The sequence below is a fragment of the Dokdonella sp. genome (genome assembly GCF_019634845.1).
GTDB lineage: Bacteria > Pseudomonadota > Gammaproteobacteria > Xanthomonadales > Rhodanobacteraceae > Dokdonella_A.
The window spans coordinates 1-84,768 of record NZ_JAHCAQ010000018.1 but is presented as its reverse complement, the minus strand read 5'-3'; the positions used below and the strand labels follow the sequence as shown (position 1 = coordinate 84,768).

The window sequence follows — 84,768 nt, the reverse complement described above, 5'->3', positions numbered from 1 at the left end:
CTTCGGCGACGAAGCCGGCGCGTTCGTAGAAGCCGATCGCGTGGCTTTGCGCGTGCAGGTCGAGCTCGGGCCAGCCACGCGCGCGTGCGTACTCGACCAACGTGCGCAGCATGGCCTCACCCACGCCCCTGCCGCGCCACTCGCGCAGCACGGCCATGCGCCCGATCGAGCGCGCCGGCGTCAGTCGCGCGGTGCCGATCACGCTGCCGTCCGCGCCGCGCGCGGCCACATGCACCGACTGTGCGTCGAGCGCATCGAGCTCGTCCGCCGCCGCAACGCCCTGCTCGAGCACGAACACCTGTTCACGCAGCGCACGCAACTGGGCTCCATCGCGTTCCCAACTGGCCATTTCGACGTGGAAGTCCTCGTGGATCATGGCGGTCTCCTCGTACCGGTGCTGATGGATCCGGCTGCGGTGGTCACGGATGCGCAGGCCTCCGCCGCAGTGTAGCCGGCGGCGCGGCGCACCCGCATGCTGCGGCCACTGCCCAGCGCAGACGCAGGCCGCGCCGACATGATGCGGCGCAAAGTGTGACGGGTTTGGCAGCGCCACCGCCGACCATGGCGCTACCAGCAAGTGGGCGTGTTGCATTAAGGTCGCCATGGATCCGGCGACCGGCCACCACTGGGGTGCCCCGGGGCAGGTCCATCCAAATCCTCAAGGGGACAATCATGAATGTGAAGCCTTACGGGCTGTTTGCCTGCGTTGCGCTGCTGACGGCGGGGCCGTGTCTGGCCCACGATTCCGACCACCTGCAGGGCATGGCCACGGCCACGGCCGGCCAGCCGCTCGCGTTCGGGCCCGATGACGCGCTGGAGTCAGGCATCGCCGCGGCCTCACCTTTGGTGACATGGAAGTACTATTTCGTGCCAGCGGCTGCCATGGTGCGTCGCAGCAGCAGCGATGTGTCCAACTACGTCGGCGGCGGCTGCATCAGCGCAACGTCCGGCATGGTCGTTTCCGACATCCAGATCGAAGATGGCGCCTCGATCGCGGTGGTGCGCCTGTACTACAAGGACACCGACGCGAGTAACTCGGTGACTGCGTGGCTGACGTCGTACGATGCGGAAGGTGGATATATCGATCATGGGTCGGTGAGCAGCGACGCGGCGACCGGATACGGCAACAAGGCCGTCACCTTGTCGCCGCCAGTCGTCGTCAGCAACTCTGGGCGCAGCTACGTGCTCAATCTGCGCCAATTGGGCACCTCGACATCGATGCAGATGTGCGGCGCGCGCGTCTTCTACAGCATTCCATGAGGAGCCGGCCATGAAGCATTCAAGCACTTGGCCCGCCGCGGCCATGCTGGCCCTCGCCTGCGTTGCGGCCTCGTCGACGTTTGCGCTGGCGGCCAACACCGATCCCGACTCGGTCGTCGCACCGGCAGCGACGCAGTGGCGGATGACTCCAGGCGTAACCTTCGTGCCGCGCAGCTCGGACATGAGCGTGACCTATGTCGGCGCCGGCTGCGTGACCGCACCGGTCGGCACCGGTCTGGCGCACAAGGTCGTGCTGGGTGACGGGATGACAGCGCGATTCGTGCGGCTGTATTACCGCCATGACCCATCGGTAAGGCTGCTGTTCGCCCTGACACGCTACGACGCGCAAGGCGCTTTCACTGATTACGGCACAACGTATTCCACGAGCGCCGCCGGCTATACCTCGATCCTGTCACCGGAGTTGGCCCATGTCGTGGATGCGGCGAACTACGGCTACGTCGTCAACGTGCAGTTTTGGAACAACCCGGACGCGATCTTCGCCAATGGATTCGAAAACCCACAGCCGCCGCTGTTCTGTGGAGTCCGGTTGATGTGGGATGAGTAGACGATCATTGCGAAAGACCTGCCGTCGCGGTCCATGGACGGACCGCGCGCGATTCGGCGATTGGCTTCACCCGGCGGTGGCGTGCATGTCGGTGTCGGCACGTGCCGCGCTGCGCTGCCGTTTGGCATGCGCTGCCGGCACGGTCCCGCGCGAAGCGCGCGCCACGCTCAGATGGCGCGTGCGAGCGTGGCCGCCAGCCCCGTGTAATCGGCAGGCGTCAGTGCGAGCAGGCGCGCCTTGGCCGCTGCCGGCAGGTCGAGCCCCTGCACGAACTCGCGCAGTGCCTCGCGCGTGATGCCTTGGCCGCGCGTGAGTGCCTTGAGCTGTTCGTAGGGCTCGGGCAGGCCATGGCGGCGCATCACGGTCTGCACCGCTTCGGCCAGCACCTCGCAGCTCGCATCGAGGTCCGCGGCAAGGCGCTCGGGCGCCACCTGCAGCTTGCCCAGTCCGCGCGCCAGCGCATCGAGCGCGATCTGGGTGTGACCGAACGCGGTGCCGAGCGCGCGCAGCACGGTCGAATCGGTCAGGTCGCGCTGCCAGCGGCTGATCGGCAGCTTGGCCGAGAAGTGTTCCAGCAGCGCGTTGGCGAGGCCGAAATTGCCCTCTGCGTTCTCGAAATCGATCGGGTTGACCTTGTGCGGCATCGTCGAGGAACCGACTTCGCCGGCCTTGAGCTGCTGGCGGAAATAGCCCAGTGAAATGTAGGCCCACACGTCACGCGCGAGGTCGATGAGGATCGTGTTCGCGCGGCGCATGGCGTCGCCCAGCTCGGCGATGCAGTCATGCGGCTCGATCTGCGTCGTGTAGGGGTTCCAGACCAGGCCCAGCGACTCGACGAAGCGGCGTGCGAAAGCCGGCCAGTCGACTTCGGGGCAGGCGACCACATGCGCGTTGTAGTTGCCGACCGCGCCATTGATCTTGCCGCTGAGCTCCACGGCGGCGATCTGCCGGCGTTGGCGCTCGAGCCGCGCAACCACGTTGGCGAGCTCCTTGCCGAGCGTGGTTGGCGAGGCCGTCTGGCCATGCGTACGCGACAGCATCGGCAGCGCGGCGTGCGCGTGCGCGAGTGCGCGCAGCGTCGCCGCAATGGCGTCGAGCGCCGGCAGCAGCACGCTTTCGCGCGCGTCGCGCAGCATGAGTGCGTAGGCGAGGTTGTTGATGTCCTCGCTGGTGCAGGCGAAATGGATGAACTCGCGGATGGCGGCGAGTTCGGTGCTGTCGGCGACCCGTTCCTTGATGAAGTACTCGACCGCCTTGACGTCGTGGTTGGTGGTGCGCTCGATGTCCTTGATGCGCGCCCCATCGCGCTCCGAGAACGTGTCGGCGATCGCCAGCAGTTCGGCCTGCGCCGCGCCCGACAGCGGCGGCACCTCGACGATCGCCGGCTCGGCCGCGAGGGCGGCCAGCCAGCGCGCCTCGACCAGCACGCGGCGCTGCATGAGCCCCAGCTCGCTGAAGATCGGGCGCAACACGGCGGTCTTGGCCGCGTAGCGGCCATCAAGCGGGGACAGGGCGGTGAGGCTGGCGCTCATGCGGGTTTTTCCGGGGTGCTGGAATGGGGATGGACGAGGATGGTCTGGATGCGCGGTCCGCGCATCGCCTGCACGGTGAGATGGAAGCCGTCGAAGGCGAGCGTCTCGCCGGCATCGGGCAGGCGTTCGAGGCGGTGCACGATGAGACCGCCGACGGAGTTGACGTCGGCCGGCGCGGCAATGTCGCGATCGAGCAGGCGTTCGAGGCGGTAGATCGGCGTTCCGCCCGACACCGTGAAGTCACTGCCGGGCTTGCGCGTGGCGCCGCCGCCACCGCGTGTGCGCACGTACTCGTCCTCGATGTCGCCGACCAGCACCTCGAGCACGTCCTCGAGCGTGAAGAAGCCGGCCACGCGGCCCGACTCCTCGATGCCGAGCGCGAGATGGGTGTCGCCGGCGCGGAATCGCTTGAGCACGCCGAGCAGCGGCGCATTGAGCGGCAACAGGATTGGTGCCCGCAGCAGCGTGGTCAGGTCGCTCGTGTCGGCGCCCTGCGCCATGGCCTGCAGCAGGTCCTTCATGTGCAGCACGCCGCGCACCACGCCGTCGCTGCCAAACCACGGGTAGCGGCTGTAGTGCGAGCGGGCGAATTCGGCCAGCACGTCCTCGCGGCTCATGCCATCGCGCAACAGCGCGAGCTGGTCGCGCGTGCGCAGCACGTCGCCGACCACGAGCTCAGGCAGGTCGAGCGCGTTCTGCATCATCGCCCATTCCTCGCCGCTGCGGCTGGCGCGCTTGGCGTGGATGATGAGCTTGAGTTCGTCGCGCGAGTAGTGGCTTTCCTCGCCATGTCCGGCCGGGCCGACTCCGAACAGGCGCAGCATCGCGAGCGCACTCGCGTTGAGCAGCCAGATCGCCGGATACATGATCCAGTAGAACACGTACAACGGCGTGGCCGTCCACAGCGACAGCGGCGCCGGTTTGCGGATCGCGAGCGTCTTGGGTGCCAGTTCGCCGAGCACGATGTGCAGGAACGAGATCAGCGTGAAGGCGGCCGCCAGGGCGATGACGCGCGTGCTCTCGGGACCGATGCCCAGCGCGAGGCACAGCGGTTCGATGAGATGGGCGAACGCAGGCTCACCGACCCAGCCCAGCGCCAGCGAGGCCAGCGTGATGCCGAGCTGGCAGGCCGAAAGATAGACGTCCAGGTGCTGGTGCACGCGGCCGAGCAGGCGGCCGCGCCAGCCATGGCTGGCGGCGAGCGTGGTCGCCTGGGTGTGGCGCAGCTTGACCAGCGCGAATTCGGCGGCGACGAAGAAGCCGTTGAGCGCAACCAGCAGCAGCGCCGCGGCGACGTAGGCCAGGTTGGAGAGCATTGCCTGCGGGGCAGCGGTGGGTCGCGGATTCTAGCATCCGGGCCGGCGCGTGCCGTGGCGGGTTCCGATCGGGGCGCTGCCGCCATGTGGCTGGTTTCGCGCGCGCCAGCGCCGGCGGTTTCGCTGCGCCGGCCACGGCCAAGGCGCGCGGTTGCCGCAGTGATCGGCGGTAGCGATGCCACTGATCCGGCAACTGACGACGCGGCTGGCTCGGCATCGCCGGCTATAATCGCGATCCCCTTTTTCATTCGCAGGTGAGTCATGGCCACGTTCCGGATCGAACGCGACAGCATGGGCGAGCTCAAGGTACCCGCCGATGCGCTGTATGGCGCGCAGACGCAGCGCGCCGTCGACAACTTTCCGATTTCGGGCCTGCGCATGCCGCGCGAGTTCATCCGCGCGCTCGGCCTCATCAAGTCGGCCGCGGCGCAGGCCAATGCCGACCTCGGCCACCTCAAGAAGGCCTCGGCCAAGGCCATCCGCAAGGCCGCCGAGCGCGTTGCGCACGGTGAGTTCGACGCCGATTTCCCGATCGACGTGTTCCAGACCGGCTCGGGCACCTCGACCAACATGAATGCGAACGAGGTGATCGCGCACGTGTGCGCGCAGGGCGGCGTCAAGGTGCATCCCAACGACGACGTCAACAATGGCCAGTCGTCCAACGACGTGATCCCGACCGCGATCCACGTCAGCGCCACCTTGGCCGTCAGCGAACACCTGCTGCCGGCGCTCACACATCTGAAAAAGACCATCGACGCGCGGGCGAAGGAGCTCAGGAAGGTCGCCAAGACCGGTCGCACCCATCTCATGGATGCGATGCCGGTGACGTTCGGGCAGGAACTGGGCGGCTGGTCGGCGCAGTTGCGTTCCAACCTCGCGCGGCTCGAATCGGCGCTGGCGCGCATGCGCCTGTTGCCGCAGGGCGGCACGGCGGTCGGTACCGGCGTCAATGCCGACGCCCGGCTTGGCCCGCGCGTCTGCGCCGAGCTTTCGAAGATGACGGCGGTGAAGTTCGCTTCGGCCGATGACTATTTCGAGGGCATCAGCTCGCAGGACGCCGCGGTGGAACTGTCGGGCCAGCTCAAGACGCTGGCGGTCACGCTGACCAAGATCGCCAACGATCTGCGCTGGATGAACTCCGGTCCGCTGGCCGGGCTGGGCGAGATCGAATTGCCGGCGTTGCAGCCGGGTTCGTCGATCATGCCGGGCAAGGTCAACCCGGTGATTCCCGAGGCGATGGCGATGGTTTGCGCCCAGGTCATCGGCAACGACACCACGATCACGATCGGTGGCCAGGCGGGCAATTTCCAGCTCAACGTCATGCTGCCGGTGATCGCGCTCAACCTGCTGCAGTCGATCCAGCTGCTCGCCAATGCCTCACGCCTGCTGGCGGACAAGGCGATCGCCGGGTTCAAGGTGCGCGAGGACAAGATCCGCGAGGCGCTCGACCGGAATCCGATCCTCGTCACCGCCCTCAATGCCGAGATCGGTTACGACAAGGGCGCGGCGACGGCCAAGCAGGCCTACAAGCAAGGCCGGCCGATTCTCGACGTCGCGATGGAAACCACGGGCCTGTCGCGCGCGCGCCTGCAGAAGCTGCTCGATCCGATGGCGCTGACCAAGGGTGGCACCCACGGCGGTTCGGCGGGCGGTTGATTGCACGACCGGGTGTGAACAATGGCATATGCGGGCCGCGTGGTGGGCGGCATAATTGCCGGTCACTTGGCCGCGCCGATGACTGGCCCGCGCCGCCGTTGCCAGCCGCGGCACGCGGCGCCGACACGGACGTGGCGGGATTTGCGCAGCGCGGCCGGCACGGCGCGCCACTGCGGCGCCGCGCGTGCCTGGCAACGATTCAATGAAGGGTTGGCAATCATGTTGAAGACACTCACTCTCACCCTGGCACTGGCCGCGGCACCGACGCTGGCGCTGGCGCAACAGAATACCGACATCGACGGCGCCAGCTTCCAGAGCGGTGGCGCCGACGCCGCGCTGGCCGCGCTCGGTCGCGAGGCCGCGGCCTCGGGCGCGCGGCTCGTCATCACCGCCCCGCACGATTGGCATGACCGCATCGCGGCCAAGGTGAAGGCTGGCGGCAAGGCGCAACTCGTGCTGCGCGACGGGTTCTACGAAAGCGTGCTGGTTCGCGTCGAGGACCGTGGCGCAGCCAGGCAGGAGGCGGCCAAGGAAGCCGCCGTGAGCGCCGCTGCGGAACGCACGCGCGCCGAAGCGCAGCGCAGCAAGGCGGAACTGGAGCAGGCCAAGGCCGAGGTCGAGGCCGCGCGCGCCGAGGCTGAGCGCGCCAAGGCCGAGGCCGAAGCCGCGCGCGCAGCGGCCGAACGCGCCAACGCAGCGGCTGCCGCCGCCCGTGCGCAAGTGGAAGCCGATGCAGCCGCGCGTGCCGAAGCCGAGCGTGCCGCCGCCGAGAGCGCGCGGCTGGAAGCCGAGCGTGTCGCCGCTGCGGCAGCGGCAGCCAACGGCATCGACGCGGTGCGTGCACGTCTGGAGAAGTCGCTCAACGACGGTCGACCGGCCAGCGGTTCGCTCAGCGTCGACAAGCTCGCCTCGGGCGATACGCTGTACGTCGATGGCGCGGTGCGTGCCGTGGTGCGGCGCGACCGTGGCAAGGCCCTGCTGTACTGGCTCGACGGTGACCTCGACCTGCGCCGCAGCGAACTCAAGGAGCTGGCGCCCAACCGTTACCAAGTGCTCGGTCTCATCCGTGGCGAGGGCACGCTGCGGCGTGAATTCGCCGACGCTGGCCGCGTCGAGGCGCAGGTTCCGGCCGCCAGTGCGGCGGCGCGGCTGAGCTTCGAGCAGAACCTCAACAATGGCCAGACCTTCAACGACACCTTGCGGCCGGCCGATCTGCGCAGCGGCGACATGCTGTACGTGGACGGCAGCACGATCGCGGTCGCGCATCGCGATGGCCTGACCCTCAAGCGCTACTGGCTGCAGGGCGCGATCGATCTCAACCAGGACGGCCTGCTGCGCGAAGCGGCCAGCCGCTACCGCGTGACGCGCGACACGATCCGCTGACCGTCGCTGGACGGGCGCGTTGCCGGGGCGGTCGCCGCGCGCGGCACCCCGGCGTGCCGGGGCTTTTGCCGCGGCCCCGCGCGCGGGCCGCACCGTCGTGAATTCCGCGCAGGCGGCCGCGCGCGGCGAGGGTGATCAGGCAGGATCGATGCGTCGTCGGGGCCGCTTGAGCGGCCCTTGCGCGGTCATGGCCGCTGCGACTGCCGGCCCGTGCAGCTGGCGACCTCGTCGGCGGTGATGCCTGCATACGGCGCGAAGGCGGGCAGGCCGGTCGCAATCGTCTGCTGCTGCGCGCGCAGTCGCGCCAGGTCGACGCAGATGCGTGCCGCCGCGGCATCGACCTCGGCCGCCTTGGCGTCGACCTTGCGACCGATGCTGTCGGGATCGCCGCTGGCAAGGCCACTGGCGACCGCGCCCAGCGCGGTCGTGGCGGTCGCCACGCCCGCTCTGCCGGTGGCCAGCGCGTCATCCATGAGGGTGCGGATCCGGGTGTGGAAGTCCTTGAGCTGCGCCTGCTGCGCAGGTTCGAGCGGCACCGGCCTGGCGTCGATCGACAGACTGCCATCGTCGGCCAGGATCGCCATCGGCGCCGTGCGCGAGTAGAGGGCGACATGGGTCGCATCGACGACGCGGAAATGGCGGAACGAGACATCCTCGTGGCTGCAGGCGCCCAGCGCCGTGGCGAGGGTGAGTGCGACCAGAGCCGCGCCGTGACGGATTGGCAGGTTCATGCAGTACTCCAGTGCGCAAGGCTCAGACCGAGGTATCGATGCGTCGGCCGCGCGCCCAGATCGCGGCGCCGACCAGGACCAGACCGGCCACGACGCCGAGCCACAGTTCGAGTGATGTTGCGCTGGCCAGCAGCCGCGCCGGGTGCAACAGGCCGCCATCGTCGCTGCTGCCCGCGTGCACGATCATTTGCCGCATGCCGCCGTTTTCGATCCCCATCCAGCCAGCGGGCATGACGCCCAGCAGCAGGCGCCCGGCCATGCGCATGAGGTCGAGCGTGCCACTGAAGTTCGGTGCCCCGAGCACGCCGATCCACCAGTTCGCAAACACCACCAGCAGCGGCACCATGACCGCCCACAGAAACGGCTTGCTGCGCACCCACGCTGACCAGAACAGCAGCCAACCGACGGTAGGCAGCGCCCACAGTGCATCGAGCGGGATCGTCAGCGCCAGGCGCCACAGCGTACGCAGTGGATGCGAGGCGGCCAGCGCGGGCAGCACGTTGAGGCCATGCAGCGCCAGCCAGGCCGCCACGAGAATGACGAACACGAAGTAGGCGAGCGTAGCCACCACCAGCACGATCGCGGGCGCGACCAGCATCGCGGTCAGCGCCTTGGACAGCACGGTGGCGCTATCCGACACCGGCAACGATTTCCAGAACAGCACGCTGCGGTCGCGGCGATCGTCGTACAACGCGCCCAGCAGATAGAAGAACAGCACGAAGAACAGCGCGACGCAGGGGATCGTCACGAACATGAACTGCGCCGCGTCGAAGGCACGGCCGGCGTCGGCAAAGTCCCTGCTGCCGATGCTGGCGCGCATGGCGTCGAGCGACATGCCGGCGATCTGCACATGGGCGCGCGCGCGAAACACCTCGGCGGCGATCATGCCCAGTACGGTCAACCCGAGGATCACTCCGCTGATCCATACCGGCGTCCACAGGAAGCCACCGCGGTGTTCCCAGTACTCGCGCTTGAGCAGGATGGGCAGCTTGTTCATGCGTAGGTCCCTTTCATGGTGGCGACGAACAGATCGGCCACGCTCGGTTTGTGCAGTTCGCCCAGTTCGGCCAGTCGCGCCGGCGCGACGCCATCGAACAACATGATCGATTTGCCGAAGATCTGGCGTTCGCTCAGCGGGCCGAGCGCGCGCGCGGCATCGATCCGGTCGGGGTTGACCATCACCTCGACGTAGCGTTCGCCGATCGCATCCATCGTGGCCGACAGCACGAGCTGGCCGCCGCGGATGAACATGAGGTCGGTGAGGATGTGCTCAACCTCCTCGATCTGGTGGGTGGTGACGAGGATGGTCTTGTCCTCGTCGAAATAATCGCCCAGCAGCGATTCGTAGAACGATTTGCGGTACAGGATATCGAGCCCGAGCGTGGGCTCGTCGAGCACGAGCAGGCGGGCGTCGATTGCCATCACGAGCGCCAGGTGCAGTTGCACGATCATGCCCTTGGAGAGCTCGCGCACGCGCATGTGCGGGGTCAGTTTGGTGTGGGCGAGGAAGGCCATGCACTTGTCGCGCGAAAAACGCGGATGCACCGCCGCCACGAAATCAATCGCCTCGCGCACCCGCAGCCAGCGCGGCAACACCGCGACGTCGGCGATGAAGCACACGTCTTCCATCAGCCGGGCGCGGTCCTTGCGGGGGTCGACGCCGTTGACGGTGAGTTCGCCTTCGAAGTCGGTCAGGCCGAGGATTGCCTTGAGTGCAGTGGTCTTGCCGGCGCCATTGGGGCCGATCAGGCCGACGATGCGGCCGGCTTCGATGTCGAAGCTGACGTCATCGAGCGCACGGGTGGTGCCGTAGGTCTTGCGCAGGTGGCGGGCCTGGACGAGCGTGGTCATGGCTGGGGATCCTCGCTGGACTCGGCCAGCAGTTGCTTGAGGTCGAGGCCCAGTCGCGCGAGGCGTTCGCGCAACGGCGGCCATTCGTTGCGCAGGAAGTGTTCGCGCTCGGACTTGAGCAGCGCCGCGCGCGCACCGTCGGTCACATACATGCCCAACCCGCGCCGCTTTTCCACCAGCACCTCGTCGACCAATTCCTGGTAGGCCTTGGAAACGGTGATCGGATTGATCTGGAAATCGCCTGCCACCTGGCGCACCGACGGCAATGCGTCGCCGGGTTTCAGGACGCCGTCGAGGATCATCGCCACCACGCGGTCGCGCAACTGGCGATAGATCGGCGTCGAGTCGTTCCAGGTGATGCTCATCGCGATCACTCCTCGATCGAGGCGCGCAGTGGCTTGGCGAACGAGTAGTAGGGCATGGTCAGCGCCGAGCCGGCGGCACGGCGCACGAAGTCGCCGGCAACATTGGCGGACGCGGTGCGCGGGCGGGTGGCGGTGCCGTTGCTGCCCGCAGTGCTGCGGGCGGCGGCGCCGGCGTCGCTGGCGCGCACGGTCACGGTGTCGAGCGTGACCGTCGGCAGGTCGGACTGGGCGGTGGTCGAGCGCAGGGCCGGGGTGGCGGCAGGCGCCAGTTCGGTCGGGCCGGTCGGGCTCATTTCCAGCGACAGCGCGCCGAGGGTGAGGCCGGTTCCGGCCAGGGCGGCCAGCACCAGCATCGTGCGCAGCACGTGCGTCGGCAGGCGCGAAGCGGTGTGGAGCAGGTCATGGTAGCGATGCAGCGTGGTCATGGCGGCCTCCGTCGGCGCTTGATGAAGTAGTGTTGTAGCGAACTATAACACCAGTTTTGCCCCTGTCAACCGTGGCGAGGCATGACTGATGACAGGGGCTCGAGTGCAGCATGGCCTGCCGGCCATGCAGCGTCCGATCCACCCGGCGCGGCGCTCCCGCTGGCGCCCGATCGCATATGCGCGTGTGCTGCGCGCGGCGGCGCAGCGGTTATTTGTGATCTCCGCGTGGCGCCGGTTACAGTGCCTGCCCGTTGCGCCAGCGCGGTGCCCAATGCGATCGGCGCGGGCGCCGCCGTTGCCACCACCAATCGTTCAAGGGGAGATCGTCATGTCGTCCGCACCGCCACCGCCACCGCGACCACACAATCCCTACGCCGCGCCGAGCGCGCGCGTGCAGGACGTCGTCAGCGACGACTCGCTGGAACTGGCCGAGCGCGTGATCCGGCTCGGTGCCTACCTGCTCGACACCGCGGTCATCGCGATCCCGGCAATCCTGTTGGCGATCGTGCTGCCGTTTGCGGCTGGAGCCACGGCCGAGGGCGGGACGCGCGCTCCGGGGCTTGGTTTCACGATCGGCATGACCGTGTTCGGCCTGTATGCGCTGGGCGTGCTGGTGGTCAACCTGATCTGGCTGCACCGCCATGGCCAGACCATCGGCAAGCGCCTGCTCAAGGTGCGCATCGTGCGCACGAGCGGCGAGCGCTGCGGCCTGTTGCGCATCATCTTCGCGCGCTATGTGCCGGTGGGCTTGCTCGGCGCGATCCCGCTGGTCGGCTGGCTGGTCATGCTGGCCGATCCCCTGCTGATCTTCCGCGAGGATCGTCGTTGCCTGCACGATCTCATCGCCGACACGATGGTCGTCAAGACGACCTGATCGGCCGCTGTCGATGATCGACACGCTGGCCGTGGTCGAGACCCCCGAGGGCATCGCGCTGCAGTTGCGCAGCGCCGGCGCCTTGCCGCGCGCCTGCGCGTGGGCACTCGATTTCATGATCCGCTTCGCAGCGGCGTTCATCGCCGCCACCGCACTGGGTGCGCTCGGCGCGAGTGGCATCGGCCTGTATCTGCTCGTACTGTTTGCACTGTGGTGGCTGTACCCGGTGCTGTTCGAGGTACTGCGTGACGGCCAGACACCGGGCAAGCGCGTGATGCGCCTGCGTGTGGTCAACGCCAACGGGACCCCGGTGACCTGGCTCGCTTCGATCGTGCGCAACCTGTTGCGCGTGGTCGACATGATGCCGCTGTGCTATGGCTTTGGCCTGGTGGCGAGCCTTACCGATCGCCAGGGTCGGCGCATCGGCGACCTCGTCGCGCGCACGCTGGTGGTGTACGCGGGTGCGCCGCTGCGCGCCGGCGCGCTGCCGCCCACGCCGGCGCTGGTGGCGCCGTTGGCGCTGCGACCGGCCGAGCGCGCCGCGATCATCGAATTCGCCGAGCGCAGCGCCCAGCTCACGCCCGAGCGCCAGCAGGAGCTGGCCGGACTGCTCGGCCAGCTCACCCAGGCGCAGGGTACCGTTGCGGTGCAACGCCTGCACGGCATGGCGACCGCCTACGTGGGGCGGGCATGAAGCAGGAGGCGTTCCAGGCCCGCCATGGCGCCGAATGGACGCGCTTCGAGCACTGGCTCGATGCACGCCAGGCACGCCAGCGCCAGCAGCGCGCGCAGGCCGACACGATCATGGCGGCGAGTGAGTTTCCGTCGGCGCTGCGCCGCCTGTGCCAGCAACTCGCGGTGGCCGAACGTCGCGATTACAGCACGCAGCTGGTGGCCGACCTGCGCGGCCTGGCCCAGCGGGGCCACCAGGTGCTGTACCGGCCACGGCCACCGCGCCTGCGCCTGCTGTTCGATTTCCTCGCCGCCGGCTTCCCGCGGCTGGTGCGCGCGCAGGGGGCCTGCATGGCCGCCGCGGCGGCGTTGTTCTTCGTGCCGCTGATCGCGGTCGCGATCCTGTTGCAGTGGCATCCCGAGCTGATCCATTCGCTGTTCGATTCGCGCCAGCTCGCGCAGTTCGAGAACATGTACAACCCGCTCCATCACGCCGACCGGCTCGGCCGTGACGGGGGCGCCGACCTGCAGATGTTCGGCGTGTATGTCTTCAACAACGTCAGCATCGGCTTCCGCACCTTCGCCAGTGGCCTGCTGGCCGGTGTCGGCGCGGTGTTCGTGCTGGTGTTCAACGGCATCATCATCGGTGGCGTGGCCGGTCACCTCACCGCAATAGGCTACGGCGGGCCGTTCTGGGATTTCGTCGCCGGCCATTCCGCCCCCGAACTGCTGGCGATCGTCATTGCCGGCGGCGCCGGCCTGCATATCGGCATGGCCTTGCTCGCGCCTGGGCGCCGCTCGCGCGCACGTGCGCTGGCCGAGGCCGGCGTCGATGGCGCCAAGCTCGTCCTGGGCGTGTTCGCGATGCTCGTGCTGGCCGCCTTCATCGAGGCCTACTGGTCGTCGATCGTGTGGCTGCCGAGCACGCTCAAGCACGCGGTCGGGCTGGCGCTGTGGTCGCTGCTCCTGCTGTGGCTGTGGCGTGGCGGCCGCTCGCCTGCGCCAATGCATGCCGATGGCGGTGCCGATGCGAGTGGATGATCTGGGCATCGCCCTGCGCGCGCGTTCGGCGTGGGAAGCCACCGACCTCGGTCTGGCCATGGTGCGCGCCTACGCTGGCCGCATCTTCGGCGCCTGGTTGGTGGTCACGCTGCCGGTATGGTTGCTGCTCAACGTGCTGGCTGGCCTGCTTGACAGGTTGTGGCTGGCCCCGCTGCTGATGTGGTGGCTCAAGCCCGCATTCGATCGCAGCGTGCTGTTCGTGCTCTCGCGCAGCGTGTTCGGCGCCGCGCCGAACCTGCGCGCGACGTTGGCGGCCCAACGCAGTTGGGGCTGGCGCGGCATCGCACCATGGCTGCTGTGGCGGCGCCTGCATCCCGCGCGAGCATTGCTGCTGCCGGTGGACCTGCTCGAAGGCGTGCGCGGCGAACACCGCCACCAGCGTGCCTCGGTACTCGGCCGCGGCGATGGCTCGACCGCGATCATGCTGACGTTCATCGGCGCCAACCTGGAGATGATGCTGTACTTCTCGTTGATCGCGCTCGCACTCATGTTCGTGCCGGTGGAGTTCTTCGACGAGTCGGCAAAGGCGATGCTGCAAACGCTGTTCGTGGCGCCGCCGGCATGGGCCCAGGCGGTGCTGAACCTGGTGATGTGGCTTGCGACCAGCATCATCGAGCCGTTCTACGTCGGCGCCGGATTCGGGCTCTACCTCAATCGCCGCATGCAGCTCGAGGCCTGGGACATCGAGCTGGCATTCCGCCGCATCGCCGCGCGGCTGGCTGCGGGCGGTGCCGCACTGGCGTTGGTGCTGGCGTTGGTGCTCGGCGCCGGTCCGGTCGTGGCGCAAGCAGTGCCGCCGTCGACTGCCGATGCGCAGGCCGCGGCGGCATCAACTCCGACCGCGGAGCGACCCAGCGGCGAGGCGGCCGACCACGCACCCGCGCCGCCGCTGGCGCCGGCAGCAGCGACTGCGGTGCCGCACGAGGGCGCGGCCACCGCGTCGCGCAGCGAGCCGCCCGTGCGCACCGGCAGGGACATCTTCGGTGCACGCTGGCGTGACGATGGCGGCGCGTTCGCCGACGGCGTGCGCGAAGCCTACGCCGGCGACGACCTGGGCCGCACCCGCCGCGAGTTCACCTGGAAGGAGCGCAACAGCGGCAAGCCCGAGGATGCACGCGCGGCATCCAGGTGGGCGGCCACGCTCGGTACGGCCATCGGGTTCCTGTTCAAGTACGGCCTGTGGATCATCGCAGCGCTCGTCGTGGCCGTGCTCGTGAGCAACTGGCGACGCTGGTTGCCGCAGTTGACCGCGCAGCGGCACGCAGCCGAACCGGATGCCGCGCCGACCGTGCACGATCTCGATGCGGCCACGCCGTTGCCGGCCGACATCGTGGCGGCCGTGCGCCAGTTGCTGGCCGCTGGGCGCATGCGCGATGCGATGGCACTGTTCTATCGCGCGGCGGTGGCGCGCCTGGTGCAGGTGCAGGGCGCGCCCCTGCCGCCGGGCGCCACCGAGGCATTGTGCCTGCGTCATGCGCGCGCTCTTGCCGACTCGCGCTACGCCGGCCTGTTCGCGGGCATCGTGCGTGCCTGGCAGGCGGTCGCCTACGCACAGCGCCCGCCATCGCCTGAAGCGATCGAGGCCCTGTTGTTGCAGTGGCAGCAACCACCCCGGTCCGCCGCATCGGAGCCGACGTGAGCGCGCGCGCCACGCGGCTCGTCATCGGCGGCATCATCGTGCTGCTCGCACTCGTGCTGGCGGCGTGGTGGTATGCGCGTTACGAACGCGTCGAAGTCGAGGTGCCCGTGCCGCCGCGTGGCGAGGCGGCTTACAACCCGCTGTATGCGCTCAAGAAGGCATTGGTCGCGAGCGGCCATGAGGTCGTGGCGCGCGCCAATCTCAACCTTGCCGCGATGGCGCTCGGGCCGCGCGACACGCTCGTGCTCGGCAGTGACGTGCGCACGCTCAGCGCCGATCAGGTCGCGGCACTGCTGGCGTGGGTGGACGGCGGTGGTGCGCTGCTGTTCGGCTTGCCCGCCGGTGCGCGCGAGCGTCCCGGTGCGCTCGTCGACCAGCTCGACCTGAGGCTCGATGACGAGGCTGGCCAATGCCTCCGGTTGAGCGCGACGCCAGCCGCGGCCGCAGCGGGTCGGGACGGACGCCAGACGTTGTGCTTCGACACCCTGGTGGCCCGCGCCGGCATCGACGAGGACGAGTTCGACCTGCTCGCGGGCGAACCGGGGCGCGGCTACTACCTCGTCGGTCGTGACCATGGCGATGGCCAGTGGACGGCCGCCGGCACCCTTCGCTTCCTGCGCAACGACGCGCTCGACAAGGGCGCCAACACCGACCTCGCCTGGCAGGTGCTCGCACCGTTGCTGCACGGCGGGCGTGTCCATCTCGTCTATGCCAGCGACGTGCCGCCACTGTATGTGCTGCTGCTGCGGTACGGCTGGCCGCTGCTGCTGCCGGCCGCTTGCGCATTGCTGGCCTGGCTGTGGTTGCGCGCACGCCGCTTCGGTCCGCTGCTGCCGCCTGCCACCACCACGCGGCGCGCGCTGCGTGAGCATGTCGAGGCCGCGGGTGAATTCGTGTTCCGCGAGCGCAAGGCCAGCGCGCTGTATGCGCCACTGCGCCGCGCCTTCGATGCGCGGTTGCGCCGCGACGCGCCGCAACTGGCGGCGCTCGATGGCGAAGACCTGGTCGCGGCCGTCGCGGCGCGCACGGGCCAGCCACCGCAGCAAGTGCGCGCCGCGCTGCAGCCGACCGACCTCAATCATCCCGAACGATTCCTCGCCGCGGTCCAATGGCTTGCCCGATGGGGCCTGCGATGACCACTCCGACCTGCCTGTGCCGCAGCATCTGGCGGCGAACTTTCCTGCAAGGACCATCGCCATGAACGACCCTGTCCGCCCCGTCATTTCCGCGCTGACCGGCGCCGCGCTGACCGGCGCCGCGCTGGCCGAGCGCTGCGCGCAGATCCGCGCCCAGATCGGCCACGCCTTTGTCGGCCAGGGCGATGTGCTCGATCAGCTGCTGATCGCGCTGCTGGCCGGTGGCCACGTGCTGATCGAGGGTGCTCCGGGTTTGGGCAAGACCCTGCTCGTGCGCGCGCTCGCGGCGGCGCTCGACTGCAGCTACGCCCGCGTGCAGTTCACGCCCGATCTCATGCCCAGCGACGTCAGCGGCCATGCCTTCTACGATCCCAAGAGCGAGAGCTTCCGCATCCGCCGCGGGCCCGTGTTCGCCAACCTGCTGCTGGCCGACGAGATCAATCGTGCGCCGGCCAAGACCCAGGCCGCGCTGCTCGAGGCGATGCAGGAGCTGCAGGTCACGATCGAGTCGCGCAGCTTCGCCCTCGAGCCGCCGTTCGTTGCCATTGCCACCCAAAACCCGATCGAGCAGGAAGGCACCTATCCCTTGCCCGAGGCGCAGCTCGACCGCTTCCTGCTCAAGATCCTCATGCCGTATCCGCCGCACGAGGAAGAGGTGCGCATGGTCGGCAGCGTGAGCGCCGGACGCAGCGCCAACGATTTCGACCTGTCGCGCGTGCGCGCGGTGGCGACGCCGGCCGTCATCCTGGCGATGCAGGCCGGCACCGCGGCGGTGCGGGTCGATCCCGTGGTGCTCGACTACGCCGTGCGCATCGTGCGCGCAACGCGCGACTGGCCCGGCCTGGCGATGGGGGCAGGGCCGCGCGGCTCGCTGGCGCTGGTGCGGGCGGCGCGCGCGCAGGCCGTGCTCGATGGCCGCGATTTCACCACGCCCGACGACGTGCGCGCGATCACCAAGCCGGCGCTGCGTCATCGCCTGAGCCTCGCCCCCGAGATGCAGATCGAGGGCCGCCGCATCGATGAGGTGCTCGATGCGCTGCTGGCGCGGGTGGAAGCGCCGCGCCAGTGACGCCTGCGCCCGCCCTCGTCGTTGCGTTGCTGGCGCTGGCCGCGCCGGGCCTGGCGGTGGCGCTGGGCTGGATGCCGGCCGGTGCGCTGGCCGTGCTCGCGCTCGGCCTGGTCGCCGTGGCCGCTGTCGATGCGCGGCAATTGGCGCGTCTGCCGACGCCCGACGTCGCGCGCGAGCTGCCGGCGATCGTGCCGGTCGGCGTCGAGCGCGAGGTTGCGCTGCGCCTGCGTCACGCCGGTAGCGGCGCGCTGCTGGTCGATGTGCACGACCTGCATCCGGGCGCGTGGCCGGTGCGTGCGCTGCCGCAGCGGGTGAGCGTGCCGGCGCAACGCGAGCTGCGCCTGAGCTACCGGCTCACGCCGGCCGAGCGCGGCCGCTTCGAATTTGCGGCCTGTGCGCTGCGCCTGCATTCGCCGCTGCGCTTGTGGTGCCAGCAGCGCCGCGTCGCCGTCGGCCAGCTGCTGCGTGTGTATCCCAACTTCGCGCCACTGGCCAGGCTCGCGCTGGTCGGCGCCGAGCAGGCTTCGCGCACGCTCGGCGCCCACCTGAAACGCCGCCGCGGCGAGGGTACCGACTTCCAGCAACTGCGCGAATACCGTCTCGGTGATTCGCTGCGCCAGATCGACTGGAAGGCGTCGCAGCGCGTGCGCAAGCTCGTTTCGCGCGAATACCAGGACGAGCGCAACCAGCAGGTCATGCTGCTGCTCGACACGGGTCGGCGCATGCTTGCTCGCGACGACTTGCTGTCGCATTTCGACCATGGCCTCAATGCGGCGTTGATGGTGGCCTGGATCGCGCTGCGCCAAGGCGATGCGGTGGGCCTGCTGGCGGCCGGCGGCGATGCGCGCTTCGTCGCCCCGCGGCGCGGCCTGGGCACGATCGACGTGCTGCTCAACGCGTTGTTCGACCTGCAGGCGCAAGCGGTGGCCACCGACTATCTCGATGCCGTCGCCACGCTGGCGATGCGCCAACCGCGGCGCTGCCTCGTGCTGCTGCTGACCAATGCGCGCGACGAGGACGCCGAGGATCTGCTGGCGGCGGTCCGCCAGTTGCAGCGGCGCCATCTCGTGTGCGTGGCGAGCCTGCGCGAGGCGATTGTCGACCGCGGCCTGCAGCAGCCGGTGCGCAACCTCGACGAGGCGATCCATCTTGGCGCGATGGCGCAGTACATCGAGCAACGCCAGCGCGTGCATGCGGCACTGCGCGCGCACGGCGCCGATGTGCTCGACGTGACCTGTGCCCAACTGCCGGCGGCACTGGTCAGCCATTACCTGGCGATGAAGCGGGCGGCACGATTGTGACTACGGAGACGAACATAACTGAGTGGTACTACGCGGATGCGCAATCGCAACAGCAAGGTCCGCTCGACGCGACGAGCCTGGCGACGGCGTATCGCGCCGGGCGCGTGCGTGCCGACAGCCTGGTCTGGCGCGATGGACTCGATGGCTGGGTGCCGCTGGCGCGGGTGGCAGGCGAACTCGGCGTGGTGGTGTCGCCATCGCCGCCGCCATCGACCGCGCCAAGGTCGGAGCCGGGCGGGCGGCGTATTCCCGGCATCGCCGCCCGCGCCCCGGCACCTGGCAGCGTGTCGTCGCGCCGGGCGGCCTGGATCATCGTCGCCGCGACGCTCGCATTCGGCGCCGTGTGCGTGCTCGCGATACTTGCCGCGATCGCGCTGCCGGCATACCGGCAGTTCACGTTGCGGGCGCAAGTGGCGCAAGCGGCGCTGGCTGGAACCGCGCTGCAGGCGGCGGTCGACGATTGGAGCGAGAGCACCGGCACCTGCCCGCGCAATGGCGACGGCGACATCGGCAGCGCGGCGTCCTATGCCAATGCCCATGTGCGCTCGATCGAGGTCGCCCCGGTCGAGGATGCCGACGGCGAGTGCGGCATCCGCCTGACGCTGGCCTCGGCACAGCGCCAGCTCGCGGGCAAAGTCCTGCAGTGGACGCGCGACGCCGAGGGCGACTGGCACGTCGCCACCGACCTCGACCACCGCTACTTGCCGGTGTCGCTGCGCGCGGCGCTCGACTGAACCGGGGCCTGGCGCTGCAGCGCGCCCCGGCCTGGCGGCTCATGCATCACGCAAGGGCTTGATCGGCAAGAGGCGCGCGCCGGCCCGTGGCGGATGCACCGATGGGCATTGCCGCCGGCTCCGACCGCGCCAGCATGGCCGGGCGCACGCCTGCGGAACCTTGCCGCCGCCGCGTGGTCACAGCGCACCGTACCGATCGCCAACCCGCCCGGCGCCGCTGCAGGCGGCCCGGCGGTCGATCGGCGCAGGGCGCCCGTCGTTGCCAACGACGGGTGTGGCGTTCAGAATAGACGATCCCGCACACGTGGCCGGGCGCAGACGTGCGTGATGCCCATGGGGCAGTGACCGGCAATCCCATCTTTCAGGAGCAAACATGACGCGTTTCATGCAGAAGACCCTTGTGGCCGCGTTGGCGGCGACGTTCGCTGTCGGCGCCATTGCGCAGGAACCGGCCAAGGCCGACGCAGCCAAGGCGGCGCCGACGGTCAAGGTCGACAAGCACAGCATCAGCACGATGATCGGCATGGACATCGGCCGCGGCCTCACCCAGATCAAGGACGACATCGACATCAAGATCGTCGAGCAGGCGCTGGAGCAGACGCTCAAGGGCGACAAGACCTCGCTCACGCAGGAGGAAGCGCTGCAGGTGCGTCAGGAGTTCATGAAGCAGATGCAGGCCAAGCGCGTGGCCGAGCAGAAAGTCGCCGCCGAGAAGAACAAGAAGGACGGCGAAGCCTTCCTTGCCGCCAACAAGTCCAAGGCCGGCGTCAAGACCACCGCGTCGGGATTGCAGTACCTGGTCGAGAAGCAGGGCACTGGCGCCAAGCCCAAGGCCACCGACACGGTCAAGGTCAACTACCTCGGCACCAAGATCGATGGCGAGAAGTTCGACAGCTCCTATGATCGCGGCCAGCCGGCCACGTTCCCGCTCAACGGCGTGATCAAGGGCTGGAGCGAAGGCCTGCAGCTCATGCCAGTCGGCTCCAAGTACAAGCTGTTCGTGCCGGCCGACCTCGCCTATGGCGAGAATGGTCCGGGCCCGATCGGTCCGAACGCCACGCTGATCTTCGAGGTCGAGCTGCTCGACATCGAGAAGCCGGCCGAAGCGGCGCCGGCGGCGGCCGCCAAGCCGGCCGCCAAGGCCGAGCCGGCCAAGAAGTAAGGCTCGACAAGCCTGGCTGGGGCGGAAGGCGTGCCGGTCACGGTGCGCCTTTCGCGTTTTTGCGCCGCTGTGGCGCCGTTGCGCGCGCGACGAATCGCGTGCGGTCAAGGAGGGAGTGCAGCATGCGCGTGACGATCTTCGGAACCGGCTATGTCGGACTCGTCACCGGAACCTGCCTGGCCGAGGTCGGCAACCACGTGACCTGTGTCGACGTCGATGTCGACAAGATCGCGCGACTCGAGCGCGGCGAGGTGCCGATCTACGAGCCGGGCCTTGAGCCGCTCGTGCGTGCCAACCATGCCAGTGGCCAGTTGGCGTTCACCACCGACGCCGCCGCCGCGATCGAGCGCGCCCAGGTCATCTTCATTGCGGTCGGTACGCCGCCCGACGAGGACGGCAGCGCCGACCTGTCCTACGTGCTCGCGGTGGCGCGCACGATCGGTGCCACGTTGTGCCGGCCGGCGGTCATCGTCAACAAGTCGACGGTGCCGGTGGGAACCGCCGATGCCGTGCGCGCGGCGATTGCCGCCGAGCTCGCGGCGCGCGGCGTCGCGGTCGAGTTCCACGTCGTGTCCAATCCCGAGTTCCTCAAGGAGGGCGATGCGGTGCAGGACTGCCTGCGCCCCGACCGCATCGTCATCGGCGCCGACAGCGCGCAGGCGGTCGAGCTGTTGCGCCGGCTCTACGCGCCGTTCAATCGCAACCACGAGCGCATCGTGCTGATGGACGTGCGCTCGGCCGAGCTGACCAAGTACGCCGCCAACGCGATGCTGGCGACCAAGATCAGTTTCATGAACGAGATCGCCAACATCGCCGAACAGGTCGGCGCCGACATCGAGCAGGTGCGGCGTGGCATCGGCTCGGATCCGCGCATCGGCTACCACTTCATTTACCCGGGCGCCGGCTACGGCGGCTCGTGCTTTCCCAAGGACGTCAAGGCGCTCGAGCACACCGCTCGCGTCCATGGCTATGAGGCGCGCCTGCTCGGCGCGGTCGAGGCCGTCAACGCAGCGCAGAAGGGCAAGCTGTTTGCGTTGCTGCAGCGCCATTTCGGCGGTGTCCTGCAGGGCAGGACGATTGCATTGTGGGGGCTCGCCTTCAAGCCCAACACCGACGACATGCGCGAGGCGCCCAGCCGCGTGCTGATGGAGGCGTTGTGGCAGGCGGGTGCCAGCGTGCGCGCCTTCGACCCCGAGGCGCTGGCGGAAACGCGGCGGCTGTATGGCGAGCGTGCCGATCTCGTGCTGTGCGAGCAGCCCCACGCGGCGCTCGAAGGTGCGGATGCGCTGGTCGTGGTGACCGAATGGAAGGCGTTCCGCAGCCCCGATTTCGAACGCATCCGCGCCGCGCTGCGCACGCCTGTGCTGTTCGATGGACGCAACATCTTCGAGCCGGCCGCCGTCGAGGCCGCCGGCATCGCCTATTACGGCATCGGCCGCGGCCGCAGCGTGGCCGCTGGCGCGGGCGCCGCCTGAGCTGCGCCGGCTGTCATTCACCGCAGCGCCCCGTTAACATCGGCCGTTTTCGACCAGGGCGCGGCAGACGATGGAACAGAAACGGGCGTTGATCACGGGCGTCACGGGCCAGGACGGGGCCTACCTTGCCGAGCTGCTGCTGGCCAAGGGATACGAGGTGCATGGCCTGCGTCGGCGCTCGTCGTCGTTCAACAGCGAACGCATCGACCACCTGCACCACGAACTCGATGACACGCGCCCGGGCGTGCACCTGCACTACGGCGACCTGACCGATTCGCTGAGCATCCTGCGCGTGGTGCAGCAGGTCAGGCCCGACGAGATCTACAACCTCGCCGCGCAGAGCCACGTGGCGGTGTCGTTCGAAGAACCCGAATACACGGCCAATGCCGATGGCATCGGCACCTTGCGCGTGCTCGAATCGATCCGCAGCCTCGGTCTGGGCGATCGCTGCCGCTTCTACCAGGCCTCGACCTCGGAACTCTACGGGCAGGTGCGCGAGGTGCCGCAGCGCGAAACCACCCCGTTCCATCCGCGCTCGCCCTACGGCGTGGCCAAGCTCTACGGCTACTGGATCACCGTGAACTACCGTGAGGCCTATGGCATCTACGGCTGCAACGGCATCCTGTTCAACCACGAGTCGCCGATCCGCGGCGAGACCTTCGTCACGCGCAAGATCACCCGCGGGCTCGCCCGCATCGCCTGCGGCCTGCAGCATGGCCTGTACCTGGGCAATCTCGATGCGCGCCGTGATTGGGGCCATGCGCGCGACTTCGTCGAGGCGCAGTGGCTGATCCTGCAGCAGGACGAACCGACCGACTACGTCATTGCCACCGGCATCCAGCATTCGGTGCGCGAGTTCGTCGTGCTGGCCGCGCACGAAATGGGCATCGAGTTGGCGTTCGAAGGCAGCGGCGCCGACGAGCGCGCGGTGGTCGCCGCCGTGCACGGCGAGGGACTCAAGCTCAAGGTCGGTGACGTTGTGGTGCGTATCCACCCGCAGTATTACCGGCCGGCCGAAGTGGAGACGCTGCTGGGTGATCCGCGCCAGGCACGCGAACGGCTGGGCTGGGTGCCCAGGACGAGTTTCGCCGAGCTCGTGCGCGAAATGGCCGCGGCCGACCTCGCGCTGGCGCATCACGAGGCGCGCGGTGCCACCGGCGCGCGCCACGGGCGTCACCTCATCGAGAAGCTCGGCGCGTGAAGACGACGGGGGCGAGTCTCGAGCAGCGCCTGACCGAGCTGGAGGTGCGGTTGTCGTTCGTCGACGACACCGTGACCAGCCTCAACGACACGGTCGCGGTCCATGACCGCCAGTTGCTGGCATTGCGCAATGCACTCGAGTCGCTGCGCATCGACCTGCAGGCGCTGCGTGGCAGCCTGGGCCAAGCGGCGCAGGACGAGCCGCCTCCGCCACATTACTAGCGCGACCGGATTGCCGCGGGCCGATGGCCGCCGGCGCGGCGGCCGCGCTGTGCGGCCGCACTTTTCAATGGCGAGGCGTGCCGGCACACTGTGCGGGCGTGCCGGTCAGGCGCTTGCCGCTGGCTGTGTCGGCCGAGCCGCCACCGGGTCGGGTCCGGCGCTGGACGCCGCCTGGCGGTGACGCTGGGCCATTGCAGATGTCCGTTTCGTTGTGGGTTCCATGTCATGTCCGATTCCCTGCGCGACCAATTGCTCAAGGCCGGCTTCAAGCCGGCGCCGAAAGCCGCGGCGAAGCCGGCCCCTGGCAGGCCGCAGCAGCGCAACGCCAACCCCGGCAAGCCAGCGGCGACCCAGCAGCGTGCGCCGCGGGACGGCAAGGCCGCCCAGGGGGACATCGATCTGGCCAAAGCCTACGCGCTGCGCCACCAGCGCGAGCGCGAGGACCAGGCGCGCACGCAACGCGAGGCCGAGGCGCGTGCCAAGGAAAAACGCGAGCGCAAGCAGAAGCTGGGCGCGCTGCTCGGCGGCGCGGCCCAGAACGCGGCCGAGGCCGATATTCCGCGGCATTTTCCGCATCACAACAAGATCCGCCGCATCTACGTCACGGCCGAGCAGTTGCCGCGCCTCAATGGTGGCGAACTGGCCGTGGTGCAACTGGGCGGGCGCTATCTGCTGGTCGGGCGTGAGCAGGCGCTGGCGGCGCAGGCGATCGACCCCGACGCGCTCGTGCTGTTGTGCGATGCGCATGCGACACCCGAGGACGACGTGCCGGCCGATCTGGTCTGGTAAGGGTCGGTCGCAGGCGTGACGGGCGCCGCGGTTTCACGCTGCGCCGTGGGCGACCATGGCGCGGCACGGTCGGGGGAGGGCGGACATGCGGCGCATCGGACTCATGGCGGGGCTGCTGCTGGCGGGCGCTGCACCGGCGGCACCATTGCCGCGCTTCAGCCAGCCCAACGCGATCTGGAACGTGGATGTCAGCAGCGCCGCGCTGCGTCCAAACTCGGCGGCGATGATGGCGCACCTGGCGGCGTTGTCGCCGTCCGGCTGGGGCGACACGCGCAACTTCGATTTCCAGATCGACTTCTCGTTCTACGTGCTGCACGCGACCGCGGCGACGCCGCGCTACCCGATCGTGGCCTGGCCCAGCGCCGGCGACTACTACAGCCCCGATTGCGACGCGCCGGGCACGCTGTTTCCGCTGCCGCCCGGTGGCGGCATCGAGGGCACCGACCCGCCCGGCTACGCTTGCGATGCCGACAGCGACGATTGCCACCTGCTGGTGGTCGACGATTCCAGCCAAGTGCTGCACGAGGCCTACGCGACCCATGCTGCCGGCGCTGGCGGGATCCAGGCGTTATGTGGCCTGCGCTGGAACCTCGACAAGGTTTATCCGCGCAACGGCCGCGGTGAACACTGCACGAGCGCCGACGCCGCGGGCTTTCCGATCGCGCCGCTGCTGTTCAATGCCGACGAGCTGTGGGCCGCGATGCAGGTGCAGGGCGATCTGGGCCACGCGATCCGCTTCATCCTCGGCAACAACCGCATGATGCGCCACCGCTATGTCCACCCGGCCTCGCACGGCACGCTGGCCACCGCAGACACCAACGCCAATGCGGTGCCCTACGGTTCGCGCCTGCGCCTCAAGCCGTCGTTCGACATCGACGCGTTCAGCAGCCGGCAGTCGGTGCGCGTGATCCTGCGCACGCTCAAGAAGTACGGCATGTTCCTCGCCGACGGCGGCGGCATCCCGCTGACGGCGGAGTCCGATGCCTTCACCACCCACAAGTGGGCCGATGCCGACATTGGCATCGATTCGCATGCGCTGTTCGGAATCCGGCCGACCGACTTCGAGGTGGTCGAGGCAGGGGAGCCGCGGCAGGTGACCTATGACTGCGTGCGCACGCCCGACGATTTCGTCTTCATCGACGGCTACGACTACTGACGGCGTGCGTCAGAAGCTCACGAAGTAGCCGCCGTTGACCGGGATGTTGGCGCCGGTGATGTAGCCGGCATCGTCATCGGCGAGGAAGGCGACCGTGCGGGCGATCTCGCGCGGCTCGCCGAGGCGGCCGACCGGAATCGAGGCCACGATCTGCTGGCGGATCTCGTCGGGTACGGCGCGGACCATCGGCGTGTCGCAATAGCCCGGCGAGATGCTGTTGGCGGTGACGCCCTTGCGCGCCACCTCGCGCGCCAGCGCCATCGTGAAACCGTGCACGCCGGCCTTGGCCGCCGAGTAGTTGGTCTGGCCGAACTGGCCGGTCTGGCCGTTGACCGAGGAGATGTTGACGATGCGGCCGAAGCCCTGCGCGGTCATGCCGTCGACGAGCACGCGGCACATGTTGAAGATGCCGCCGAGGTTGATGCGGATGACATCGTCCCATTGCGCGCCGTCCATCTTGCGCAGGCTGGTGTCGCGCGTGATGCCGGCCGAGTTGACGAGGATCGAGACCGCGCCATGCTGCGCGGCGACGCGCTGGGCCAGGTCGGCACATGCGTCGCGATCGGCGACGTCGAGCGGCTCGAACGCGATCGCGGCGCCGAACTCGGCCACTTCGCGGCGGAATTCGTCGATGCGCTCGCTGCGTGCGGCGAGGTCGGCGGCGATGACCTTGCGGCCGCCGCGGGCCAACGACTTGCAGATCTCGGTGCCGAGTCCGCCGATACCGCCGGTGACGATGGCGATGCGCTCGTTCATGGGTTTCCTCTGGGGCAACGGGGCACGCGGGCCACGCACGCGGCGCCGCGAGGCGCCACGCCGCGGCGTGCGGCACGAATCAGGATTTGGAGTCTTTCTTGGGTTGGTCGGCCGTACCGGCGGCGGCGCCGCGCATGCTGCTGGCGGCGGCGCTCAGGAAGCCCTGCTGCAGCGACTTCCACATGTCCATGTTGCGCTCGGTGAGGTCGTTGAGCATCGACCACGGGCCTTGGCCCAGCATGTTGTTGAGCTGGCTGCGGAATTGCTGCTGCTGGTCCATGAACACCTGCAGGCTGCGCTCGAGGTAGGTGCCCATGAATCCCTGCATCGAATCGCCGTAGAAGCGGATGATCTGCGACAGCAGCTTGCTGGTGAACATCGGCTGGCCACGGTCCTCGTACTCGGCGATGATCTGCAGCAGCACCGAACGCGTGAGGTCTTCGCCGGTCTTGGCGTCGCGTACCTCGAACTCCTCGTTGTCGAGCACGAGCTGGCGGATTTCCTCCAGCGTGATGTAGCTCGAGATCTCGGTGTCGTAGAGACGGCGGTTGGGATACTTCTTGATCGTGCGGGGCGTGGTCATGCGTCAACGCTAGCAGAATGTGGTGCGACGCACCAGTTTGCCCGGCGCGCCGCGGTTGCGGTGGCGGCACGGCAGCCGGGCCGAACGCGGCAGCAGGAACCGGCACTGCGCGGACGGGTGCCGGCGCGGCGCCAGCGGGGTGGCGGCGCGGAATGCCGCAGGCATCCCTGCAGCGCAGCCCGCTCGACATCGCAGTCGCACCTGGCAGCGCATGCGTCCGGCGCTGGTTGGGTGATGGGTTGAGGCCAGCAGGCATCCCTGCGGCGCGGCCCGTTCGACATCCTGTCTCACCTGGTAGCGCATGCGTCCGGCGCCGGTTGGGTGATGGGCCGAGGCCAGCAGGCATCCCTGCGGCGCGGCCCGTTCGACATCCTGTCTCACCTGGTAGCGCATGCGTCCGGCGCCGGAGGGCGCCGGACAAGCGCATGCGCTACCAACCCATGTACTGGCCGCCGTTGATCGCCAGGTTGGCGCCGGTGATCCAGCACGCGCGCTCGTCGGCGAAAAAGCCGACGGCGAAGGCGATCTCGTCGGGCTCGCCCAGGCGCCCGACCGGGATCTGCGCGACGATCTTGTTGCGCACGTCCTCGGGCACGGCCATCACCATGTCGGTGCCGACGTAGCCGGGCGACACCGTGTTGACGGTGATGCCGAACTTGGCGTTTTCCTGCGCCAGCGAGATCGTGAAGCCGTGCATGCCGGCCTTGGCCGCGGCGTAGTTGGCCTGGCCGTACTGGCCCTTCTGGCCATTGATCGAGCTGATCTGCACGATGCGTCCCCACTTGCGCCCGCGCATGCCGTCGATCACGGGGCGCGTCACGTTGAAGCACGAGCCGAGGTTCGTGTTGATGACTTCCTGCCACTGCTGCGCGCTCATCTTGTGGAAGGTCGTGTCGCGCGTGATGCCGGCATTGTTGACGAGGATCTCGACCGGGCCGAGCTGGCGCTCCACGTCGCGCACCATGGCCTCGGCGACCACCGGGTCGGAGACGTCGCCCTTGGCGAGCGCGAAGTCGAAACCAGCTTTCTTCTGTGCTTCGAGCCAGGCCGTGGCCTTGGCCTCGTCACGGTAATTGGTGGCGACCTTGTGGCCGAGCGAGGCCAGATGCCTGCAGATTGCGGTACCGATGCCGCCGGTACCTCCCGTAACGAGGGCGACGCGTGCCGTCATGATGGACTCCTGTTGGAAAAAGTGTGGCACCGAGCGGTGCCAGCACGGTGATTGTGCTCATTCATTGTGCGGATGCATTACGCGCTGCCGCAATCGCCGCTTCGGTTGGCCGCGCAATGCGGTCGGCAGCGAACCCGCGCACGGCCTGCGCGAGCAGGTCGCCCACGTGGTCGGCGGCTGGTATGGGCTGGCCGAGAAAGCCCAGTGCCGCGCGCAGCGCCGGCAGTGGATCGCTCGCCACCACCGGTCGCGCCGCCTCGTGCTTGCTGAGCTTGCGGCCCTGCGCGTCGAGCACGAGCGGTAGGTGCGCGTAGCGTGGTGTCGGCAAGTCCAGCAACCGTTGCAGCAGGATCTGGCGCGGGGTCGAGTCGAGCAGGTCGACGCCGCGCACGACCTCGGTGATGCCTTGTGCCGCGTCGTCCACCACTACCGCGAGCTGGTAGGCGCACACGCCATCGGCGCGCCAGATGACGAAATCGCCGACATCGGCGGCCAGGCTCTGGTGGCAATGACCGCAGATGCGGTCGTCGAAGCCGATGGCGGCCTTCCCGACGCGCAGGCGCCATGCCGGCGGCCGCGCGGTCGGGCGCGCCACGCAGCGCGCCGGATGGATGCCGCCGACTGCGGCCAGGTCGGCGCGGCTGCACCAGCAGCGATACGCCGCATCGGCCGCGGCCAGTCGCTGCAGTGCGGCGGCGTAGACCGGTTGGCGCGCGCTTTGCAGCAGCACCGTCTCGTCGGAGCTCATGCCGAGCGCAGCCAGCGTGGCGAGGATGTCCTGCGCGGCACCGGCGACCTCGCGGTCGCGGTCGAGGTCCTCGATGCGGACGAGCCAGCGACCCTGCGCGGCGCGGGCGTGCAGCCAGCTGCCGAGTGCGGCGACCAGCGAGCCGAAGTGGAGGCGGCCGGTCGGCGAGGGCGCAAAGCGTCCGCGGTAGGGCAGTGTCATCGGCAACGTTCCCGTGGTGGCCGGGTCCAAGCACGCCCGGGCGCGGCTTTGAAAGCGGCAAGTCGCCCCCATCTGCCGCTCAGGTACGCGCATTTCGCGTACGATCCCGTCGACTGCTGCAATCTGGTATCGGAGTCTTGCATGCTGCGTATCGTACTGTTCGTTCTGACCAACCTCGCCGTCATGGCGCTGCTGACGATCGTCGTCAAGCTGACCGGGCTCGACGTCTACGCCTATCGGCGCGGCGGCATCAATTTCGAGGGACTGCTGATCATGTCGGCCGTGCTCGGCATGGGTGGCTCGTTCATCTCGCTGGCGATGTCCAAGTTCATCGCCAAGATGACCACGCATGCGCAGGTGATCACCCAGCCGCGCAATGCCACCGAACAATGGCTGCTCGACAGCGTGCGCCGCCACGCCGACAAGGCCGGCATCGGCATGCCCGAGGTGGCGGTCTACGACGCGCCCGAGATGAACGCGTTCGCGACCGGCATGACCCGCAACAGCTCGCTGGTGGCGGTCAGCACGGGCCTGTTGCAGGGCATGGACCGCAACGAGGTCGATGCCGTGCTCGGCCACGAGATCAGCCACGTCGCCAATGGCGACATGGTCACGATGACGCTGCTGCAGGGCGTGCTCAACACGTTCGTCATCTTCCTGGCCCGCGTGATCGGCACCGTGGTCGATCGTGCCATCAGCGGCAACCGCGAGGGCGGTGGCGGTCTGGCCTATTTCGGCATCGTCATGGTGCTGCAGCTCGTGCTGGGCGCGCTGGCCTCGCTCATCGTGATGGCATTCTCGCGTTGGCGCGAATTCCGCGCCGATGCCGGTGGCGCCAACCTGGCCGGACGCGAGGCGATGATTGCCGCGCTGCAGCGGCTGGCCGGCAATCGCGGCGAGAACACGCTGCCCAAGGCGCTGGCGGCGTTCGGTGTGTCGGGCGAGGGCGGCCTGTCGCGGCTGTTCATGAGCCATCCGCCGTTGGAAGAGCGTATCGCCGCGTTGCGCGCTGCGCGCTGAGGGCCGAGGGCGGGCCGGTCGCCATGCGGCGACCGGCCTGGCTGTCGCCACGGCTGCGTCAGGCGGCGTGGCTGAGGATCTTCTCGGGTTCCTGCAGGAAATTGCCCTGCACGAAGTTGACGCCGCAGCCGAACAGGATCGACATGCTGGCCGCATCCTCGACGAACTCGGCCACGGTCAGCTTGCCCAGCTGGTGCGCCTGGTTGCAGATTTCCTTGACCTTGTCCTGGTTTTCCTTCTGCTTGGGCAGGTCGGCCATGTAGTGGCGGTCGATCTTGAGGTAGCGCGCCGGCACGTGCTTGAGCAGCTGGAAGGAATTGAGTCCCGCACCGAACTGCTCGAGCGCGAAATTGCAGTGGATCTGCTCCAGTGCGCGCGCAAACGCATGCACCTGCTTGAGGCTCGTGACCACCTTGCTCTCGGGCATCTCGAACACGAGCGAATCGCCGCGCTGGCGCTCGCTCTTGAGCTGCTGGGCGATCCAGGCCACCAGGGTCTGGTCCTCGAGCGACTGGGGCGTGAGCTTGATGAAGAACGTGGTGCGGTTGCCGGCGCGCTCGCGCTCGGCGATCGCGCGGATCGCCTTGGCGATCACCCAGCGATCGATCGCCGGCATGCGACCGCTGCGTTCGGCGATCGGCAGGAAATGGCCGGGCAGGATTTCGCCGTTGGGCCCATTCATGCGCAGCAGGATTTCGTAGAAGTCGCCGCCGCCCTCGGCGCCGTGCAGCGCGATGATCGGCTGGTGGTAGAGCACGAAGCCGTCGTTGGCGAGCGCGTCGTCGATGGCCTTGAGCCACTGCTGCGCACGCGCCACGGCGGCCTTGTCCTGCGCCGCCGGGTCGTGGATCTGCGCGCGGTTGCCGCCATCGCCCTGCGCCTGGCGCAGCGCCGTCGCGGCATCGTCCATGAGCCCGGTGGCATTGGCGTTGCGTTCGCCCAGCAGCGCGCCGCCGATGCTTGCGGTCAGGCTCACCGATTTCTTGCCGATCTCGAAGATGTGTTCGGCGAAGGCACTGCGCAGGGTTTCGGCGAACTGGTTGGTGGCGGCGGCATCGCGCTTGTGCAGCAGGATCGCGAACAGATGGTCGCCCACGCGCCCGGCGATGTCGCCCTCGCGCAACGACTTGCGCAGCAGCGTCGCCATGTCGCCGAGCAGCAGGTCGGCGCTGCCGATGCCGATGCTGTCGAGCACCGCGCGGAACCCGTCGGGCTCGACCAGCAGCAGTGCCTGGTCGAGCGTGCCGTTGGCGGCCAGGCCGCAGGCATTGTCGATCTGGGTGAGCATGTGGGTGCGGTTGAACAGGTCGGTGACCAGGTCCTTGGCACGCAGCTCGTCGAGCTTCTCGTGCAGGTCCGGGTCGGACGCCTGCAGGCGGAACGTGATCTGCTGGCAGGGCTCGCCCTCGAAGCTGGCCTCGGCGAACTCCATCGCGGCGTCGAACGTGGAGCCGTCGGCGCGCTGCGCCTTGAGATTGAGTCGCTGCGGTGGCTTTTCACCCTTGGACAGGCGCTTGAGCAGCGATTTGAAGTCATCCGCATCGGGCGCGGCGATCATGTCCAGGATCGATACGCCTTCGATGTCCTCGAAGGTTTCGTAGCCGAACATGTCCAGATAGGCCTTGTTGGCGCGCACGTGCATGCCCTCGTGCACGAAGGCGATCGGATCGCGCGAGGAGTCGAGCAGGGCATCGGCGCGACGTTCGGACTCGCGCAGCGACGCTTCCAGGCGGCGTACGCTGCGCCGCATCGCGAGTGCTTCGTATTCGCGCTTGACGATGATCTGCACGTGTTCGTGCGACGTGCGCAGCATCGCCGCCCGCGCGCCGTCCTGGAACGACTTGACCACGGCCGCGTCGTTGAGTTGCGCCGCAGTGACGATGAGGGTGCTGTCGCGGCCGCGGCGCTCGCTGATCTCGCGGATCTGCGGGATCGTCATGCTGGTGCGGTCGAGCGACACGACGATGAGGTCGGGGGCGTGGCTGGGCTGCCCGAAAGCCTCTTCCAGCTCGGCCTCGTTGCTGGCGCGGGCAGGGCGCACGGCAATGCCGCCGTTGCGCAGGATGCTGATGATCTGCTCGGCGCTTTCGACCGAGTCGTCGACCAGCAGGAGCTTGATGAGCGTGGTGGATTTGGTCATGGCGGCTGCGTCAGGTCTCCATTGATCCATACCAGCAGGGCGCGTGGCGTGGATGTTCGCAGGGTTCACGTGGCCGACGTTCCGGTCGGCCGGCGCTGGCGTGTGCGAGCACGATCCGGCGCATGGGTGGATATTTACTCGATTCCATCGCGTTGCGCCATCGCCGCGCCGTGCTCGACCGGGGTCTTGCACGGCGCGCCGGCCACTTCGCGCACCAGGCGCGGCACCAGATAGCCCGGCAGCGTGGCGCGCAGGCCATCGACGATGGCCAGCGCCTGCGCGGGTTCGACCTCGAAGTGGGCGGCGCCGTGCACGCGGTCGAGCAAGTGCAGGTAGTAGGGCAGCACGCCGCATTCGAACAGGCGCTCCGACAGGGCGCCGAGCGCGGCCACGCTGTCGTTGATGCCACGCAGCAGCACCGACTGGTTGAGCAGGGTGACGCCGGCCGCGCGCAGCGCCGCGCACGCCTGCTCGACGCTCGCGTCGATCTCGTTGGCATGGTTGGCATGCACGACCAGCACGCGCTGCAACGGCAGCTGCGCCAGCCAGGCGGTGAACTCACGGTCGATGCGCTCGGGCAGCACGATCGGCAGTCGCGAATGGATGCGCAGCCGCCGCACGTGCGGCATCGCTGCCAGCGCCTGGCTCAGCTCGACGAGCTTGGGGGTGGCCAGCGCCAGTGGGTCGCCTCCGGACAGGATGACCTCGCTGATCGAGGTGTCGCTGCGCAGCCAGGCCAGTGCTTCGTCCCAGTGGTTCGCGGCGGCCGTCTGCTGCGCATAGGGAAAATGGCGGCGGAAGCAGTAGCGGCAGTTGATGGCGCAGGAACCGGTCGCGATCAACAGCGCGCGGCCGTGGTACTTGTGCAGGACGCCGTTGGCGGCGCGGGCGGCCAGGTCGCCCACCGCGTCGTGCGTGTACCCCGGCGCCGCGCCCAGTTCGGCCGCCTGCGGCAGCACTTGCAGCAGCAGCGGGTCACGCGGGTCGCCATGCCGCATGCGGGCGACGAAGCCGCGCGGCACGCGCAGCGCAAAACCGGTGTCGGCAGCCGCAAGGAGGCTGTCGGCATGGGCCGCCAGGCCCAGCAGATCGAGCAGTTCGCCGGCGTCGGTGACCGCTTCTCGCCACGACTGCTGCCAGCGCACGGGCTGCGCGGCTGGCCGTTTAGCAGGTATCATGGCGGGATCACTTTTCGCAGGTTCGGCGGCAGGGTCGTGCATTCTAGTGCCGCGCATGGCGCGTGCCGCCTTCCTTACAAAAATTCATAGCAGGAGTTGCCCATGGCCAGTTACGGCATGAACGATGTCAAGAACGGTCAGAAGATCATCGTCGATGGTTATCCGTGCACGATCGTGGACACCGAATACGTCAAGCCCGGCAAGGGTCAGGCCTTCACGCGGGTCAAGTACCGCAACCTCAAGACCGGCCGCACCCAGGAAATGACCATGAAGTCGACCGATTCGGTCGATGCCGCCGACGTCATGGATACCGACATGGAGTTCCTGTACTCCGATGGCGAGTTCTGGCACTTCATGGATCCGTCCAGCCATGAGCAGATCGCCGCCGATCGCAATGCGATGGCCGACGCGGCGCAGTGGCTCAAGGGCAACGAGGTCTGCATCATGACGCTGTGGAACGGGGCGCCGCTGACGGTGACGCCGCCGATCTTCGTCGAGCTGGAAATCGCCGAGACCGATCCCGGCGTGCGTGGCGACACATCGGGCGGCGGCGGCAAGCCGGCCAAGCTCGAGACCGGCGCCGTGGTGCGCGTGCCGCTGTTCGTCGCGCAGGGCGAGAAGATCAAGGTCGACACGCGCACCGGCGAGTACATGTCGCGCGTGAAGTGAGGCAGCGGGCGCCGCGTGCATTCGCCGGCACCGACCGCGGGCGGCGCGCGCCACGGTCAGCGTCGCGCTGGTTGCGCGTCGCCGGCCCACCAGGTCGATGCCGGGTCAGTGGTTCGGCAGTGCCGCTTGGCCGGTTTCGCGCCTTCGGCGCGGCCAGCCGCTCGCCGGCACCGCTGCGGCGCCGCCTGCACCGACCGGCACTCGTGCCGCCACCCGGGCGCTGATCGCGCCCCCGATCCGGGTCCTTTCCCATGCAAGCCATCGACCTCCTCATCGAATCGCGCTGGCTGATTCCGGTCCAGCCGGCCGGCGTCGTGCTCGAGGGGCACGCGGTCGCGATCGTGGCCGACCGCATCGTGGCGGTGTTGCCGCTGGCCCAGGCGCGCGAGCGCTACGCGCCGCGCGAGCGCGTCGAGCTGCCGCAGCATGCGCTGATTCCGGGGCTGGTCAATGCCCACACCCACAATCCGATGACGCTGATGCGCGGTCTGGCCGATGACCTGCCGCTGATGCAGTGGCTCAACGAGCACATCTGGCCGGCCGAAGCGCGCGCCATGAGCGCCGCATACGTGCGTGATGGCGTGGAGCTGGCGGTGGCCGAAATGCTGCGCGGCGGAACCACCTGCTGCAACGAAAACTATTTCTTCCCGGACGTGCAGGCGGCCACCTACCGCCGCCTGGGCTTCCGTGCCATGGTCGGGCTGCCGGTCATCGAGTTCCCGACCGCATGGGCGGCCAGCCGCGACGAGTATTTCGACAAGGGTCTCGCGGTCCACGACGAATTCCGTGGCGAGGCGCTGATCGGCACGAGCTTTGCGCCGCATGCGCCCTACACGGTGTCCGACGAGAGCTTCCGCCGCATCCGCGTGCTGGCCGACCAGCTCGACGTGCCCGTGCACCTGCATCTGCACGAAACCGCGCAGGAGATCGACGACTCGCGTCGCGACCATGGCGTCAGGCCGTTCGCGCGCATGCAGGGGCTTGGCCTGGTCAACGACCACCTCATCGCGGTCCACATGACCCAGCTCGACGATGCCGAAATCGCCGCCTGTGCCGAAGCCGGCGTGTCGGTGGTCCACTGCGTCGAATCCAATCTCAAGCTCGCCTCGGGCTTTTGTCCGGCGCAGAAGCTGCGCGCGGCCGGTGTCAACCTCGCGCTCGGCACCGACGGCTGCGCCAGCAACAACGACCTCGACATGCTCGGCGAAATGCGCAGTGCGGCCCTCGTCGCCAAGGCCGTGGCCGGCGACGCGCGGGCGCTCGACGCGACCGCGGTGCTGCAGGCCGCCACGCTCGGCGGCGCGCGTGCGCTCGGATGGGAAGCCTCGATCGGCAGCATCGAGGCCGGCAAGCAGGCCGACCTCGCGGCGATCCGGCTCGACGCGCTCGAGACCCAGCCGTTGTACGACGTGGTGTCGCAGATCGTCTACGCCGCCGGGCGCCACCAGGTCAGCGACGTGTGGGTCGCTGGCCGCCGCAAGCTGCACGAACGTCGGCTCGTCGACCTCGATGGCGACGAGCTCGTCGCCAAGGCGCAGCGCTGGCGCGAGCGCCTGGCGCCGTGAGCGCGCCGCTGGCGTCGATGGCGGACCGCGCCAGGTCGGGCACGCGCCTTGCCTGCGCGCCGCAGGCCGTGCTGTTCGATCTCGACGGTACGCTCATCGATTCGGCACCCGATCTCGTTGCCGCGGTCGAGGCCCTGTGCGTCGAGCTGGGCGCGCCCGCACCCGATGCCGCGGCCGTGCGCCGCGTGGTTTCGGCCGGTGGCCGCGCCATGCTGCGCAAGGGCCTGCCCGGCGCCGACGACGCGATGCTCGACCAGTGGCTGCCGCGTTTCCTCGACCTCTACGCGGTGGCGATGACGCATCGCACCTGCCTTTACGACGGCATCCGCGAGGCGCTCGATGCGCTGGTGGCGCGCGGCATCGCCTGGGGCATCGTCACCAACAAGCCGGGCTGGCTCGCGCAGCCGCTGCTCGCGCAGTTGCCGCTGCTGGCCGACAGCCGCGTGCTCGTGGCGGGTGACACGCTGCCGCAACGCAAGCCCGACCCGGCTCCCGTGCTGCATGCCTGTGCGCAACTGCGCATCGACCCGGCGCGGGTCGTCATGGTCGGTGACGACCTGCGCGACGTGCGCGCCGGTCGCGCCGCCGGTACCGCCGCGCTCATCGCGGGCTGGGGCTACCTCGACGGCGACGACCCGGCCACCTGGGGCGCCGACGCGATCGTTGCGACGCCACGCCAACTGGTGCAGGCGCTGGGCCTGGCCTGATGCATGCCGCCGTCGAACCGGGCCTGCTCGACGAGTTCCGTCGCAAGTGGGGCGAGGCCTGCCCGGAACTGGTCGTCGCCGTGCGTTTCCTCGACCCGGCGCGGCGGCTCGCGCACGAGGCGCTGCTCTACCTCATGCTCGAACTGGAGCTGGCCGCCTTCGGCCTGCGCGATGCCGAGCCCGCGTTGATCAAGCTGCAGTGGTGGGCCGGCGAGATCGGTCGTGCCGGCAGCGGCGAGGCCAGCCACCCGCTGACGCAGGCGCTGGCACGGGCGGACGGATTCGCCGCGATCACGCTCGACCGCTGGCATGCGTTGCTCGCCGGCGCACTGGCCCAGCGCGAGGCCGAACCCGGCGCCACCACCGAAGCCGTGCTGGCGCACTACGCAGCCCTGCATGCGCCACTGGCGCAGATCGAGGCCGAGCTGTTCGCGCCGCTCGATGCGGCCACGCTGGCGCGCGCGCGCACGCTCGGCTGCGCGCTGCGCGAGCTGGCGCGGCTTGCCGATGCGCTCGCCGCGGGCCGCCTGCCATTGCCGCTGGACCTGTTGGCGCGCCATCGCCTCGCGCGTGCCGGATTGCTGCACGCTGGCGCGACGCGCACAGCCGCAGTGCGGGACTGGCTGCGCATGCTTGGGGCGATCGCCGCGGGCCTGCCGGCGCGCGGCATCGGCGCGGCGGCTGCCGCCACGCTGGCCGCCGACCGCTGGCGCATCGGCTGCGCGCTGCGTGCCGCCGAGCCGCTGGCGGCGCTGCCGGGGTTGCTCTCGCGCGTGCCGCTGCGCGTCCCGTGGGCAGCCTGGCGGGCGCGCGGTGCCTGAGCGCGGTCGCGCCGGCCCGATGGTCCGCTCCGCGCTGGCGCGCCAGGCCTTGAGCCGGTGGCGCGGCGCACCATCTACAATGGCCCGGCCGCTGCCAGGCGGCGCCGATCGATGCGCGCGCTGATGTCCCCGACCCCGACCGCACCACGAGCACTGCCCGACGTGGCGCTTGAGACCCGCACCGACCATGGCGGCCCGCTGGCTGCCGTCGGCATGCAGCAGATCGAGATGCCGGTGCTGCTGCGGTTGGCCGACGGCTCGGCGCAGCGCGTGGCGGCGCGCGTCGATGTCGAGGTCGACCTTGCCCGCGCCGATGCACGCGGCATCCACATGTCGCGGCTGTACCTGGAACTGGATCGCCACCTGTCGGCCGAGCCGCTGGCGCCGGCCGGGCTGCGCCGGCTGTTGCGCGACTGCCTCGCCTCGCACGCGGGGTTGTCGACACGCGCGCAGGTGCGGCTGCGCTTTGCGCACCTCGTGCGGCGCGCGGCGCTGGCCAGTGCCAACACCGGCTGGCGCAGCTATCCGCTCGAGATCGTCGCCAGCCTCGAACGCGAGCGCTGCGTGCTCGAAGTCGTGTTCGAGGTGCAGTATTCGAGCACGTGTCCGGCGTCGGCCGCACTTGCGCGGCAACTGATCCAGCAGCGCTTCACAGCCGACTTCCCGACCACGCAGGCGCTCGATCATGGCGCCGTGCTGGCCTGGCTCGGGACCAGTGACGGCATCGTCGCCACCCCGCACAGCCAGCGCAGCACCGCGCGCGTGCAGTTGCAATTGGCCGAGGACGCGCCGCTCGCGATCGAGGAATGGATCGACGCGGTCGAACATGCGCTGCAGACGCCGGTGCAGACTGCGGTCAAGCGCGAGGACGAGCAGGCCTTTGCGCTCGCCAATGGCCAGAACCTCATGTTCTGCGAAGACGCCGCGCGCCGCATGCGCGCCGCACTGGCCGCCGATTCGCGCATCGCCGATTTCCTCGTGCGCGCCAGTCATCACGAGAGCCTGCATCCGCATGACGCCGTCGCGGTGGCGACCAAGGGTGTGCCGGGCGGCTATGCGGGCCTGCCGTGAAGGCGCGCGCGTCGCGGTGAACGGCAGGCGGTCGCGTGGTACGGCCGTCCACGGCGGTCGGCGCCGCTGGCGCGAGTCGAGGTGATGCGTCCGGATTCGGACCGATGCCGCCGCAACCCACGCGCGGCCCGCTCATGTGCGCGGCCGGGCAGCGCCGGCGACGCCGTGTCGGCGCGATCGCTCAGGGCGTCGCGGCGGGTCGCTGCGGTGGCGGTTGCCACAGCTCGACCTTGTTGCCGTCCGGGTCGAGGACCCAGCCGAACTGGCCGAACTCGGAGGACTCGGTTGCGTCGATGACCTGGCAGCCTTCGGCACGCAGCGTGGCCAGCAGCGCGCCGAGGTCGGCGACGCGGAAATTGATCATGAAGGCAGCGTTGCCCGGCTGCATCTTGTCGGTGTCCGCCGGCAGCACGCTCCACACCGTCATCCCGGCCTCACTCGTCGGGCCGCCCCAGCGGAAGATCGCTCCGCCCCATTCGGTCACATCGAGGCCGAGATGATCGCGATACCAGGCGCCCAGGCGCTGTGGGTCGGCCGACTTGAAGAAGATGCCGCCGATTCCGGTCACGCGCTGCATGGGAGTTCTCCATCAAGCCGGAGCTGGGCGCGGTGCCGTGCGGCAACGCGGCGCAAGGATGGCCGGTGCCAACCCGATGCGTCAACGGGCGCGGCGCGACACCGCGCGCCGCGGCATGCGGCGACCGGGTCGCGTGGCGTCACCCCGCGCTGCACAGCGCGGGCGCGATCAGCAGATTGGCGAAGCGGCGGCGGATGGCGGCTTCGATGCCGGTGGCGTCGAGGCCCTGTTCGGCCAGCAGCTCGTCGCGCGTGGCGTGTTCGAGGTAGGCGTCGGGCAGGCCCAGCTGCAGCAGCGGCGTGGCCAGGCCATTGGCGTGCAGAAACTCGCCGATCGCGCTGCCGGCACCGCCCATGATCGCGTTGTCCTCGATGCTGACGAAGGCCGCGTGCGACTTGGCGAGCTCGCGCAGTAGGGCCTCGTCGAGCGGCTTGACGAAACGCATGTCGACCACGCTGGCGCCCAGCGCGTCGCCGACCTTGAGCGCGGGCGTGACCATCGCCCCGAATGCGAGCAGGGCGATGCCGTTGCCGCGCCGGCGCAGCTCGGCCTTGCCGATCGGCAGCGGCAGCAGTTCGTGGCTCGGCACGGCGCCGGTACCGGTGCTGCGCGGATAGCGCACGGCGGCCGGGCCCTGGTGCAGGAAGCCGGTGGTCAGCAGGCGGCGGCACTCGTCCTCGCTGGACGGCGCCATGATGAGCATGTTGGGGATGCAGCGCAGGTAGGACAGGTCGAAGCTGCCGGCGTGGGTCGCGCCATCGGGGCCGACGAGGCCGGCGCGGTCGATCGCGAACAGCACGTCGAGATTCTGCAGCGCGACATCGTGGATGAGCTGGTCGTAGGCGCGCTGCAGGAAGGTGGAATAGATCGCCACCACGGGCTTGACGCCTTCGCAGGCCATGCCCGCCGCCAGCGTCACCGCGTGCTGCTCGGCGATGCCGACGTCGAAATAGCGCTGCGGGTATTCGCGCGAGAAGCGCACCAGGCCCGAACCTTCGCGCATCGCCGGGGTGATGCCGTACAGCCGTTCGTCGGCGGCGGCCATGTCGCACAGCCAGTCGCTGAAGATGTCGGTGTAGGTCGGCTTGAGCGGCGTGGCCTTCTTGACCACGCCCTGCTCGGGGTCGAACGGGCCCACCGCGTGGTATTCGATCTGCTGCGCCTCGGCCGGCGCGTAGCCCTTGCCCTTGGTGGTGATGACATGCAGCAGGCGCGGGCCGTGCAGTTCCTTGAGCGTGCGCAGCGCGCCGAGCAACTGCGGGATGTCGTGGCCATCGACCGGCCCGGTGTAATGGAAGCCGAGTTCCTCGAACAGCGTCGAGGGCACGAACATGCCCTTGGCATGCTCTTCCCAGCGCTTGACCGCGCGCCACAGCAGGCCGTCGCGCTTCATCATGCGCTTGCCGCCCTCGCGGATCTTGTTGAGGGTGCGGCTGGCCATGAGTCGCGCCAGCATCTTGGTCAGCGCGCCGACGTTTTCGCTGATCGACATCTGATTGTCGTTGAGGATGATCAGCATGTCGGGGTCGATCGCGCCGCCGTGATTGAGCGCCTCGAAGGCCATGCCGGCCGTCATCGCGCCATCGCCGATCACGGCGACCACGCGCCGCGCCTCGCCACGGCGCTGGGCCGCGATGGCCATACCGAGCGCGGCCGAGATCGAGGTCGAGGAATGACCGACGCCGAAGCTGTCGTATTGGCTTTCCTCGCGGCGCGGGAACGGCGCCACGCCGTCCTTGTGCTTGACCGTGGTGATGCGGTCGCGGCGACCGGTGAGGATCTTGTGCGGATAGCCCTGGTGGCCGACGTCCCATACCAGGCGGTCTTCGGGCGTGGCGTAGAGCCAGTGCAGCACCACCGTGAGCTCGACCACGCCAAGGTTGGCGCCGAAGTGGCCGCCCGAGGTGGCCACCGACTCGATCAGGTAGTCGCGCAGCTCCTGCGCGATCGCCGGCAATTCGGCCTCGTCGAATTGGCGCAGGTCGGCCGGGGAATCGATGCGCGACAGGCGCGGATAACGCGAAGAATCAATCATTTCGGGGCAACTGCAAAGACCTGGCCGCTATTGTCGGCCGCTGCGGCGCAGCGGGCAAGCAAACCCACGGTGGGCACCGCGGCCGTCGCTCAGGTCGGGCGTCGGTCACGCGGCAGGTGGCTGACGAGGAAATCCATCTGGTCGGCCAGGATGTTGCGGTTGGACAGGATCAGGTGCTCGACCCAGCTCGGCCGATAGGGAACGGCCAGCAGCGGCATGGCAGCCTGCTGCGGCGTGCGGCTGCCCTTCCTGACGTTGCAGGCCCAGCAGGCCGTGACGACGTTGACCCAGATGTCGCGTCCGCCACGCGATACCGGCACCACATGGTCGCGCGTGAGTTCGCCGCGTGCATAGCGGGCGCCGCAGTACAGGCAGGTCATGCGATCGCGCGCGAACAGCGCCGTGTTGGTCAGTGCCGGCGCCGGGTCGATCGCGCGCGCGCGGGCGTGGCCGGTGCTGGCGATGATCGGATGCAGGGCGATCGTGCTGCGCAGGCCGCTGCGCTGGTTGTGGCCGCCGTGGATCGTCAGGCAGGGCTCGCCGATGGTCCAGGCCACGGCACCGCGTACGTACAGGCAGACCGCATCCTGCCAGCTCATCCAGTCGAGGATGCGGCCGCTGGCATCGAGCGACAGCATGCGCGTGCCGTGGATGTCGCCGATCGGGCGGACTGCCGCAAGCATGTGACCTCCGTTCCAGTGGACGAAAGCGGTCGCGGCCCGTTGCCGGGCCGCGCGCAGCATAGAACAAATCGCCCACGTCGCGCAGCGCGGGCGATCGGCCGCCCGCCGTGGCCTCAGCCGAACTGGGCGTCGCTCATGTCATGCAGCACGGCCGCGCCACTGCGGATCGATGCGGCATGGGTGTGGATGCGCGGCAGGATGCGCGCGTAGTAGAAGCGTGCGGTCAGGCGCTTGGCTTGCTTGAAGTCGCTGCCATGGGCCGAGGCAGCGGCGGCCGCCACGCTGCGCGCCCACAGGTAGGCCAGTGCGATGTAACCCGAATAGTGCAGGTAATCCCATGCCGCGGCGCCGACTTCCTCGATGTTGGCAGCCGCGCGCTGGCCCAGTTCGAGCGACAGCGCGCCCCAGTCGCCGGCGGCCTTGCCGAGCGGGCCGATGAACTCGGCCAGTTGCGCGTCGGCCGCGTGGGTCTTGCAGAACGCGCCGATCTCGTCGAGGAAGTGGCGCAGGCCCACGCCCTTGAGCTGCAGCACCTTGCGGCCGAGCAGGTCATTGGCCTGGATCTGGGTGGTGCCTTCGTACAGCGTGGTGATGCGGGCGTCGCGCGCGTACTGCTCCATGCCGTTCTCGACGATGAAGCCGTGGCCACCGAAGATCTGCAGCGCCTCGTAGGTGCACTCGATGGCGGCCTCGGTCAGCAGCCCCTTGACGATCGGGGTGAGGAACGAGACCAGCGCCTCGGCGCGTTCGCGCTCGGCGGCATCGGTGCCGTGCTTGCGGATGTCCTCCTGCAGGTAGGCGTACAGGCCGAGCAGGCGACCGCCTTCGGCGAACGCTTTCTGGGTCAGCAGCATGCGCCGCACGTCACCGTGCACGATGAGCGGGTCGGCCGGCTTGTCGGGAAACCGGGCGCCCGACAGCGCACGCATCTGCAGGCGCTCGCGCGCATAGCGCAGTGCGTTCTGGTAGGCGCGCTCGATCAGGCCCAGGCCCTGCAGGCCGACCGCGAGGCGCGCGGTGTTCATCATCGTGAACATCGCCGCCAGGCCCTTGTTGGGTTGGCCGACGAGCCAGCCCTGCGCGTCGTCGAAGTTCATGACGCAGGTGACCGAGCCGTGGATGCCCATCTTGTGCTCGATCGAGCCGCAGGCAGCGCCGTTGCGCGCACCGACCTGGCCGTCCTTGCCGACCTTGAACTTGGGCACGAGGAACAGCGAGATGCCCTTGACGCCGGCCGGGGCGTCGGGAAGGCGCGCCAGCACGAGGTGCAGGATGTTGTCGACGAAGTCATGTTCGCCGGCGGTGATGAAGATCTTGGTGCCGGTGATGCGGTAGCTGCCGTCGGCGGCCGCCTCGGCGCGCGTCTTGAGCAGGCCCAGGTCGGTGCCGCAGTGCGGCTCGGTCAGGCACATCGTGCCGGTCCAGCGTCCCGCCACCAGCGGGCGCAGGAACACCTCGCGCTGCCAGTCCTCGCCATGGTGTTCCAGTGCCGAGGCTGCGCCGTGCGAGAGCATCGGATAGTTGCCCCACGACAGGTTGGCCGCGTCGATCATCTCCTTGAGCGCGGCGCCGAGCGTTTCGGGCAGGCCTTGGCCGCCGAAGCGTTCCTCGGCGGTGAGGCCGATCCAGCCGCTGTCCACGTACTGCGTGAACGCCTCCTTGAAGCCCTTGGGCGTGCGCACGCTGTGGCTGGCCGCATCGAAACTGCAGCCTTCGGCATCGCCACTCTGGTTGAGTGGGGCCAGCACCTGTTCGGCGAACTTGCCGGCCTCTTCGAGCACGGCGTCGATCACGTCGCGACCGGCGGCGGCGCAGCCGGGCAGGCGCGCGTACACCTCATCGGCGCCGAGCACGTCGTGGAGTGCGAAACGCAGGTCGGCCAGCGGGGCGGAATACGGGTTCATGACGAAGTCCTGCAATGGGCGCGACCACGGTCGCGCGGGTGGCGGCGCGTCAGCGCCAGGTATCGGCCAGTCCCGGCGTCGGCGAGAGCTGGCTCGACATACGGAAGTCGAAACGCTTGTCGGGCTTGCTCGTGGTGAGCGTGCCCTTGAGCGTGTAATCGATCTCGCCGACGAGGCGGATGGCGGTGGCGGGACGGAAGCGGGTCTCGACGACGTCGCTGTTGCTGCCGACGATGTCGATGTCGGGCGCGAACTTGAGTTGCCCGGCATCGCTGCCGGCGATGCGCAGCTGCGCCTCGACATCGCTGTAATGCATGGCGAACGTCGAGTAGTTCTGGATGCGCAGCGTGATGCGCCAACTGCCATCGGGCTGCACCACGATCTGCTGGATGCTCGCGGTCGAGGGATGAACCTTGCGGCTCGGGCTGCTGCCGCAGGCAGTGAACAGCAGCGCGAGCAGGGCGGCACAGGCAAGCCGGCACAATGGCATGTCGACCTCGAACGATCGTTTGAATAGGATCCTAGCGTACCCGATGCGGCGGCGTCGCGCAGCGCCACGGTGGTCAGCGGTTGCGGCTGGCGGGTTTGCTAGCATCACGCGGATGTCAGCTCCGCCCACCGCACTCCAGCTCCTGCGCAGCGTGTTCGGCTACGCCGCGTTCCGCGGCCAGCAGCAGGCCATCATCGAGCAGATCACCGGCGGTGGCGACGCGCTGGTGCTGATGCCCACGGGCGGCGGCAAGTCGCTGTGCTACCAGTTGCCTGCGCTGCTGCGCGGCGGCTGCGCGGTGGTGGTGTCGCCGCTCATCGCGCTGATGCAGGACCAGGTCGACGCATTGCGCGAACTCGGCGTGGCGGCGGCCTGCCTCAACTCGAGCATGGATACGGTGTCGCAGGCGCAAGTCGAACAGCGCTTCCGGCAGGGCGAGCTCAAGCTGCTCTACGTGGCGCCCGAGCGACTGCTCGGCGAGCGCTGCCTGGCCATGCTCGCGCAGGGCGAACTCGCCCTGTTCGCCATCGACGAGGCGCACTGCGTGTCGCAGTGGGGTCACGATTTCCGGCCCGAGTACCGTCAGCTCACGATCCTGCATGAGCGCTTCCCGGCGGTGCCGCGGGTCGCGCTCACCGCCACCGCCGACGCCGCGACGCGGCGCGAGATCATCGAGCGGCTCGCGCTCGACGATGCGCCGCAGTTCGTGGCCAGCTTCGACCGCCCCAACATTCGCTATCGCGTGGTCGACAAGGCCCATGCGCGCCAACAGCTCATCGATTTTCTGGCCGCGCACCGCGGCGAAGCCGGCATCGTGTACTGCCTGTCGCGGCGCAAGGTCGAGGAGACGGCGCAGGGACTCGTCGCGGTCGGCATCAGCGCGCTGCCCTATCACGCCGGCATGGATGCAGCCACGCGCGCGGCCAACCAGCGGCGCTTCCTGCGCGAGGACGGCGTGGTGATGGTGGCAACGATCGCCTTTGGCATGGGCATCGACAAACCCGACGTGCGCTTCGTCGCGCACCTGGACCTGCCCAAGAGCATCGAAGGCTACTACCAGGAAACCGGTCGCGCCGGTCGCGATGGCCTGCCGGCCGAGGCTTGGCTGTGCCATGGGCTCGGCGACAGCGTCGCCCTGCAGCAGTTCATCAGCCAGTCGGACGCCAGCGAGGAGCGCAAGCGCGCCGAGCGCGCCATGCTCGATGCGCTGCTTGGCTATGTCGAGGCGACGACCTGTCGGCGTCAGCGCCTGCTCGCGCATTTTGGCGAGGTTCTGGCCGAGCCTTGCGGCAACTGCGACAACTGCCTCGATCCGCAGCCGACCTGGGACGCGAGCGTGGCGGCGCAGAAGGCGCTGTCGTGCGCATACCGTACCGGCCAGCGGTTCGGTGCGGGTCACCTCATCGCGGTGTTGCGCGGCGAGGCCAACGCGCGCGTGCAGGCGCTTGGCCACGACCAGCTCGGCGTGTTCGGTGTCGGCGGCGAGCTCGATGCGCTGCAATGGCGCGGCGTGTTCCGCCAGCTGATCGCGCTGGGCCTGCTCGCGCCGGCTGCCGATGGTTTCGGCGCGCTGCAGCTGACGGCCGCGAGCCGTGCGGTGCTGCGCGGTGAACAGGCTGTCCACCTGCGGCGCACGCCCGATCGCGCCACGCGAGGCCGAAAGCGGCGCCAGTCGGCCGATCAGCGCAGCGGGGGCAGCCTCGAGATCAGCGCCGCCGAGGCGCCGCTGTGGGACGCCTTGCGCGCCGAGCGCGCACGGCTGGCGCGCGAGCAGGGCGTGCCGTCCTACGTGATTTTCCATGACGCAACGCTGCTCGCGATGCTGCGCGCACGGCCGCGCACGCTGGCCGCAATGGCCACGATCCATGGCGTCGGCGAGCGCAAGCTCGAGCGCTACGGCGCGGCGTTTCTCGCACTGCTGGCCTGAATCCCCCGGGCGGCGCTGGCGCGGCGGTGTCGCAACTTGGCCTGCGACGGCGTTCCTCGAGCGTGTGCACCCCCGTGCGCGCCAGCAGGAAACCGTCATGCGATCCGATACCCCGATGTTCCCGCGCGGTCTGCCCACGATGCGGCCGCTCGTGCTGTGCCTGGCCGCCAGCCTCGTCGGTGCACCGCTGCAGATCAGCGCAGCGCCGCTGCCGGTGGCCGCGCCGCCCGACCTGATCCGCCCTGCCGCCGCGATAGCGCCGTCGTCACCGCAGGCCTCCACCCGCGTCGTCACCAACTGCAATGACACGGGTGCGGGCAGCCTGCGCGACACCATTGGCGCCGCGCTGAGCAATGACACGGTCGACCTGAGCCAGCTCAGTTGCAGTCGCATCACGCTGGCCAGCGGCCAGATCGTGTTCGGCCAGGCCAATCTCGCCATCGTTGGTCCCGGGGCCGGTCGCCTGACGATCGATGGCGGCCTCAACGGCGGCGTGCTCGTGGCGCTGGGGGGCGGCACCTTGCAGGTGCGCGACGTGACGATCGAGAATGGCTTCAAGTACCGCACCGATGCGCACGCGCTGGGTGGCTGCATCCAGGCGCAGGGCAACGCAATCATCCGCCAGGTGCTGCTGCGCAATTGCAGTGCACTGAGCACGGGCAACCGCAGTGCCCTGGGAGGCGCGGTGTGGACGGGCGGCCAGCTCGTGCTGCATCACAGCGTGGTGACCGGCAGCATGGCCAAGGCGACCGGCTGGGGCTATGCCAGCGGTGGCGGGATCTATGCGCACGACAGCGTCGACGTCGAGTACAGCACGATCTCGAACAACGTCGCGATCAGTGAAAGCGCGACACCATCGTTCGGTGGCGGCATGCTCGCCTGGAACGGCGGGATCATCCTCGGCTCGACGATTTCGGGCAACCAGGCCGCGGTATCCGGGGGCCTGCACCTCATCGGTGCCGCCGCGAGCCAGGTCACGGTCCTCAACAGCACGGTCTCGGGCAATGTCGCCAACCGCGTCGGTGGCATCTTCGCCAAGATCCCGTTGACGCTCAACAACAGTACCGTGGCGTTCAATACCTCGCACCAGTGGGACAGCGGCAGTGGCTATTCCTTCGCGGCAGGTGTGCACATCACGGTGTCGGGCACGCTCAACAGCACGATCATCAGCAACAACCTCAATACCGGTGCGCCAGCGCAGTTTGCCAGCGCGGACCTCGCCGGCAAGGTCGGCGCCGGCATGATGGGCGGACACAACGCCGTCGGCCTGTGCCTGGCCCCGTGCCCCAACGACACTTCGCACGACGACCCGGGCCTGCATCCGCTGCAGGACAACGGCGGCGCGACGCGCACCCACATGCCCACGCCCGGGCAGTGGGATGTGCTGTCGGGCAGCAATGTGTCGGGCTGGCCGTGGGATCAGCGCGGAGTCGGTTTTCCGCGCCAGTCGCCGGGCGACTGGCTCGAGATCGGTGCGGTGCAGGTCAATTCCGACATCATCTTCGCCAACGGATTCAACTGACGCGCAAGGCGCCGCCGGCACATGCAGACCGGCCGACTGCAGGCTGCCTCGCGGCGGCCTGGCGGCCAGCTTCGCTGGGGAGACGGGCCTGCGGCCTACAGGCGTGGGCCGCGACGCATTGCACAAGGCAAAGCGGGCAACGGCTACACTAACGGTTCTGGACTGTCCCGCCCGCCTCCGTTTCGCGCATGCCGACCCCCGATTTCGCGGTTTCCGCCCGACGTGGCGCTGCCTGGCAGTGCGGCAGGGACTGCCCGTCGGATGGCCGCGCCGGCGGGGTGGGCTGGTGCCGGCATCCGGCCCGCCGCGGCGCGCGCATCGCGCTGGCGGCGGTCACGACCCTACTCGCGGCCTGTGCGGCGCTGCCGCTGCCGCCGTTGCCCGACGCGGTGCCGGCGCACTGGCAGCAGGCCAACGCCGCGCCGGCGCCTGATCTGCGCAGTTGGTGGCGTACGTTCCACGACCCGGTGCTCGATGCGCTCGTCGAGCGGGCGCTGGCTGGCAACCCCAGCCTGGCGCAGGCCGTGGCGCGCGTCGAGGCAGCGCGCAGCCTGCTCGGCGCGAGCGACCTCGGCCATGCGCCGCAGATCGGTTTCCATACCTATGCCGAGCCGACGCCCGACAGCAGCGCGAGCTATTTCCAGTTCGGCTTCGACGCCAAGTGGGAGTTCGGCTGGTTCGGTCGTGGCGAGAGCGAGCAGCGCATCGCCGCCGGCGACCTGCAAACGGCCGACGCCGAAGCGCAGGCCGCACGCGTGAGCGTGGTGGCCGAGGTCGTGCGCACCTACCTGGAGCTGCGTGGCGCGCAGCAGCGACTCGCCCTGCTCGAGGCAAGCGCCGCCGATGCCACGCGCCGCCATGACCTCATCGCCACGCGATTGCGTCTGCGGCTGGCGGCGCCGGCCGAGCTCGCGCGTGCGCGCGTGCAGGTCGCGCAGGCGCAGGCGGCCTTGGCCGAACCGCGTGCGGCGCTCGCGCGCGGTCGCCAGCAACTGGCCGTCTTGCTCGGCCAGTTCGAGCTGGAGCCATCGCTGCTGCCGCCGGGCAATTTGCCGCAGCTCGGCGAGGCCGGCATTGCCGGGGTACCGGCCGACCTGCTGCGCACGCGCCCCGAGATCCGCCGTGCCGAGGCGCAGGTGCTCAAGACCGCCGGTGAACTGGGTCTGGCGCGTGCCGATCGCCTGCCACGCCTGGGTCTTGGTGGCGGCCTGACCTACGCTGCGCGCGTGATCGGCCACACGCGCCTGTCCGATGCGGCCGGTATCGTCACGTTTGGCCCGGCGATCGATATTCCACTGTTCGACTGGGGCTTGCGCCAGCAGGTCGTCGATGCGCGCGAGGCCCAGCTCACGGCAAGCCTGCAGGCCTATCGGCAGGCCGTGCTCGACGGGGTCGCCGAGGCCGAGACCGCGCTGGCCACGCTCGAGCAGCAGCGCCAGCGCGAGCAGGCACTGGGGCAGGCCGTGGCTGCGCTGGCCGGCGAGACCGAGGCGGCCGCGACGCGGCGCCGGCTCGGCCTTGCTGACGAGGTCGAACGGCTCGACGCGGCCGCAGCGCTCGTGCAGGGCCGGCTCGAGGCGCTGGCGGCGCAGCAGGATCGCGGCATCGCCTTCGTGGCGCTGTACAAGGCGCTCGGCGGCGCGCCGCTGCCGGTCGAGGCCACACCCTGATGGTGCCATTGGCGCGCAAGACCCTGCTGTACGAATGGCGACGCTTCCTGCCGTCGGCGTTCGCGATCGCGTTTTCGGGCCTGCTGCTGCTGGTGCAGGCCGCCTTCGTGTTCGGCATCTTCGGCAGTGCCGCGGTCTACGTGCGCAAGTCGGGGGGCGATCTGTGGCTGGGCTTTCCGGGTACGCAGACGATCGAGCTCGGCCGGCCGATTTCCTCGCAGGCCCGCATCGCGGCGTTGATGGACCCGCAGGTCGAGCGCGTCGAGCCATTCAATTGGCTCGATGGCGACTGGCGCGGCCCGGCCGACAAGGGCAGCGTGTCGGTGTTCATCTCGGGCATCGACACGCGGCCCGATGCGCTGATGTACTCGGCGGTGCTCGATCCGCAACTGCGCGCGCGGCTCGACGAACCCGACGCGGTGATCGTCGATCGCGCCGATCTGGGCAAGCTCGGTCTCGCGATCGGCGGACAGGCCGTCCTCAATGGCCACCGTGTCCGCATCGTCGGCGTCGGTAGCGGCCTGCGCGCGCTCGGTGGCGTCAACATCCTGACCTCGCTCGACACCGCGCGGCGATTGGGCAACGGTGACCAGGTCGCCTACTACGTGGTCAAGCTGCGCGATCCGGCGCAGGCCAAGGCGGTGCGCGCGCGGCTCGATGCGGCCGGCAAGGGCGCTCGCTTCCAGGCCTGGACCAGCGATGCGTTCGCGCGGCGCGCGGTGCGCTACTGGTTGTTCGAGACCGGGGCGGGGTTGGGCGTGCTGTTCCTCGCCGTGGTGGTGGTACTGGTCGGCGCGGTCATCACCAGCCAGACCCTGATGGGCGCCGTGGCCGGTTCGCTGCGCGAATATGCCACCCTGCTGGCGCTCGGCGTCGGCCGCCGCGCCTTGCGCCGCGTGGTGCTGGTGCAGGCGGCCTGGGTCGGTGCCTTCGGCATCGTGGTCGGCGCGCTTGGTACCGTGCTGGTGGTGGCGCTGGCGCAGCGGCGCGACGTGCCGGCCCAGCTCACGCCTTCGCTGATCGTGATCTGTGCGGTGCTGGTGATGACGATCGCGCTGGCTTCGGGCCTGGCCGCGCTGCGCACCCTGCGCAACGCCGATCCGGCACTGCTGCTGCGGTGAACGCGATGTCCGCCAGTCTCATCGCCCAATCGATCAGCAAGGCCTTCGTCACGGGCAAGATCCGTGCGCAGGTGCTCAGCGACCTCTCGCTCGAGATCGCGCCGGCGGAACTGAGTCTGGTGTCGGGGCCGTCGGGTTGCGGCAAGAGCACCCTGCTGGCGATCCTGTCCGGGTTGTTGCGGCCCGACGCGGGCCATGTGGTTGCGTTGGGCGAGGATCTGGCGCGGCTTTCGGCCGATCAGCGCGAGCGCTTCCGGCTGCGCCACACCGGTTTCGTGTTCCAGGGCTTCAACCTGTTTCCGGCGCTGACCGCACTCGAACAGGTGATGTTGCCGCTGGGCTACCTCGGCTTCAGCAAGGCGGCTGCGCGCCAGCGTGCCGGCAGCGTGCTCGACGAGGTCGGCCTGAGCCCGCGTCTGCATCTGCGTCCGGCGGAACTGTCGGGCGGCGAGAAGCAGCGCGTGGCGATCGCGCGCGCGCTGGCCAAGGAGCCACAGCTGCTGTTCGCCGACGAGCCGACCAGCGCGCTCGATGCGGCCAACGGCCAGATCGTGATCGACACCCTGCATCGCATCGCGCACACGCATGGCGCCACCGTGCTGTGCGTGAGCCACGACCCGCGCCTGATCGCGCATGCGGATCGCGTGCTGGCGATGGAGGATGGCAAGATACTGTCCGACCGCCGCGTGCGGCCCGCCGTGAATGAGGAAGTTGTGCCATGAGCGCGCTGCGCGTTCCCGCCATGATGTTGATCGTCGCACTGGCCGTCGTGCTGGCTGGTTGCGGGCAGGTTGGAGCCGATGCCGCCGCGCAGGGCGGCGTGACGGGCGCGTGGCTGGCGATGGCGCGCGGCGAGATCGACGTCGAGGGCGGTCTCGTGCGCATCACCACGCCGCGCGATGGACGCATCGACACCGTGCAGGCCGAAGATGGCGATGCGGTGGCGCAGGGCGCCGTGCTCGCCACACTCGACCAGCGCGAGGCGCGGACCGCCCTGGCCCTGGCCGAGGCGGCGCTCAGGCAGGCGCGCGCCCAGCTCGAGGTGGCACGGGCCCGCCTCGCGCCGCTCGGTCAGCTCGCGCAGCGTACCGGCGAGGCGGCTGCCGCCGGCGCCACCAGTGCCCAGGCGGCCGACGAGGCCAATACCAACCTGGCGGTGCTCAAGGCCGAGGTTGCCGCCGCCGACGCTGCCGTCGCGATGGCGCATGAGCGCGTCAACGAGGCGCGCAGCGAGCTCGAACTGCGCGTGTTGCGCGCGCCGGTGGCAGGTCGCATCGTGCGCCGCGGCGTGCATGTCGGCGACGTGGTGTCGGTGCAGGGCGGCGCCGAACTGTTCCAGTTGCTGCCCGATCGGCCGCGCATCGTGCGCGCCGAGCTCAACGAAGCCTATGTCGACAAGGTCAAGGCCGGCATGCAGGCCGACGTCGTGCGCGAATCGGGTGAAGGCGCGACCGTGCAGGCACAGGTGCTGCGCGTGGGCGAAGTGTTTGGCCCGAGCCGCCTGACCGACGATCCCATCGAGCGTGCCGGCGTGCACGACGTCGATTGCGTGCTGCGCCTGGAAGGTGGCGACTTCCGCATCGGTCAGCGCGTGCTGGTGAAGTTCAGGGCGGGCCAGGCCGCGCCAGCCGCGCCGGGCCGTTGATGGCGCGTGCCGGGCGACGGCGAAACGCCTGCGAAAGACACCGCTCACTAGTCTGCACGTCGTGGCGATCCTTGGTCGGGTCGCGGGAATGTGTACGTGTCCAACTGGACGATCCTGTGCGATTTCGACGGCACGATCAGCGTCGAAGACATTACCGATTCGTTGCTCGAGCGTTTTGCACGGCCCGGCTGGGTCGATATCGAGCAAGCCTGGAAGCGCGGCGAGATCGGCTCGCGCGAGTGCATGGCGCGACAGGTCGCGCTGATCGACGCCAGCCGCGAGGAACTGGACGCGCATCTGGACGAGATGCGTATCGATCGCGACTTCGCCGCTTTCGTGGCGGCGACGCGGCGCGCCGGCGTGCGGCTGAGTGTGCTCAGCGACGGGCTCGATTACTCGATCCGCCGCATCCTCGGCAACCATGGCCTCGACGGGCTACCGATCGTGGCCAACCATCTGCGCGCCACTGGCGCACGGAGCTGGGCGCTCGAGTTTCCGTTCAGCGATGCGGGCTGCCGCAGCGGCAACTGCAAGTGCGCCAGTGCCGGTGCGCTGCGCGGCCAACGCCAGCGCGTGCTCGTGATCGGCGATGGCGCCTCGGATTTCTGCGTCTCGGGCGAGGCCGACCTCGTGTTCGCCAAGCATCGCCTCATCGAACATTGCCGTGCGGCGGCGATTCCCTACGTGCCGATCACGGGTTTCGTCGATGCGCTCGAGCTGCTGCCGACGCTGCTGGCGGGTGAGCTGCCGGCGCAGGTACCGGCGCCGCAGGCCGCCTGAGCGCCGCCCATCGGCGTTGCCATATCCCGAATTTCCATGCGCCGTCGCGCCGTGCCGCGCCGCTGCGCCGCCATCCGGAGTCCTCCCGCTTGAACATCCATGATCCGCAACACGCCCAACTCGCTGCCGGGCTTGCCAGCGCGCGCAGCGCCGAACTGTTCGACAAGGCCTGCAAGCTCATTCCAGGTGGCGTCAACAGCACCGCACGCGCCACCTGGGCCGGCTGGGATCCGTATCCGCTGTTCGTGCAGGGCGGGCAGGGCGCGCACCTGACCGACGTCGACGGCAACCGCTACATCGACTACCTGCTCGGCCTGGGGCCGATGATCTTCGGGCATCGGCCGCCGCGCGTGACGCAGGCCGTGGTCGACTTCATTCAGACGCGCGGCACGGTGTTCGCGCTGCCGACCCAGGACGAGGCGCGTCTGGCCGAGAAGATCGTCGCCGCCGTGCCGAGCGTGGAGCAGGTGCGGTTGTGCAACACCGGTACCGAGGCCGTGCTGTACGCCACGCGCCTGGCGCGCGCATTCACTGGCCGCAGCAAGATCGTCCGCTTCGAGGGCATGTACCACGGCTTTTCCGACGGCGTGTACTGGAGCAAGCATCCGGCGCTGGACCGGGCCGGCCCCGACGACCATCCGCGTGCGGTACCGCAGGGACCAGGCCTGCCGCATGGCATCGAGGACAACCTCATCATCCTGCCGTGGAACGATGCCGACCTGCTGGCCGACACGCTCAAGCGCCATGGCCACGAGATTGCCGCGGTGCTCACCGAGCCGGTCATGTGCAACACCGGCTGCATCCTGCCGCAACCGGGTTATCTGGAGGCCATGCGCGAACTCACCCAGGCGCATGGCGTGGTGTTGATCTTCGACGAGGTCATCACGGGTTTCCGCCTCGGCCTGGCCGGTGCGCAGGGGCGATTTGGCATCAAGCCCGACCTTTCCGTGTTCGCCAAGGGCATCGGTGGCGGTTTTCCGGTGGCGGCGATGGGCGGGCGTGCCGAGCTCATGGCATTGGTGGCGACCGGCAAGGTGTCGATGGCCGGCACCTACTGCGCCAACGGCATCGCCATCGCGGCGGCCAACGCGGCGCTCGACGAGCTCAACACGGCGGGCCTTTACCAGCAGCTCGACACGGTATCCGATGCGCTGCGCCATGGCCTGTCGCGCGTGCTCGGCGACGCGGGCCTGCCCGCCAGCGTGGTCGGCTTGGGTCCGCTGATGCAGGTGTGGTTTGCGCGCGAGCCGATCCACAACTACCGCGATGCCGAACGCCATGCCGACCAGGTGCTGTTCCGCCGCTGGTGGCAGGGCATGCTTGCACGCGGCGTGCTGTTCCATCCCGGGGCCTACGAGAACCTGTTCGTTTCGACCGCGCACACCCCGGCCGACGTGCAAGCGACGCTGGCGGCGGCGAAGGAAGTGGCCAGCGAGCTTGCGCGTTCGGCGTGATGGCGCGGCGCCTGTACCGGTCCTGACCACGGGCGCAATCACCCTGCTCGTTGCAACGGATTTTTGACGCGGCGGTGGCGCCGTGTGTGGACACTGCGCGCTCCTTGTCGTCAGGAGTCGCGTGTATGGCTGCACGTTGGTGGCTGGTATTGGCCTTGGCATGGGCGCCGTTCGCTCTGGCGCAGGACGGCACGGCGCCGCCCGCAGATGGCGCCGAGCTCGCCACCATCGTCGTCACCGGCGAGCAGCCAGGCCCGGGGCTGTGGCAGGTGCGCAAGGGCGGGCACGTGCTGTGGGTGCTTGGCACGCTCGCGCCGCTACCGCGCGCGATGCAGTGGCGGGCCGGCGAAGTCGGTGAACGCATCGCGCAGGCGCAGGCGCTGCTCGACAGGCCAGGCCTGTCGATCAAATCCGACCTGGGCTGGTTCGGCCAGCTCGCGCTCGCGCCCTGGCTCATCGGCGTGCGCAACCTTCCCGACGGCAAGAAGCTCGAGGACGTGGTACCGGCCGAACTGTACGCGCGCTGGCAGGTGCTCAAGCGGCGCTACCTGGGGCGCGGCAACAAGGTCGAACGCTGGCGGCCGCTGTTCGCGGCCACGGCGCTGTATCGCGCGGCTGTGCGCGCCAATGGCATGAGCGTGGAAACCGCGGCGGTCGATGAGCGCATTGCGCAGTTCGCCAAGCAGGCCAAGCTGACCCCAATCCCGTTGCGCATCGAGATCGCGTTGGATCGTCCGCGCGCGGCGATCAAGCAGTTCAAGCATGAGCAGATCGACGACATCGCGTGCTTCGCCAGGACCATCGAGCGCCTCGAGACCGATCTCGTCACGATGCGGCAGCGTGCCAATGCCTGGGCCAGCGGCGATCTGGCCGCGCTGCGCGCCTTGCCCTACGTGGACCAGTCGGCGGCCTGCTTCGAGGCCATGCAGCGCTCCCAGGTGCTGCAGGCAGCCGGCGACATCGAGGCGCGCGCGCGCGAGCTGTGGCTCGACGCGGCGGGCAAGGCGCTCGATGCGCACGCGGTGAGCTTTGCGCTGCTGCCGATGAGCGAAGTCGTTGGCGCCGACGGCTATCTGGGCGCGCTGCGTGCGCGCGGTTACGAGGTCATCGCGCCCGATGCGGACGAGGGCAATGACGCGGGTGCGAGTTCGGATGGGCCGGCATCCGCGGCCAGCGCGTCACCGTGACGTGCGCGCTGGCATGGTGGTCTGCACTCAGGAGCCGAGCGAGGCCATGATCGCGTCGCAATCGCGGTCGAACTGGGCGCTCCACGCCGCCGGAGTCGACGCCAGCAGTGGCCGCTGGCAGCGCACTTCGGCAGCGATCTTGCCCACGAGCTTGGCGCGGTCGCGCACGAGATAGCGCGTCTTGCCGCGCGACACGAAGTATTGGCGCACGGCGGCATCCTTGTTGGCGGGATCGGTGGCGAAACCCGGCTGCTCCTTCGCGCGTTCGAATTCCTGCTGCACGGCTGCGGCGAAACCGGCGGCGTCGGCGAGCTGGCGGGTCTTGACCGTGACCGTGGCCGCATCCTCACTGTCCTGCGCGCTCGGGTCGGGCACCTGGAATGCGATCGCCTGCGGATCGCCTTCCTTCTTCTCCATCACCGACATCCATGATGCTGGCGCGTGGAAGCGCACCGCGCCGTCGTTGAGCGTGAAACTGGCCTGATCCTGCGCGCCGAGGCTGCCGGCAACAAGGACCAACGAGGCGGCGATCAGGCATGTACGGATGGCGACTTTCACTGGAGTGGGCTCCCTTGTCGGCGGTGATGCGGGTCGGTGATGCCGCAGCGCTGTCGGAGGCGCCGGCCCCTTGAACGGGATCGCGGCCGCAGCACCATCCGGGTGACGCGCACAGGCGTGGGGTGCAAGTGTAACCGCGTGGGCCCGTGGTCGGAGCGTGACGGCATCGACATTGGCCTGCATGAGGCCGGGCGGTCGTCGTGCTGCGCTCGATGGGGGCCAAAAAAAGCGCCACGACCTTGCGGTCGTGGCGCCGGAATTCACCGCCTGACGGGTATCAGGGGGCTTCGTCGAAGCCGTCGGCGAAGATGCGGTCGATGCAGCTCACGGCCACGTTGCCGACGTTGGCGCCGGCGAGCGTGCCGCTGCCATTGCTGACCGTGCACACCTCGATCGGCGCACTCGGCTGGGTCGTCACCGTCACCGCATAGCTGCTGCCGTCAAGCAGCGCAGTCGGGAAGGTGAAGCTGCCATCGGCCGCCACCGGCAGGCTCTGGCTGCCATTGAGCGACAGCACGAGGCCGGAACCGACCAGGCCCGTCACGCTGCCACCGACCGTGTAGGTATTGGTCGTGCAGGCCACGGCGACATTGGTCACGTTGGCACCGGCGAGCACGCCGCCGCCATTGCTGACCGTGCAGGTCTGCGCAGGCGTGCCGGGCTGGGTCGTCACCGTCACCGCATAGCTGCTGCCGTCGGCCAGCGCGGTCGGGAACGTGAAGCTGCCATTGGCCGCCACCGGCAGGCTCTGGCTGCCATTGAGCGACAGCACGAGGCCGGAACCGGCCAGGCCCGTCACGCTGCCGCCGACCGTGTAGTTCGCGTTGCCCTGCACGATCAGCGTGTAGTCCTCACCCTGACCATAACCCGTGTTGTTGCAGGCCGTTGCCGCCGCGCTGTACCGCTTGAGCACGCGCATGCGCACCGGGCCCGGCGTCACGCTGGCCGGCACCGCGATCGTGTTGGTGGCCTGCTTGCCGTCAAGTCCGGTCGAGTTGGTGATGTTGCCGATCGAGTAGCCCTCGCTGGCCTCGAACGTGCCGTTGCGGTTCCAGTCGATGAAGGCGTTGATCACGTTGGTCCAGCTGCCATCGGTGTTGCCTTCGACCGTGATCGAATAACTCTGGCCGGCCGCGACGAGACCGCCGCTCACGCCGAGGAAGTCCTCCAGCGCCGGGCTGCCGTTGAGCGCGGCCGAGCTCGGGTTGTTGATGCCGGTGAAGATGACCTTGGTGATCGGCTCGACATTGTTCGGGAACGTGACCGGGCAGTACGGCTCGGGGAAGGTCACGCCGGTGGTGAAGCTGAACGTCGGCGAGTAGCTGCTGTTGCCGCACACACTGTTGGCACGCACGCGCCAGTAATAGGTGGTCAGCGGCGCCAGTGGCGTCGATGGCGTCCAGCTGTTGCTGGTCGGCGTGCCGCTGGCGACGATCGTCGTGAACGCATTGTCGCTTGCGACTTCGATGGTGTAGCTCTCGGCGGCGACGTCGCTGGCCCAGGCGAAGGCAGGGCTGCGTGGCGTGCCAGTGGCGCCATCGAGCGGCGCGTTCAGCGCCGGCAGCGCCGGCAGGGCGGTCGCGATCACGAGCTGCGTGGTCGCGCTGTGACCGGGGCTGCCGCTGGCGCTGCCGCTCACTGTCAGCGTTGCGGTGCCGGCGGCGGCGCCGCTGACGTTGACCGTCATCGCGGCACTGTTGCCCGGGATGACGCTCGAGGGGCTGAACGAGGCGCTGACGCCGCTGGGCAGCCCACTCGCGCTCAGCGCAACAGGGTTGGTGAAGCCCAGTTGCTGGCCGACGTTGACCGTGTAGCTTGCGCTGGCGCTCGGCATTGCGCACACGCTCTGCGTCGCGGGCGTGATGGCGAGGTTGAAGTCGGGCGCGTCGTTGCTGCACACCGGACGCGTGCCGCAGGCGATGCCGTGGGCGTTGAACGCGTCCCAGATGCGGCAGGCATTGGGCGTGCCGTTGCCGAGGTTGCCGTCGTCGTCGTCGGCGGCGAGGAACACCGTGTACCAGTTGTTGGCGCCGCAGCCATCGACCGTCGCGCTCGGATTGCAGGTGCCGCCCGACGCCACGCGATAGGCGCTCTTGCTTGGCGTGAGGCTGCCATACCAGATGCGATCCATCTCCTGCCAGCCCTGCGGGTTGCCCCACCTGCTGATGAGCATCTGGCTGAGGTCCCAGTTGGCCGAGCTCGCGATGATGCTCTCGCAATGACCTTCGTAACCCATCGGGCCGCGGTAAACCTGGCCGCTGTTGGTGGTGTAGGGGCACGAGATACCGCCTTGGCCCACGTAGTCATCGCATTTGATGCCGCCGGCGGCGGTTACATTGGACGGCTTGGCGATCGGCTTGCTGCCGGTGAGGCCGAAGTCGCGCACGTCGCGCACACCGGTGCAGGTCGTGCAGTTGTGGCAGATCTTGCCGGGCGTGAAGTTGTCGCCGATGCAGGAGGTCTTGGTCTCGAGGAAGGCGAAGGTATCGCCGACCGCTTCGCCGCTGCCCATGTCCCCGGCCGAACCACCCGAATTGGTGTCCATGCCGTGGCCCCACTCGTGCAGGAACACGGCGGCGATCTCGCCGGTGTTGGAGCAGAACGTGCTGCCGTAGGTGCCCGACTTGAAGAAGTTGAGACTGGCGCCGTTCCAATAGGCATTGCAGACGTCGTTGACGTTCATGTTCGCGGTCACCTTGCCGTTGAGCCAGGTGTTGCCCGGCAGGAAGGTGATCGCCTTGCGGTTGATATTGGTCAGGTGGTAGAAGCCGCTGCGCGAGGAGTGCGTGTTGCCTGGTCCGCCGACGCCGGGCGTCGTGCAGTCGGTGCCGCCGCTGCTGCCGAAGGCGAGGTTGCCATCGGTCGAGTTGCTCAGCGAGATCGAGCCGCAGCCGTCGCTCATCTTGAAATACTTGCCGTCGAGCGCACTCGTCGCGGCGCCACCCGAATAGTCGTAGATGCCGAGCGCATCGGTGACCTTGGCGCTGCCGTTGGTGACTGCGGCGAACGGCAGCGGCACGACGATCTCGGGATCGGTGTTGGTGGTCGGGTAGATGCCGCCGGTGACGGTGGCGTTGACGTAGGTGTTGATGTTCTGCACATCGATGACGCGATTGCTGTGCGCGTCGGTGAGCACCCGATAGGTCGCCTCGTCGTCATGCACGCGGAAGGTGAAGCGCCACACCAGTCGATGCGCGTAGCCCTGGCCGGTGCTGCCGGCGAAGTCGGCCGTGCCACTGTCGCCAGCCGGCGCCACCGGCAGCAGCAACAACTCACCGGCATCGAGCACTTCGCTCACGGTGGTCCCCGCGGCGAAGCCGATGTCGGCCAGCGCCAGCGCGAAGGCCGCGTCGCGAGCCGATACCGGGAAGCTGCCGATGCGTACCGGAGCGATACGGTTGCTGCCGAACTGGATGATGTTGCCGGCGGCGATGCGGAAGAACACGTTGGCGCCATCCACGCGCACGCCGTCCTGATACTGCTCGAACTCGACGAACCAGTGGCTGTCGCCCTTGCCGTAGACCGTGCTGCTCGCCGGATCGAGACGCAGGTCCACGCCCTTGACGCCGAGCAGTTCGGCGTTGGCGGCGATGAAGTCGCGCAGCCGCGTCTCGACCGTCGCCAGGTCAACCTGATGGTTGGCGGGCAGACCGAGCTGGGCGAGCGTGAGCGCATTGCCGCGTCCCGGCACCAGCGCGATGCCGCTGCCCTGGATCAGGTTGGGCAGGTCGTTGCGGCGGTCCCAGCGCATTTCCCACTCGCCGCCATAGCGAGCCAGGAAGCCCGCCACCTGCGCCCGCTGCGCGGCTGCGGCAGCAAGGCTGGTGGTGGCCTCAAGGGCCGGTTCGACGTTGATGTCCTGTGCGCTGATCGGCTGCAGCAGGCGGGTCTGCGTTGCGTGCTGGCCTGGCACGAGCGGTTGGATCGCGAAAGCGGGTGACAGCAGTGCGCTGGCACAGGCGGCCAGCAGACCGCAGGCGGCGCCCGCAAGCCAGCGGCGCGGCGCGCGCACGGCACGGCCGTGTGCGCGGTCGGATATCGGTGTCATCGTGTATTCCCCAACGAGTGATTGAACGGATGGCGCAAACCGGCCGGTGCTGCGACACGCAATCTCCCCTTGCGTGGCCCGATGCCGTCATCCGCGCTTGCGGGCGCCAGCGCCGGTGCGCCGCGCAAACTAGCACAGGCACGGCCCGCTTGTCCGCGTCGGGCGCTGGACATTGCGTACGTTGGCGGATTGCGCGTTTGCAGCAAGCGCTGCGTGGACGGTGGCGCCCGCGCCGACGCCACGCTCGGCGTGGCAGCGGTCAGGCGCGCACGTGGGCGATCACGTCGGCATGGGCCTGGGCGCGGGCGGCGTCGAGGCTGGCGGCGTCGGCCACGTGCATGTGCAGGTCGTGCACGCGGCCGTTGTCGAGGCTGTAGATCCAGCCGTGCACCGACAGTTTCTGGCCGCGGTCCCACGCTTCGCGCACGACCGTGGTGCGGCACACGTTGACGACCTGTTCGATCACGTTGAGCTCGCACAGGCGGTCGTGGCGCGCGCCGAAGTCGTCCAGGCCTTCGAGTGCCGCCACGTGGCGGTGCTTGACGTTCTCGACGTGGCGCAGCCAGTTGTCGACGAGGCCGAGGCGGCGCTCCTCGAGCACGGCGCGCACGCCGCCGCAGCCATAGTGGCCGACCACGATGATGTGCTCGACCTTGAGCACGTCGACCGCGAACTGGATCGTCGACAGCGCATTGAGGTCGGTATGCACGACGACGTTGGCGACGTTGCGGTGCACGAACACCTCGCCCGGCGCCATGTCGATGATCTGGTTGGCCGGCACGCGCGAATCGGAGCAGCCGATCCACAGGTACTTGGGTGCCTGCTGCTGCGACAGGCGAACGAAGTAGTCGGGGTCGCTCGCGCGCAGCGCTTCGGCCCACTGGCGGTTGCGTTCGAGCAGGTCACGCAGTTGTTGGGGCATGGGTGACTCCGCGGACAGGCTTGAATCGTGGTTGGGAGGGCGCACGCGGCGTTGCCGACGCGAGCCGGTGAGTCAGTGGCTTGCGCCAAGCTTGAGCACCATCTGCGGCAGCAGCGCCTCGGTGTCGTCGCCTTGCGGCGGTTCGATGTCGTCGAGGTCGAAGCCGAGCATGGCCGCATCGTCCTCGTCGAGGCCGTCGAAGGCGCGAAACTCGGCATCGAGCAGGGCCATGCGCGCGGCCGTCTCGTCATCGTAACGCAGCGTGCCGCCGTCGCTGTCGAGCACTTCGGCGATGCCGGTCTCCAGTACCACCAGGCGCGCCCAGATCAGCGTGTCACCGACGACCGCGAGCCACCATTGGGGCATTGCGTCATTCATGTCGAGGCGCCGGTCAGCGACAGGGTCTTGGCGACCGTGGCCAGCACCGCGCCGATCACGATCGCCCATGCGCCGATGGTGCCCGGTGCGGCCAGCGCGGTGACGGTGGCGTCGCCGAGCCTGTGCCAGGCCGCGCCGAGGAACCAGCCGAAACCGCGCGGCGTGAACGGCACCACGCCCAGGCGTGCACGCACCGCAGGGTGCCGGTCGCGCAGCGTCACGCCGACCAGCACCCAGATCATCAGGTAGGTGGTCAGGCCCGAGACGACCAGACCGAGGCCGCCAATGAACAGAAATTGATGCCAGGCCGAAGCGGACATCGCTCAGAACTCCGCACTGCCGGGCGCACGCGGATACGGGATCGCATCGCGGATGTTGGCCAGCCCGCAGACGTACACCACCAGACGCTCGAAACCCAGACCGAAGCCCGCATGCGGCACGGTGCCGTAACGGCGGAAATCGCGATACCACTGGTAGTGCGCCGGGTCGAGGCCGAATTGCGCCATGCGCTGGTCGAGCACGTCGAGGCGTTCCTCGCGCTGCGAGCCGCCGACGATTTCGCCGATGCCGGGCGCCAGCACATCCATCGCGGCGACAGTGCGGCCGTCGTCGTTGAGGCGCATGTAGAACGCCTTGATCTTTTCCGGGTAGTTGGTCACCACCACGGGGCGGCCGACGTGCTCCTCGGTGAGATAGCGCTCATGCTCGGTCTGCAGGTCCGCGCCCCATTCGATCGCGTAGTCGAACTTGCGTCCGGATCGGTTGAGGATCGCGACCGCCTCGGTGTAGTCGATGCGCTCGAATGGCGCGCTGATGAACGACTCCAACCGCGTGATTGCGGTCTTTTCCACCCGCTCGGCAATGAAGGCCATGTCGTCGGCCCGCTCCTCGAGCACGGCCCTGAACACATGTTTGAGCAGACTCTCGGCCACGCGCGCGTCCTCGGCGAGGTCGGCGAAGGCGATTTCGGGCTCGATCATCCAGAACTCGGCCAGGTGCCGCGTGGTGTGCGAGTTCTCGGCGCGGAAGGTCGGACCAAACGTGTAGACCTTGCTCAAGGCAAGGCAGTAGGCCTCGACGTTGAGCTGGCCCGACACCGTGAGGAACGTCTCCTTGCCGAAGAAATCCTGGCGGAAATCGATTGCGCCATGCTCGCTGCGCGGCAGGTTCATGAGGTCGAGCGTGGAGACGCGGAACATCTGGCCGGCGCCCTCGGCGTCGGAGGTGGTGATGATCGGCGTATTGACCCAGAAGTAGCCGTTGTCGTTGAAGTAGCGGTGGATCGCGTTGGCCAGCGTGTGGCGGATGCGGGCGACGGCACCGAACAGGTTGGTGCGCGGACGCAGGTGCGCCACCTCGCGCAGGAACTCGGCCGAGTGCGGCTTGGGTTGGATCGGGTAGGTTTCCGGGTCCTCGACCCAGCCGACCACCTCGATCGCGCTGGCTTGCAGCTCGAACGACTGGCCCTTGCCCTGCGAGGCGACCAGTTCGCCACTGGCGATGACGGCGCAGCCGGCGGTGAGGCGCAGAACCTGGCTGTCGTAATTGGACAGCGTGCTGGGCGCCACGACCTGGATCGCGTCGAAGCAGGAGCCATCGCTGACGTTGACGAAGGACAGGCCGGCCTTGGAATCCCGCCGCGTGCGGACCCAGCCGCGCACGGTCACCTGGCTGCCGGCCGCAATTGCGCCCGACAGTGCCTTCTTCACGTCTGTCACGGGCAGGCCCGTGCCGCCGCTTGCCGACATCGCTGGAAACTCCTGGCAGGACGCGCGCGAACAGCGCGCGGGATGGTTCGATCAGGTCCGCGATGATAGCCGAACTTGTGCGATCATCCGCGGCTGGTATCGAGCCGCGGCCATCTCGGGCCGCATCCGCAAGGGTGTACGTCGATGAGCATCGAAATCAGCGCCGCCGCGCGTGCGCGCATGCAGGAATTCCTCGCCCGGCAACCGACCGCGGTCGGCATCCGCTTTGGGATCAAGCGCAGCGGCTGTTCGGGGTTCGGCTATTCGATCGACATGGCCAGCGCGATCGGCGATGGCGATGCGGTGTTCGAGCAGGACGGCGTGCGCATCCTCGTCGACCGCAAGGCGCTGCCGCTGGTCGACGGTACCCATATCGATTTCCAGCGCGACGGCCTCAACGCCGCGTTCGTGTTCAGCAATCCCAATGCGACTGGCGGCTGTGGTTGCGGCAGCAGCTTCACCGTCGATGGCCAGTGAGCGGCGTGCCGACGGCGTCGGGCCACGACGCCAGCGTGCCTGAGGCGCAAGTCACGCCGGCACCCGCACCCGCACCCGCCACGGCGGACGGTGAGCGTTCGACGCTGAGCGATTCGCTGCCACCGCTCAAACGCCTGTTCGCGCGTGAACCCGCGCTTGGCATCACGGCCGCCTACCTGCTGGTGGCGATGGCGGGCATCTTCCATGGGTATCGCTACTACCGGCACTTTGGCATTCCGGTACTGAGCCTGTCGCAGGTCAGCGACTTCCTCGTGGCCGGCATTCAGGAACCGATCGCGTTGCTGCTGGTGCTGTCGACGTTGCCACTGATCTGGGTTTTCGACCGCGTCAACGTGCGCGCACGCCGGCGCTATCGCGCGGCCCATGCGCGCCTGCAGGCGGTGGCGCAGCCGGCGTGGTGGCAACGGCTGCGCCTGCGCTGGCTGAGCTGGCAGCTGTTCCACGCGCGCTGGTATCTGCAGGTGTCGTATCTGGCGGTGCTGTTCCTGTATGGCTGGATGTTCGTTGCCCTCTATGCGGACTACCAGGTCGCCCGCATCGAGCGCGGTGGGGCGCCTCAGGTGCGCGTCTGGCAGGGCGGTCAACTGCTGCGCCCGAGTTCGGGCGAGACGTGGCGCTACCTCGGCGCGGTGTCGAACTATGTGTTCGTGTACGACCCCGGCACCCGCAGCGCGCAGATCCTGCCGGTGGAATCGATCGAGCGCATCGAGCCGGTGGCGCCGGTGAAGGCCGGCAATCTGCCGGTGGTTGTGCCAGTCCCCTGATTCCGCATATGATTGGCGGTTCTTCATTGGCCCATCGCCGTTGAAGAGCCTTGCCTCACCGCGCCGCGGGAGGCTGCCGCGGCGGAAATCGGTCCGCACGGTACCCACAAGGAGTTGTCATGCGTCATTACGAAGTCGTGTTTCTGGTCCACCCTGACCAGAGCGAACAGGTGCCCGGCATGATCGAGCGTTACAAGACGCTCATCGAGGGCGATGGCGGCAAGGTGCACCGTCTCGAAGACTGGGGCCGCCGCCAGCTGGCCTATCCGATCCAGCATCTGGCCAAGGCCCACTACGTGCTGATGAACATCGAATGCAGCCAGGCCGTGCTGAGCGAGCTGCAGTCGGGCTTCCGCTTCAACGATGCGGTGCTGCGCCATCTGATCGTGGCGCGCGAGAACGCGGTGACCGAGATGTCGCCGATCATGAAGAACAAGGACGACAAGGGCGGCCGTCGTCGCGACGACGAAGGCTTTGGTTTCGGCGACATCGACGATGAACCGCGTCCGCGCCGCGAGCGCGCCGCGCCGCGCGAGGAAGCCGCCAGCGAGCCGGCAGCCGAATAAGCATCCGCCCAGACCCAGGAGCCAGCATCATGTCCAAGTTCTTCCGCCGCAAGAAATTCTGCCGTTTCAGCGCCGAAGGCGCCACCGAGATCGACTACAAGGATCTCAACCTGCTGCGCCAGTACATCGGCGAGACCGGCAAGATCGTGCCCAGCCGCATCACCGGCACCAAGGCGCGTTACCAGCGCATGCTGTGCACGGCCGTGGAGCATGCACGCTTCCTCGCGCTGCTGCCCTACAGCGACGCGCACTGAGCAGGGCCGTCGCGCCTGGCGCGACGGTTCGCTCGTCTCTCCCGGCAGGGAGAGCAGGGGTGGCGATGTTGATCGACTTCGCCGCCTCGCCCGTTCGGACAGCGCAAGCTGCGCCGGCATTCCCGACGCTAACGAATCAGGAGCATCACCATGGAACTCATCCTGCTGCAGAAAGTGAAAAACCTCGGCAACCTCGGCGACAAGGTCAAGGTCAAGCCCGGCTATGGCCGCAACTACCTCGTGCCGCAGGGCAAGGCGACGGCGGCCACGGCCGCCAACCTGGCCGAGTTCGAGCAGCGCCGTGCCGAGTATGAAGCGCGTGCCAACCAGCAGCTGTCGGGCGCCGAGGCGCGCAAGGCGCAGTTCGAGAACGCGCAGATCACGATCAAGGCCAACGCGAGCCCGGAAGGCAAGCTGTTCGGTTCGGTCGGTCCGCGCGATATCGCCGAGGCCTGCACGGCCAACGGCATTGCGCTCGACAAGAGCGAAGTGGTGATGGCCGACGGTCCGATCCGCCACCTCGGCGAGTTCGACGTTCAGGTGCACCTGCACGCCGACGTGACGACCACGCTCAAGGTGATCGTCGCCGCCGACGAGTGAGCACCAGCGCCGCTCGCGCGAGCGGCGCCATGCAGCGAGTGACGGGCGCCCCAGGGCGCCCGTCGCGTTTTCGGCGCCGCGGCCTGCGGTGGCCGTGCTGGCTCGCACCGCACACAGCTTTTCCACAGGGTTGTTGTCTCGACAGGTGAGACGCGCTTGTCGATGATGCCGGTCTGGACGAGGCGAGCGACGATGGCGCAGAGCGAACGCAGGAATCAACCTTCCAACATCGAAGCGCTGCGCGTGCCGCCGCACTCGATCGAGGCCGAGCAGGCCGTGCTCGGCGGCCTCATGCTGTCGCCCGAGGCCTGGGACCGTGTCGCCGATCGCCTCTGTGTCGACGATTTCTACCGCAAGGACCATCGCGTGATCTATCGCGCGATCGAGGACCTGTCGAACAAGAGCATGCCTTGCGACGCGGTCACGCTCGGCGACTGGTTCGTGGCCAACAACCTCGCCGATCAGGTCGGTGGCGCGAGCTACGTGATCGAGCTCGCCAACTCCACGCCCAGTGCCGCCAACATCGTCGCCTACGCCGACATCGTGCGCGAGAAGTCGGTGTTGCGACAGCTCATCGACGTGGGTACCGAGATCGCCGGCGACGCCTTCGTGCCCGATGGCCGCTCCAGCAAGGAGCTGCTCGAGGTCGCCGAGCAGAAGGTGTTCCACATCGCCGAGGCCGGTGCGCGCGGGCGCCAGGGCTTCGTGCCGCTGCGCACGGCGGTCAGGGAAGCATTCCAGCTGCTGCACCAGCGCTACGAGAACCAGGGCGCAGTCACCGGCCTGCCGACCGGCTTCATCGACCTCGATGAGATGACCGCTGGCCTGCAACCGGCTGATCTCATCATCGTCGCGGCGCGGCCGTCGATGGGCAAGACCGCGTTCGCGGTCAACATGGCCGAATACGCGGCGATGAAGACCAAGAAGGCCGTCGCGATCTTCTCGATGGAAATGTCGGCCTCGCAGCTCGCCCTTCGACTCATCTCGTCGATGGGTCGCATCAACCAGCAGAACCTGCGCACCGGCGAACTCGCCGAGGAGGAGTGGCCGCGCGTGACATCCGCGATCACGATGCTCAGCGAAGCCAAGATCTTCATCGACGACACGCCCGCGCTGTCGCCCGGCGAATTGCGCGCGCGTTCGCGCCGCCTCAAGCGCGAGCACGACCTCGGCCTCATCGTCATCGACTACCTGCAGCTCATGCAGGTGCCCGGCACCAAGGAGAATCGTGCCACCGAAATTTCAGAAATCTCGCGTAGCCTGAAGGCCCTCGCCAAGGAACTCAACATTCCGGTGATCGCGCTGTCGCAGCTCAACCGCTCGCTCGAACAGCGCACCGACAAGCACCCGGTGATGGCCGATCTGCGCGAATCGGGCGCGATCGAGCAGGACGCCGACGTCATCATGTTCATTTACCGCGACGAGTACTACAACGCGGAGGGCAGCGAAAAGGGCGTGGCGGAGATCATCATCGGCAAGCAGCGAAACGGCCCGACCGGCACGGTCAAGCTCGCCTTCCTCGGTCAGTACACGAAGTTCGAGAACCTCGCCAGCGACCGCTACATGGCGGGGTATCAGTGAATGGTGATTCGCCCTTGGTGATTCATCATTCGTCATTCGTCATTCGTGGTTCGCCATTGGTGACTGGTGATTGGTGACTCGTCGGCTTGGGGCGAGTCCCAAGTCACTTTCGCCAACGGCGAGCCTTCGCCAGTCCACAACCCCCAATTTCCAATCACCATCCATGCGTTCGGCTTCCGCCACGATCCATCTCGCCGCGTTGCGCGGCAATCTCGCGCGGGTGCGCGAGCTGGCCGCCGGCGCCAAGGTCATGGCTGTGGTCAAGGCCGATGGCTATGGCCATGGGCTCGAACGCGTGGCACGCGCGCTCGCCGCGGCTGATGCGTTCGGCGTGGCCTCGATCGCCGATGGCCAGCGTCTGCGCGCGGCCGGCATCGGTCAGCGCATCGTCGTGCTGGCCGGTCCCGACGCGGCGGGCGATCTGGCCGAACTGCGTCGCCTGCGCCTGGATGCGGTGATCCATGATGACAGCCAGCTCGATTTGCTGGCCGCCGACAGCGATCGCCGTCCACTGCGCCTGTGGCTGAAGATCGACAGCGGCATGCATCGGCTCGGCTTCGCGCCCGAGCGGGTGCGCGACGTGCACGCGCGCCTGCGCGCGATGCCCGGTGTCGATCCGGCGATCGTGCTGATGACGCATTTTGCCAATTCGGATGTCTTCGACGATGCGTTGACGGCGCGTCAGATCGACTGTTTCGAAGCCGCCACGGCCGGGCTCGACGGCGAACGCTCGCTGGCCAATTCGGCGGCACTGCTGGGCTGGCCGGCGGCGCGTGGCCAGTGGCTGCGCGTGGGCGGCCTGCTGTACGGGATGTCGGTCGTTGCCGGTCGGCCCGCGGCCGAGTTCGGCTTCGCCCCGGCGATGACGCTCACCACGCGACTCGTGGCCGTACACGGCCTGCGCCGTGGCGACCGCGTCGGCTATGCCGCGACCTGGGAATGTCCCGAGGACATGCCGGTCGGTGTGGCCGCGATCGGCTACGGCGACGGCTACCCGCGGCATGCCGCCATCGGCACGCCGGTGCTCGTGGCTGGGCGGCCGGCCAGCGTGATCGGGCGCGTGTCGATGGATCTGGTCACGCTCGATCTGCGCCATGCGGCCGACGCCAGGGTTGGCGACACGGTGACGTTGTGGGGTCGCGGCCTGCCGGTCGAGGAGATCGCCAACCACGCCGGCACGATCGCCTACGAGCTCACCTGCGGCGTCACGCGGCGCGTGCGGTTCGTCGAGGACGACAGTTGAGGCGCCGACCCGCGGCGCGCCGCGCCGGCGCGGCGGCCCGACGCGGCGCAGGCGCTATGATCCGGATCCGCTTCGCCACACGGTATCCCTGAGCATGGCCAAGGCCAAAACCGCCTACGTCTGCGGCGAATGCGGCGCCGAGCATGCCAAGTGGCAGGGCCAGTGCGCCGAGTGCGGCGCGTGGAACACGCTGGCCGAATTCGTCGTGCAGCCGGCCGCAAAGGCTGCGGCCGGCGCACGCGGCGGCTACGCCGGGGCGACCGATGGCGCCAGGATCACGCGCCTGGCCAGCGTCGCCGCGGAGGCCGAACGGCGCATTGCCACCGGCATCGGCGAACTCGATCGGGTGCTCGGTGGGGGTCTCGTCGCCGGCTCGGTCGTGCTGATCGGTGGCGATCCGGGCATCGGCAAGTCGACCTTGCTGCTGCAGATGCTCGGCACCCTTGGCCAGCGCGTGCGTGGCTTGTATGTGACCGGCGAGGAATCGCTGGCGCAGGTCGCTTCGCGCGGGCAGCGTTTGGGCATTGCTCTCGAAGGGCTTGAGGCGCTCGCGGAGACTTCGATCGAACGCATTCTTGCCGAGGCGGCGAACGCGAAACCCGAAGTGCTCATCGTCGATTCGATCCAGACGATCTGGACGGAACTGCTTACCGCCGCGCCGGGTTCGGTATCGCAGGTGCGCGAGGCCGCGGCGCGGCTGGTGCGCTTTGCCAAGGAAAGTGGCACGAGCGTGTTCCTCGTCGGCCACGTGACCAAGGAGGGCGGCATCGCCGGCCCGCGCGTGCTCGAACACATGGTCGACGCGGTGCTGTATTTCGAGGGCGAATCCGGCTCGCGCTTCCGCGTGCTGCGTGCATTCAAGAACCGCTTCGGCGCGGTCAACGAACTGGGCGTGTTCGCGATGGGCGACAAGGGTCTGCGCGAGGTGCCCAATCCGTCGGCGATTTTCCTCTCCGCGCATGCGCAGCCGACTGCGGGCAGCGCGGTCATGGTCACGCGCGAGGGCACGCGACCGCTGCTGGTCGAAGTGCAGGCCCTCGTCGACCAGAGTTCGCTCGGCAATCCGCGCCGCGTTGCGCTTGGTCTCGAACAGAATCGTCTCGCGATGCTGCTGGCCGTGCTGCATCGGCACGGCGGCGCGGCCGTCTACGACCAGGACGTATTCGTCAACGTGGTCGGCGGCATCCGCGTGCAGGAAACCGCGGCCGACCTGCCGGTGCTGCTGGCCGTGCTGTCGAGCTTTCGCGACAAGCCGCTGCCGGACAAGACCGTGGCGTTCGGCGAGGTCGGGCTGTCGGGCGAGATCCGGCCCGTGCCCAATGGCGAGGAACGACTCAGGGAGGCGGCCACCCACGGCTTTCGCCGCGCGATCGTGCCCAAGGCCAACGCGCCGAAGAAGTCCCATGTCGGCGAGCTCGAGATCATCGCGGTGGAGCGCCTGGCTCAGGCCCTGCAGGCCGCGCGCGAATGAGCGTGGGCGCGGCGGCAGGGCACCATCTTGGCATGCCGGTGCCCGTTTGCAACAGTCTGTGCCTGCACCGCGATCGCGCCTAAGATCGAACCATGTCAGTCGTAGTCGACCATCCCGCATCGGTGCTGCCGAGCCGCTTTGCCTGGCTCATGGGCCTTTACGCCGAAAATTACCACCGCCTCGCACGACTGTTCGCGCCGGGTCGGCTCGCGCTCGGCAGCTACCGTTCGAGTCTCGACGATGGGCTCGACCTGCGCCTGGACGTGCTCGAGCGACATCGCTACACACTGGATCTGCACCTGACCTACGACTTCGTCGATGCGAGCACGGGCGAACGTTCGCCCTCGGCGCAATTGCGAATGTACGACGATGCGCACATGGCCGAGGTGCTCGACCTGTGTGCCGACCGTCGCCTGGTGCGCGCGATCGGGCCGCTGCGGCCGAGCCGCGACCTGTTCCAGCAGCGGCTGCGGATGAGTTCCTTCCTCAACCGCTGGCTCGAATACCTGGCCGAGCAGGGCCATTCGATCGGCACCCTGGAACGGATCGTGCCTGCCGCAGTGACGGGCTGAGCCAACTGCGGGCCGGCAGGTGGCCACACGGTGCGGACGGGCTGGTCCACGACGGCGGCGCGTCCCCAGCGCGCTTCACAGCGGGCTCGCGCGCAACCGCCGCGGGCGCCCAGCATGCAATCATCGACGTTGCAAAAGGGTTAGGGCCGGGGCAACGAAACATTGGCGCGCGGCGCGTGTTCAGCCATTGCCGGCGGGCGTTGTGCGCTATCGTGCGCGTGGTCGGGCCGGTGCGCCCGGGCGGATGGTGACGGTGGACAACAAGCATGCAAATGGTGATGCGCTCGTGGTGGCGATTTCCTCGCGCGCGCTGTTCGACCTGTCGGAGAGCCACGAGCTGTTCGAGCGCAGCGGCGTCGAGGCATTCGCGCGCCACCAGATCGAGCGCGAGGACGACCTGCTGCCGATGGGCATTGCATTCGGTCTGGTGCAGAAGCTGCTCGCGCTCAATGACGGCAACGACGCCGCGCCGCGCGTGGAAGTGATCCTGCTGTCGCGCAATTCGGCCGACACCGGCCTGCGCATCTTCAATTCGATCGAGCACTACGGCCTGGGCATCGCGCGCGCCGTGTTCACGCGTGGCGAACCCACCTTGCCGTACGTGCGTGCGTTCGGCGCCGACCTGTTCCTGTCGGCCAACCCCGACAGCGTCGCCAACGCGCTCGCCGGCGGCATCGCCGCCGCGACGATCCTGCCGTCGAAGGCGCCGCAGTCCAGTTCGCAGCAGGTGCGCATCGCGTTCGATGGCGATGCGGTGCTGTTCGGCGACGAGTCCGAACGTGTCTCCGAACAGGGCGGCATCGAGGCATTCCACCGCCACGAGGCCGAGCGCGCCAGCGAACCGCTGTCGGGCGGCCCGTTCCGCGGTTTCCTCGATGCGCTGCATCGCCTGCAGCAGGCGTTCCCGAGCGAGGCGGCGCCGATCCGCACCGCGCTGGTCACCGCGCGCTCGGCTCCGGCCCACAAGCGCGTGATCCTGACCCTGCGCGAATGGGGCGTGCGCATCGATGAGGCACTGTTCCTCGGCGGGCGACCGAAGGGGCCGTTCCTCGAAGCCTTCGGCGCCGACATCTTCTTCGACGACTCGCCCGTCAACGTCGAATCGGCCCGCCAGCACGTCGCCACCGGCCATGTGCCGCGGCGCGAGCGCAAGGCGCCGGCCACCTAGGGCTGCGTCAGGCGATCCCGCAGCGGCCGTACCGGATCGGCGCATCGCAAGACGCGCCCGCGCCGGATTGAGCGGCCCGCCGCGCCAGCCAACCCGCATTCGGGCGCATCGCCACGCGGCCAACGCCGCCGATGGGGTGAGCCCACGGCGCGCACGAACAGGCGGTGGCGGTGGTGTTCAGAACGGACCGAGCGCGGCGACTTTGGCGATGAGCGCGCGGCGCACGATCTCGGGCAGCTCGCGGTGCCAATGCGCGAGCAGGAATTGTGGCGCGACCGGCACGAAGCCGGCGGCGAGGTCGACCTCGAGTGCGCGCGGGTCGCCACAGTAGCCGAAAAAGGCCGCGCAGCGGTCGGCGTAGCGCGCGAACATGTACTTGATCAGCAGGTACCACACGCCGCCAGCGGCGCGGATCGCGGCCGCGTGTTCGGGGGGCAGCGCGCGCATGACCGCGCCATCGGTGCAGGCACCGCCGATGAGGCAGACGTCACCGAATTCGCGCGCATGCGAGTAGCCGGCAACGCGCAGGCCACCATCCTCGGCGCGGTGCAACGCCACCAGGTGATGACCTTCCGTTGGCGGTGGCGAGCCGAACTTGCGCTGGAACAGGGCGCCGGCGGGAAGTTCGGCGTTGTCGACCTCGGTGATGGTGAAAAAGCTGCGCAGATGTTCGGGAACGATGGAAATGGCGTCGCTGTGCATTTTTGCGGCTCTTTCGGCAATGAGTGCGTCGGAATTGCGGCTCGGTGAGAGCGTAGCGCAGCGGCGCCTGCCGACGAAACTCTGAACTGCACGTGGTCGGTCCCGGTCGATGGGCCGTGGTGTCGCTTTGCGCTAGGCTGCGCGCTGCCGATTCTGCCCGCCGACCATCGCATGCCGCGACACGATCCACCCATCGCATCGCCCAGTGCCGTGTGCGAGCGTTCCGCCATATGCTGGCTCGTCGCCGGCGGCGCGTTCTGTGCGCTGATGGTCTGCATCCACGTCGCCGCGGGCATGAACTCCGCCGGCGTCGCCGATTTCTGGCGCGATTTCTACTGGGCGAGCTCGATCGCGCACGGCGAGCGCTTTCCGCTGGCGGGGCCGCAGATCTACCAGCTCATCGAGCTCGGGCCATGGTGGTTCTACCTGCTCGCGCTGCCGGTGTTCCTGACCGGCAGCGTCGCCTGGACGATGGCATTGGTGCAGTTGCTCGCTGCGCTCAAATACGTGTTGGCCTGGCGTCTTGGCTTGCGTCTGCTCGATCCGCGATTCGGCTTCCTTCTTGCCGTGGCCTTCGCGATTGCCGGATGGTCGACGGCGGCGCTGGTGTTCCCGTCGCACATCGCGTTGGTCGAGACCTGCGTGTTGTGGCTCGCGTTCGCCACCTGGCGGTGCGCGTCGCGCATGAGTGGATCGAATGCGTTGTGGTTCGGTCTTGCCGCGGCGGCGTGCATTCACGCCCATCCTACGACGATCCTCTACATCGTCGTCGCCGGCTGCTTCCTGCTGCTGCGGCATCGTTCGTGGGCGACGTTTTACCGGTTGACCGGAGCCGCGCTCGTCGTTATCGCGAGCCTGTTGCCGCCGTGGCTTGACCGCGGCACGGAGGTGGTCGCTGCGCTCAAGCCGATTGCTGCCTACCTTGGCGCGGACATCGCCGTCGATCCGCTTCACAGGATCGTCTTGCTCGCCGCGCAGTTGGTCGTCGGCGGTGCCAGATGGGGATTTCTCGTGATCGACGCCGGCAATGACGGCGCGGCGCATGCGGCGTGGCTGGCGTGGTGCGTGTGCATCGCGATCGCTGCCTGTGGGCTCGCGTGGGCGATGCGAACGTCGTCGCGGATGCGGCGCTGGGCGTGCCTGGCATTCGCGTTCTGGGTTGCGCAGGTCGCCTTCGTGGTGTTGCTGCGTCCGATCACGCCGGTGTGGATGGTGCCGTCGTGCCTGCCGCCGCTGGCTTTTCTCGTCGCCATCGGGTGGTGGCAATGGTTTGCGGCCCGCCGTCGCATCGTCGCCGCCATCGGCGCAAGCGCATGGGCGGCGTACACGGCGCTTTGCCTTGCGCCGTTTTCGTTCCTGCTGCAACGCGGTCCCGAATTTCGGATGCCGGCGGGCGTGAACCCGTGGCACGACGCGATCGACGCGGGCAACCGTACCGTGAGCGTGCGCCTGGCGTTTTATCCGGTACGGCGCATCGATCGTGTCGCTGCCGTCTTGTGCGACGTCGATGTGTTGCATGGGCGGTTGGCCGCGGTGATCGAACCGACGTTCGCGGCGCCGCTCAGGAATGCTTGTGGCCGCTGGCCCGTGCTGCGCTTTGGCGGGACGCGGCCCGGCACGCGCCACGTTGCCGGCATTTTTCCTGCGGCGTCACTCGCCTCGGGCATCGCGCCTGCGCGCGTGGTGGCGGGCATGGCGCTGTATGACGACGTGCGTCCGATCGCGCCCGCGCAGGGCGGCATTGCTGCGCCGTTGCGGCGTTTGCAGATCACTCCCGATGGCGGCGCCGAGGAAGCCGCGCGCGACTATGGGTTCGATGCGCGCAACGACGATGCGATCGTGCTGACCAACCGCCTGTCGATGTCAGCGCCGCTGCAGGTGGAAGCAGTCACGGCCAACGGAAAAGCAGCGGCGCCCGCCTACGACGATGGTGGCTCGATGGTTTACGCGTGCGATGGATGCGATGGCGCGCAAAGCGTGCATTGGTTGTTCCGCTTGCGCGGCATCGAGCGCAATCTCGATCTGGTCGTGCTCCCTGCGCACGCATCGCCGTAACCCGCGCTCAGCGGCACTCGCGCAGCAGGCGCTCGAACTCTTCGGGTGAGCGCCAATGTTGGCCGCAGACGTAACGCGGCAGGTTCCAGCGCGTGGCGTGCAGCGTGACCGGCGCCGGGCTGGTGCCGAACGCGGCGCGCAGGCGGTGCTGATGGCCGAATCGCGGCAGGTATTCGTGCACGAGGTAGTCGTTGGATTCGCCGTAGGGAAACGCGAACAGGCTGCCGCGGTGCGGTGCCAGCAGCGCATCGAGCCAGTCGGCGGCGGCGCGGATCTCGGCGTCGGCCTCGGCCCAGGTCTCGATGCTGCGGAACGTGCCGCTGCGGCCGTCGCGCTGCACCGTCTGCGGCAGGGTGTCGTGATTGTGGTCCCAGCTGTGGTTCTCGATGGCGATGAGGCCCTCGCGCTGGGCGAGCGGCCACCATTGGTCGTCCCACCAGCCGCGACCGATCAGGCAGGTGCGGTCGAGGATCGCGCGCGCCTGCGGCGCGACGATGACGAAGCTGGTGGCGTGCACGGCGGCGCCGGTGGCGGCGACGAAATCGCGCAGGATGCCGGCAAAGCCGCGCTGCGGACCGCAGCTCGGATGGTCGAGGTCGTGCCAGTCGAACCAGGCGCCGTCGTCGAAGCTCAGCGCGACCGTGCGTTCGAGGCCGGCCGGGTCGGCCTCGCCGATGAGCCCCGCCACCACCTGCGCCAGCGGCACGATACGCCAGCCGTCACGCTGCAGCGCGCGCAGGTCGGCCGCCAGCGCCACGTGGTCGTTGTCGGCGTAGTCGTTGCCGCTGATGTTGATCGAATGGTAGGTGAGGACGGGAACGCGCATCGGTTCGGTCGGGCCATTTTTGCGGACATGCGTGGCCGCTGCCGGGGCACGGCAGTACAATACGCGACTTTGCCCGATCCGGATCCGCCATGCCCGCCACCCCGCTCAATCCACATGATCTGTACGACGTCCGCGCGCTGCTCTCCGAGGAAGAGCGCATGGTGCAGGACAGCGTGGCGCGTTTCACCGACGAGCGCGTGCTGCCGATCATCGGCGACTGTTTCGACCAGGGGCGCTTTCCGACCGAGCTGATCCCGGAAATGGCCGAGCTCGGCCTGCTCGGTGCCACGTTGCCGACCGAGTACGGTTGTGGCGGCATGAATGGCGTGAGCTACGGCCTGATCTGCCAGGAGCTCGAGCGCGGCGATTCGGGCCTGCGCAGCTTCGCGTCGGTGCAGAGCTCGCTGTGCATGTACCCGATCTTCGCCTACGGCAGCGAGGAGCAGAAGCGCCACTGGCTGCCGCCGATGGCGGCGGGCAAGGTCATCGGCTGCTTCGGCCTGACCGAGCCGCATGGCGGCTCGGATCCGGCCAACATGAAAACCCATGCCAGGAAGGATGGCGGCGATTGGGTCATCAACGGCGCCAAGATGTGGATCACCAATGGCAACCTGGCCCATATCGCGATCGTGTGGGCGCAGACCGAGGAGGGCATCCAGGGCTTCATCGTGCCGACCGACAGCAAGGGATTCGCGGCGCAGGAAGTGCACAAGAAGATGAGCCTGCGCGCGTCGGTGACGAGTGCATTGTTCCTCGACAACGTGCGCGTGCCCGATGCCAACCGCCTGCCCGGCGTGAAGGGTCTCAAGGGGCCGCTCGGCTGCCTCACCCAGGCGCGCTATGGCATCACCTGGGGACCGATCGGCGCGGCGATCGCCTGTTTCAGCGAAACGACCGAATACGCGAAGAACCGCATGCTGTTCCAGCGGCCGCTGGCTGCCACCCAGGCGGTGCAGCTCAAGCTGGCCGACATGGCCCGCCGCATCACGCTGGCGCAGCTGCTCTCGCTCCAGCTCGGCCGTCTCAAGGATGCCGGCACGATGCAACCGACCCAGGTGTCGCTGGCCAAGTGGAACAACTGCCGCATGGCGATCGACATCGCCCGCGAATGTCGCGATATCCTCGGCGGCGCCGGCATCACCACCGAACACAGCCCGATCCGCCACGCGCTCAACCTCGAATCGGTCATCACCTACGAGGGTACCGAGACCGTGCACCAGCTCGTGGTCGGGCGCGAAATCACCGGCATCAACGCCTTCTAGGACGCCCACGATGCGCCAAGCCATACTGCCGCTGCTGTTCGTCGTACTGCTCGGCGTGCTTGGTTTCGCAGCCTGGCAATGGCAGGTCAACCGCGAACAGCAGGCGGCAATGGCGGCGCAGATGGCGCAGTTGCGTGAGGCCCAGCAACAGGCGCTGACCGAGGTCAGGCACTCGCTCGAGGCGGCACGCGAGGAGCAGGAGCGCATGCGGCAGACCTTGGCCAGTGCGAATGAGGCTCTGGCCGGCGCGGGCGACGAGGCGAGCGTGCTGCTGCGCGAGGATCTAGCCGTGGCGTCCGCCATGCGGGTTGCGGTCGCGGAGTATCACGCGGCGATGGGCAGGATGCCGGCGAATCAGGTCGAGGCGGGTCTGCCGCCGCCGGCGCAGTACCGTGGCAAGAGCCTGCGCTCGGCCACCGTACATGAGGATGGCCGCATCGAGCTCGTGTTCGATGCGCGGTCGGGGGTGGATGGCGGTCGCATCGAGTTCGTGCCCGACACCTCGCATGTCGATGCGGTGGGGCTGCAATGGCGCTGCCAGACCCGCGACTATCCGTTGATCAAGCGCATTGCGCCGGCTTGTGACTACATCGCCGGCGATGCCGTGGCGGCGCCCGCGGCGCCGAAAACCAGTGACTGATGCCGCGCGCGCGCCGGGAGTGGTGACGGTGAGCGCATCGGCGCAGGCGGCGGCGCACGAACCGCGCATCGAAACCGAACGCCTGCTGCTGCGCCTGCCGCGGCGCGAGGACTTCGACCGCTATGCGGAGCTGTTCTGCCACCCGAGCGCGGCGCGCATCATCGGCGGCGGCGTCGCGCGCGGCGATGCGTGGCGGCGTTTCCTGCAGATGCCTGGCGCTTGGGCCGTGCAGGGGTTCGCGATGTTCTCGCTGATCGAGAAGGCCAGCGGACTGTGGGTTGGCCAGGCCGGGCCGTGGCAACCCGATGGTTGGCCCGGCACCGAAGTCGGCTATGCGCTGCACCAGGACGCGCGCGGCAAGGGGTACGCGGTCGAGGCCTGCAGCGCGGCGATCGAGTGGGCCTTTGCCGTGCTTGGCTGGCGTGAAGTCATCCACTGCATCGATGTCAGCAACACGGCCTCGCAGGCCGTGGCGCAGCGGTTGGGGTCGCGCAACCGCGGTCGCGGCAAGCTGCCGGCGCCACTCGATACGCATGCGATCGATATTTGGGGCCAGACGCGCGAGGAATGGCAGGCGCGCTCGGTCTGAGCGGACGAGCGGCTCGCCAGCATGGCGGCGCATCGTCTCGTGGCCCGGGGGCAACGTGGTGTGCCGCGGCCACGCCGCGCCCAACGCCGCACCCAACGCCGCGCGAGGTGGGCGGCATGGCCGGCGGCATTTCGTGTTCGAGCCGTGGGTACGCGACAATGGGGCATGGCCTCCCTGTTCCGCCAACTGCTCGGCAACGCGCTGGAGCGTGCTCCCGCCCCGGTCCGTGTACTGCACGAGACTGCGTTGCCGCAGCGTTTCGAAGGACAGGCGCAGATGCGTGCGGCCGGCAGTTTGCTGGCGCGGCTGGCGGCGCGCATCGCGGGCCTGCCCAGGCACGAAGGTCGCGTGTCGATGGCGGTCACGATCGAGCGCGACGGCGAGGGCGAACGCTGGACGCGGCACTTTCCGCCGGCGCCATTCGTATCGCGGTTGTGGTCGCGCGATGGCCTGTTGTGCGAGCGGCTCGGACCGTCCGAGATCCGTTTCCGACTGCATGCCGACGGTGCCGGCATCGTCTGGGAGCCAGTGGCGCTGCGCGTGTTCGGTGTTCTGCCGATGCCCGCCTTGCTGCTGCGTGGCGTGCGGGCGCGCGAAGGTGTGGACGCGCAAGGCCGCTACACATTCGAGGTCGAAGCGAGCTTTCCGGTGCTTGGCAGCGTGGCGGCGTATGCAGGGTGGCTGCATGTCGAGTGATGCGGGCGGTGCGATCATCGTGTTCGATGGCGTCTGTCATCTGTGCAACGGATGGGTGCACTTCCTGCTGCGCCACGACCGGCGCGGTGTGTATCGCTTCGCCAGCATGCAGTCGGAGGTCGGCTGCCGCTTGCTGCGTGACCATGGGCTGGATCCAGCCGATCCATCCTCCTTCCTGCTGCTGCGCGCAGGCCGCGCGCGCACCGACAGCGACGCGATCATCGATGTACTCACCGGCCTGGGCGGGCCGTGGCGCCTGTTCGGCGCGCTGCGCCTGATGCCGCGCGTGCTGCGCGATCCGCTTTATCGAGTCATCGCCCGCAACCGCTATCGGCTGTTCGGCAAGCGCGAGTTCTGCATGATGCCCGCGCCAGAGGTGGCGGCGCGGTTCCTGGACTAGCGAAGGGCGTGCGTCTGGCAGGTCACGCGGATGTCGAGCCCCTCCAGTGCGGTCAGGAATTCGTCGAGCGAAAACAAATCGAGACAAGGCCGTGCGCCGCGTGCGGCGAGTTCGCCGCGCGCCAGCTTCTTGGCCAGCACCACGGCAGGTGTGGCCGGAATCTCCGGTCCATCGCCGCCGCCTGCCACGATCATCCATTCCCGCTCCAGTGCGTGGCCCTGCGCGTTGCTGCCGCGTACCGACAGGTGCATGCCGCCGACATCCGTGCCGAAACGATCGAACCACCGGCTCAGGCGGCACAACAGTGCCGCATGACGCGACCAGTCGGGCACCAGTCGCACCCGCGATAGCCACGACAGCGACCACAGGCCAAGGTGCAGCAGGGAGAGTTCCAGACCGGCGCGGAAGCGCACGGCGCGCGCGCCGTAGCGTTGCGGAAACAGTTCCAGGTCGGGCACGTCACAGGCGGCGAGCCAGCGCGTTCCCATCGGTTCGGGATAGCGATGGCGGCCACAATCCTGCCAGCCGGGCAGCGGTTGCCAGCGGCCATCGCGCCAGACCTGGATCGGCCGCCCGACATAGCTCAGGATCGCCGCGACCGTGGCCAAGCCGCGTTCGGTGCGGTTGCCGGGGCTGATGCCGCAATCGATGGCGTCGATGCGTACCAGCCCACCGCGCATGGAATCGATGACCGCTGCCGTCAGGCCGGGTACCGTGCTGGCGCCGGTGACGGCCAGCACGTCCGCCCGATGCGCGGCCGCGTCGAGCCTGCCGAAGCCTGCGACGTAGGTGCGTGCATCGGCCAGATCGACGTAATGTGCACCGATCGCGATGGCGGCTTCGGCAAGGCGGTAGTCGCGACCTTGAAACGGTCCGCAGGCGTTGATGACGAGTTGCGGCGAATGTTCGCGCAGGTGCGATGTCAGCAGAGCGAGCGACCCGTTGGCGTCGAACGCGGTGGAGCTGCAATGGCCGGCCAAGGCGGCGGACAATTGCGCCGCGCGCTGCGCGGAGCGTCCGGCGATGACGAGCTCGATGCCGGCGTCACCGGCCAGTCGCCGGGCGATGCGGGCACCGAAATTGCCGTAGCCGCCGAGCAACAGGGTGCGGAAGCGTGATGGTCCCATTCGATCACCGACCGGCGCGGCTCGATCCGCGCGATACCGGGAGCGTCCGGTCCGGATGCGGCAACGGCTGATTCGGCTCGATGCGACCGATGCCGATCAGCCACCGTTTCGATGCCCATGCGATCGACGTCCACGGGCCCGTGCGCGAGGGATGACGGGCGCGCTCGCCGTGATCTGGTTGCCGGGATCGCCGGGTGGCGGGCAAACCATCCATGGCTTGCCCGCTCCGTGGGTGCGGTGACCTCAGTGGCGGCGCAGCACGAGCATGCCGGCGGCACCGAGCATGAGCAGCAGGGCCAGCATGCCGAACACGTCGAGGGTCGGCGCTGCGACCGGGCCGGCACCCGGACCCGGGCCGGCGCCCGCCGTGACCGTGAAGCCGTTGGACAGTGTGGCGCTGAGCGTGCCGTTGCTGCCGCCGACATCACGTGGACCCGGCGTCGCCGCGGGAGCGATGGTCAGGGTGGCGGTGGCGGTGTTGCCGTCGACGATGACGACGTTGCCGACCGTGATGCCGGCGCCGAACGTGAACGTCGTGCTGGCGTCGAAGCCGACGCCGGTGATCGTGACGTTGACGGTCGTGCCTTGCGCGCCACTGGGGGGAGTGACGCTCGTGATGTTGAACTGGGCAATGGATGGGATGTCGCCGAACGAGGTCACGGCCTGGACCGTCACGCTCGCGCCGGCTGCGATCGTGCGGTTCCACTGCAGGGCGGCGGCGTTGTCGATGCAGCCCGAAGCCAGTGCGTTGTCGAGTGCGCCCGCCCCGATCTGCGACCAGATCGACGAGTAGGAGTTGCCGGTCCAGGCATCGGCAGGTGTCTGCGGAATCAGCAGGATGTAGTAGCTCGGTGTTGCCCCGCAGTCGCTGCCACCGACTGCGTTCGCAGCGACATTGCGGTACGGGACGCCCGAATCAGCGCCGGCGAGATAGATGTCGGCGCCGAGGAAGATCTTGACGTTGCTCGGGGCGCTCCCCTGGTTGTTCAGGGTGAGGGTTTTGGTGAAGTAGTTCTGGCCGTTGACATAGCGCACGGTCTGCACGGCCCGCAGGCCGCTGCTGCCGAGCGTGCCCGTGGTCGTGACCTGGAACGGCGAGGCCGACGTGCCGGTACCGCTCACCGCACTCACGCTGCGCGAGATATACGACAGGCGGGTGCCGAGGTTGCCCGTGGCCGAGCCGTCGGAGTGGTCGCTGAAGTCGGGTGCGTACTGATCGTGCCCGGTCGTGGTGACGACGTGCACCATCCAGCCCATGTCGGCGGTGTCGGTCGAGGCGGGTGGGTAGATCTGGCCCACGCCGGGAATGGCCGAGTTGTGCACCTGGAACGACAGATCGTCGCCGACGTTGACGGTCAACGGCGTGCCGCCGATGGTGGTGACGAGCGGCGCGACGCGCGTCGAGGACTGGACGAAGCCCGGTTTGGCGGCGCTGGCCGATGCGGCGGCAAACAGGGCCGCCAGCGCGGCGGTCGCCAGGCGTGGCAGGAAACGCGGACGGCGATCGAACATGGGTGGATCTCCGATTGTCAGGGGTGTTGGGTGGACGGTTGATGTGGGTGGGGCAACTGCGGTGCGCGCATTCTGGCCCTTCCGTGTCGTGGCCGGCCATCCGCGCAAGCGTGACGGTCCGCTGCCCCGATCGGCTGCTCCGAACGCGGTCGCCTGACCGACTACAACGCAAAACGGCGACCGCAACTGTCACCGCGGTGGCGATTGTATCGCTAACGTCGGGCGCATGGCCGGCGCGGCGCGTCGCCCGGCCGTGTGGCGACGGTACGCGGCAGGGCGCCGGCGGGCTCAGTCGCGCGCGAGCAGCACGATCACCGCGCCGGTGCCGCCCTGCGCGGGGCGCGCCGAGGCAAATGCGAGCACGTCGGCGCGGCGGCGCAGCAGCAGGTCGGTGAGGCGCTTGAGCACCGGGCCATCGGCGCCCGAGCGCAGCCCCTTGCCGTGCACGATTCGCACGCACAGCTCGCGATGCCTGCGGCATTCGTCGAGGAATTGGCCGATCGCCTCGCGCGCGACGGCGGCGCTCATCTCGTGCAGGTCGAGCTCGGCCCGCACGCTGTAGCGACCGCGGCGCAATTGCTGCAGCAGCCGTGGACTCTGACCCGTCTTGAGATGGCCGATCTCTTCGCCGAACTCGATCGCGCCCGGTTCGATCGGATGGGTCAGCAGTTCCTCACGCACGCGGGCCTCGTCACGACGGGCCTGTTCGGGCTCGGCCGCAGGTCTGGGCGCGGTGGGTGTTGCGTGGTCGCTGCGCAGCTCGCGCACGGGGCCGATGGCCTCGCGGAACAGGCGCGCGTCCTCGTCTGAAGCATGGCGCGACATGGCCGCAGGTTAGCAGATGCGCGCGCCGGGGCCGGTCGCGGCGCGGCCGCCATCGGCTATCATGGCGCGACTCCTTCCACGACCGGACCGACGCCGCCATGCGCGGCGTGACGACGCATGCGGGTATTGGTAAGCAACGACGATGGCGTGGATGCGCCGGGCATAGCCGTGCTGGCGCGGCACCTGCGCGAGCTGGGCGAAGTGACCGTGGTGGCGCCCGACCGCGACCACTCGGGCGCCAGCAATTCGCTCACGCTGGATCGGCCGATCCGCGCGCTGCGCATCGACGAGGCGCGTTGGCGCGTGTCGGGCACGCCCGCCGATTGCGTGCACCTGGCGCTGGCGGGCCTGCTCGAACAGGAGCCCGACATCGTGGTGTCGGGCATCAACAATGCGGCCAACCTCGGCGACGACGTGATCTACTCGGGCACCGTGTCGGCGGCGATGGAAGGGCGCTTCCTCGGCCTGCCCGCGATCGCGGTGTCGCTGGTCACCCACAACCACATCGGCACGCATTACGACAGCGCCGCGAGGGCCGCCCTGTTGCTGGTGCGGCGTCTGCTGGTCGATCCGCTGCCGGCCGATACGATCCTCAACGTCAACGTGCCCGATCGACCCTGGCACGAGATCCGTGGCCTGGCCGTGGTGCGGCTTGGTCGGCGCCACCGCTCGGCGCCGTGCATCGCGCAGACCGACCCGCGCGGGCGGCCGATGTGGTGGATCGGACCGGCCGGTGAGGCCGAGGACGACGGTCCCGGCACCGACTTCCATGCGGTGCGCGACGGCTACGTGTCGATCACGCCGATCCAGGTCGATCTCACGCGCTACACGGCGCTGGAGAAGGTTTCGGGCTGGGTGGCCGCGATCGAGTCGGCGGCCGATGTCGCCTGAGCCTGCTGCCACCACGGGCGCCGCATGAGTCCGCTGTCGTCGCGCGATCCGGCCACGCGTGGTCTGGGCATGACCTCGCAGCGCGCGCGCGACCGCATGATCGCGACGCTGGTCGAGGCCGGCATCCGCGATGCTCGCGTCCTCGACGTGATGCGGCAGTTGCCGCGCCATCTGTTCATCGACGAGGCGCTGGCCTCGCGCGCCTACGAGAACACCGCGCTGCCGATCGGGCAGGGCCAGACCATCTCGCAGCCCTACATCGTCGCGCGCATGACCGAAGCGCTGATCGAGCATGCCCTGCCGCGCCGCGTGCTCGAGGTCGGCACCGGCTCGGGCTACCAGTGCGCGGTGCTGGCGCGACTCGTCGAACAGGTCTACACGGTCGAGCGCATCGAGGAACTGCTGCGCAACGCGCGGCGTCGCTTCCGCAAGCTCGGCCTCGCCAACATCCGCTCGCGCCACGATGATGGCCGCCTGGGCTGGCCCGACGAGGCCCCGTTCGATGCGATCATCGTGACCGCGGCCGGTGCCGCGCTCGAACCCGGCCTGCTCGACCAGCTCGTCCCGACCGGCTGCCTGGTGGCGCCGGTAGGCCCGCCCGGTCGCCAGGAATTGCTGCGGGTGCGCGGCGGCGAGGAAGGCTGGGTCAGCGAGCGGCTCGGTGCCGTGAGTTTCGTGCCGCTGCTCGGAGGAACCGGCTGATGCGCCGTACATCGTCGTGGCGGAGCCGGCCATGAAGCTGTTCGGGCCACTCTACGAGCGCGCGCTCCGGTGGGCCGCTCATCGGCACGCCGAGCGCTACCTTGCGGGTCTGAGTTTCGTCGAGGCCATCATCTTTCCGGTGGCACCCGAAATCATGCTGGCACCGATGGTGCTGGCCCGGCGCGAGCGCTGGGCACGCTACGCGGCCCTCAGCCTCGTGTTCTCGATGCTCGGCGCCATGGTCGGCTACGCGCTGGGCCACTACGCGTTCGACCTGTTGCGGCCGTTGCTGGCGCAGATCGGCTGGGCGGGCCGGCTCGATGCGCTGGTGGCCGAGCTCGGCGCGGACGTACGCAGTCATCCGTGGAAGGCATTCTGGATGCTCGTGCTGGCCGGCTTCGTGCCGGTGCCGCTCAAGATCTTCACCTGGGCCTCGGGCATCGTCGGCATGCCGCTGCTGCCGTTCATCGGCGGCATGCTGATCGGGCGCGGCAAGCGCGTGTTCCTGCTCGCCGGCGTGATCCGCGTCGGTGGCGAGCGGGCCGAGCGGGCGTTGCATCGCTGGATCGAGTGGATCGGCTGGACATTGATCGGTCTGGTGGCGGCAGTCATCGTCTATTGGCGCTGGATGAGGTAAATCTGCGCCATGGAACAGGGGCCTGACGTGCGCTTGCCGCTCCCACTGCTGCTGACGCTGCTGCTGACGGCGTGTGCCTCGACCGGGCCGGCGCCGGTCGAAGATCGCAGCGGCATGCCCGTGCGCGCGCCGCGTGCGGCGGCGCCCGCAAGCAATCGCAGTGGCGCGCACAGTCACCACGTCGAGCGTGGCGACACGCTCTACAGCATCGCGTTCCGCAATGGCCTGGACTACCGCGATCTGGCCACCTGGAACCGCATCGCACCGCCCTACACGATCTATGTCGGCCAAGTGCTGCGGCTGGCCGCGCCGGCTGCCGCGACCACGCTACGA

Annotated in this window: 83 protein-coding genes; 53 read left to right on the top strand and 30 right to left on the bottom strand. The window is 68.9% G+C overall.

All coding sequences use genetic code 11. The features are described from left to right. Positions 1 to 376 (bottom strand): GNAT family N-acetyltransferase (locus tag KF903_RS12830; RefSeq protein WP_291215496.1); only part of this gene is annotated, 376 nt, incomplete at its 3' end. 296 nt (positions 377 to 672) lie between these two features. On the opposite strand from KF903_RS12830, the gene KF903_RS12825 reads away from it, so the two are divergent. Together KF903_RS12825 and KF903_RS12820 are read left to right on the top strand one after the other, a co-directional pair. Further along, on the top strand, positions 673 to 1,260 hold the full coding sequence (locus KF903_RS12825) for a hypothetical protein (protein WP_291215493.1): 588 nt from the start codon (positions 673 to 675) through the stop codon (positions 1,258 to 1,260). Between the two features lie 10 nt (positions 1,261 to 1,270). After that, positions 1,271 to 1,825, top strand: coding sequence for a hypothetical protein (locus KF903_RS12820; RefSeq protein WP_291215491.1), 555 nt, complete (start codon positions 1,271 to 1,273; stop codon positions 1,823 to 1,825). A 167-nt stretch (positions 1,826 to 1,992) separates the two neighbouring features. Here the strand turns inward: KF903_RS12820 and purB are convergent, their stop codons facing one another. After that, positions 1,993 to 3,357: an adenylosuccinate lyase gene (purB, locus tag KF903_RS12815; protein WP_291215488.1), complete on the bottom strand. Its 1,365-nt coding sequence runs from the start codon at positions 3,355 to 3,357 to the stop codon at positions 1,993 to 1,995. Then, entirely contained in the window at positions 3,354 to 4,673 is a 1,320-nt protein-coding gene (locus KF903_RS12810; protein ID WP_291215485.1) for a hemolysin family protein, read from the bottom strand. Before KF903_RS12810 ends, purB begins: the two co-directional genes overlap by 4 nt. 261 nt (positions 4,674 to 4,934) lie before the next feature. Here KF903_RS12810 and KF903_RS12805 point away from each other — a divergent pair, with 261 nt between their 5' ends. Both KF903_RS12805 and KF903_RS12800 read left to right on the top strand, forming a co-directional pair. Then, positions 4,935 to 6,329 carry a class II fumarate hydratase gene (locus KF903_RS12805; RefSeq protein WP_291215482.1) on the top strand — a complete coding sequence of 465 codons (1,395 nt, stop codon included), beginning with the start codon at positions 4,935 to 4,937 and terminating at the stop codon, positions 6,327 to 6,329. A 219-nt stretch (positions 6,330 to 6,548) separates the two neighbouring features. Beyond that, complete coding sequence (locus tag KF903_RS12800; protein ID WP_291215479.1) at positions 6,549 to 7,712, top strand: hypothetical protein; 1,164 nt, start codon at positions 6,549 to 6,551, stop codon at positions 7,710 to 7,712. A gap of 185 nt (positions 7,713 to 7,897) precedes the next feature. On the opposite strand, the gene KF903_RS12795 is transcribed toward KF903_RS12800, so the two are convergent. The 5 genes from KF903_RS12795 to KF903_RS12775 are packed head-to-tail and all read right to left on the bottom strand — an operon-like array spanning position 7,898 to position 11,084. Next, a complete protein-coding gene (locus KF903_RS12795; protein ID WP_291215476.1) occupies positions 7,898 to 8,443 on the bottom strand; it encodes a DUF2884 family protein in 546 nt (181 codons plus the stop codon). 22 nt (positions 8,444 to 8,465) lie between these two features. Continuing rightward, on the bottom strand, positions 8,466 to 9,440 hold the full coding sequence (locus KF903_RS12790; protein ID WP_291215473.1) for a hypothetical protein: 975 nt from the start codon (positions 9,438 to 9,440) through the stop codon (positions 8,466 to 8,468). Next, entirely contained in the window at positions 9,437 to 10,294 is an 858-nt protein-coding gene (locus KF903_RS12785; protein ID WP_291215470.1) for an ABC transporter ATP-binding protein, read from the bottom strand. Before KF903_RS12785 ends, KF903_RS12790 begins: the two co-directional genes overlap by 4 nt. After that, positions 10,291 to 10,659, bottom strand: a complete 369-nt coding sequence (locus KF903_RS12780) for a GntR family transcriptional regulator (protein WP_291215468.1) — start codon at positions 10,657 to 10,659, stop codon at positions 10,291 to 10,293. The genes KF903_RS12785 and KF903_RS12780 overlap by 4 nt, the downstream gene beginning before the upstream one ends. A gap of 5 nt (positions 10,660 to 10,664) precedes the next feature. Beyond that, positions 10,665 to 11,084: a hypothetical protein gene (locus KF903_RS12775; protein WP_291215466.1), complete on the bottom strand. Its 420-nt coding sequence runs from the start codon at positions 11,082 to 11,084 to the stop codon at positions 10,665 to 10,667. A 328-nt stretch (positions 11,085 to 11,412) separates the two neighbouring features. Here KF903_RS12775 and KF903_RS12770 point away from each other — a divergent pair, with 328 nt between their 5' ends. From KF903_RS12770 to KF903_RS12705, 14 genes are all read left to right on the top strand, one after another. After that, complete coding sequence (locus KF903_RS12770; protein ID WP_291215464.1) at positions 11,413 to 11,958, top strand: RDD family protein; 546 nt, start codon at positions 11,413 to 11,415, stop codon at positions 11,956 to 11,958. A 13-nt stretch (positions 11,959 to 11,971) separates the two neighbouring features. After that, entirely contained in the window at positions 11,972 to 12,652 is a 681-nt protein-coding gene (locus tag KF903_RS12765) for an RDD family protein (protein ID WP_291215462.1), read from the top strand. Then, complete coding sequence (locus KF903_RS12760) at positions 12,649 to 13,671, top strand: stage II sporulation protein M (RefSeq protein WP_291215459.1); 1,023 nt, start codon at positions 12,649 to 12,651, stop codon at positions 13,669 to 13,671. Before KF903_RS12765 ends, KF903_RS12760 begins: the two co-directional genes overlap by 4 nt. Then, positions 13,658 to 15,331, top strand: a complete 1,674-nt coding sequence (locus KF903_RS12755) for a DUF4129 domain-containing protein (RefSeq protein ID WP_291215456.1) — start codon at positions 13,658 to 13,660, stop codon at positions 15,329 to 15,331. Before KF903_RS12760 ends, KF903_RS12755 begins: the two co-directional genes overlap by 14 nt. Continuing rightward, positions 15,328 to 16,467, top strand: a complete 1,140-nt coding sequence (locus tag KF903_RS12750) for a DUF4350 domain-containing protein (RefSeq protein WP_291215454.1) — start codon at positions 15,328 to 15,330, stop codon at positions 16,465 to 16,467. The genes KF903_RS12755 and KF903_RS12750 overlap by 4 nt, the downstream gene beginning before the upstream one ends. A gap of 61 nt (positions 16,468 to 16,528) precedes the next feature. After that, positions 16,529 to 17,536 (top strand): MoxR family ATPase, encoded by a 1,008-nt coding sequence (locus KF903_RS12745; protein ID WP_291215452.1) that lies wholly within the window; start codon positions 16,529 to 16,531, stop codon positions 17,534 to 17,536. Continuing rightward, the gene (locus KF903_RS12740; RefSeq protein WP_291215450.1) at positions 17,533 to 18,837 is read left to right on the top strand and encodes a DUF58 domain-containing protein; all 1,305 of its coding nucleotides are present in this window, start codon (positions 17,533 to 17,535) and stop codon (positions 18,835 to 18,837) included. Before KF903_RS12745 ends, KF903_RS12740 begins: the two co-directional genes overlap by 4 nt. Beyond that, complete coding sequence (locus tag KF903_RS12735; protein WP_291215447.1) at positions 18,834 to 19,571, top strand: pilin; 738 nt, start codon at positions 18,834 to 18,836, stop codon at positions 19,569 to 19,571. Before KF903_RS12740 ends, KF903_RS12735 begins: the two co-directional genes overlap by 4 nt. 373 nt (positions 19,572 to 19,944) lie before the next feature. After that, positions 19,945 to 20,733 (top strand): FKBP-type peptidyl-prolyl cis-trans isomerase, encoded by a 789-nt coding sequence (locus KF903_RS12730; protein ID WP_291215444.1) that lies wholly within the window; start codon positions 19,945 to 19,947, stop codon positions 20,731 to 20,733. 122 nt (positions 20,734 to 20,855) lie between these two features. Continuing rightward, complete coding sequence (locus KF903_RS12725) at positions 20,856 to 22,208, top strand: UDP-glucose/GDP-mannose dehydrogenase family protein (protein ID WP_291215442.1); 1,353 nt, start codon at positions 20,856 to 20,858, stop codon at positions 22,206 to 22,208. 70 nt (positions 22,209 to 22,278) lie between these two features. After that, positions 22,279 to 23,409, top strand: coding sequence for a GDP-mannose 4,6-dehydratase (gene gmd / locus KF903_RS12720; RefSeq protein ID WP_291215440.1), 1,131 nt, complete (start codon positions 22,279 to 22,281; stop codon positions 23,407 to 23,409). Further along, positions 23,406 to 23,630 carry a SlyX family protein gene (locus tag KF903_RS12715; protein ID WP_291215438.1) on the top strand — a complete coding sequence of 75 codons (225 nt, stop codon included), beginning with the start codon at positions 23,406 to 23,408 and terminating at the stop codon, positions 23,628 to 23,630. The genes gmd and KF903_RS12715 overlap by 4 nt, the downstream gene beginning before the upstream one ends. 225 nt (positions 23,631 to 23,855) lie before the next feature. After that, the gene (locus KF903_RS12710) at positions 23,856 to 24,419 is read left to right on the top strand and encodes a DUF2058 family protein (RefSeq protein ID WP_291215436.1); all 564 of its coding nucleotides are present in this window, start codon (positions 23,856 to 23,858) and stop codon (positions 24,417 to 24,419) included. Positions 24,420 to 24,504: 85 nt separating this feature from the next. After that, positions 24,505 to 25,575: a hypothetical protein gene (locus KF903_RS12705; RefSeq protein ID WP_291215435.1), complete on the top strand. Its 1,071-nt coding sequence runs from the start codon at positions 24,505 to 24,507 to the stop codon at positions 25,573 to 25,575. A gap of 9 nt (positions 25,576 to 25,584) precedes the next feature. On the opposite strand, the gene phbB (KF903_RS12700) is transcribed toward KF903_RS12705, so the two are convergent. From phbB (KF903_RS12700) to gluQRS, 4 genes are all read right to left on the bottom strand, one after another. Further along, positions 25,585 to 26,331: an acetoacetyl-CoA reductase gene (gene phbB, locus KF903_RS12700; protein ID WP_291215433.1), complete on the bottom strand. Its 747-nt coding sequence runs from the start codon at positions 26,329 to 26,331 to the stop codon at positions 25,585 to 25,587. 79 nt (positions 26,332 to 26,410) lie between these two features. Then, positions 26,411 to 26,914, bottom strand: a complete 504-nt coding sequence (gene phaR, locus KF903_RS12695) for a polyhydroxyalkanoate synthesis repressor PhaR (RefSeq protein WP_291215432.1) — start codon at positions 26,912 to 26,914, stop codon at positions 26,411 to 26,413. A 430-nt stretch (positions 26,915 to 27,344) separates the two neighbouring features. Continuing rightward, on the bottom strand, positions 27,345 to 28,085 hold the full coding sequence (gene phbB, locus KF903_RS12690; protein WP_291215431.1) for an acetoacetyl-CoA reductase: 741 nt from the start codon (positions 28,083 to 28,085) through the stop codon (positions 27,345 to 27,347). A 61-nt stretch (positions 28,086 to 28,146) separates the two neighbouring features. Continuing rightward, positions 28,147 to 29,034, bottom strand: a complete 888-nt coding sequence (gluQRS, locus tag KF903_RS12685; RefSeq protein ID WP_291215430.1) for a tRNA glutamyl-Q(34) synthetase GluQRS — start codon at positions 29,032 to 29,034, stop codon at positions 28,147 to 28,149. A gap of 141 nt (positions 29,035 to 29,175) precedes the next feature. Here gluQRS and htpX point away from each other — a divergent pair, with 141 nt between their 5' ends. Then, positions 29,176 to 30,054: a protease HtpX gene (gene htpX / locus KF903_RS12680; RefSeq protein WP_291215429.1), complete on the top strand. Its 879-nt coding sequence runs from the start codon at positions 29,176 to 29,178 to the stop codon at positions 30,052 to 30,054. Between the two features lie 58 nt (positions 30,055 to 30,112). On the opposite strand, the gene KF903_RS12675 is transcribed toward htpX, so the two are convergent. Next, positions 30,113 to 32,194 carry an EAL domain-containing protein gene (locus tag KF903_RS12675; RefSeq protein WP_291215427.1) on the bottom strand — a complete coding sequence of 694 codons (2,082 nt, stop codon included), beginning with the start codon at positions 32,192 to 32,194 and terminating at the stop codon, positions 30,113 to 30,115. A gap of 134 nt (positions 32,195 to 32,328) precedes the next feature. Next, on the bottom strand, positions 32,329 to 33,372 hold the full coding sequence (gene epmB / locus KF903_RS12670) for an EF-P beta-lysylation protein EpmB (protein ID WP_291215425.1): 1,044 nt from the start codon (positions 33,370 to 33,372) through the stop codon (positions 32,329 to 32,331). Positions 33,373 to 33,474: 102 nt separating this feature from the next. Between epmB and efp the strand changes: the two genes are divergently transcribed. The 5 genes from efp to folE2 all read left to right on the top strand — a co-directional run bounded on the left by efp (position 33,475) and on the right by folE2 (position 38,205). After that, positions 33,475 to 34,041, top strand: a complete 567-nt coding sequence (efp, locus tag KF903_RS12665) for an elongation factor P (RefSeq protein WP_291215423.1) — start codon at positions 33,475 to 33,477, stop codon at positions 34,039 to 34,041. Positions 34,042 to 34,292: 251 nt separating this feature from the next. Next, entirely contained in the window at positions 34,293 to 35,606 is a 1,314-nt protein-coding gene (locus tag KF903_RS12660) for a TRZ/ATZ family hydrolase (RefSeq protein ID WP_291215421.1), read from the top strand. Continuing rightward, entirely contained in the window at positions 35,603 to 36,313 is a 711-nt protein-coding gene (locus KF903_RS12655; protein ID WP_291215418.1) for an HAD-IA family hydrolase, read from the top strand. The genes KF903_RS12660 and KF903_RS12655 overlap by 4 nt, the downstream gene beginning before the upstream one ends. Continuing rightward, positions 36,313 to 37,134, top strand: a complete 822-nt coding sequence (locus tag KF903_RS12650; RefSeq protein ID WP_291215415.1) for a squalene/phytoene synthase family protein — start codon at positions 36,313 to 36,315, stop codon at positions 37,132 to 37,134. Before KF903_RS12655 ends, KF903_RS12650 begins: the two co-directional genes overlap by 1 nt. A gap of 123 nt (positions 37,135 to 37,257) precedes the next feature. After that, complete coding sequence (gene folE2, locus KF903_RS12645; protein WP_291215411.1) at positions 37,258 to 38,205, top strand: GTP cyclohydrolase FolE2; 948 nt, start codon at positions 37,258 to 37,260, stop codon at positions 38,203 to 38,205. A gap of 181 nt (positions 38,206 to 38,386) precedes the next feature. Here the strand turns inward: folE2 and KF903_RS12640 are convergent, their stop codons facing one another. From KF903_RS12640 to KF903_RS12620, 5 genes are all read right to left on the bottom strand, one after another. After that, positions 38,387 to 38,782, bottom strand: coding sequence for a VOC family protein (locus KF903_RS12640; RefSeq protein ID WP_291215409.1), 396 nt, complete (start codon positions 38,780 to 38,782; stop codon positions 38,387 to 38,389). Positions 38,783 to 38,921: 139 nt separating this feature from the next. Continuing rightward, positions 38,922 to 40,817 carry a 1-deoxy-D-xylulose-5-phosphate synthase gene (dxs, locus tag KF903_RS12635; protein ID WP_291215405.1) on the bottom strand — a complete coding sequence of 632 codons (1,896 nt, stop codon included), beginning with the start codon at positions 40,815 to 40,817 and terminating at the stop codon, positions 38,922 to 38,924. An 89-nt stretch (positions 40,818 to 40,906) separates the two neighbouring features. Beyond that, positions 40,907 to 41,500: an HNH endonuclease gene (locus tag KF903_RS12630; RefSeq protein WP_291215403.1), complete on the bottom strand. Its 594-nt coding sequence runs from the start codon at positions 41,498 to 41,500 to the stop codon at positions 40,907 to 40,909. Between the two features lie 113 nt (positions 41,501 to 41,613). Next, entirely contained in the window at positions 41,614 to 43,404 is a 1,791-nt protein-coding gene (locus KF903_RS12625) for an acyl-CoA dehydrogenase C-terminal domain-containing protein (RefSeq protein WP_291215401.1), read from the bottom strand. 49 nt (positions 43,405 to 43,453) lie between these two features. Continuing rightward, entirely contained in the window at positions 43,454 to 43,894 is a 441-nt protein-coding gene (locus tag KF903_RS12620) for an LEA type 2 family protein (RefSeq protein ID WP_291215398.1), read from the bottom strand. A gap of 112 nt (positions 43,895 to 44,006) precedes the next feature. On the opposite strand from KF903_RS12620, the gene recQ reads away from it, so the two are divergent. The 9 genes from recQ to KF903_RS12575 all read left to right on the top strand — a co-directional run bounded on the left by recQ (position 44,007) and on the right by KF903_RS12575 (position 55,200). After that, on the top strand, positions 44,007 to 45,821 hold the full coding sequence (gene recQ / locus KF903_RS12615) for a DNA helicase RecQ (protein ID WP_291215395.1): 1,815 nt from the start codon (positions 44,007 to 44,009) through the stop codon (positions 45,819 to 45,821). A gap of 97 nt (positions 45,822 to 45,918) precedes the next feature. Continuing rightward, on the top strand, positions 45,919 to 47,343 hold the full coding sequence (locus tag KF903_RS12610) for a choice-of-anchor Q domain-containing protein (RefSeq protein ID WP_291215393.1): 1,425 nt from the start codon (positions 45,919 to 45,921) through the stop codon (positions 47,341 to 47,343). A gap of 188 nt (positions 47,344 to 47,531) precedes the next feature. Further along, on the top strand, positions 47,532 to 49,013 hold the full coding sequence (locus KF903_RS12605) for an efflux transporter outer membrane subunit (protein ID WP_291215391.1): 1,482 nt from the start codon (positions 47,532 to 47,534) through the stop codon (positions 49,011 to 49,013). Further along, positions 49,013 to 50,134, top strand: coding sequence for an ABC transporter permease (locus KF903_RS12600; protein ID WP_291215389.1), 1,122 nt, complete (start codon positions 49,013 to 49,015; stop codon positions 50,132 to 50,134). Before KF903_RS12605 ends, KF903_RS12600 begins: the two co-directional genes overlap by 1 nt. 5 nt (positions 50,135 to 50,139) lie before the next feature. After that, the gene (locus KF903_RS12595; RefSeq protein WP_291215502.1) at positions 50,140 to 50,856 is read left to right on the top strand and encodes an ABC transporter ATP-binding protein; all 717 of its coding nucleotides are present in this window, start codon (positions 50,140 to 50,142) and stop codon (positions 50,854 to 50,856) included. Beyond that, a complete protein-coding gene (locus KF903_RS12590) occupies positions 50,853 to 51,779 on the top strand; it encodes an HlyD family efflux transporter periplasmic adaptor subunit (RefSeq protein WP_291215388.1) in 927 nt (308 codons plus the stop codon). The genes KF903_RS12595 and KF903_RS12590 overlap by 4 nt, the downstream gene beginning before the upstream one ends. 90 nt (positions 51,780 to 51,869) lie before the next feature. After that, positions 51,870 to 52,559 carry an MtnX-like HAD-IB family phosphatase gene (locus KF903_RS12585; RefSeq protein WP_291215386.1) on the top strand — a complete coding sequence of 230 codons (690 nt, stop codon included), beginning with the start codon at positions 51,870 to 51,872 and terminating at the stop codon, positions 52,557 to 52,559. An 89-nt stretch (positions 52,560 to 52,648) separates the two neighbouring features. After that, positions 52,649 to 54,013 carry a glutamate-1-semialdehyde 2,1-aminomutase gene (locus KF903_RS12580; protein WP_291215383.1) on the top strand — a complete coding sequence of 455 codons (1,365 nt, stop codon included), beginning with the start codon at positions 52,649 to 52,651 and terminating at the stop codon, positions 54,011 to 54,013. Positions 54,014 to 54,138: 125 nt separating this feature from the next. Continuing rightward, the gene (locus KF903_RS12575; protein WP_291215381.1) at positions 54,139 to 55,200 is read left to right on the top strand and encodes a TraB/GumN family protein; all 1,062 of its coding nucleotides are present in this window, start codon (positions 54,139 to 54,141) and stop codon (positions 55,198 to 55,200) included. Positions 55,201 to 55,227: 27 nt separating this feature from the next. Here KF903_RS12575 and KF903_RS12570 read toward each other — a convergent pair whose 3' ends face one another. From KF903_RS12570 to asnS, 6 genes are all read right to left on the bottom strand, one after another. Beyond that, the gene (locus tag KF903_RS12570) at positions 55,228 to 55,758 is read right to left on the bottom strand and encodes a hypothetical protein (protein WP_291215380.1); all 531 of its coding nucleotides are present in this window, start codon (positions 55,756 to 55,758) and stop codon (positions 55,228 to 55,230) included. Positions 55,759 to 56,035: 277 nt separating this feature from the next. Beyond that, positions 56,036 to 59,806: a GEVED domain-containing protein gene (locus KF903_RS12565; protein ID WP_291215378.1), complete on the bottom strand. Its 3,771-nt coding sequence runs from the start codon at positions 59,804 to 59,806 to the stop codon at positions 56,036 to 56,038. 259 nt (positions 59,807 to 60,065) lie between these two features. Beyond that, positions 60,066 to 60,728, bottom strand: a complete 663-nt coding sequence (gene can / locus KF903_RS12560) for a carbonate dehydratase (protein WP_291215376.1) — start codon at positions 60,726 to 60,728, stop codon at positions 60,066 to 60,068. Positions 60,729 to 60,800: 72 nt separating this feature from the next. Further along, the gene (locus KF903_RS12555; protein WP_291215374.1) at positions 60,801 to 61,106 is read right to left on the bottom strand and encodes a hypothetical protein; all 306 of its coding nucleotides are present in this window, start codon (positions 61,104 to 61,106) and stop codon (positions 60,801 to 60,803) included. Beyond that, the gene (locus tag KF903_RS12550) at positions 61,103 to 61,426 is read right to left on the bottom strand and encodes a hypothetical protein (protein ID WP_291215371.1); all 324 of its coding nucleotides are present in this window, start codon (positions 61,424 to 61,426) and stop codon (positions 61,103 to 61,105) included. Before KF903_RS12550 ends, KF903_RS12555 begins: the two co-directional genes overlap by 4 nt. 3 nt (positions 61,427 to 61,429) lie before the next feature. Then, on the bottom strand, positions 61,430 to 62,830 hold the full coding sequence (gene asnS / locus KF903_RS12545) for an asparagine--tRNA ligase (RefSeq protein ID WP_291215499.1): 1,401 nt from the start codon (positions 62,828 to 62,830) through the stop codon (positions 61,430 to 61,432). A gap of 168 nt (positions 62,831 to 62,998) precedes the next feature. Between asnS and KF903_RS12540 the strand changes: the two genes are divergently transcribed. The 10 genes from KF903_RS12540 (at position 62,999) to KF903_RS12495 (ending at position 71,571) form a co-directional block, all read left to right on the top strand. Next, on the top strand, positions 62,999 to 63,331 hold the full coding sequence (locus tag KF903_RS12540) for an iron-sulfur cluster assembly accessory protein (protein ID WP_291215368.1): 333 nt from the start codon (positions 62,999 to 63,001) through the stop codon (positions 63,329 to 63,331). Beyond that, the gene (locus tag KF903_RS12535; protein WP_291215365.1) at positions 63,328 to 64,116 is read left to right on the top strand and encodes a hypothetical protein; all 789 of its coding nucleotides are present in this window, start codon (positions 63,328 to 63,330) and stop codon (positions 64,114 to 64,116) included. The genes KF903_RS12540 and KF903_RS12535 overlap by 4 nt, the downstream gene beginning before the upstream one ends. A 119-nt stretch (positions 64,117 to 64,235) precedes the next feature. Further along, complete coding sequence (gene rpsF / locus KF903_RS12530; RefSeq protein WP_291215362.1) at positions 64,236 to 64,682, top strand: 30S ribosomal protein S6; 447 nt, start codon at positions 64,236 to 64,238, stop codon at positions 64,680 to 64,682. Positions 64,683 to 64,711: 29 nt separating this feature from the next. Beyond that, positions 64,712 to 64,936, top strand: coding sequence for a 30S ribosomal protein S18 (rpsR, locus tag KF903_RS12525; protein WP_291215359.1), 225 nt, complete (start codon positions 64,712 to 64,714; stop codon positions 64,934 to 64,936). Positions 64,937 to 65,086: 150 nt separating this feature from the next. Then, entirely contained in the window at positions 65,087 to 65,536 is a 450-nt protein-coding gene (gene rplI, locus KF903_RS12520; protein ID WP_291215357.1) for a 50S ribosomal protein L9, read from the top strand. A 192-nt stretch (positions 65,537 to 65,728) separates the two neighbouring features. After that, positions 65,729 to 67,117, top strand: coding sequence for a replicative DNA helicase (locus KF903_RS12515; RefSeq protein WP_291215354.1), 1,389 nt, complete (start codon positions 65,729 to 65,731; stop codon positions 67,115 to 67,117). Between the two features lie 163 nt (positions 67,118 to 67,280). Continuing rightward, positions 67,281 to 68,360, top strand: coding sequence for an alanine racemase (alr, locus tag KF903_RS12510; RefSeq protein ID WP_291215352.1), 1,080 nt, complete (start codon positions 67,281 to 67,283; stop codon positions 68,358 to 68,360). A 94-nt stretch (positions 68,361 to 68,454) separates the two neighbouring features. Then, positions 68,455 to 69,831 carry a DNA repair protein RadA gene (radA, locus tag KF903_RS12505; RefSeq protein WP_291215349.1) on the top strand — a complete coding sequence of 459 codons (1,377 nt, stop codon included), beginning with the start codon at positions 68,455 to 68,457 and terminating at the stop codon, positions 69,829 to 69,831. 92 nt (positions 69,832 to 69,923) lie between these two features. Continuing rightward, entirely contained in the window at positions 69,924 to 70,403 is a 480-nt protein-coding gene (locus tag KF903_RS12500; protein ID WP_291215346.1) for a DUF1249 domain-containing protein, read from the top strand. 253 nt (positions 70,404 to 70,656) lie between these two features. Continuing rightward, the gene (locus tag KF903_RS12495) at positions 70,657 to 71,571 is read left to right on the top strand and encodes a 5'-nucleotidase (RefSeq protein WP_291215344.1); all 915 of its coding nucleotides are present in this window, start codon (positions 70,657 to 70,659) and stop codon (positions 71,569 to 71,571) included. A gap of 177 nt (positions 71,572 to 71,748) precedes the next feature. Here KF903_RS12495 and KF903_RS12490 read toward each other — a convergent pair whose 3' ends face one another. Then, complete coding sequence (locus KF903_RS12490) at positions 71,749 to 72,273, bottom strand: hypothetical protein (RefSeq protein WP_291215343.1); 525 nt, start codon at positions 72,271 to 72,273, stop codon at positions 71,749 to 71,751. A gap of 294 nt (positions 72,274 to 72,567) precedes the next feature. On the opposite strand from KF903_RS12490, the gene KF903_RS12485 reads away from it, so the two are divergent. Continuing rightward, complete coding sequence (locus tag KF903_RS12485; protein WP_291215341.1) at positions 72,568 to 74,328, top strand: hypothetical protein; 1,761 nt, start codon at positions 72,568 to 72,570, stop codon at positions 74,326 to 74,328. Positions 74,329 to 74,335: 7 nt separating this feature from the next. Here KF903_RS12485 and KF903_RS12480 read toward each other — a convergent pair whose 3' ends face one another. Then, entirely contained in the window at positions 74,336 to 75,154 is an 819-nt protein-coding gene (locus KF903_RS12480) for a polysaccharide deacetylase family protein (RefSeq protein WP_291215338.1), read from the bottom strand. Positions 75,155 to 75,243: 89 nt separating this feature from the next. Between KF903_RS12480 and KF903_RS12475 the strand changes: the two genes are divergently transcribed. From KF903_RS12475 to KF903_RS12455, 5 genes are all read left to right on the top strand, one after another. After that, positions 75,244 to 76,416, top strand: a complete 1,173-nt coding sequence (locus KF903_RS12475) for an acyl-CoA dehydrogenase family protein (protein WP_291215336.1) — start codon at positions 75,244 to 75,246, stop codon at positions 76,414 to 76,416. A 10-nt stretch (positions 76,417 to 76,426) separates the two neighbouring features. Then, entirely contained in the window at positions 76,427 to 77,056 is a 630-nt protein-coding gene (locus tag KF903_RS12470; RefSeq protein WP_291215333.1) for a pilin, read from the top strand. Between the two features lie 28 nt (positions 77,057 to 77,084). Continuing rightward, positions 77,085 to 77,645, top strand: coding sequence for a GNAT family N-acetyltransferase (locus KF903_RS12465; protein ID WP_291215330.1), 561 nt, complete (start codon positions 77,085 to 77,087; stop codon positions 77,643 to 77,645). Between the two features lie 165 nt (positions 77,646 to 77,810). Next, positions 77,811 to 78,341: a DUF4166 domain-containing protein gene (locus KF903_RS12460; protein ID WP_291215328.1), complete on the top strand. Its 531-nt coding sequence runs from the start codon at positions 77,811 to 77,813 to the stop codon at positions 78,339 to 78,341. Then, positions 78,316 to 78,741 (top strand): thiol-disulfide oxidoreductase DCC family protein, encoded by a 426-nt coding sequence (locus KF903_RS12455; protein ID WP_291215326.1) that lies wholly within the window; start codon positions 78,316 to 78,318, stop codon positions 78,739 to 78,741. Before KF903_RS12460 ends, KF903_RS12455 begins: the two co-directional genes overlap by 26 nt. On the opposite strand, the gene KF903_RS12450 is transcribed toward KF903_RS12455, so the two are convergent. The 3 genes from KF903_RS12450 to KF903_RS12440 all read right to left on the bottom strand — a co-directional run bounded on the left by KF903_RS12450 (position 78,738) and on the right by KF903_RS12440 (position 82,205). Beyond that, entirely contained in the window at positions 78,738 to 79,868 is a 1,131-nt protein-coding gene (locus KF903_RS12450) for a saccharopine dehydrogenase NADP-binding domain-containing protein (RefSeq protein ID WP_291215323.1), read from the bottom strand. The genes KF903_RS12455 and KF903_RS12450 overlap by 4 nt on opposite strands. 243 nt (positions 79,869 to 80,111) lie before the next feature. Further along, positions 80,112 to 81,380, bottom strand: coding sequence for a hypothetical protein (locus KF903_RS12445; RefSeq protein WP_291215320.1), 1,269 nt, complete (start codon positions 81,378 to 81,380; stop codon positions 80,112 to 80,114). 288 nt (positions 81,381 to 81,668) lie between these two features. Then, entirely contained in the window at positions 81,669 to 82,205 is a 537-nt protein-coding gene (locus KF903_RS12440; RefSeq protein WP_291215318.1) for a Smr/MutS family protein, read from the bottom strand. A 117-nt stretch (positions 82,206 to 82,322) separates the two neighbouring features. Between KF903_RS12440 and surE the strand changes: the two genes are divergently transcribed. The 4 genes from surE to KF903_RS12420 form a co-directional block, all read left to right on the top strand. Beyond that, positions 82,323 to 83,096: a 5'/3'-nucleotidase SurE gene (gene surE, locus KF903_RS12435; RefSeq protein ID WP_291215316.1), complete on the top strand. Its 774-nt coding sequence runs from the start codon at positions 82,323 to 82,325 to the stop codon at positions 83,094 to 83,096. 24 nt (positions 83,097 to 83,120) lie between these two features. Beyond that, positions 83,121 to 83,798 (top strand): protein-L-isoaspartate(D-aspartate) O-methyltransferase, encoded by a 678-nt coding sequence (locus tag KF903_RS12430; protein ID WP_291215314.1) that lies wholly within the window; start codon positions 83,121 to 83,123, stop codon positions 83,796 to 83,798. Between the two features lie 31 nt (positions 83,799 to 83,829). Continuing rightward, on the top strand, positions 83,830 to 84,435 hold the full coding sequence (locus KF903_RS12425) for a YqaA family protein (RefSeq protein ID WP_291215312.1): 606 nt from the start codon (positions 83,830 to 83,832) through the stop codon (positions 84,433 to 84,435). 9 nt (positions 84,436 to 84,444) lie between these two features. Continuing rightward, the coding region (locus KF903_RS12420; protein WP_291215309.1) for a LysM domain-containing protein at positions 84,445 to 84,768 on the top strand (324 nt) is incomplete at its 3' end.

Coding starts and splice junctions, on each gene's coding strand:
- recQ (WP_291215395.1), top strand. CDS start 44,007: ATGTCAGCTCCGCCCACCGCACTCCAGCTCCTGCGCAGCGTGTTCGGC.
- htpX (WP_291215429.1), top strand. CDS start 29,176: ATGCTGCGTATCGTACTGTTCGTTCTGACCAACCTCGCCGTCATGGCG.
- KF903_RS12555 (WP_291215374.1), bottom strand. CDS start 61,106: ATGAATGACGCAATGCCCCAATGGTGGCTCGCGGTCGTCGGTGACACG.
- KF903_RS12595 (WP_291215502.1), top strand. CDS start 50,140: ATGTCCGCCAGTCTCATCGCCCAATCGATCAGCAAGGCCTTCGTCACG.
- KF903_RS12795 (WP_291215476.1), bottom strand. CDS start 8,443: ATGAACCTGCCAATCCGTCACGGCGCGGCTCTGGTCGCACTCACCCTC.
- KF903_RS12500 (WP_291215346.1), top strand. CDS start 69,924: ATGTCAGTCGTAGTCGACCATCCCGCATCGGTGCTGCCGAGCCGCTTT.
- can (WP_291215376.1), bottom strand. CDS start 60,728: ATGCCCCAACAACTGCGTGACCTGCTCGAACGCAACCGCCAGTGGGCC.
- KF903_RS12575 (WP_291215381.1), top strand. CDS start 54,139: ATGGCTGCACGTTGGTGGCTGGTATTGGCCTTGGCATGGGCGCCGTTC.
- KF903_RS12760 (WP_291215459.1), top strand. CDS start 12,649: ATGAAGCAGGAGGCGTTCCAGGCCCGCCATGGCGCCGAATGGACGCGC.
- KF903_RS12780 (WP_291215468.1), bottom strand. CDS start 10,659: ATGAGCATCACCTGGAACGACTCGACGCCGATCTATCGCCAGTTGCGC.
- KF903_RS12660 (WP_291215421.1), top strand. CDS start 34,293: ATGCAAGCCATCGACCTCCTCATCGAATCGCGCTGGCTGATTCCGGTC.
- KF903_RS12650 (WP_291215415.1), top strand. CDS start 36,313: ATGCATGCCGCCGTCGAACCGGGCCTGCTCGACGAGTTCCGTCGCAAG.
- KF903_RS12790 (WP_291215473.1), bottom strand. CDS start 9,440: ATGAACAAGCTGCCCATCCTGCTCAAGCGCGAGTACTGGGAACACCGC.
- phbB (WP_291215431.1), bottom strand. CDS start 28,085: ATGACGGCACGCGTCGCCCTCGTTACGGGAGGTACCGGCGGCATCGGT.
- KF903_RS12460 (WP_291215328.1), top strand. CDS start 77,811: ATGGCCTCCCTGTTCCGCCAACTGCTCGGCAACGCGCTGGAGCGTGCT.
- KF903_RS12705 (WP_291215435.1), top strand. CDS start 24,505: ATGCGGCGCATCGGACTCATGGCGGGGCTGCTGCTGGCGGGCGCTGCA.
- KF903_RS12440 (WP_291215318.1), bottom strand. CDS start 82,205: ATGTCGCGCCATGCTTCAGACGAGGACGCGCGCCTGTTCCGCGAGGCC.
- KF903_RS12640 (WP_291215409.1), bottom strand. CDS start 38,782: ATGCAGCGCGTGACCGGAATCGGCGGCATCTTCTTCAAGTCGGCCGAC.
- KF903_RS12515 (WP_291215354.1), top strand. CDS start 65,729: ATGGCGCAGAGCGAACGCAGGAATCAACCTTCCAACATCGAAGCGCTG.
- KF903_RS12475 (WP_291215336.1), top strand. CDS start 75,244: ATGCCCGCCACCCCGCTCAATCCACATGATCTGTACGACGTCCGCGCG.
- KF903_RS12775 (WP_291215466.1), bottom strand. CDS start 11,084: ATGACCACGCTGCATCGCTACCATGACCTGCTCCACACCGCTTCGCGC.
- KF903_RS12770 (WP_291215464.1), top strand. CDS start 11,413: ATGTCGTCCGCACCGCCACCGCCACCGCGACCACACAATCCCTACGCC.
- KF903_RS12765 (WP_291215462.1), top strand. CDS start 11,972: ATGATCGACACGCTGGCCGTGGTCGAGACCCCCGAGGGCATCGCGCTG.
- gluQRS (WP_291215430.1), bottom strand. CDS start 29,034: ATGACACTGCCCTACCGCGGACGCTTTGCGCCCTCGCCGACCGGCCGC.
- KF903_RS12610 (WP_291215393.1), top strand. CDS start 45,919: ATGCGATCCGATACCCCGATGTTCCCGCGCGGTCTGCCCACGATGCGG.
- KF903_RS12675 (WP_291215427.1), bottom strand. CDS start 32,194: ATGACCAAATCCACCACGCTCATCAAGCTCCTGCTGGTCGACGACTCG.
- efp (WP_291215423.1), top strand. CDS start 33,475: ATGGCCAGTTACGGCATGAACGATGTCAAGAACGGTCAGAAGATCATC.
- rpsF (WP_291215362.1), top strand. CDS start 64,236: ATGCGTCATTACGAAGTCGTGTTTCTGGTCCACCCTGACCAGAGCGAA.
- dxs (WP_291215405.1), bottom strand. CDS start 40,817: ATGATTGATTCTTCGCGTTATCCGCGCCTGTCGCGCATCGATTCCCCG.
- KF903_RS12550 (WP_291215371.1), bottom strand. CDS start 61,426: ATGTCCGCTTCGGCCTGGCATCAATTTCTGTTCATTGGCGGCCTCGGT.
- KF903_RS12620 (WP_291215398.1), bottom strand. CDS start 43,894: ATGCCATTGTGCCGGCTTGCCTGTGCCGCCCTGCTCGCGCTGCTGTTC.
- KF903_RS12470 (WP_291215333.1), top strand. CDS start 76,427: ATGCGCCAAGCCATACTGCCGCTGCTGTTCGTCGTACTGCTCGGCGTG.
- gmd (WP_291215440.1), top strand. CDS start 22,279: ATGGAACAGAAACGGGCGTTGATCACGGGCGTCACGGGCCAGGACGGG.
- rpsR (WP_291215359.1), top strand. CDS start 64,712: ATGTCCAAGTTCTTCCGCCGCAAGAAATTCTGCCGTTTCAGCGCCGAA.
- KF903_RS12450 (WP_291215323.1), bottom strand. CDS start 79,868: ATGGGACCATCACGCTTCCGCACCCTGTTGCTCGGCGGCTACGGCAAT.
- radA (WP_291215349.1), top strand. CDS start 68,455: ATGGCCAAGGCCAAAACCGCCTACGTCTGCGGCGAATGCGGCGCCGAG.
- KF903_RS12710 (WP_291215436.1), top strand. CDS start 23,856: ATGTCCGATTCCCTGCGCGACCAATTGCTCAAGGCCGGCTTCAAGCCG.
- KF903_RS12745 (WP_291215452.1), top strand. CDS start 16,529: ATGAACGACCCTGTCCGCCCCGTCATTTCCGCGCTGACCGGCGCCGCG.
- KF903_RS12590 (WP_291215388.1), top strand. CDS start 50,853: ATGAGCGCGCTGCGCGTTCCCGCCATGATGTTGATCGTCGCACTGGCC.
- KF903_RS12565 (WP_291215378.1), bottom strand. CDS start 59,806: ATGACACCGATATCCGACCGCGCACACGGCCGTGCCGTGCGCGCGCCG.
- KF903_RS12800 (WP_291215479.1), top strand. CDS start 6,549: ATGTTGAAGACACTCACTCTCACCCTGGCACTGGCCGCGGCACCGACG.
- KF903_RS12805 (WP_291215482.1), top strand. CDS start 4,935: ATGGCCACGTTCCGGATCGAACGCGACAGCATGGGCGAGCTCAAGGTA.
- KF903_RS12490 (WP_291215343.1), bottom strand. CDS start 72,273: ATGCACAGCGACGCCATTTCCATCGTTCCCGAACATCTGCGCAGCTTT.
- KF903_RS12600 (WP_291215389.1), top strand. CDS start 49,013: ATGGTGCCATTGGCGCGCAAGACCCTGCTGTACGAATGGCGACGCTTC.
- KF903_RS12445 (WP_291215320.1), bottom strand. CDS start 81,380: ATGTTCGATCGCCGTCCGCGTTTCCTGCCACGCCTGGCGACCGCCGCG.
- rplI (WP_291215357.1), top strand. CDS start 65,087: ATGGAACTCATCCTGCTGCAGAAAGTGAAAAACCTCGGCAACCTCGGC.
- KF903_RS12630 (WP_291215403.1), bottom strand. CDS start 41,500: ATGCTTGCGGCAGTCCGCCCGATCGGCGACATCCACGGCACGCGCATG.
- phbB (WP_291215433.1), bottom strand. CDS start 26,331: ATGAACGAGCGCATCGCCATCGTCACCGGCGGTATCGGCGGACTCGGC.
- phaR (WP_291215432.1), bottom strand. CDS start 26,914: ATGACCACGCCCCGCACGATCAAGAAGTATCCCAACCGCCGTCTCTAC.
- KF903_RS12425 (WP_291215312.1), top strand. CDS start 83,830: ATGAAGCTGTTCGGGCCACTCTACGAGCGCGCGCTCCGGTGGGCCGCT.
- KF903_RS12430 (WP_291215314.1), top strand. CDS start 83,121: ATGAGTCCGCTGTCGTCGCGCGATCCGGCCACGCGTGGTCTGGGCATG.
- KF903_RS12725 (WP_291215442.1), top strand. CDS start 20,856: ATGCGCGTGACGATCTTCGGAACCGGCTATGTCGGACTCGTCACCGGA.
- KF903_RS12540 (WP_291215368.1), top strand. CDS start 62,999: ATGAGCATCGAAATCAGCGCCGCCGCGCGTGCGCGCATGCAGGAATTC.
- KF903_RS12810 (WP_291215485.1), bottom strand. CDS start 4,673: ATGCTCTCCAACCTGGCCTACGTCGCCGCGGCGCTGCTGCTGGTTGCG.
- purB (WP_291215488.1), bottom strand. CDS start 3,357: ATGAGCGCCAGCCTCACCGCCCTGTCCCCGCTTGATGGCCGCTACGCG.
- KF903_RS12480 (WP_291215338.1), bottom strand. CDS start 75,154: ATGCGCGTTCCCGTCCTCACCTACCATTCGATCAACATCAGCGGCAAC.
- KF903_RS12825 (WP_291215493.1), top strand. CDS start 673: ATGAATGTGAAGCCTTACGGGCTGTTTGCCTGCGTTGCGCTGCTGACG.
- KF903_RS12455 (WP_291215326.1), top strand. CDS start 78,316: ATGCAGGGTGGCTGCATGTCGAGTGATGCGGGCGGTGCGATCATCGTG.
- KF903_RS12485 (WP_291215341.1), top strand. CDS start 72,568: ATGAACTCCGCCGGCGTCGCCGATTTCTGGCGCGATTTCTACTGGGCG.
- KF903_RS12785 (WP_291215470.1), bottom strand. CDS start 10,294: ATGACCACGCTCGTCCAGGCCCGCCACCTGCGCAAGACCTACGGCACC.
- KF903_RS12625 (WP_291215401.1), bottom strand. CDS start 43,404: ATGAACCCGTATTCCGCCCCGCTGGCCGACCTGCGTTTCGCACTCCAC.
- epmB (WP_291215425.1), bottom strand. CDS start 33,372: ATGATACCTGCTAAACGGCCAGCCGCGCAGCCCGTGCGCTGGCAGCAG.
- KF903_RS12605 (WP_291215391.1), top strand. CDS start 47,532: ATGCCGACCCCCGATTTCGCGGTTTCCGCCCGACGTGGCGCTGCCTGG.
- KF903_RS12755 (WP_291215456.1), top strand. CDS start 13,658: ATGCGAGTGGATGATCTGGGCATCGCCCTGCGCGCGCGTTCGGCGTGG.
- KF903_RS12820 (WP_291215491.1), top strand. CDS start 1,271: ATGAAGCATTCAAGCACTTGGCCCGCCGCGGCCATGCTGGCCCTCGCC.
- KF903_RS12730 (WP_291215444.1), top strand. CDS start 19,945: ATGACGCGTTTCATGCAGAAGACCCTTGTGGCCGCGTTGGCGGCGACG.
- folE2 (WP_291215411.1), top strand. CDS start 37,258: ATGTCCCCGACCCCGACCGCACCACGAGCACTGCCCGACGTGGCGCTT.
- surE (WP_291215316.1), top strand. CDS start 82,323: ATGCGGGTATTGGTAAGCAACGACGATGGCGTGGATGCGCCGGGCATA.
- alr (WP_291215352.1), top strand. CDS start 67,281: ATGCGTTCGGCTTCCGCCACGATCCATCTCGCCGCGTTGCGCGGCAAT.